This window comes from Streptomyces sp. NPDC046909, assembly GCF_040644695.1.
GTDB lineage: Bacteria > Actinomycetota > Actinomycetes > Streptomycetales > Streptomycetaceae > Streptomyces.
Window position 1 is genome coordinate 748,063 of record NZ_JBEYXC010000001.1, and the last position, 115,343, is coordinate 863,405.

The following is a 115,343-nucleotide window of genomic DNA, read 5'->3' on the forward strand; positions in this document are numbered from 1 at the left end:
GCGGGGGCGGGGTTATGCCGAGCAGGGGCATGTGGACGCGATCACCGTGACGCCGGGGCTCGTGCTGGCGTATGTGCAGGGGAGCCGGCCGCGGCCGTACCGGGTGCAGGTGCGGTTGCGGACGCTGGGCGATGACGACTGGGACCGTTTCCTGGACGCGGCCGCCGAGCGGACCGGGCACATCGCGGCGCTGCTCGACAAGGAGATGCCGCACTCCCTCGCCGAGGGCAAGGTCCGGCTGCTCCCCGGACCGGGCGAGCTCGAACCGCAGTGCAGCTGCCCCGACCGCGGCCACCCCTGCAAGCACGCCGCCGCCCTCTGCTACCAGACGGCGCGTCTGCTCGACGCCGACCCGTTCGTGCTGCTTCTGCTGCGCGGCCGCGGTGAACGCGAGCTGCTCGACGCGCTGTCCAGGCTGAGCGCCGCCCGCGCGGCACGCGCCGCCCAGGAGAAGGGACCCGCGCCGCTGCCGGGCGTACGCGCCTCGGAGGCGCTGCGGCCCCGCCGACTCCCGCCCCTGCCCGCACCGTTGGCGCCGCCACCGCACCCCGAGCAGCCCCCGGTCTATCCGGCGGCCCCGGGCGGCCCGGATCCCTTCGCGCTGGACCAGCTGGCCACCGACGCGGCGGGGCGCGCCCACGCGCTGCTCACCACCGGCCGTGATCCGGTCGCCGAGCTGACGCTGTGGCAGGACGCGGTACGGCTCGCCGCGGCCCGCCCCGGTTCCGGCCTCACCGCCGCGACCCGCTCGCTGTACGCCTCGCTCGCCTCGGCCGCCGACCGCACCCCGGCCGACCTGGCGCGCGCGGTGGCCGCCTGGCGGCAGGGCGGGTTCGAGGGCCTCGCCGTCCTGGAGGAACCCTGGGACCCGCCGGCCGGCCGCTTCGACCGGGCCCGCCCGCTCCTCCTCGCCGCCGACCTCCCGGCCTTCCGCCCCTGGCGCAACCACCTCACCCACCCCCGCGGCCATGTCCAACTCCGCCTGGGCCGCGACGGCTTGTGGTACGCCTACGAATCCGACCCCGGCGCCGACGACTGGTGGCCCCGTGGCACCCCCGACCTCGACCCGGTCGGCGCCCTGACCGGCCTGGGCGGCTCGCCGGAGGGCTGACACGGCTCACATGACGCGCACCCTCTTCAACTTCAACTTCGGCAGGATCCGCCGGACCGGCCCTAGTGCCAGTTGCTGACCTTCACGTCGTGCGGCGCGGGCTCGCCCTTCCCGGTTTCGAGCAGCTGCTTCAGGCTCATCAGGAAGGTCGCCCACTTGGTGCTGCAGTGGTACATGAACTCCACCGGCTCCTTCCAGCCCTCGTGCCGGAACAGCACGATCGTGAAGTCGTCCTCCTGCTTGAGCTCGAAGCGGACGTGTGTGCCGATCCACTCCTCGGGTCCGTCGACGACCTCCCAGAGGACGAGTTCGGCCGGCCGGGCCTCCAGGACCTTCATGTCGAAGCCGCCGGCGTCGAAGCGGAACCGGATCACTCCGCCGACCTTGTCGTCGCCCGCGGTGTCCTCGGTCCACCAGGCGGCCAGGCCGTCGATCGTCGTCAGGGCCGTGTACACGGCGTCCGGGGACGTGATGACGCCGACCCTGTGCAGGATGTCCACCATGTCGATGTCTCTTTCCGTGAGGGCGCCCGGATGAGGGCGCGGTTCACCGGCGCCGCCACGGACGTGGCGACGTGTGCGCGGGGCCGAGAGGTCAGTTCTCCTGACCGTTCTCCTTGCCGCGCTGGATCGCTTCGGCGATCCGCTTGATGCGATGCAGCCGGGCGTCCCAGGCACTGCCGACGGAGGCCAGTTGCGCGACCGCGCGGGCGAGTTGGGCCTCGTCCACCTCGTAGCGGCGCTCACGTCCGGACGGAGTGACATGGACCAGCCCGACCCGCTGGAGCACGCCGAGGTGTTTGGCGACCGCCTGCCGGGTGACCGGGAGCCGGTCGCTGAGCGTGGTCGCCGTACCGCCGCCGGTCAGCAGCAGGTCGAGCATCCGGCGCCGGGTCGGGTCGCCGACCGCCGACCAGAGCTCGTCGTCGACGGTGACGCTCATCGCGCCGACCCCAGCCGGGCGGCGTACGCGATGAGGCGGGGCAGGAAGTGGTCCCAGCCGCGGACGTGGTCGCGGTACTGCTCCTCCAGCACGGCCGCCTCCCAGCCCTTCTCCCGGAACCCCGTCTCGGTGAAGCGCAGCAGGGTGCCCGCGCCCTTCGGGATCAACTCGAAGGTCACCAGGAGCGAGTTGCCCGATGTCGCGGCCGCCCCCTCGTCGTACACCCAGCGGAAGGAGAAGCGCCGGGGCGGGTCGGCCTCGACGACCGTGAGCGGTACGGCCTTCGCGTCCGGGGTGTCCCGGCCGCCGAAGGTGATCACTCCTGTGGCGCCGGGCACCGGCTCCAGGTCCGCTTCGTCCGGCCACCACTCCCGAAGGTGTTCGGGCCGGCTGACGACCTCGTAGACCACATCGGGTGTGGCCTCGATGTGGATCTCCCGCTCGATGCTGCCGTACTCCATCCCGCACTCCATCCCGGACATTCAGCATTCGCAACCTTTGGTTGCGTATCACTGTAGAGGTGTCCGCGAGTATGTGCAACCGTTGGTTGCGAATGACGGGTCGCCCGATGGATTTTCACCTGATCCGGCCCACATCCTCACACCCCCTGTCAGAGATCCTTACGGCCCCGGGCATAAGGGCGACAGCGAGATGTGGGAGCGTGAGTCGGGTGAGTGAGAGTACGTCCAAAACCCTGCAATACCGCCTTGACGGACCCGAAGAGGCCCCCGTGCTGATCCTGGGTCCCTCGCTGGGCACCACCTGGCACATGTCGTAGAAACCGTCCACAAGCGTCCAGTTGATCCAGGGTGAGCGCGTAAGTCCAGGTCACAGCCCTGTGACCTGAGTGCGTCCGCGGGGTTGGTGACCCGCCAGTGATCAATTGTGATTGCTCGTGACAGATGAGGACCCCCGCCGGATTGCTCCGGCGGGGGTCCTGCGTAGGCGGGGACAGCGTCGGCACACTGATGGGCAGGCGAGCCACGGGCATGCGCGCGTGGTCTCGCCCTGCGGGCTCTGCCGCGTCAGAGAGTCCAGGGGCATTATGCCTACAACCGTTGCGCGTTGGAGCAGATCATCGACAACCTGGTCGAGAACGCGCTACCCGTCCGGCGCGATCATCGCTCTGGCTACGGCATTGCTGACCGCCCCCTGAGAGGGCGACGCTCATTGTGATGATGCACAGATAACATCCAGCTTTCAGGCGTGGGCGCACCCTTTCGGCGGGCGTCCGGCCTTCATGGTCTGCCGGTGAAGGAGAACGGAAGCCCCTGTGAGCAGTTCTCGTGCCGACGGGCGGGTGTTGCCCGCCCGCCCTGGTGATCCGAAGCGGGTCGGTCCCTACCGGATCATCGGCCGTCTCGGCTCGGGCGGTATGGGGACAGTTCACGCCGGTCTCGACGCCGCCGGCCTCCGCGTCGCGGTGAAGGTCGTTCATCCTGCGCAGGCCGAGGATCCCGAGTTTCGGGCCCGGTTCCGCCGCGAGATTCAGCTCTCCGCGCGTGTGCAGGGGCCGTTCCTCATACCGCTGCTCGCCGCCGATCCGGATGCCGATTCGCCGTGGCTGGCCACTGCATACGCCCCAGGACCCACCCTCGACCGGCATCTCGCGAGCTACGGACCGCTTGCCGAGAGCACCTTGTACGCCTTCGCGACAGGCACCGCCCAGGCTCTCGCGGCCATTCACGCTGCTGGCGTCGTCCATCGAGATGTCAAGCCGCAGAACGTCATACTCACCCCTGCCGGCCCCCGCGTTCTGGACTTCGGTATTGCCCACGCCGCCGACGGTACGTCCGTGACCCGCACGGGCATCGTGACCGGCACCCCCGGCTGGATCAGCCCCGAGTATTACCGCGCCGGTAGCGCCGGCCCCGAAGGCGACCTGTTCGCCTGGGGCGCGCTCGTCGCCTACGCCGCCACCGGACGCCTTCCCTTCGGCACAGGAGCCCCTGACGTGGTCGCCTACCGCGTCATGTCCGAGGAACCCGACCTCCATGGCCTTCCCGACGAACTCCGCACCATCGTGGAAAGCGCCGTCGCCAAGGAGCCGGGCAGCCGAACCACCGCAAGTAAGGCCGCCGAGGAATGCGCCGTTCTTCTCGCGGCTCAGGCCACACAAGTCATCCCCGCCGGTGAGGAACGGACGCTGGTCGGTGATCTCGTCGCGGCTGAGTGGGACGTGCCCACCGTGGACGACCCGGCCTGGCACCCTCCCGCCCGTTCAAGCAGACGCACGGTGGGCATCGCCGTGGCCGCTAGCGTCGTCATCGGCGGCCTGACGGGCGGAGCGCTCGCCCTTCAGCCCGGCACGACCGAGAAACCCTCGTCCAGTTCACCCCACCACGTCAGCACGTCCTCCACGACGATCACCGATATATCCTCTCCCACTTCACCGACGGCAAGTCCCAAGACGCCTGACACATCACCACCCGTGGACGCCGACGAGGCGACGATCACCACATGGCGTGCGGCCCGCCGCGCCAAGGGAGAGGCGGAGATCGAGACCGAAGCCGCACTCGGCCACGATGTCGGCCTGGGAGTCGGCGAGGAGTACAACTACAGCGGCCAGTACGACGTGAGCTACGCCCAGCCGAGGAAAGAGATCTACATCGCCATCAGCGGCCCGACCGTCGAATCACGCGTCGTCCAGGGAGCGGCCAAGGATGCCTGTCTCACCCTGCGCATGATGGCAGACATCTACAAGGACCTTCCGTACGACGAGTACGTCCTGGTGGACAACACCACCCCCACGGCACCCGCAATCGTGTGGGAAGACGACTTCCGCACCAACACTGGCTGCGTCACACAGACCATCGAACGCACCACCACCGACCAGGGGCAGGACCCGAACTGGCATCCCAGCGAAGCCGGCCTGAAGGCGGCGCAGATCCCGAGTGCCGACAAGGACGAGATCCGAGTAGCAACCGAGGCGGTCGATGAGCTTTTCGTCGAGTGGAACGGCAATTCCCGGCTGTTCCAAGACCCCCGCTACATCAGCGACGAGAACACCAGCATCGGCTTCGCCCCGCACGAAGGCGTGATGTACGTGTGGGCGACCAAGCCCGAGTGGGATCAGAGCACGCGGCAGGATTGGGGGCGGATCGCCGCAGATGTGGCCTGTCAGTCAATCCTCACCGAATCCCGCTCCCGGCCGGAATGGGGGTATGCCCAGTATGCGGTTGCGGTCCTCGACGGCGTCGGCGGTACGGACTTCCTTCGCTGGGGTTCCGTCGGCAGTTGTGCGAGCTGACCCTCCTCACATTTCGGCCCAGGCGCCGGCGTTGATGCAGCGGCTGAGTGTCAGGCACCTGCAGGAAGCCCCCTGCTGGCCGCAGTTTTTGGGATCCGGCAGGCTCCACAGCGTCAGGTGGGGGCCTCCCCGCGCACGTTGTCGGGGATGTTGAGGTTAGCGCTCGCTGGGCGTTACTGAAGCAGGATCATCTTGCGGAGGAGTTCGAATCCGGCTCGCCCGTACAACTGCCTCTTGATCTTTGCGATAGGTTCGCTGTGCCTCTCGGACACCCTGGCTGATTCCGCCCGCCATACGAGTTAGAGCCGATGGTTGGGGTTGGCGAGCCAATCCTGAACTTCACGGTGGCGGAATTGGTATGCCGCTCCGGCAATCCGCAGTAGACCGGCTTGCTCTGCCCAGCGGAGATTATGGCCGAGCCGCCACGGCAGTTTCTGCGGGCTACGGCGCGTGCACATGAGCAGTGCCAGGTAGCGAGTTCCCGCGCTTGCTTGCCCGAATCCGGTCGCGAGGCCGAACATCAGCGCGCCGATGGAGCCGAACCAGAGTCCGAAGGTGAAGCCGGTCGCGACCCCGAACGCAGCCCCGACCATGAGGTCGGCCCGCACCGATTCGCGCGGATTGGTGACCGTGCCGCTGGGTGTACGGAGACCGATCACGAGCCCGCTCGCGAGCCCACCCGCAGGCCCAAACATGAGCCCCGCCTTGAGTTGCCCGGTGACTTGGGCACTCAACCCGATAATCAGTCCGACCGTCAGTCCGGCAGCAGCGGTGCCTCGGCCTGCGGCGGTCCGTAGCAGCCTAGGGTCGAAACGTGACGGCCTGGGCCACGCGGTGCGAGCTCTCCGCAGTACGGCTAGGCCAAACACCCCGCCCAGAACTGCATACGCGCCCAGGACCTGTTGTACGGGTAACTCGGGGGTGACGATGAGGCCGACGCTGACAATGATGGCGGTCAGCGAGGCCATTGCGGCCAGGATCAGGAGGTGCGCGATACGCGCGCGGCGGGGACCGGCCAGGGGCCACAGTTCGTGAGGGACTAGGTCGATTCCGGTCAGGCTGCGCCCGGCGACGATGCGTGCAGTTCTCGCGTTCGTATTCAGATAGGAGGCGAGGACACCGAGCCAGGCGCGAACGTGCGCCGGACTGGTGCGGCCGGGTGGCGGATGGGTGGCGATGGTGCTCGTGAGCCAGAGCTGCATGAGATGGTTGTGTAGTCGTTGTTCGGTGCTTAGGCCGATGTTGAGCAGGGCGCTGGGGGTGTTGAGGTGAACCCCGGTTGAGGGATCGCGTTGTTCATAGGCGGTGACGGCGATGGTGAGCCACCAGGGGTTGGACAGGGCGCGTGCCAGGCTTCCGGACCGATTTCCCTCCAATTCGTTTAGTACCGGTTCCCAGCGTGCGGCGGCGTCGGCTCGTTGTCGGATAAATGTTTGGGCCTGGCTGGGGGCTACAGGAGTAATTTCGATATGTGCGGCATCGCGCACCCATACCGGCATGTCCTGTAGATCCTGGTAGCGGCCACTCCGGGAGGTAAGTACCAGAGGGGCGCGAGTGCGGCCGTGCTGGTAGGAATTGAGGATGCCGAGCGCATGCCGGGCCCGGGAACCGTACGTATGGGCACTTGTGTCGGCGGCGTCCATCTCGTCCAGGCCGTCCAGTACGGGAAGAATCATCCCAGCGTCCACCAACGCCCGTGCTGCTGTCGGCGGGAGTCGGTAAGTCTCGACCAACGTCCTAGACATCCAAGAGGTGAACAGCCTGACCGGATCCGTTCCGACACCACTCGGGTTCGTGTCCGAAGCGAGTTCGGCCCAGGAGGACAACGCCAGTCGAACCGGCACCGGTTCTCCCGGCCGGGGCTGTTCCAGCAGTGCGAGGATGAGTTCGATTGCCAGCAGCGTCTTTCCTGCGCCGGGAGCACCAGTTACAACGAGCCGGCCTGCGCTCAGGCTGCGGTAGTAGTTGGCGACATCCCCAAGTTGCCCATGGACGGCTCCTACGTCAGCCTCATGGCCAGGAGTGTGGTGGAGGTCAAACTGAACGTCGATCACTTCGGTGCTGCCGTCCAACATCCGCGACCGGGCCCGCGTTTCCGCCGCCAAGACTCGCTGGGACAGCAGCATCGCCGTCGCCGTGGTATCACCGTCCGCCTGTCGCAACGCGCGCCAACTGAGCCACATAGATATCACCGCGACTACCAGGCTAGTGATCCCCAAAAGAGCTCCGAGCGGGTCGATATCTCCCTTCGTCGTTCCGGGGAGCACCAGCACCGCCATCAGAGCCAATGCCACCATCGCAACTGCGGCCCAAATCCAGGCCGAACCACACTTAGCCTTCGCCCCCATGGCTATGAGCATCGCGCTCATGACCGACCTAGCGCCATCGAACACTGGAAAATTTGGGAACGGAACGGTCTGCTGATCGTTGGTGCATCCCCTCTGCTCCCAGTTGGCTATACCCGATAGCTTCAGGGCTCTCATGCAATTCTGGGGGGCGGTCGCGGAGCGTCCCCACAGTGTTCGATTGCGGGGGTCGCACTCCAGTCAGACCGCGTGCACCATGCCGTCGTGCAGCGGTTGCTGACGCTCCATCAAGTAGGTGCGGAGCTTCACACTCCGGCGGTGGCCCATGACCGTGCCGGTCATGCAGTCCGACGCATGGTTGTGGGAGACGCTGGTGTTCGACGGGATCGACGACGTGTCCGTCGAGGAGGTGACCGTCGCCTTCGCGGTGGTCGGCAGCGTGGCCAGAGGACGCAGGATCGGTGCGTCCTGCCCGGGCTGCGGTCACTACTCGGAGCGCATACACGGCTCCTATCAGCGCAGACTGTGGGATCTCCCGCTCGGGTTGGCGGGTTGCACGGCTTGAGCCTTGCGCGCGGCGGCGAAGACGGCTCTGCGGGCACTGAACGGGTCGTGGGTGGCGGGCAGCCATGGGTGGGCCGCCAGGGCGGCGGCCAGTTGCCTGCACTCTTCCTGGGCTGCGAGCCACCGCTCTCGTTCTACATGCGTGATGTCGAATCGTCCCGCCGCGATGTCCGCTCCTGCCGGGAGGGTGTCGGCGAGTGCCGCAAGGTGCTGTAGGGCGGAGTCCAACGCCAGCCTCGCCGCAACTACATCGCCCGGGATCTCCCAGCCGTCCACGTTCCACGTGGACCTGTACTCCGGTGGCGGCTCCTTCGACAGCCAGTCGGAGGCATCGATGGGATCGCCACTGTCGCGGGGACGCGCGAGTTCCGCACGTATCCCGGTGTCCTCGCCATAGTGGCAGTGCGGGTCGGGCGGGAGCGGCTCGGCGGGGAGGAGAGCGGCGGTCGAGTCAGCAGCCGACGCCGGCAGATAGGGATCCGATTCCGGACGGCCCTGGAGGAACTCCGTCTTGTCCGACGGCTTCACCCACATGTGCCAGCCGCGCCGCCGCCCGGTGCGCGCTCGCATGAACAGCGTCACGAGCTCGCCCGTGGCCGTCATGCGCACCATGTCGTCGTAGTGCGCCTGCGTCGAGTCCCACGTGGCGTGCCAACCGCCACAGCGCGTACCCGTTCTGGGGCATTCGCGCTGAGTGCTCCAGTCGCAGCGGACCATGCGCAACGCCTTCACGCCTCCTCGTACGCGCAAGGCGTCCCGACTGCCCACGTCCTGCCATCGCTGGATGTTCAGCCTGGCCCAAGGCGCCCGATCGATGGCGAGAGAGTTCTCGTTCGTCACGAGCCACAGCGGTGTCAGGCCGTCGCCCACTGCAGTGCGGGTCCTGCTGTCCACAGAACCACTCGCGATCGGCGAGATCTGGATCTCGTAGCCGATCTTCTTTCCGCTGGCCCCGGCGACCGCTACATCCGTGCGACGGCGACCATGCACGGCCCGGTCTTCGACGGAGACGTTGAAGCCCTCCCGGCTGGCCACTTCGGCGGTGTGGTTCTTGAGCGCCATGTGCAGCTCGCTCTCGCCCGCTGTCTCGGACACCTCCCCCCTGGGCACGTGCCGGGCGTGGTAGCGGCCGTTCTTCTCGACGATGGTCATGAACCCGGGGCAGACGGTGCCGTACTCGTGGGCCCCGAGGCAGTAGAGAAGGTCGGGCTTGTAGTTGCGGTGAATCTCCTGCAGGAGCCCCGGGCGATCGGGGTTACCCAGGTCTGATGCACTCAAGTCGATAGTGATCCCGTAACCGCGATGCAGCACGTTGTGGGTCATGTTTTGAGAGTAAGTCCTGCCACTGACAATGGGGTTGGTTGCTGTGGCGAGTGTGGTCGGTTGCGGTGCCTCTGCCGACGACCAACCCCGACCTCTGAACGCGCTGCTTGACTTCGTGCGCTGTTGTGGTCGGCTGGGATCACGTTCTGCGTGTTGCGTGAGGGGAATTGAGCATGTTCCGCGGCCCCTGAGCGGGGGTGAGATGGAGGCGGGAGGATGGGCGGGTGCTGTCCCGGGTCTTGGCGAGCTCAGGTGAGTAACCACTCCAATTGTGCGCCCGGATAACACTTCTTGCCACCCGAGAGTGACGAGTGTCTTGTGTCGCGACGCGCGAGGCATCCTCCCTGCTCGATCCATGTGCTGAACTCGTTCAGGGAACAGACGGAGTCCTCTGGAAGGTTCTCGCAGCCGTGGATATGACTCGGCGGTAGTTCGTGCGACAGCGCGGTGATTGCCCGCGAGGCAGAAAAGCGCCGGGATGGGCAGGCAAGGCCCGTCGGCACAGTGCGGCAACAGCGAAGAGCAGCCCGTGTCACACGCCTCATGTGACACACAGTGCTTCATCGAAACCCGCGGCCGGCACCCCGTTGCGCTTGGTGTCGGCCGTACTGGCCAATGACATCCTCAGTCACGCCGGTTTCGCCCCGTGTTTGCCGAGTGAGCCCGAGGTACAGAGTGTGGCGCGTACGAGCCGGTGGTGGCCCTTCGCGCGGAGCGCACCGGGCTGCGCTGAAGAAGACACAGGGCGCGCGGCGGTGGGGTCGCTTCCGTGGTCTGCAGATCGGCCGGCGTGATCTGCATGAGGGTGGGCGCCGGTTGGGGAGGATGGAAGCGAACGCTGCTGCCGTACCGCGGACTGGCTCCTGACATCTCGGACCGACGTGTCCTGACCATCCTGTGCCGACGCGGGGCGAGGCAGTGTGCTTGGACGCTGGACCGGGCGAGCGTGTCTGGAGCACTGGAATGCGGGGTGTCATCTGCACCGTGTCACTGGTGACCGCTCTCCGGGTCGGCGGCGCGGCTGCTGACTTGCGACGGGGGATGAACCATCGAGTCGTCAGACCCGCTTCGAGCCGTGGACTGCGCTGCAGAGCCGGATGAGGTGGTGCTGGGGGTCGACACGCATCGCGATGTGCATGTCGCGGCCGTGGTCTCGTTGGCGGGCCACGTCTTAGGTGTTGACCGCTTCCCAGCAACAGCGAGTGGCTACGGCCGACTTGCCGACTGGGCCGGTCGGTGGGGTGCAGTTCGACGTGCCGGAGTCGAGTGTTCTGGCAATTACGGTGCGGCGCTGTCGCGCCATCTGCTGGCTGAAGGCATCACCGTGGTTGAGGCTCCTGGCCCTGGGCCTGCGGCGCGGCGCCGGCGGAGCAAGTCCGACGAGGGGGACGCGGTAGCTGCAGCCCGGTCCGTGCTCAGCGGCCGTGCGCAGTCACCGGTGAAGGCAGGCGATGGTCCGGTCGAGATCGCGCGCATGTACCTGATGGCGAGAGACTCCGCTGTGAAAGCCAAACGGCAGGCGGTGAACCAGATCAAGTCCCTTCTGGTCACCACTGATCCGGCCCTCAGAGAGGAGCTGCGGAGTCTGTCGCGGCGTCGTCTCACCCTTTTCTGCCTGCAGTTGAGCGAAGGCGGCGAGGAGGTGGATTCGATCGTGCGGGCGACCAGGTTCACGTTGCGGGTGCTGGCGGAACGCATCGAGCAGCTTGATGGGCAGGCTCGAGTGCTGGATCTGCGCCTGGTGGAGTTGATCGGGACGTACTACCCGCGCCTGCTCGATGCTGTCGGCGTCGGTCCGCACAGTGCGGCGGTGTTGTTGACGGCCCTAGGGGACAACAGTGAGCGGATGCGAGGCGAGGCGTCGTTTGCGGCGCTGTGCGGGGCAAGCCCGGTCGAATACTCCTCGGGCAGCCGGCAGCACCGCCGGCTCAACCGCGGCGGCAACCGGCAGACCAACGCGGCCCTCCACCGCATTGTGCTGTCGCGGTTGCGCTGGGACTCGCGTACGCAGGCGTACTACGAGCGGCGGGTGGCCGAGGGCAAGACCCGGCGCGAGATCATCCGCTGTTTGAAGCGGTACGTCTCACGCGAGATCTATCGGCTGATCGCCACCAGCCGCGAGGAATTCGTGAACGGATCCAGCCGCCGGCCCGCCCCGTAACCTGCTGCACTCGATGGGAGAGCCGACAAGCGGAGCGCTTCCAAGCTGCCCCGAGGCTGGAGAGTCCGGCGAGCACGTTCGGGGAGAGGGCGGAGCCGTATCTTTGTGTTCATGTCGCCGCGTCAAAGAGAACTGGTCAGTCCCGGCACTCGGATGAAGTTCCGCTCGCTGGCGACGAATTTGACTGTTCGGACGATTGGCGAGGCGTGGCAGAGCCACAACTTCGCCCCATCCCCGACGACGAACTTCGGTACACGGACTCCAGCATCCGCCGCACGACCTTCGAGTCCTACGCCGCAGCCGTTGACTGGACCGACCGCGGCCACGTGACCCGGGCGCTGCGTGTGTTCGAGGACCTGATTCGGACCGGACGGCGGGAGGGGTGGAGTGGGCCCTGGCTGGACGATCTGATGGAGCGACTGCGGCGAGACGGCCTGCAGATCGATGACCGCGGCCGCATTACCGAAATTCCGGGCACCTGGACACCGGCAGTTCCTACCCAGAGCGCGTCGCGCACGGACAACCAAAGTGTGGCGCTCACCGAGGTGACGCGGCGTCGCATCGCCGAGGCCCTTGGCACGACCGATTGGACGGGAGGGCTGGGCGACCTCGCGTTCCTCGAGCGCCTGTATGACCTCGATGCCTTGCCGAGCCACGACTCCCGCTTCGCGACGGCACGAGAAGACATCGCCAAACACCGCTACGCCAACGACGACTGGGACAACGACTGGATCTTCAGCGACGACCGGTTTGGCCTGGGGCGCGGCCCGGACGAGACGTTGCTTCGATTTCTCAGTGAGACCCTTCACCCCGCTGTACGCACGGACGAGGAGGAGGTTGCACGTCTGGTGACCGTGCTCAATAAGGTGCTGGCTCCGGACGGCTACGTTCTGGAACCGGCGAGCGTGATCAGCGGATACCCGGTCTATCGAGCCGGGCGCTTGGCCGAGAGGACGGCATCCGGCGAGTCGGACGCAGACGTTGCCGCGCGCGAGGACCCGGATCCGGTACCCGGCTGCCGGCACAGTTCTTCGTCGAGCACCGCGACCTCCTCGGCAGCGGCCGATGACGCGGCGCGGGTGCGACGCCTGGCCCGCGGAGATCGGAAGGACTATTCCTGCGAACGGCTGCCGTTCGCCGACGGCGGTCAAGCGGACGTCTTTCGCGCGATACACAAACCGACAGGCGTCAGGGTGGTGCTCAAGAAGCTCCGCGACCGGAACCCGCCCGAACGCAAACGCGCCCGCATGAAACGCGAGATCACCCTGGGCCGCTGGCTCGACGGGCACCCGCATGCCATGCCGATCTTGGACGCGGACCCAGGCCACACCTGGTTCGTCATGCCCTGCGCCCCCTTCACGGCAGAGCAACGCAGAGACCAGCTCGCCGAACCGTCAGAGCTGAGGAGACTCGTCGACGCCCTGTGCTCGGTGTTGTCCGCCACCCACGAGGCTGGCTGGCTCCACCGGGACATCAAGCCCGCCAATGTGCTTATGCACGACGGCCGGTGGGTCCTCGCAGACTGGGGCATTGCCCGGCGTCCGCGTGGACAGACCACGGACCCGCAACGCACCCGCGTCGGCGTACGTTTCGGCTCGGACGGCTTTGCCGCTCCAGAACTATCCGTTGACGCACACGGCGCCACGGACGCCGCCGACGTGTACAGCATTGGTCAGCTGATTGGCTGGGCTGTGACCGGAACGATGCCCGCGATCAACGTGCCGCTCCTGCCTCCGGCAGGGCCGTGGAGGAGCATCGTGCGGCAGGCCACGCAGACCGATCCCGCTCGCCGGCCTCCCACTGTCCGGGCACTTCGCCAGCTGGTCATCCAGGAGACACAGGCCCCAACGCAGTCCGCCTTCGTGAAGGCGCAGGCCCTTCAGCGGGAGATGGCATCAGGCTCTGCCACCGCTGCACAAGAGTTGATCGCGTTGGCCGCGAGACATACCGATGACGCGTCGCTCTACTGCGATCTGCTGGTAAAGCTGCCCTTGCGGCCGCTCTTGCCGGCGCTGCTGGCTGATGCCCAGCGTGCTATCGACATCGTCCGCGCGATGGCCGCACTCCTGGGCGCGCACCGGTCTCCGGAGCTGGGGGAAGTCGATGCCACGATCATGTGGCTGATTCGCATTGCACAGCGGGCGGCAGACAGCGGCGCACTCGACCTTCTCGAGGAGTGCTGTGACGGGGCATTCGAATGGGACGGTCACTGGGATCAGTGGGGACCTCAGAAGGACATCGCGGCATGGCTACGCACCTTGCAGGGTGACAGTGCCAGCTCAGTGGCCTCGATGCTTCGCCAACACCCCGCCTGTGCACAACACTTCAGTCACGTCGCCGACGACGTCGATGTCGACCACCGGATCCGAGCCGCACTGACACACCGTGGCGACGCGCGTCCTGTGCCCGTGAAGGCTGACGCGATCCACCCATCCCCACCCGGACTGCGGTGACGCGGGGTTGGGCCGGGGCTCCCTCTGCGCCGCGGCTGGCGAACTGCACACGATGCGCCTCTCGCGGCAGCCTGTTGGGCTGACCGGCGAGTGCCGCGAGCAGTGACGCAATGGGCCCCGTCGGCGGGTCTGCTGCACGATCGGGTGACATCTTGACCTGTCACCCGAACCTGCATCACACCCAGGCTCACCAGCGCCAATCTGGTTCGACGCGGAGTTCATTGCGGTTGGTTGCCTCTTGCGCAAGTCGTTCCCCTTTGGTCAGCAGGGCGTGCGCTGCCTGCCGGAGTTCCTCGGGGAGCCAGGCCGTCAGGCTGGTGGCCCGTTCGTTGGCGATGGTGTCGCCGGCGGTGGGCTCGTGAGCGAGCAGGAGTCGGTATAGCGCAGTGGCTGGTTCGATGGGTGGCAGTCCGTGCCGTGCGCCGTTGATGGAGGCTCTGGCTGGGATGGCGATGCCTTCGGCGTCGAGGTCGCCGTAGTAGACGATGCGGTGGATGTCAGTGAGTTCGGTGATGTTTTCTACGGATGCTTCGAAGGCTCGTCCGGAGCCGAAGGCGATGTATCCGATGCGGCCAGGGGCGGGTTCGAGCAGGCTGCGCAGGGTGGCGTAGGTGTCGCTGTTTTCCACCACGAGCAGGGTGTCGCCGTCGCCGAGCCTGCGATGGGCCAGTGGGGGTGGCTCGCGGTAGGTGGCGAGCTGTTCGAGGGTCAGCCTGCCAGGGGCGAAGAGGGCTCCGGTGATCAGCGTGTCGAGGCGCTTTTCGTAGCGGAAGATTTCGTATGAGCGCTCGCGCAGGGGCACCGGGACACGTCGGGCTGGCTGGTGGTTGATGTCGCGGAACCAGCGGTTACAGGCGAGGAGATCCTTGGTCTGGGATGCAGTCAGTTGGGCGTCGTAGGCCCAGTTGAGCTCTGGCCGCCAGGACGTGGGCTGTCGTGTGGCGGAGGTCTTCGCCGTTGCTGTCGTGGGGATCCGGACCTGTTCCGGAAGAGGCGGTCGGCCGGCGTCCCACTTGGTGCGCGAGGTGGGTAGGCCGATGATGCCGTGGTCGGTGATTTCGTACAGCAGCGTGGCGAGGGTGTTGCGGGCGTTGTCGCCGCTGGCGGCGCCCGGCAGGGCGTCGCGGAATGCCTCCATGAGGGTGGCCCTGCTGACCGTGACGCGTTCGGCGCGGGCTTGGAGTGCGGCGCTGAGCTGTGCCGCTGCGGGGGAGAGCGGCACCTGGTCTGGATCCGTGGGTGAGCTCACTGCGCGTCGCCCTGCTTCCTGTACAGGCGTGCCGAGGTCAGCATGCCGACGGGTTCTGCAGCGTCCTGGTCGGGGGCGATGCGGGGCGTGGGAATGAGCGCGTTGCGTACCTGGTCTTCGAGCCGGATGAGGGAGAGGCCGCTGCGGGCTTCGGCGTCGTTGCGGAGCTGGATGCGCATGGGGAAGCGCGAGGTGACGTCCTCGTCGCTCAGTCCCGTGGTGTAGATGAGCTGGATGCCCAGGGCGGCGGCCATCTCCATCTGGATGTCGACGAGGTATCCGGCGTTGGCTCGGCCGATGGGGTTGTCGAGGAGCAGCAGGCCGCCGTTGCGGGTGCGGCTGCGCGGGCCGGGGGAGGTGCGCAGGGCGGCGAGCGCGCAGTACAGAAGGATGGCTCCGGTCAGTTCCTGGCCGCCGGAGAAGACGCGGCTCATCTCCTCGACGGGGACGCGGTCCAGGCGCTGGGAGGCATTGGGCTTCATGACCTCGGCGGTGAACCCGCGGGGCACGGCTGCGAGGAGGCAGCGCATGACGACGTCGATGCCTTTGAGGTTGCGGGTGCGCTGATTGCCGGCCAGAGCGTCGATGGACTCGCGCATCTGGGCCGTGAGCGCAGGCAGGTCTGGCTTCTTGTAGCGGATGGCGAGGAACTTCTGCCCGGACCAGGGCGCGTCGCCCTCGGGGAAGGCGGAGAAGCGGCTGGCCTGGTCAAGGCGCTGCAGGAGGTCGGTGACGTGACCGCTGAGGTGCGAGGCGAGGGTCTCGCGGGTCTTGGCCATGCCTTCGAGATCTGAGGTCAGCGCTGCGACGCGGGACGCCAGTGCGTTGGTCCAGGTGGCAGCCATTGCGGGGATGTGGCGGCTGTCCAGGGCGGAGATCTGTGTACGCAAGGGGATGTCGAGGCGTTCGAATCGGACGTCGGCGGGTACTTCCTTGAGCCGGCTGACGCCTCCTTCCAGCTTGCGCTCTGTCTGGCGTGCGGTGTCCCGGCAGGTCGTGTGGGCGGCGACCGCCTGGCGTGCGGCGGATGCGGCGGCCTCCGCAGTGCCGTTGTAGGGCGACTGGTCCGGCGGGACGGTCAGGCCGTGGACTGCGGTTTCCAGCATCGGCAGGACCCGCCCGAATGCCTCCAGGTCCTTGGTGGAACTGGTCTGGTGGCGGCGAGCGGTATTGAAGGCGTCATTCGCCAGACGCTCCTCGTTCTGCGCCGTGCCCAGTTCATCTGCGGCCCTGGCTTCCAGCTCGTGGGCCTGGGCGACGGTGGCCGGCGTCCAGAGGGCGGCTTCTTCGGCGCTGGGCAAGACGGCCGGTTCCAATCGCCTGGCACGCTCGTCAAGCCGGCTCGCCTGGTCCCGGAGGCCCTGGAGGGAGGTGGCGTAGGAGTCGATCTCGATGGTGAGGGCGCGCAGAATGGCGTCGCGTTGAACAGCGTCACCGGCCCGCCCATCGTGACTGTGAGACACGGCCAGTTCCCGGACTGATTCGGGGACTTTGTCCCATTCCGCCTGGCTGGCGAGCAGAGCCTTCCGTGCTGTCGCCGCTCGCACCTGCTGGTCTTCGCCGACCTCAACGCCCCTCAGTTCGTCCTGCGCTCGCAGGTACCGGTGCTGGAGAGAGGGGAGAGGCAACAGCGGTGCGCCGGAGTCATGGTGCGCCTGCTCTGCCTGAGACGTGCTGGTGATCTTTTCGCGTGAGCGGACATATCCGTCTGCAGCCTGCTCGGCAGATTCGATGGCACGCGCGAGGCGCAGGACTTCGTCGTCCGCCGTACCGATCTGGCTTGCCAGCCACTCGAGTTCGGTCTCACGGACGATCTTTTCGCCGGCAAGGACCTTGATCCGTGCCCGCGCCTGGCCGGCAGCGGATTCGCCTTTCGCCAGGCGAGCCAGTTCCTCGGCGATCTTCTGCGCGGCATTGAGCCGCTCGGTACGGAGAGCGCATTCGTCCTCGGCAGCCTGCAGCGCAGCCTCTCGCTCACCCGCTGCAGTGCGCGCCTCGGCCAACTCGTTCTCGGCCTCCTCAGCAGCTGTCTCCAGAAGGTCCAGCTCAGTGAGCAGCTCGGACACCGGCCGCAGACCGCAGGCGTCACGCCAGGTAGCCATCTGTCGGAGCAGCTCTCGGACAGCGGCAATGCGCTGTCCGAGCGAGTTCACCTCGCGGGTGGCGTCGGCGATGCGGGCATCGACCGCGGCGCGTTCGTGTGCGGCGGCTTCCTCGTCATGAAGGGCGGGAGAGGGTTCGACCACGAACCGTCCCGCATCGGGCGCTGCTTGGGCGCTGAGCATCCGCTCCCCGGTGCCCACAGTCACGGCGGCGGAGGGCAGCGGACGAAGGTCCTCCACCATGGCCCGGGCGCTGTCCAGACCGTCAAGGCCGCCCACGATGATCCCGCCGACCAGGTCGGGATGCGTGCTGATGACCTGCTGGCGCTCGCTGGTCGGCACATTGTCGTGCATCCACTGCCAGCCGGGCACGGCATGGATCCCTCGAGCCGACAGCTTTTCGCACAGGGCGCGTACCTCCGCGGAGGCGGGCAGCAGGCCCTCACTGGTGTCGAGGAGAGCGAGCAGGGTTTGATCGTTCTGCAGGTCGATGCGTTTGTGCGTCAGCGCGCTCTCGAGCCCGCCGATGCGACGCTCGGCGAGCTGCTGCAGGGCGTCGGCGTGGTCGTCCAGCCAGCGCAATGCGTCGCCGTCGCCCAGTTCGTCGAGACTGGTCTCCAGAAGCTCGCCACATAGCGGGTTGCTGCGAACGCCCTCAGCCTGAGCGCGCAGCCGACCAGTCTCCTCTGCTGCCGCCGTCGCTGTTCCGCGCGCGGACCAGGCCAGTTGCTGTTGCGTGGACAGCGCGGCGTGCGCGCGGTCGCGTTCGGTCTTCACGCTCTTGCGGGAATGGCCGGCCTCCTGGAGCAGCTCCTCGCTGTGACGTGCCTCGTCGTGGGCGCGAGCGGCAGCATCGGCGGCGCTTTCCTGCGGGGCGAGCAGGTCCCGCTCGCGGGCGGCACTCAGGAGTAGCGCGAAGGCTTCGGCCTGTTCCTGCAGCATGCGGGATTCGGCCCGCGCGTCGCCCGCCGCGGTGAGCAACTCGTTGCTGCGGGTACGCCATTGCCCGATCTGCTTCTGCGTCTCGCCTGTCACGCGGTGGTGCGCACGGATCGTCTCGCGGGCCTCCTTCTCGGCCCGGGTATAGCCGGCCCGCAGGGCCGCTGCCGCAGTGTCGAGGGCCTGCACGTACGGGGCGGCGGTGCGTTCGGCCTCAACGAGGGCCTGCTGGGCGCGGTTGTTGTCGTCCTGCGCCTGTGCGTGGCGCAATGCGATGGGCACGCTCGCCCATGCCGCGCTCTGCCGCTGTGCCTCCTGCTTTTCCTTCTCGGTGGCCTCCTGCTGAGCGGTGATCTCACCCATCTGGAGCGTGTGGGCACACAACTGCACGTGCCGGAGGCGCGCGTGGGCGAGCACACTGATGCCCTTTGCTCCTTCCAGCACCCCGTGCGTCCTCTTGAGGGCGGCGCTTCTGTCGCTTTCGGTGGCGGTGAGTGCGATGTGACGCGCCCGGACCGCGGAGGTGAGGTGTACGAGGTCCTTCTCGGCGTTCTGCGCCGCACTGACCTGCCCGGAGTACAAGCTGTGGAGGCTGGCGACGTCCTCGCACGCGTGGTGCATCTCCACCGCGAACTGCCGCTCCCTCTCCCACTGGGTGCGCTGGTCGTGCGCTGCGGCATAACCGTGGAAGGCGGTGCCCAGTTCGGTGTACTGGTCGTCGTCTGTGGCCTTGCGCAGGAGCCATTCGACGAAGGCGTTGGCGGTGTTGGTGGTGAAGGCTGCGGCGGCGTCGCTCTCCTTGGCGTTCATCCTGCGCTGCACGTCGAAGAGTTCGGGTTGCAGTCCGAGGCCCCGCTGGTGTTTCTCCCACCTCTCCTGACCGTCGACGAGATGCAGTTCAAGGGCTTCTACCCGCGCTTTCCAGTCACAGAGTTCGGTGTAGTAGTCGTCGTACGGAGTCCAGTGCCCCTCGCGGTGGAAGGGAAGCCGGTCGGCATCCAGGGCCGCGCAGGGGTGGAAGCTGTAGAAACAGCGCCGGAGTTTGCCGTCGCGCTCGGGCGCCAGGACCTGTGCCGTCACCAGGAGCCGTCCGGTGCGGGCGTCGGCCCATTCGAGCACGACATGCGAGGGCTGCGCGGTGGAGATGGTGAAGTTGCGCAGCGTCTCCAGATCCTGGTGGCGAAAGGGGATGGTGGTGCAGGTGATGCCGGTCAGTAAGACGCCTTTGCCGCCGCCGTTTTGCAGCATGACCAGGCTGGCGGGTGCCGGGCGATGGGTGACGTGTCCGGCGGCGGGAATCAGGGAGGCGGTCTCCACCGCGGCGCCGACACCGGAGAAGTCCAGTGGCACGTCCTCGTAACGGGCATCGCGGGGACCGAAGTTTCGCAGCAGGATGCGGTTGAGCTCATACATGGCAGGAGTCCTTGGGGGAGGGCGGTCAGCTGAACAGGCCGTTGGCCGGCGCGGCATCGTCCGGCGCCGGCGGGGCGTCTGGCGCCGGCGGGGCGTGGCCGGGTGCGCCGTCCGTGGGCAGGGTTGCGACGCCCAGGGCTGCGAGTTCCTGCAGCATGTCGCGGGCGGCCTGGTCGCGGATCTGCAGCCGGTACTTGACGTGGGTGTTGTAGGTGCCGGCGTCCTCGTCGCTGACCTTGCTTGCGAAGCCATGGTTTTCCAGATGTGTGAACGCCTTCTTCACCAGGGCTCGTGTGGACGCCTGCGGTGCTCGGGCTGTCTGCGTCTTGGTCGTGCCCGTGGCGTTGCGGCGCAGGTAGGCCCGCCACAGCCCCTCCAATCCCGGTCGGCCGGAGGGTGGATCGACGTCCTCGTCGGTGTGGGCAAGCCGGCGTTCGATGGTCGCGGCCCGGACGCGGACCTCGTCGTCGACCTCCCGGACCGAGATCCGCCCGACATGTTCGTCATCGTCGAGGTCCTCGGGGCGTGGAAAGACCAGGGCCGCAATCGTCAACTGGGCCAGCAGATACAGGGGGCGATCGGCGGTCTGCGGGACAAGTTCGGAGACGGACACCGCGAAGTCGGTCTCAGGCGTGGTGCCCAGGACCAGTCCGGTCAGCGGATGGACTTCCAGCACCGTCAGGTCGAAACCCTGGGCGACCTTCCGCACCAGCTGAGCGAAGTCCGGCTCGGTGTCGAAGCGTTGGACGAGGCGGGCATACTCACCGGAGCGAGCGGGCGCCTTGCGGCGGGCCATCGCGAAGGCGACCATCCGGGCAGCGTCGGCGGCATCCTCATGGTGGTTCATGCACTCTCCTGATCAAGCGGATGGGCATCGGGGCCCTGCGGTCGGCGCGGAGCGGGAAACGCGGGCAGGGGCGTGTTCATCTCCGCCGTCTTGACGGTGCCCGCGGTGCGGAGCAGGAGGAAGTCGCTGCCGCCGAAGCGTTCGTCCTGCAGGACCGTGCCGTCGTCGACGGCCACCACGGCAGCTTCGCCGTCGGCGAGCTGACGCACCGGGATGAGCCGGAACAACTGCTGGACGCGGAGCGTGAGCAGCTCGTCCGTTCCGGCGTCCGGTCCTGTTCCCGGGCCGGGCCGGCGTGTGGTCTCCAGCAGCGCCGAGAGCCGCACGCCCTGGTCCGTGACGGCCGCCAACAGGGTGTCCACCACATGGTGCTGCTCGTCGCCGAAAGCGGACGGAGTATCGATCTGAGACCAGTCGTACTCGTCCTGGACCGCCACCAGCTCCCCACCGGTCTCCTCGGCGACCTGAGCGAGCCCCTCCAGGTAGTCGGGCAGGTACATCACACGCGGGCGCACCGGCCCCATGACCGCGCGCGTGAAAGCCTCCAAGGGGCCCAGGCACGCGTCGAGGGAGAGCTCCAGTACGGGTTGGAGGAGCTGCTCGTGCAGGTGTACGCGGGTGTGGATCGCCGGAGCTACGAATACCTGGCGGTCTTGTTGCCGCCGAAATTCCGGACCGACTTCCATCAGCATCTTGATCAAAATCGCATGGCGTTTCCAGCACTCGTGGATGAGCTCTGCGAGGTCTTGCAGCTGCCTGCGCTTGCGGTCATCGGCGGTGGCTTCAAGCAGCTGGTTGACCCGCTCTTTTTGCATCGTCTCGGCCTCGGACCGGCTGCGTACGTGCTCCAAAGCCTCATCGACGGTGTCTTTGACCTCGGTGTCCCAGTCCACCGCCCGCACATTGCGCTTCATCGATTCGATGCGCCCGTGGATGTCCTTGGCGTACCGGATACTGTGGATCTGTGCGTTCTGGGCGGCCTGCCACGCCTCGCTGATCCTCGAGCGCTTGAGCAGGGCCTCCAGTTTGGCCTCGGCGGCGATCTGTTCCGAGGCGATGTCGACGTCGATCGCATGCACCAGCACGGTGATCGCCGCGTCAGTGGCGATGAGCGCGGCCTGCCCCACATGATCGGGGACTTCCTTGAGGATCTGGAAGGACGCGGTGCGTGTCTCGAATCCGTCGTCGGTCACATACCCGACGTCGTGGTGGAAGGCGCGGTCGCGTTCCTCGGTGTTGATCAACCGCTCGGTCACCCAGCGGGCGACCGCCCGGTACTCCTCCCCTGTCCGCTCCGGCAGCTGCAGAGCGGCGAACTCGGCCACGTGTTCCACGACAGCGTCCTGACGTACGGCCGAGGTCATGTCCGTGCGCAGGGTCACGAAGTCGATCGCGATCAAGGCTAGTTCGGCCAGGCGGTATCGTTCCCACCCACGTTCCTTCTTGGCCTTGCTGTTGTCCAGGGCCATGAGCGGAGAACCCACGGCCAGGGCCCGGATCCGTGAAGTGATGCTCTCGTAGATTGTCGATGGCTCGTCGAAGTTCACCAGTTCTGTCCCCCCAAGTTCATTTCTGGCGTGCTGACTTCAAGCTAAAACACGGCACTGACAATGACCGTGGAATTCGAACGCATGGCTCATTTCTGTGTGGCTATCGGCGGATGTATTGAGACCCCGGGGACCCGCGTGAGGTCAAGAGTGAAGCTGCCGACCCTCTCGGCGCCGTCTGTCGGGGAGAACGTGTGGCCGTTGCCGCAGTAGGCGTCTGGTCCGGAGCAGGTGAGCGCGTCCAGGGTGCCGCAGCGCCTCACGATGGCGAGTCCGGTAGGGGAGCTCTTGGTACTCCGTGATCGCCAGGAGCGCCTCGGACATCCTTGATCTCCGCTCGAGGCGATTGTTACTTACCCCTACAGAGGCCGGATCGTGGCGGCGGTGCGGTGTCGGATCGCTCGCGTCCCCGGCGACGAGCGCTCCGGGCGGAAGCGGTGTCGGCGTACCGGCTGATCAAACCCCCGGCCACGCGAGCGAAGCGAGCCTTGATGATGTAGGGAAATTCTGTCCGCGTAGCGATCAGGGGGGTGTGTCCTGTCTCGGTTGATGGTTGACAGTGTGGCTTCACCTGATGCTTGACACCGCTTGCCTCGGCTTGGCTGTGCGCGTCTGATCGGCGCGTGCAGGGAGGGCCGGGGCCGTGCTGGTGGAGTTGAGCGTGGTCGAGCAGCGGTATCACGCGGTCATGGAGGTGGCCTCGGGGGTCCCGGTCACCCAAGTCGCGGCCCGGTATGGGGTCTCCAGGCAGTCGGTGCACTCCTGGGTGCGTAAGTACGAGCAGTCGGGTCTGCCGGGATTGGCGGACCGGTCGCACCGGCCGGCCTCGTGTCCGCACCGGGTCGCCGGGGAGGTGGAGGCGGTGGTGTGTGAACTGCGGCGCGGGCATCCCGGATGGGGTCCGCGCAGGCTGGTTCACGAACTTGGGCGTCGGGGCGTTTCGCCAGTGCCGTCCCGGGCGACGGTCTACCGGGTCCTGGTGCGCAACTCTCTGATCGAGCCGGGGGTGCGGAAGCGGCGCCGGTCGGATTACCGCAGGTGGGAGCGGTCGGCGGCGATGGAACTGTGGCAGATGGACATCGTCGGCGGGATCCTGCTGGCAGACAGCAGCGAGTGCAAGATGGTCACCGGGATCGACGACCACTCCCGGTTCATGGTGATCGCGAAGGTGGTGCAGCGGGCCACAGCCCGGGCGGTGTGTCTGGCCTTCGGGGAAGCGCTGCTGCGGTTCGGAGTGCCCGAGGAGGCGCTGACGGACAACGGCAAGCAGTTCACCACCCGGTTCGGGTCCGGCAAGCCCGGGGAGACGATGTTCGACCGGATCTGCCGGGAGAACGGCATCACTCACCGGCTCACCAAGCCGCAGTCCCCGACCACCACGGGGAAGATTGAACGCTTTCACCAAACGCTGCGGCGTGAACTCCTCGACATCCGCGATCCGTTCGCCGCGCAGACGGCGGTGGATGCCTGGCTGGAGGACTACAACCGGATGCGCCCGCACCAGGCCCTGGACATGGCCGTCCCGGCCAGCCGGTTCGTGCCCCGGCCACGGACCGAGCAGGATGCGCTGCCGGTGGTCCTGCCCGCCCGCCTCGACATGGTCGTGTCTGCGGTGCCTGCCCCGCCTCCTCCGCCGCCCAAGCCGGGAAATGGATTTTCATCATCGAAAGTCAAACCAGCCTTTCGGAAATTGGGCGAGACTACTCTTGCGAACCTGATCTGGACTCGGCCTTCTCGGCAGCAAGGACAACCGCTGCTTGTAGCAGCTCGTAGGCATACCTCTCCGCTGCATTCTTCATCCGCACGGGCGAGGGAAGGGCCCACCAGATAGCGAGACAGACGACGGTGGCAAGAAGGGCGAGAGAATTCGCAAGCGTTAGCGCAGGCTGATGGTCAACGTTCGCAAGCCACAACATGTATGCCAAGACACCGAGCACCACCAGGAGTGCAGCGCTCCGTCCGGTCCAACGGATGCCATAGAGATTTCGATGAAAGCCGTAGCTTCGGTTCTCGGCGCGTACGAGAGGGAACTTTGCTTCATCTCGGGTGAGGCTGCGGATCTGCCCTATGGCAACCTCGATCGCCTCATCGGCCTTCCCGGGGTTCGCCCGCTCGCTACGGGCCGAGGAAAGCTCGATCCCCGTTACAGATGCCACGGCCTTCCGCCAAGTCTCCCGCTGTAGTGAGTTCTGGCCCTCTTGCCGTAGACGGAGCTTCTGGACGGTCGGGGAGCCGCCCCATGATGCCCAGAGTGATTCTTGAACCTTCCGCCCCTGGTGACGCACCAGTTCAGCCAGGACGATCGGACCGCCGGCCAGTGACAGCGCGGTGAGAACCGATACAACAACCGGAGCCTTGCTGAGACCAAGGGCTGCCAGCGCAAGGCTGACTGGAAGCAGCGCGAGCAGGCCAGGCGCAAGGCGCGCCCGGCGTTCGTAGTCGTCGAGCCACAGCACGGCTACGCGTCCCCGCCCTCCTCTACTTGCGGATGCAGTGGTAGCGCCGTGATTGGGACGTATCCGGCTCGGCTGGGAGCGTCATACGAGTGATGAATCGTCCGACCTTGTGTGGCGTAGACCGGGTAACCCCGCCGATGGAAGGCGTTCGTGGTTTTCTTTGCTGGGTGCTTGTTTTTCTCGTTCTTCTTCGGCGCGGACACGAACGCCTCCCCTAGGACGGTCGTCTCTCCCTTCGGACCGAGGAGGCGGTCGAGTAGTGATGGACTGACGTTGCGGCGGCTGCCATGGTGAGGAACCTGCACGAAGTCAAGGCTCCCGGGCTGGAAGCTCTCATCTTCGAGAATGTCGAGGGCTTGTCCGAGAGCGGGAATGCCAGCATCTCCGGTGAACAACAGCTTCCGGTCGTCCACTTCCAGGAGGCAGATGGCGCTGGTGTTGTTCTTAGCGGATGTCTCACCATCCTCGCCTAGCGTCTCGGTCCAGAGCGTCTCCGGCACCATCCTGGCGAGCAGGTGCCGGATGGTCGCTTCCCAGCTCTTCTTGGCCTCCTGTGCAGAGTCGGGCTCGACGATCTCAGCCAACAACTCCCGGTAGTAGTCCTCGGTGGGACCGAGAATGCGCAGGATGCCGTCGTCACTCGTCCAGTCAAGGAACGGTTCCTCGATGGGGACACCCTGCGCCTTGGCGACTTCTTCAAGGTCGGTTGCGCCCTGAAGTGAATCTCTCAACTCCGTACGCAGCGCCCGCGCGTTGAGGGAGAGGATCATCTTTGCTCGTGCCATGTCCGCGGAATGGCTCCAAGGCAGGTGCATGAGGAGCTTCTTGACGGTCATCTGCTCCAGGACGACCCGCAGCCCGTTGATGTGGTCCCTGTCTGGGTGGGTTGAAACCACAAGATCCACGATCCCGGTTCCGTAGTACTTGCGGATGTGCTCGACGAGCGCTTCGCCGTCGTCGAGGTAGCCGCCGTCGATCACGATCACGGTCTGCTCTTCGCGTGGACCGTGGAGGTTGCCGTAACGAAGAGCGATGGCATCGCCACCGCTCGACTCCTCCCCGACGGGGAGGAAATCTATCTCGTAGCCCATGATCTTCCTTCAGTCATGGCCCCGCTGGGCGGATCGCACAAGAGTCGGGCTGGAGGCGTTGCGTGCCTTTGCCTAACAGGCAACACACAGTAGCTGTTTACTTCAAGATCTAATTACGCTCCGTCAAACTACAAGCCCGCAAAAGGAGTAGACCACCATCCTGGCTGACCGAAAGTGATCGTTATCGATCTTTCGTGACTGCCAGTTGTACGCCCCTGATGTCACGCGAACGCCGTGTCACGCATGGGAAACTCCAGGCCCGGACGAACTCCGTTCACGCTAGGTGATGGCTTTGTTGCCACACGCATTGGAAGGGGGAGGTTCACGTCCACGGGATGGATGCTGCAAGTGGCGTATAGAAATCAGTCGAAAATTTCAAGGCGAGATTGAACGAGATCGACGCACAACACGTATCAGAGGGCCACTGCCAACATGAGTTGGCAGTGGCCCTCTGACTAGCCTCGAAGTTTCGTGACGGTCCGCCAGCGGAGTCGGTGGACCGTTTTCGTGCCGTGGGCGGAGGCTGTGCAGGCCCGAGGCCCGAGTGTCGCCTCGGGGTGCTGCCGGGTTCCACTGCTCCGGGTGTTGAGCTGCTGTCGTACGGACGGCGATCCGTTGGTCAGCCGGGGTTCGGCAGGAGTGAGAGCCGTTCGAGAGATGTGGTGATGTGGCTGGTCCAGGGCCAGTGCCGGGCCAGGCGGCGGATCCGCCGCCTGGCCGGTGGGCACGAGTTGTCCGGCCGTGGTGAGAAGACGGAGCCGCAGTCGGCGGGGCTCCCAGAGCCTGGCCTTGCCGGTCAATGCGAGCATCGGCATCCAGGCCAGCAGGCCCAGTGAGCTGAACCGGCAGGGGCATGCGGTGGCCCGCTGCACCGTCGAGCGCCTGATGCGCGAGCTCGGCATCCAGGGTGCGGTGCGCGGCAAACGCGTCATCACGACGATCTCCGGCGGCCAGGCCGAGCGTGCCCCGGACCTTGTCGGCCGCGACTTCGTCGCCCGCGCCCCGAACCGCTGTTGGGTAGCCGACTTCACGCACGTGAAGACCTTCGCCAGCGTCGTCTATGTCGCGTTCGTCGTGGACACCTTCTCGCGCCGGATCGTGGGCTGGTCGGCCGCCACGGTGAAGGGGACGGTGTTCGTGCGGGACGCCCTGGAGATGGCGATCTGGCAGCGCGACCGTGACCAAAGCCCCATCCAGCCAGGCGAGTTGATACATCATTCGGACGCTGGGTCAGTACACGAGCTTCCGCCTCGCCGAGCACCTGGACGCCGCCGGCATCGCGGCGAGCACCGGGTCCGTCGGTGACGCGTACGACAACGCCCTGATGGAGTCCACGATCGGCCTGTTCAAAACCGAGCTGACCACCCCTCAGCGGTTCTGGAAGATGCTCTCCCAGGTCGAGTTGGCCACCGCCGAGTGGATCGACTGGTACAACCACCGCCGACCACGGTGAGATAGGGCCCATCCCGCCCGTCGAATACGACCAACTACTACACCGAACTCAAGAAACCCCAGGTCATCACCACGATCTGAGACCTCTACCGAACCCGGGGCGGCTTACCCGCACCGAGACGGGTGGGAGAGAGCCCCACGCCGCCACTGCGTCCCAGTGGTTCGCGGGCCGCTGAGGCCGAAGGTCTTGTCGTGTGTGGCCTCAGGACATAGACGACACGTTGCGTAGTTGGCGGATGGCGTCGATCACTTGGCCGGGCTGGTGGACGGTTTCCGAGAGGGCGTATCGCGTGAGTTCGGGGATGGTTCGGCCGTCGGGAGCGTCGCTGGCGAATTCGTGGAGGTTGCGTCGCAGCGGTGCGGCATCGGGTTCGAGTACGAGGTAGTACTTTCCTGGCGAGCGGTCACCCAGTTCGTCAGGAGAGGTCATAAAGGCCAGAGCCGCTTTCTCCTCACGGCCCGATCAACGCGGGCTGAACCTCTGGCAGTCCAAGCAGGCGTGCTTGCAAGTGCTTCTCGGCGCCGAGACACCTGGTGGGTAGACCGCTTCGCCCACCCGGAGGCCGTGCGGGATATTGCCAACTCCCCCCAGCCGGAACTCTGTTCCGGGCACCCACCAGAGCCGAGACAGGTGGTTGAGGTGGGTGGACATTGCGACCAGCGGGTGGTGCGAGCGCGTCGCTTGGAAACACATGAGTACTTCTGTGCCGGTGGTGGGCCAGGGAACTGAGCTTCCCGACCGCGGGTCGCACCACATGAAGTGGCCAAAGCCAGCGATGGTAACGAATTTGGGCCATTCCTCCGGAGGGCGTCCGCGGCACCAGCCTTCGATCCAGCGGGTTACCGTTCTGACCCGCCGAGATGTGGAGCGGTATGCGAATACTCCTCCTGAGATCGGCACGTAGTTGATCTGCCCGCTGCTGGTGGGGAATCGAAGGTGGTGCACTTCTGCCTGCCGCCGCCGAGGTGCTGTTTGGATATCGGCGATTGACTGCATCGCAGTGGCCAGGACGTCACCGTCCACGACGCTCTTGACTTCGATGGAGGTATGGACGGCCGAGGGGTCGATGTACACGCGGCCGTCGTCTTTGAGGATGTGGTGGGGCTCTACCGTTGGGTCCGCCAGGACGACATCTTGTTGGCGGAACCAAGCGCCGGTGCTGGAGTCCTCGACTCCGGCACGCTTGTAGACCGTGGCCCGACGCCGGATGTACTGGCCGATCACAGTCCGAACCGCGTGCTCGCGCTCATTACCTTGATCCGTCGGGTGCCTCAGCGTCGAAGTCTCCTTGAACGTCTCGTCCAAGCACACGGCGTCCTGGATAAAGCCGTCAAGCAGATCCAGCTCTGTACTCATGTATCGCCTTCCCGGACAGGCTCCTCCTGCAGCCTACTGACGTGCACCGACAACATGGAGCTGCGCCCGATGAGATCCGCCGACGCGCGCAGCGCAGATCGGCTGCACCCCGGGATAGGTCTGATTTCCGTCTATCCCCGGTCCGAGCCCTGAGATGTCGGCTGGGGTGACGTCCATGGGGACAGGGTCAGCCAGCGTGCTTGAGGGTGGTGGACGGCCGGAAGGCCCCTGCCCTCATCTGTTCGCGCGTACCGTAAGGGAGTGTCTGCCTTCAGACCGTCTTTTGTGCGTTGGAGACCGTCGAATTGCAGGCAGCGTACGGTGCCCGAGGCGGGTTCCGTGTGGGCCAGCAGCCACGGGGCCAAGGACACCAGGGTGTCGCCGCGGGACGTGAGGATGGGCTGTCCGGTGATCACCGGTGTAGGCGTCGACACCGTGCTGGGGGTCGGTTTTCCGACCCCTTGAAGGGTGAGGACCTCCAGGGTGTATTGGGTGCCGTCGTAGGTCATGGAGGTGGGCACCGCGAGATCGGCGCACCAGGAGGATGCTGCGCGGTGCGCGAACCGGCGCAGCAGCTGGTCGAGTTGGTCGGCCTGTTCCAGCGTCGGGGTGTCCCGGCCGTGTGCGAGGGCGTTGCGTACAGAGATGAGGCTCTGGACGGGCTGGTGATCAGCTCGTTCCGGGGCGATCCAGGAATGTACTCGCCGGAAATCGCTGCCCGCATCGGGCCGACTCGACAGAGCGGTGCAGAGGTCGAACCAGGTGCCCATGCTCGGGGCTGCCAGCCGGTCCGGCGTGACCCCCCGTAGCGGTGCGGGCGGGGTGCTGCTGAGCCCCAGAACAGCGGCGAAGCGCAGGAGCGCCTCCAGCGCGTGCAGGCCGTCGTGGACCTTCTTGTCGGGATCGGTGGCGCGAGCGTACCTGGCAAAGCGATGGGCCAGGGGAGTCGGTAGGCGGTGGGTGGCGACCTCCAGGGATGCGCCCAGGCGATCGGTGAGAGTCGCCGCGCATCGGTCCAGCAGTTCTTCTCCGGCGGTGTCCTTGACAACCCAGTCGACTGCGTCGAGGCGGAGCGCCTCGATGACCTGCTGCTTGGAGCCTTCGCCGGACAGGACGAGGCTGGGAATGCGGCATTGCCGCTCTTTGAGCTGCCGCAGAAGCCACAGACCACCCCATTCCTCGGGCGGCATCTTCATGTCGATCAGCAGGAGGTCGAACGGGTGGGTGTCGATCTCCTGCAGAGCGGTGTGGCCGTCCGCGGCGAAGCGCAGGCGGGCGCCTTCCTTGTGGAGAGGCCGGCACAGCGTGCGGGCCACGTCCATCTGGTCGTCGGCAACCAGAATGCGCAGGTTGGCCAGTCGCTGGGTCATGCAGACTCCGGTGGCGTAGAGGAAGCGAGTGGCAGGGTGGTGAGCCACGCGGTGCCGGAGGGCGTGGCGATGAGGCTGAGTTGTCCGCCGACCTTGGCCAGGAGGGAGCGGACTCCCAGGAGGCCGAGGCCGTTGCCTCCGCGCTTCGTGCTGCGGATGCGCTTGCCCGAGTTCAGGGCGGCTGCGATGTCTGAGGGAAGTCCGGGGCCGTCGTCGGAGATTTCGACGGCGGCTTCGTAGTCATCGGCGGTCCAGTCCAGGGTGATGGCCCCGCCGTTGCGCAGCGCTTCGATCGCGTTGCCGACCAGGTTGTCGAGGATGGCGGTCAGGGCGCGTGCGCCCAGTGCGACGTGGACGGTGCTCTTGGCCGTGGGGATCGACAGGGAGATGTTGGCGGGGAGCCGGGTGAGGACCGCTCCGGCGTAGTGACGGAGGAAGGCTCCGAGCTCGACGCTCTCGGTGTCTGCAGAGGTGAGCATCGACGTTGCTGCGCGTAGGCGCAGCGCGAGGGTGTGTGCCTCGTCGAGGTGTCGGCTCGCGGCGAGTTGTTGCTGCAGTCGGGCCGTGCGGCTCTCGGCTGGTTGAGAGTTGGCGAGGCGGGCGGCGACAAGTTGGTTCTTCAGATCGTGCAGGAGGTCTGCCACGGCTGCGCGGTAGGGCTCCGGGCTCGGTTGGAGTGCAGCCAGGACGGCTTGGGCAATCGGACCCGGTCGGGCCGGGGCCTCCGCCATGGCGACGATCACGTCGATGCCCTGTTCGGCCGCCTCCACGGTGATCGCTTTGCCGGCTGTGGACCAGAGTGAGCACACCTCCTCCAGGACGCTCGGGGAGGGTGGCTGCGTCGACCGGAACCCCAGCCGCAGCGGCCGCTCGGCGAAGACTTCGACGGAGGCTTCTCCTCCGTCGGAGGCGAGGGTGGACAGCGCGGCGTCGAGGACGGCTCGTGTCCGCCCGGAGATCCGGACGGAGGGAAATGCTGGCAGGGGCTTCAGCTGGCCTCGGTGAAGGATCCGCCAGTCGTCGGCGAGATCGGGCAGCAGGATGTCGGGATCGTCGGAGCCGAGGCACCGGTAGACATCGCACAACTGCATCAGGTGACGGACATGTGCCGTGGTGATGTTTTCGGGGGTCTCGATCCGCTCTAGGGTGTCGATCGCTCGCGCCAGAACGGTGTTGAGGGGGTCGGGGATCGCGGGCTTCTCGACGGCCTTACGAAAAGCGTCCCGCAGATGGCTGCCGGGTTGCAGGGGAAGGCCAAGCCCTAGAAGCTCATCCACGCCAACGGCCCATTTGAGCAGCGCCCGAGGACCCGAGGCGAGATGCAACCCGAACAGGCGCGCGTCGATCCACCGTTGTATGGGAACCGGCGCGGCGTCGAGCACATAAGCCTGCTGGGCGAGAAGGAACCGGGCCAGGGATCGGTCCCCTTCCTTGGCGCCGTCAAAGGAACGTGCGGGTGATCCGTCAGCGAGTCGCTCGAGGACTCCCAACACCGTCAGTGAGGCGCTGTGCTTCGCAGGTACCTTGCCCGCGACGGCGGCGCCCTGCGCTGTGAGCGTGACGCCCAGCGCCTCGCTGTGCAGCACGGCGACCGTCGTGAACCGTTGCAGATGGGCCGGTCCGGTGACCGTGTGCTCGTAGGTCACCGGGAGCTTCATAACGCTGGCCGTGCGGCCCAGTCGCGTTGTGGGTTCGACCGGTCGCGGCGCGCTCGGTGCCACCAACTGCCATACCGCGGCCCACTCATCCGGCCAGCGGTCGGCCAGTGATCCTTGGAAGCCCCCTGCCTCGGAGACCGCGCCGATGACGGCTTGAAAGGCGTCAGCCCCGATCTCCAGGGGGATGCCGTGGGAACGCTGGCCCGCCCCGAGGAGCAGCCCCGATGCCAATCCGGCCTCGTGGAAGGCGGTGTTGAACACATCGTTGGGGAGCGTGATGAAAGCGAATTCGGCGGGAGGCGCGACGACAATTCGTCGTGCGATGGCGAGCAGATGCTCGTAGCCGAGTACCTGCGCCCCCAGGAAGGCCAGCACCTGGTAGTCCTGCTGACGGCATCGCTCCATTAAGTGGCCGTTCTCGTACGCCCAGGAGGCGTGGACGAGGGCCTGGGAGAGCAAGGGGCGCGATGTCTCAGGAAGAGAGAAGAGCGTCTCTAGGCGCCGCACGGTGTCTACATGGGCCCGCGATGCCGGGATCTCCCGAGCGGGCGGAGACGGTGGGACAGCGGTAGTTCTCGCTGTGAGGACCTCAGGCGCGTGGCGTCGCAGGAAGTCGACTGCTGCCTGCTTCGTGGCGGCCTTCTTGTTGCTGCCGCTTCCCTCGCCGGCCCGCCGACGCGTGTCGGTGACGACGGCCCGGAACACCGAGGCGTGATCGGGACCACCGCGTTCGTACTCCCAGGAAAGCGCCGCGTGGCCCACCACCTCGTACAGGGCGGATTTCGGGTCGTTGATGCTGGAGGCGATTTCGCGCTGCTGCGTGGCCAGGTGTCCCGCGAGCAGTCGTCGGGCTACTTCCTCCTCGCCTTCCAGACACAACACACCGAGGAGCTGTTGGCACAGAGCAGTGGTGACCTTCGGCGGAAGCGCGTTTCTGTCGAGCCCCACGCTCAGGGCCGCGGACTTTCTAAGCCACTCCTGGCGTGCGGTCCAGGCCGGGAAGGTGGCGACAATCCGGGCGACATCCTTGCTCATCGTCCCGGAGGTACGATTCGCGACCGTGCGGTACCGCTCCACCGCGGCCGTCTTCCACAGGAACGCGCCGCCCAGCCGGCCGAGAGCGTCTAAGGAGGTCTGTGTGACGCCCGGCAGCGTCCCCCGGCTCTCATAGAGGTAGGACCGGTGCACCAGTGCCGTGGCGATCGCGTTCCGTGCGCCGTCTCTCGGGGCGGGAAGCCCCAGCGCGTTCAGGTGCGCGAACGCCGGCGCGATCTCGCGGACCCGCGGCTCAACAGGATGTTCGAGCATGCCGAGGCGCGCCGTGCTCCGGTCATCCTCAACGGTCGTCATACGCGTACCCCACCCCCGTTGGATCGTCAGCTCACGACGAAACAGTATGGCCGGGGTACAGAGGGAGGAGACCGAACTTCGGGTGACGCAGGCGATGTTGGCCAGTCTGCACGGACCGAGTCAGCGCACTGCCTGCGCCGCTTGTGCTCCATCGACGGGGCTGCCGCGTCCTTCAGGTGCTGGAAACGGTGTACTCGGGCTCGCCGCTTTCGAGGACTCGGAGCAGGGACGCGGTGACGACCCGCGTGCTGCGGCCGATGCGGAGCACACGGCAGGGGAACTGGCCCTGGCGCACCAGGGCGTAGCCCTTGGCCCGGGAGAACCCGAACGCCTTGGATGCTTCCGCCACGCTCCCGGTCCCGCTCCAGGTGGCCCGGATGTGGGCGGGGCCGTACTGGGCATCCTGGATCGCGCTGTGCTGTGTGTGCATGGCTGCTGGTTCTGTCCTTCTCGCGACGAATTTCGGTGGCGGAAATATCCCCGGGTTGCGCGGGGTTCTCTTCTGGCATCGTGGTCGTGCAGGGGGAGTGGTGGGACTGAGGCTGTTCAACGTGACGAGCGGTGTAACTGAGGTCGTGCCGCGTCTGGCGCAGGTCGAGGCGGATGTACAGGGCCTGGTCGAGGCGCACATGGATGCGGTGCTTGGCGTCACGTTTCTGGCGAGCGAGTACGTGATCGACTGCATCGACGGCGGGCGCATCGATTCGCTGGGTCTTGACGAAAACGGTGCACCGGTCATCGTGGAGTACAAGCGCGGCACGGACGCCGGTGTCATCAACCAGGGCCTCTTTTACATGGCCTGGCTGATGAGCCACAAGGATGCCTTCAGGAGTCTGGTCCGCGACCGGCTCGGGGTGACGGCAGCGTCCCAGATCCTCTGGAGCGCACCGCGGCTGATCTGCGTGGCCGGCGACTTCACCCGCTACGACGCGCACGCCGTGCGCGAGCATCGGCGCTCGATCGACCTGGTCCGCTACCGGTACTTCGGCAGCGAGCACTTCGGCCTTGAGACCGTGGCCTCGGTCACCGGGCATTCGGCACAGGCCAAGCGGGTACGCCGCAGCGCGCCCGGGGTGCAGCCGGTTCGGCAACAGGGCGGTGCGATGGCCGAGCTGGCGGCAGAGGTCGACGAGGTCCTCGTCGGGCTCGGTGCCGGAGTCACCCGGGTGCAGCGCAAGCAGTACCGGGCCTATCAGCGGCTGCGGAACTTCGCATGCCTCATCCCGCCCCAGCAGACCAAGGTGCTGGTCTACCTGAAGGCGGATCCGACGGCAGTGGACCTGGTGTCCGGGTTTACCCGGGACGTGACCGGGCTCGGCCGCCATGGTACGGGAGGCCTGGAGGTTCAGCTGCGTACCGAGCGGGACCTGGAGCGCGCCCAGGATCTGTTCCGGCTGAGCTACGCCTCGGCGTGATGGGCCAGGAGCAGGTACCGCGTGCCGTGTGGCGATGACGTGATGGATCGTCGCAGTGCTGCCTTTCGACGGGCGGTCAGGAAGTGGCGGTGGAGCTACAAGTATTCGGCGGATCCCCGGTTTCGGTAACCGGGGATCCGCCGCTACACTCCCGCCGCCTCCACCGTCTGATATCAGTTGGGGAATTGGCGCCGCGACGGGGCGGTGGGCCGTGGGAGGGGGAGCTTGTGTCGCAGGGGTGGAAGGTTACGACGGTGGCCGCCGCAGTGGCGATCATTCTGTCAACGCCGTTGATCTGGCTGCTCGACGGACCTGATGCGGGTCAGCTGGTCGGAGCCTCGGTGCAGGCTGCCACCGGCGTAGGTGGCCTGGTGTGGGCTTTGTGTCAGCGCGCGGCTGAGCGGACGGGGCCGCAGGATACGTCTGCCCATACGGGATCCGCCGAGGCTACCGGCGGAGGCAGTGCACACACTGGGGTGCGGCGGCCTGGCGGAGTCGGAAACGGCACTGCCTCAGCGGAACGGACCGGTAACGCGACAGCACAAGGGTCGGGCAGCTCAGCTGGCACTGGCGTCGACTACAGCTGAACCACCACGGGGAGGGAGGTGGTGCCCTGATGAGGTGGCCCAAGAGGAGCCGCTCCTCCGAGGGCCGCACCAGCGCTCGCGGTAAGGGCACCGGGGGGAGCGTAGTCCGTGTTACTGAGACTGGTGATGCGAGAGCGCAGGGCGGAGGAGGAGCAACCAGTGGCTATCGTGCGCAGGCGCCAAGCAGCGAGAGCCGGCCAGTTGGACACTTGGCGGAGATTCAATTCACTGGCGACGCCACAGCTTCTGCCGGGGGCATAGCCAACTCTGGGTACTTGTCGATCGGGACGCTGAACACCACGGGCACAAGGAGCCCTGAGCCCGTGACCTGGCCGGTACGAGTTGGTGCGCTACCCCTAACCGCCTCTGCATTTCAGCCCAGACCTGGCCTACGCGACCAGATCAACTGTTCTCTTCAGAACCGGAATACCGTGGTGCTCTCCGGGGGCGGCGGGGTGGGTAAATCACAGATAGCGGCTGCCTACGCTCAGGAGGCGCTTGCTGAGGGAATCGACCTCGTCTTGTGGGCGGACGCCGGGGAACCGGAGCAGGTCGTGTCCGTGTATGCCCAAGCAGCCTTTCGGATCCAAGTTCCTGGTTTCCAGGGCAGTGATGCTGAGTCAGATGCCCGAGCCTTCCTGGACTGGCTCGCTACGACAACTCGTGGATGGCTCGTCGTACTTGACGATGTCGGCGCCCCGTCCGCGATGGCTCCATGGTGGCCGCCGCCCCCGTCTGCCAAGACCGGACGCGTACTTGCCACGACCCGCCGCCGAGATGCGACGTTGTCCGGCGGAGGCCGGCATGTCATCGATGTCGCCGCCTTCAACCGGTTCGAAGCCCTGGCCTACATGCAGGATCGGCTTCGTGCACCTGACGCGGCCCCCCTCCTCGACGACCAAGTGGTTCCGCTCATTGAGGAGCTGGGGCGACTTCCATTGGCGCTCTCTCATGCCGCCGCGTACGTCATCAATGAGGCTGTGTCGTGCACCGAGTATCTACGGCGTGTGACAGGCCAGGGGTCCCGGCTGGATCTGCTACTGCCGCATCACGCGGATGCCGAGGGGTACGGCCGCCCTGTAGCGGCAGCGCTCCTGCTGTCGCTCGACGCCGCGAACTTGACCGACCCCGTTGGTCTTGCCGTTCCGGCGCTCCGCCTGGCAGCCTTCCTTGACTCTGCTGGCCACCCCAGGGCGTTGTGGAGTACGGCAGCTGTCGCCCGGTATTTGAGCGAACACCACGTGGGCGTACCCGAACCTGTCCCGATGGTCACCGCAGAGGCTGTGCATGCGGCTCTGAGGCTGTTGCACCGGTACGGACTCCTCACCGACGAGTCCGATGGCGACTCGAGTCGTGTAAGCATGCACGCCCTCACTGCCAGAGCTACCCGGGAGTCCATTCCGGATCACGAGTTGGTGGGCACGGTGCGAGCTGCCGCCGACGCGCTGTGTGAGCTCTGGCCGGACGAAGGCGGCTACGACCCAGACTTGCATACTGCACTGCGTTCCAATGTTGAATCACTGCGCGCCGGTGTCGGATCCCCTCGGTGGTCGACCATCGTTCACCCGCTGCTATTCGTCTACGGTGACAGCCTCCTCCAAGCCGGCCTGTACTCCACGGCCCTCACCTACTGGTGTCAGCTGTCCTCCAACTATCGGAAGGTGCTGGGCACAAGAGATCTCACAACACTCGCGGTTCGCAACAAGGAGGCCACCGCCCACTGGCGCGCAGGGAACATCACGGAAGCGATCGCCATACAGGAAGAGGTTGTCAGGCATTACCGGCGGCGCAGGGGGGCCAAGCATCAGCGTACGGTGCGAGCGCTCGTGGACCTGGCCATCTACTATCGGCACGACGGGCGTCAACGCGAGGCGATCGCACTGCTGAACCGGGTAATTCGGAGAAATAGAGGTCTGAGGTCGAACGATTCTGACCTTCTCGCGATTGGCAACAACCTTGCTGCCGCTTACTGGGACGTAGGGCTCGTCGAGGAATCCGTCGGCTTGCTAGAAGTGGTTGCTTCGCAATCGGCGGATCTTCTCGGCGAGAAAGATCGCTTCACGCTGGTGTCGCGCAGCAATCTTGGAACGAACTATTCCCGCGCTTCGCGTTGCGACGAGGCGGTTGTGGTTTTGGAGCCGACAGTGGCCGACCTTGAGGCACTCCTCGGAGCTGAGCATCCGGACACTTGCACTGCGCGCAGCGGCCTGGCGACGGCTTACCTCCAAGTAGGCAGATTGGAGGAAGCGATCCGATGCCAGGAAGGGGTCGCGGACGGCTTCGAACGGTGCTTTGGCCAGCATCACATTCTCACGCTCCAGGCGCAAGAAATGCTTGTCACCTTCTATGGGGAAGCGGGCCGAATCAACGATGCGATCAAGCTGCAGAAGCAGGTCATCTCCGCATATTCCGAGTCGCGGAAGGAATCCCCGTCGGAGTATCTGAGGAGCCGTGGGGTACTGGCGGTGATCTATCGACAGGTGGGCCGTGCTGACGAGGCAATCGAGATTCACGAGGAAATCGTCGCCAGCGCCGAGGAAGTGTTCGGCCGAGGTCAACTAGCCCTCGCCGCACGCGGGAACCTGGCTACTGCCTACTGGCATGTCGGCAGGGTAGACGAGGCAATTGTTCTGGAGGAGCAAGTGGCGCAGGAATGCGAGCAGCTGCTAGGCGCTAGCGACCCCCAAACCATCAACGCCTATGGAAACTTGGCAGTCTCCTACATGCAGTCGGACCGTCTTGCTGAGGCCACAGAGATCATGGATCGATTCGGCCTGACACTCGACTAGCGCCATCCGATACCCGACACGGTGACGATCTGGGCTCATCGGAGTGCTCGTGCGCTGGCTGCGGTGGCTCGCGGGGGCGGACCGGCCCGAGAGACGGCCGGGCTGCGCGGTTGGCGAGGTGGCGGCGGCGTAGGGCTGATGCTGCGCTGCCAGCGGGTTCGCAGGGTGGTGAGGTCGGCCAGGGCGCGGCGGCTGCCGGTGATCAGCTGGTGCGGGGTGTTGGTCGGGTCCTCGGCGTACGAGGTGATGCGCGTGCCGACGTCGAATGCGCGGGCCAGCAGCGCGCGTTGAAGGACTCGCTCACCCCAGTACTCGGGTGAGCCGACGGGCGTGGAGACCAGGGCGATGAGGTCGCGGGGGTCGGGGCCGTCGGCGAGGAGTCCGCGGTGCTGGGCTTCCCAGAGCACGGTGATCGGGTCCACGGGCTCCCCGTTGTGGGCCAGGGTGGTCAGGAACTGCCACACCGTGGCGTGCAGGGGAAGCGTGAAGTCGTCGGGCTGCAACCAGCGCATGTCCTTCAGCTCTGCCGGGTGCGCGGTGGCCGTGGCGAGGAGGAGCCGTTCCTCGTCGAGGGCCTCCTCGCTGCTGCGCCCAGCAGGGGTGCCCGGTACGGGAGTGCGTGGAAGGGAGCCGGGGTGCGGGGCGAACTGTCCGGCGAGCGTGTCCAGGAACTGTCCCAGTGTGTCGGCCTGGGCCAGGGTGGTGACGGCCGGGTTGGGCAGCGTGGTGTCGGTGGCGGTCTGGGCGAGGCGTTCGGCGTGCATGAGCAGCGTGCGTCGGGCGTGGTCGGCCCGGATCATCCGCGCGTATGTCGGCGCGTGTTTCGGCCACGGGCAGACCTGGATGAGGGTGTGGAGATAGGAGGCGGTCAGGCCGGGGGCATGCGGACGGGCGCCATCGAGCACGATGTTCAGCCAGCCGGGATCGGAGCGGTGGGTCTCCGGATCGGGCAGGGGCGCCGTGCGCATGGCCTGGAAGAGGGCGCCGTGAGCGTGGTTGCCGAACTGGCTCGCGTCCAGGTCGCCGATGTCGGTGAGCCGGTGCGGGTTCAGAAGGAGTGCGCCGAGCAGGGCCTGCTCGGCGTAGTGCACCGGCCGGGCCGGCGGCAGGTCGTCCAGGTGGTCCTCGTGCGGGTCGGTGGGTTGGGGCATTAGGCGGCCAGGGCGAAGTCGTCGGGGCTCAGGGTCTTGCCGAGGTGCGGGGCCAGCAGGTGGGCGGCGAGGCGGGGCGGCACGGCGTTGCCGATCTGGGAGAATTGCTGCCCCTTGTTCCCGGCCCAGCGGTAGTCGGCGGGGAAGGTCTGCAGGAGGCTGGCCTCTTGGGCGGTGATCCGGATGGACTCCGGTGCTGGGCGCTCCTCGTCGGTGTCGCTGGGAGCGGGTTCGGCGACCCAGACGCATTCGTTCGCACGGTGGCCGAAGAACAGCGTCCCGGCCGGTTCGTCGGATCGCCGCACGGTCGCGTTCGCCTGGTTGTTGCTGCGCAGCGACCACGACCAGCGATGTGCTTCGCCGGTGAACGTGGGGGCGGGAGCGTTGGCCGCCCGGTTGTCCCTGGCGCCGTGCCGAGCGCTCCAGTCGGCGCCCTCGCGACGGGACGGCAGGACAAGGGCGCTCTGCGGCTTCCAGGTCCCGCGGTCGCGGGCGTCGGTGAGCGTCTTACGGGAGCCGGACGGGAAGGGCTCGGGGCCGCCTCCCGGCCCTCCGCCGGCGCACACGGTCGGCACGGGCCGGTCGGTGGCGCCCCAGCCGAGGGCCTCGGCCATGGACACCCACTTGGCGCGGCCCGGTCCGAACAGCGACTCGGGCTCGGCGACCTTGGCGTGCGTGGGCGGCGGCGGCTCGGCGGTGCGGGCGCGGGAGGCAAGCAGGATCGCCCGCCGCCTCGTCTGCGGCACTCCATAGTCCGCCGCGTTCAGGATCCCGGTCCATACCGAGTACCCCCAGCTGCGCAGGATCGCGGCGTACTGGCGCCACAGGGGCAGGATGTCGGGCACCTCTTCCATCGCGACCCACTCGGGCTGACCGTGCTGGTGGAGGGCGTGCAGGTAGCGCATGGGCTCGGCGGCCAGCAGCGAGCGTGCGTCGCGGCAGGAGGTCAGCAGCTGTTCGCGGGTGTCGCAGCCGATGGCGAGGTCGGCGACGGCCTGGTGGACGAGCGGCTGGTCGAGGAGGCCGAGACGCTTGCCGGCCATCGACCACGCCTGGCAGGGCGGGCTGGCGATGAGCCCGGTGGTCTTGCCGAGGAACGGCCAGACCGGGTACGTCGCCACGTCGGTCCGAATCGTCAACTGTCCTTGCGCTGCACGGGTCTTGCTGGCCCACTCGTCCCATTCCAGGCCGATGTCCCTCACGCCGAGCATGGTCAGCGCATGGCTCCAGCCGCCCGGCCCCGCGAACAGGTCGAGCACAATCACGTGGCCAGCCCGAAGGCGTCCTGCGAGGCGTCGATTTCGCCTCTGCAGGTCCAGGGAGAGCATCCGTCAGCAACGCCCTCTTCCAGTTGCTCGACGTTTTCGTCGCCGCCGAGTTCCTGCTGTAGCGCGGCCCATTCGGCGGCGGTGCCCGGCGTCTGCTGTGCGGGCGCCGGCTTGTGGTCCTGCGCGGTGGCCAGGGCCTCGGTGATGCCGTGGGCGAGGTAGTGGCAGCCGATGGCGCACAGATCGAGCTGGTGGACGGCATCGTCGAGGTGGCCGTTCGTCTGCGGGATGGCCTCGCCATGCCGGACGGTGCGCGCCGACTCGTCGTCGGTCGGGTAGTCGGCGAACTGCGCGCCCTCGTAGGGGTTGGCGAGCACGACGTGGGCCAGGTCGGTGCCGGCGAGCGACGACGAGGACACGACCGAGGCCAGCAGTTCCAGGCCGGCCCGGCTGCCGACGGTGTTCGTACACGTGCTGTTGTCGAGCGCGGTCAGGCGCCCCAGGGCGGTGGCCGTGAGGTCCTGTGCCTGGAGGAGCAGGGCGCTGATGTGGTGCAGCGCGTTCGTGCCGGGCGTGTAGGAGGTGTCGCGCACGCGCGCCTTGAGGGCTTCGAAGTCGTATGCCAACCGCCGCAGTTGGCGGGCCTGTTCGTTGAGGTCGGGTGGGGGCGTGGGGATGGGGTGGCTCCTGGGCTGGGTCAGTGGCTTCGGGCGGTGGCTTGCGCGGTGGCAGGCAGGGGGCGGGGCGTGGTTCCGGGCGCGGTGCTCGGCCCGATCGGAGGCGCGTCGATGACCGAGGCGAGGGCGGTGACGCCGGCCGAGGTGAGGCGCACGCGGTCCAGGGGCGGGCCGCCGACGTACGCGGCGGGCGCCGAGCCTGCGGTTCTCTCTGCCAGGCCCTTCGTCTCCAGGGCGCGCAGGGTGCTCATCAGTACCTTGGCCTCGCGAGAGCGGGTGAACTCGCGACCCAGGGAGCTGCTGGCCACGACGTGTCCGCAGGCGATCTCGGCCATGGCCAGGCAGAGCACGGCGGTCAGCCGGTCGTCGGGGGCTGGCGCGGTGGCCCAGCGGCGCCGCCGGGTCTCGCCGGCCAGCGTTACGGCGCAGCCGACAGCGGCTTCCGGGGCCAACGCGGTCAGCTCGCGAGCGGCCCCGGCGCTGAGGTCCGCCGAGGTGCTGGTGAGGAAAGCCAGCTGCCTCAGTCGCATGACCGTCTCGGCCAACTCGACGCTCTCATAGAGCCGTTCGTCCTGGATCGCCTTGATGGCGGACTGGGTGTCGGTGGCCAGACGCTGCGCGGAGCCGACGTGGGCATCCGGCGCGGGAGGATTGGCAGCGCCAAGGAAGAGGTCGAGCGCGTCGTTGTGCTGGGTGTACTGGTCGGCCAGGTGGAGCAGCCGTTCGACGGGCGTGGGCGGTGGCGCCACGTCGAAGAGCAGGGATTCGGCGGGCGGCTCGGTCATGAGCGCCGCCGCGCGGTCGGGCAGGGGTGAATGGGACTTGCCTTCCGTGGGGTTGGGTAAGGCCGCCGACCTCGGGGGCGCCTAGGCGGCAGGGCCGAAGTCGCTCTGCTGCGGGGCGGCCTTGGCGATAGCGCGGGCGGTGATGCCCTTCGATGCGCGGGCAGAGGCGGCGGAGAGCTCGTCGGCGCCGGGCTCGAGATACCAGGGGCGCAGTTCGAGCATGGCCGCGCGCATGCCGGTGGCGAACGCGAGCGCGGTGCCCTTGGGCAGCGCGCGGATGGCGTCGGCGGCCAGGATGCGTTCCTGTCGCATGGACACGGAGGTGGACTTGCCGGACTCCGAGGTCGAGGTGGAGGTCGTCTCGACGTCGTGGTCGCCGATCAGCCGGGACAGCTTGTCGGCGAAGTCCGGGTCATCGATACCCGAGCCGATGACCTTGATGGTCGAGGCGGACCACATGGCGTCCATGCCCGCGTCCCCCCACACTTTCTGGCCCTGCCGGTAGGACTGCAGGTGACAGATGAGAGGGTCAGGCGGGTGAGTGAGACACCGACGAACACCCTGCAATACCGCTTTGACGGGCCAGAAGACGCCCCAGTCCTGATCCTCGGTCCCTCACTGGGTACCACATGGCACATGTGGGACCGCCAGGTCCCCGAGCTCGCCAAGCAGTGGCGGATCTTCCGGTTCGACCTGCCGGGGCACGGCGGCGCGCCCGCGTACCCGGCGGGCTCGGTCACCGACCTCACCGCCCGGCTGCTCGCCACCCTCGACGGCCTCGGCATCCACCGGTTCGGCTACGCGGGCTGCGCGCTCGGCGGCGCGATGGGCCTGGAGCTGGCGCTGCGCCACCCCGAGCGGATCGCCTCGCTCGCGCTGATCGCCACCTCGCCGCGGTTCGGCACACCCGACGAGTTCCGGCAGCGGGGTGTGATCGTGCGGACGAACGGGCTCGACCCGATCGCCCGGACCTCCCCCGACCGCTGGTTCACCGGCGGGTTCGCCGCCGCGCAGCCCGCGATCACCGAGTGGGCCGTGCAGATGGTCCGCACCACCGACCCGGGCTGCTACATCGCCTCCTGCGAGGCGCTGGCCTCCTTCGACGTACGGGCCCACCTCGGCAGCGTCGGCGTCCCGACCCTCGTCCTCGTCGGCTCCGACGACCAGGTCACCGGCCCGGCGGAGGCCCGTACGCTCGTCGCCGGTATCCCGGACGCACGGCTCGCCGTGGTCCCCGGCGCCTCCCACCTCGTACCGGTGGAACAGCCCGTGGCCGTCACCGATCTGCTCGTCCGGCACTTCTCCACCGCCTGGCAGCCCGCCTTCGACTCCACCACCGGCCAGATGGCCATCCCGGCGGCCCCCGTCAAGCCGGTCCTGGCCGCACGGCCGCAGCAGTCCGCGTCCGCGCCGATCGCCGAGATCGCCCCCGCCGTACCGACGCCCGCCGTGGGCGGGGGACGGCCCGATCCGTACGACGCCGGGATCAAGGTGCGCCGGGAGGTGCTCGGGGACGCGCATGTCGACCGGGCGCTCGCGCAGGCCGACGAGTTCTCCGGGGACTTCCAGGAGTTCGTCACCCGCTACGCCTGGGGCGAGATCTGGGACCGCCCCGGCCTCGACCGCCGCTCCCGCAGCTGCGTCACCCTCACCGCCCTCGTCGCGGGCGGCCACCTGGAGGAGCTCGCCTTCCACGTCCGCGCGGCCCTGCGCAACGGCCTCACCCCGGTCGAGATCAAGGAAGTGCTGTTGCAGGCGGCCGTCTACTGCGGGGTACCGGCCGCCAACAGCGCCTTCAAGGTGGCCCAGCAGGTCATCCGCGAGGAGACGACGCCGCAGGAGTGAGCATCCGTCGACCAGGCGCGGCAGGATGGAAGCCATGAAGCTCACGCTCACCAAGAAGTCGCACGCCTGCGTCCGCCTCGAAAAGGACGGCCGAACCCTCGTCCTCGACCCCGGCGGGTTCAGCGAGGCGGACGCCGCCCTCGGCGCGGACGCGATCCTCGTCACGCACGAGCATCCCGACCACTTCAGCGAGGAGCGGCTGCGCGCGGCCCTGGAGGCCGACCCGGCCGCCGAGATCTGGACCCTGAGGTCCGTCGCCGAGAAGATCTCCGCCGCCTTCCCGGGCCGCGTGCACACCGTCGGCCACGGCGACACCTTCACCGCCGCCGGCTTCGACGTCCAGGTCCACGGCGAGCTGCACGCCGTGATCCACCCGGACATCCCGCGCATCACCAACGTCGGCTACCTGATCGACGGCGGCCGCGTCTTCCACCCCGGCGACGCCCTCACCGTCCCCGACCACGCGGTGGAGACGCTGATGCTCCCGGTCATGGCCCCCTGGAGCAAGATCTCCGAGGTCATCGACTACGTCCGTGAGGTCAAGCCGCAACGGGCGTACGACATCCACGACGCCCTGCTCACCGACCTCGCCCGGCCGATCTACGACAACCAGATCGGGGCGCTCGGCGGCTCGGAGCATCTGCGCCTCGCGCCGGGGGAGAGCGCGTCGGTGTGAGTGTCAGTGGGGCCCGGTAGGTTGTCAGGCATGCGCATCGCGACCTGGAACGTGAACTCGATCACCGCCCGCCTGCCGAGGCTCCTGGCCTGGCTGGAGAGCAGCGGCACCGACGTGCTCTGCCTCCAGGAGGCCAAGCTGGCCGAGGAGCAGTTCCCGTTCGACCAGCTGCGCGAGGCGGGCTACGAGGCGGCGGTGAACGCGACCGGGCGGTGGAACGGCGTGGCGGTGCTCTCCCGCGTCGGCCTGGAGGACGTCGTCAAGGGCCTGCCCGGCGACCCCGGCTACGACGGCGCCCCCGAGCCCCGCGCCATCTCCGCGACCTGCGGCCCGGTCCGGGTGTGGTCGGTGTACGTGCCGAACGGCCGCGAGGTCGACCACCCGCACTACGCCTACAAGCTCCAGTGGTTCGAGGCCCTCAAGGCGGCCGTCGCCGGTGACGCGGCGGGCAGCCGCCCCTTCGCCGTCCTCGGGGACTACAACGTGGCGCCGACCGACGACGACGTCTACGACGTCGCCGCCTTCGAGGGCCTCACCCACGTCACCCCGGCCGAGCGCGCCGCCCTCGCCGCCCTGCGCGAGGCGGGCCTGTCCGACGTCGTCCCGCGCCCCCTCAAGTACGACCACCCGTACACGTACTGGGACTACCGCCAGCTCTGCTTCCCCAAGAACCGCGGCATGCGCATCGACCTCGTGTACGGCAACGAGCCGTTCGCGAAGGCCGTCTCCGACGCGTACGTGGACCGCGAGGAGCGCAAGGGCAAGGGCGCCTCGGACCACGCGCCGGTGGTCGTCGACCTGGACGTCTAGCAATCACAGCGGTCTGGGACGAGCAGGCTCACAGCAGCCGCAGATCCACGGACTCCGCGAGCGCCGCGAGACCCGCGTCCCCCGGATGCAGATGGTCCCCGCTGTCGTAGGCGGGCAGCATCCGCGCCGGGTGGTCCGGGTCCCGCACCACGCCGTCGAAGTCGAGGACACCGTCGAACACATCGGCGTCCCGGATCCAGGCGTTGACCGCCTCCCGCTCGGCGTCGACGGCGGCCGTGCAGCGCGCCTCGCCCTCGCAGGGCAGGATCGTCGCCGCCAGCATCCGCAGCCCGCGGGCGTGTCCACGCTCGGCCAGCTCCCGCAGCCCCGCGATCACCTCGTCCGCCGTCGCACCCCACCGCACATCGTTGACACCCTGGAACACGACCGCCGTACGCGCCGACGTCTGCGCGAGCACATCCCGGTCGAACCGGTGCAGCGCGCTCACCCCGCCGGTGTCCGTGGAGACCCCGTCACCGGGATAACGGTCGGAGACCACACGGTTCGCGGAGATCCCCTGGTTGAGCACCCCATAGTGCGGGACCACATGCTGCGCCCGCAGCCGTGTGGCCAGCACATTGGGCCAGCGCCGGTTGGCGTCCACCGTCGACCGGTCCCCGTCGGTGATCGAGTCCCCGAGCAGCACCAAGGACCCCGGCCCACCGCCCACGTCCACCCCGGTCAGCAGCGGCCAGCTCGTCAGGACGGTGGTGTACGCCGTCGCCGAGCCGTCCGCCGTATGATCGCCCGCCTCACTGACGTACGACCGCTGCTGGGCGAGCCGGTGCACCGGTGCCGCCGCCACCGTCCCCGGCAGATGGAAGCTCAACAGCAGATCGGCGTCCGCGGGCACCTCGAAGGCGAGCGGGTCGCTGAACGCCTGCGCCCCGGCGGGCACTTCGACGCCCGCCGCACCCCGGAAGGCGACCGGCACCGGCGCCTTCCGCGACGCGGCGCCCGCCGCCCGCACCGCCACCGTCGCGCTCCCGATCCGTACGGGCGTCGCCGCGAAGGTGTTGTCGAACCGCAGCCGCACCCGCGGCCCGCCCACCGAGGTGTGCGCGACGAGCCGCAGCGTCCGGTCGCTCCACGGCCCCACGGACGGATGACCGGCGGTTGCCGTCGCCCAACTCCCGCTCCACCCGGGCGTGGTGGCCCGCACGGACAGCGCGAACACATGCAGGGAAGGGGAGTTGGGCAGCCGTACCGAAGACACTTGGCGTCCCCGCGCGAGCGGCACCGTCACGACGTACAGCCGTGCCTGCTCGGTGAGTTGACCGCCGGGTGTGTTGATGTGCGGCAGTGCCACCGCCTTCGTGGCGAGTGGGCCCGTGCGCCAGTCGGGGGCGGTGAGCAGGTACGAGGAGCTGCCGCCGTCGGTGTACGACACGCTGCCCGAGCCCGTGACGTCGGCCGCGCCCGTGCCCGCGACCAGGAGGGCGAGTGCGTCGCCGTGTCCGCTCACGCGCACCGACTGCCCGGCGGCCCGTACGTTGTCCGGCTCGCCCGGCGTGCGGCGGGGCCAGGTGAGTCGTGCGCCCTGCACGGTCAGGGTCCGGCCGGGCGTCCAGCCGGCGGCGGTGAGGTCCTGGGACGAGAGGGAGGCGCCCGAGCCGTCGAGGTCCGCCTCGGTGGGGCGGGTGTCGTCGCTGACCGCCGTGTTGTCGAAGAGCCGTTCCAGGGGCAGGGGTTCCGTCCGGTGCTCGGGCGGGGCCACCGCCCGGCCGGGGCCGGCCGGGACCAGGACCGCGAACAGGGTGGCGGCGACAGCGGGCAACCGCAGACCTCGGCGCACCTGATTCCCCCGTTCACGACCGGTCGGCACGAGACCCAAGACGCTCCGTGAAGGTAAGGAGGCACGGGTGGCGCGTCAACGCGCCATGCGCGAACTCGGCGTGAAGTCGCCCCGAATCGACCGCCAGCGCGCCTGTGGTGCTGGGGCACATACGAATGACACGCTGGGCATATGAAGATCCCTTTTCTGGGGAACCGGCGCAAGGAACCCGAGGCGCACGACGCCGAGGGCATCGCCGAACTCCTCTCCGAGTGCGAGCTGCTGCGCCACCAGGCGTACCGCAGCGGTGTCCAACTCGACGACACGGCCGCCTCGTTGGAGGCGCTCGACCAGCTGGTGCCCAGGTGGCGGGATGATCCGGAGGTCCTCGAGTGGCTCGGCAACGACGCCGGGCTGTATCTCGGGACGGTGATCGTGCGGACCGTGGACGGGGCCCGCTGGGGGATCCGCTCCGACGGGCAGCCGGTGATCCGGCTCGCCTCGGGGCGGGAGTTCGACGTCGTCGCCGAAGGCCATGAGTGGGCGGCGAGCGGGGTGCCCGAACTCTCCCAGCTGTACGCCGAGGTGGCCGAGGCCTAGGGAGGGGCGCGCATAAGAGGGGCGTAAATACGGCTAATGCCCGAAAAGTGCGTGTCGTGTATTAACTCCACTCTTGTCTGGATAGTTTGCGGCAATCGCGACACAGCTGAGAGTGGGTAGGGCTGGGCATGGCCGTCGATCCGTTGATCGAGCTGCGTGACGTCAACAAGTACTACGGGGAGCTGCATGTCCTTCAGGACATCAACCTCACTGTCGGCAAGGGGGAGGTGGTCGTGGTCATCGGCCCGTCAGGGTCGGGAAAGTCGACCCTGTGCAGGACGATCAACCGTCTGGAGACCATTCAGTCCGGTGAGATCCAGCTGGACGGACAGCCGCTGCCCGACGAGGGCAAGGCCCTCGCCAGGCTCCGCGCCGAGGTCGGCATGGTCTTCCAGTCCTTCAACCTCTTCGCCCACAAGACGGTCCTCCAGAACATCTCGCTGGCCCAGATCAAGGTCCGCAAACGCAAGAAGGACGAGGCCGACAAGCGGTCCCGTCAGCTTCTCGACCGGGTGGGCCTCGGCTCCCAGGCGGACAAGTACCCGGCGCAGCTCTCCGGCGGCCAGCAGCAGCGCGTGGCCATCGCCCGCGCCCTCGCCATGGAACCCAAGGCCCTGCTCTTCGACGAGCCGACCTCGGCCCTCGACCCGGAGATGATCAACGAGGTCCTGGAGGTCATGCGGCAGCTCGCCCGCGAGGGCATGACCATGGTCGTCGTCACCCATGAGATGGGCTTCGCCCGCTCGGCGGCCAACCGCGTCGTGTTCATGGCCGACGGCAGGATCATCGAGGACCGTAACCCCGAGGAGTTCTTCACCAACCCGGACAGCGAGCGCGCGAAGGACTTCCTCTCCAAGATCCTCACGCATTGACCGGGGACGCTGCCGCCCGGTCGGGGGTCCCCCACGGCCCCGAGACCGCAGGGGGTGGCAGCTCACAGAGCCATACCCGCCCGGCGCGCCGGCCGGAGATCACTGCTCGCGCAGCGGAATCGACACGTACGACGGGTCGTTCGCCGGCGAGGAGAAGGTCAGCTGCGCGCCGGACGGGTTGTGCTCGATGTAGAGCGGGTCGACCGTGTCGACGACCAGGGCGAGGCGATGCCCTGCCGGGACGTCGTAGGCCGTGGAGTACAGCTCCAGGTCGACGCCGAACGGCTTGCCGGGCGTCTGCCCGTGGAAGGTGTACGGCGCGTTGCTGACCAGCTTGCCGAGGCCGAGCGGCCCCACGTCGTAGAGGTAGGCGACGAGGGTGCCGCTCTCCTTGGTCGGGGTGAGGGTGGTGTGCAACTGGGCCGTGCCGCGCACCTGTTGGGCCGTCGGGTACTTCTCCGACTGCCACACGGCCGCCCAGCGGCGGGGGAGCAGGGGGATCGAGGCGACCGGCGGCAGCTGCGCCACCTGGTCGAGGATGCTGGACAGGAAGACGATTCCGCCGTCCGCGCCCGAGTCGACGTTGGTGTGGATCGTGGTCGTGCCGGAGAGGGCGAGCTTCTTCGTCGTCGCGCCGACGGACTTCCAGTCCGGATAACCCTCGTAGCCGCCCGTGGAACGGGACTTGAGCTGGACCGGCTGCTCGGTGTCGATCCCGTTGTCCGCGCCCTTGAGGTAGTGGTCGAACCAGCGCTCGGTGTCGGTCCACACGTCGTTGGGCAGCCCCAGCAGTCCGGTGAGCTCGGCGGTCGCGTGGTCGCCGGGGCGGAACTCCAGTCTCTTCGGGCCGGTGAGCTTCTCGTAGAAGTCGGCGTACTGGTTGGGCGGGAAGATCGTGTCACCCCAGGCGTTGGCCATCATGACCGCTGCGCCGTTCTTGTTCAGCTGGTCCACATATGTGGCGGCCGAACGTTTCTTCCCCCAGTTCATCATGTCCTGTTCCTTGGACAGGTTGGAGGCGTAGAAGTTGTCGAAGATCTCCCGGAGTTCGGCGCTCTGCCGCCCGGTGACGAGGCTCGCGCCGTCGAGGAGGGCCGAGGCCTGGACGTGCTGGGTGCGGCCCGAGTAGATCGAGTCGATCAGGTCGGCCCAGCCGCTGAGCGCCGCGACCGCCTTGACGCGCTTGTCCTGGGCGGCGGTGAGGAGGCTGATGCCGGCGCCGTACGAGACGCCCGCCATGCCGACCTTGCCCGCGTCGGAGGGGGTGTTGGCGAGCGCCCAGTCGATGACCTTGCGGGCGTCGGCTATGTCGGGCGGGCCCGCCACTTCTATCTCCCCGCCGGACTGCCAGAAGCCGCGGACGTTGTAACTGAGCACGATGTAACCGGAGTTCGCGAGTTTCTGGGCCTGTGCGAAGTACTCGACCTGGGGCAGGCCCCAGCTCGTGGGCAGCACGAGCAGCGGGTAGCGGCGGCTGCCGTCGGCGCCCGCCGGGGTGACGATGTTCGCCTTGAGGACGGTGCCGCCCTCGCCGGCGATGTCGACGAACCGCACGCCGGTCGCGGCCTGTGCGGCGGGGGCCGCGCCGAGGACGCCACCGGCGATCAGGGTCGCGGAGACGGCGCCCACGGCGGTCGTGCGCAGGGCCTTGCGATGGTGTCCCACGGGTCACTCCTCACTCGTGTCAGTGCAAAGTGACCAGACGGTAACCTCGACCTCTTACCGGAGGTAACCCGTCGGTAAGTTACGTGGGAGTAACGATTGTTGTCATGTGAATGAATTCAGGACGCGCGGTGGGAGTTCCGGGGAGCCGCAGGAGTGGGAAGCGGCGCCTGAGCGGCCCGGGTCACGTCCGCGACCAACTCGGCCACATCCGGGCCGTACGCCTGTGAGTTGACCACCTTGAGCAGGAGCACGAACGCGTTGCTGCCGTACTTGCGGGCCAGGCGCTCGTGGTTGCGGGCGAGATAGCGGGTCGCGGCCTGATTGGTGATCGCGGTCTGGCCGCAGAACAGGAACACGGGCCGGGTCAGGCCCGGTTGACCGGCCGTGAGCCGGGCCAGCAGGACGTGTTCGGACACGCCCTTCTCCATCCGGTAGCGCTCGCTGCCGATCTGGAACGCCAGCTTGTCCGGGCCCGGCTCCGGGTCGGTGTTCACCCGCACCCCGGGCAGCATGGCGTGCATGTGCGCCGCCATCCGCCGGTTCGACCCCGGACCGCCCACGCAGAACTCCGTACGCTCCCCGAAGCCCTGCCGCGCCACGTCCTGGGTGATCACCTCCGCGTGCGCACCGCAGTCCTTGATGAGCGCGGAGAGCTCCAGAAGGGCGAACACGTCGTAGCGGTGCACGGCGAGATCGGCGCTGCCGGCGTCGCGGTTGACGACGAGGAGGGACTCGGAGTTGTCCGGCAGCCCGAAGAACGCCTGCTTCTTGCGGAGCTTCCGCTTCCACAGATAGGTGCGGGCCAGCCAGCCGAGGGCGGCACTGATGCCGGCCGCGACCACGCCCAGGACGATGTTGCGCACGTCGTCATTCATGGGCGCGCATGCTAGCGGTCCGACATTGCTGGTACGTACCGGTGTTCGAAGTGTGGCGTTCTCATGACAGCTGCCCTGAATGGGGCTGTCGGGCCAGGGGTGTTGTGGTTACGCTGCGCGGACGGTCCCGGCCTGGAGGTACGCATGCGTCGCCCTGTCGCGCGGAAACTGTCGGTACTGGTGGTCTCGGCCGCCGTGGTGTCGGTGGGGGCGGCGGCTCCGCCACAAGCCGCCTCGACGCCCTCGGCGTCCTCGACACCGCAGAAGGTCCCGGTCGCCGTCGGGTACGGCGGTGCCGTCGCCAGCGTCGACGCGGACGCCTCCGCCGCCGGGATCGAGGTGCTGAGGAAGGGTGGCAACGCTGTCGACGCCGCCGTCGCCACGGCCGCCGCGCTCGGGGTCACCGAGCCCTACTCCTCCGGCATCGGCGGAGGCGGCTACTTCGTCTACTACGACGCCAAGTCCCGCAAGGTGCACACCATCGACGGGCGGGAGACGGCCCCGCTGACCGCCGACACGAACCTCTTCGTCGAGAACGGGCAGCCGCTCGCCTTCGCGGACGCCGTGAGCAGCGGCCTCGCCGTCGGCACCCCGGGCACGCCCGCCACCTGGTCCACCGCCCTCGACAAGTGGGGGACCAGAAGACTCGGTACGGTCCTGAAGCCGGCCGAGCGGATCGCCCGCGACGGCTTCACGGTCGACGACACCTTCCGCGCCCAGACCGCCCTCAACGAGACCCGCTTCCGCTACTTCCCGGACACGGCCGAGCTGTTCCTCCCGAACGGCGCCCTTCCCGTCGTGGGCTCCACCTTCAAGAACCCCGATCTCGCCCGTACGTATGAGGAGTTGGGCAAGAAGGGCGTCGACGCGATCTACCGGGGCGACCTCGGTGACGAGATCGTCGACACCGTCAACGACCCGCCCGTGGACCCGGCGTCCGGCTGGAACGCCCGCCCCGGCGACCTGTCCGAGAAGGACCTCGCGGCCTACCGCGCCAAACTCCAGGCGCCCACCAAGACCTCGTACCGCGGACTCGGCGTCTACTCCATCGCCCCCTCCTCCTCCGGCGGCACGACCGTCGGCGAGGCGCTCAACATCCTTGAGAACACGGACCTTTCGAAGGCGAGCGAGGTGCAGTACCTGCACCGGTACATCGAGGCGAGCCGCATCGCGTTCGCCGACCGCGGGCGCTGGGTCGGCGACCCGGCCTTCGAGGACGTACCGACCCAGGGGCTGCTGTCGCAGTCGTACGCCGATCAGCGCGCCGCGCTCATCAAGGACGACGCGGTGCTGACCAGCCCGGTGGCACCCGGCGACCCGCGCGACCCGGGCTCGACGGGGACGCCCGCGCCGACGACGTACGAGGGCGAGAACACCACGCATCTGACGGTGGCCGACAAGTGGGGGAACGTGGTCTCCTACACGCTCACCATCGAGCAGACCGGTGGTAGCGGGATCACGGTGCCGGGGCGTGGGTTCATCCTCAACAACGAGCTGACGGACTTCTCCTTCGTGCCCGCGAACCCCGCTGTGCACGACCCGAACCTGCCCGGTCCCGGCAAGCGGCCGCGGTCGTCGATCTCGCCCACGATCGTGCTCGATCAGCACAACAAGCCGGTGGTGGCGCTGGGTTCGCCTGGTGGGGCGACCATCGTCACCACCGTGTTGCAGACGCTGACCCGGTTCCTGGACCGGGGGACGCCGCTCGTGGACGCGATCGCGGCGCCGCGGGCCAGTCAGCGGAACCAGACCACGACGGAGCTCGAACCGGCGCTGTACAACAGTGATCTGAGGACACGGCTGGAGGCGATCGGGCACGGGTTCCGGCTCAACGCGGAGATCGGGGCCGCGACCGGAGTCCAGCGCCTGCCCGACGGCAAGTGGCTGGCCGCCGCCGAGACGGTACGACGAGGCGGTGGCTCGGCACAGGTGGTGTACCCGGCGCCGTAGTCACAACTCGGGGGCGGGCGTCTCCTCTTCCGCACCTTCCGTACGGAACGCGAGCCGCTCGCCCTCCACGTCCACGGTCACCCGGCCGCCCTCCGCCACCCTGCCGTCCAGCAGCAGCCTCGACAGCTGGTTGTCCACCTCCCGTTGGATCGTCCGGCGCAGCGGGCGGGCGCCGTACTCCGGTTGGTAGCCGCGGCGGGAGAGCCAGTCGACCGCCGCGTCGGTGAAGTCGACCGTGATGCCCTGGGCTTGGAGCATGCGGCGAGTGCGGTCCAGCAGCAGGTTGGTGATCTGGCGGAGTTGGTCTTCCGCCAGTTGGCGGAAGACCACGATCTCGTCGATGCGGTTCAGGAACTCCGGGCGGAAGTGTTCGCGGAGGGGGCGCAGGATCTGTTCGCGGCGGGCCTCCTCGTCGGCCTCCGCGTCGCCCGCGCCGAAGCCGATGCCGGCGCCGCGGCGGGTGATGGCCTCGGAGCCGAGGTTGCTGGTCATGACGACGACCGTGTTGGTGAAGTCGACCGTGCGGCCCTGGGAGTCGGTGAGGCGGCCGTCGTCGAGGACCTGGAGGAGGATGTTGAAGACGTCCGGGTGGGCCTTCTCGACCTCGTCGAGCAACAACAGCGAGTAGGGGTGCCTGCGGACCACCTCCGTCAGTTGGCCCGCCTCCTCGTGGCCCACATATCCGGGCGGGGCGCCCACCAGGCGGCTCACGGTGTGGCGTTCCTGGTACTCGCTCATGTCGAGGCGGACCATGCGCTCCTCGCTGCCGAACAGGGCCTCGGCGAGGGCGCGGGCCAGTTCGGTCTTGCCGACGCCGGTCGGGCCGAGGAAGAGGAAGCTGCCGATCGGGCGGTCGGGGCTGGCGAGGCCCGCGCGGGAGCGCAGTACGGCGTTCGCCACGACCCGGACGGCCTCCTCCTGGCCGACGACCCGCTGGTGCAGGTGGTCCTCCAGGCCCAGGAGCTTGTCCTTCTCCTCCTGGGTGAGGCTGGCCACCGGGATGCCCGTCTGGCGTGACACCACCTCGGCGATCGCCTCCGCCGTCACCTCCAGGTGCTGGCCCTCGTCGGCCGTGTCGTCGCCGGAGGACTCGGTGATGCGCTGCTTCAACTCTGTTATGCGGTCACGTAGTTGCATGGCCTGTTCGTACTGCTCGTCCGCCACCGCCTGGTCCTTGTCGCGGGCGAGCTGTTCGACTTCGCGCTCCAGGGCCCGTACGTCGGTGCCCTTGGTGCGGGCGCGCAGGCGTACCCGGGCGCCGGCCTGGTCGATGAGGTCGATCGCCTTGTCGGGGAGGCGGCGGTCGGTCAGGTAGCGGTCGGAAAGTTCTACGGCGGCCACGAGCGCCTCGTCGGCGTAGCGGACCTGGTGGTGGGCCTCGTAGCGGTCGCGCAGGCCGCGCAGGATCTCCAGGGTGTCCGCGACGGACGGTTCGGGGACCAGGATGGGCTGGAAGCGGCGGGCCAGTGCCGCGTCCTTCTCGATCCGGCGGAACTCCTCCAGCGTGGTCGCGCCGACGATGTGCAGCTCGCCGCGGGCCAGGGCGGGCTTGAGGATGTTGCCGGCGTCCATCGACGCGGCCTCGCCGCCTCCGCCCGCGCCGACGACGGTGTGGAGTTCGTCGATGAAGACGATCAACTCGTCGGAGTGGGCCCGGATTTCACCGATGATGTTGTTGAGGCGTTCCTCGAAGTCACCGCGGTAGCGGGTGCCCGCGACCACCCCCGTCAGGTCCAGGGCGACGACCCGCCGCCCGACGAGCACGTCCGGCACGTCGTTCTCGGAGATGCGCTGCGCCAGGCCCTCCACGACGGCGGTCTTGCCGACGCCCGCGTCGCCGATCAGCACCGGGTTGTTCTTGCCGCGCCGGGACAGCACCTCGATGGTCTGCTCGATCTCCTCCTCCCGGCCGATCACCGGGTCGATACGGCCCTGGCGGGCCAGGTCGGTCAGATCGCGGCTGTACTTGTCGAGGGTCGGGGTGCCGGTGGTCCGGGGGGTCTCGGTGCGGGGCTGTCCCGTGTCCGGTGCGGCCTCCGGCGGCAGGCCCGTCGGGGCGAAGTGGGCCGAGTTGAGGATGTGCCCGGCCGCCGAGTCCGGGTTGGCCGCGAGGGCGCTCAGGACGTGTTCGGGGCCGATGTAACCGGCGCCGCGCGCCCGGGCCAGGTCGTGGGCGTCCAGGAGGGCGCGCTTGGCGGCCGGGGTGAGGGAGAGCGAGGTCGGGGGCGGGGCCTCGCCGGGCGGGTGCTGTACCGGGCCCGAGCGTTCGTCGATCTCCTCGGCGAGCTCGTCCGGATCCGCGCCGGCCCGGCTCAGCAGCGAGCGGGTCGGCTCGGCGGACAGCGCGGCCCGCAGCAGATGCTGGGTGTCCAGGTCCCGGCTGCCGTGCTCGGCGGCGTACTGGGCGGCGCCCCGGACCAGCTCGCGGGCGGGCTGGCTGAGGAGCTGGCCGATGTTGATCTGCCGGGGGCCGGGGCGGGGGCCGCCGAAGAAACGGGCGAGGAACTCGCCGAAGGGGTCGTAGCCTTCCGGTCCGCTGAAGCCGCTGGTCATGGCCGTTCCCATCCGGCGTCCCCGCGGGGCCGGGACGCCCTCGCCGATCGACGTGCCGGAGTCGGGTAACCCGCGTAGCGGCCGGTTACACCTCTGGTCCGTCCTCGCCCTGGCGACCCACCGGTTCCGCGGGCCAGGTGTACTCGATCTCGTCCACCACGAGGTCGGGGGCCAGTCGCAGCGGGCGCTCGGCCGTGCGCAGGCCGCCTTGGCGCTCGTAGAACACGATCGCACGATCGTTGCCCCGCAGCACCTCCAGGACGACGTCCCGGCCCGGGTACGTGGCCCGCGCCCAGGCGAGGCCGCGGTGCAGGAGGAGACGGCCGAGGCCCGTACCCACGCGGTCCGGGTGGACGTGGAGGTTGTCGACGTGGACGCTGTGGTCGGCGGCGGGGCGCAGATAGACGAAGCTGTGCAGTTCGCCGTCCTGGTGGGCGGTCAGCAGCAGTTGGCCGGGGGAGAGGGCGGCGGTGCGGGTCCGCCACTGCTGCCGGTGTTCCTCCGCCACGGGACCGTGCAGGTACGAGGACGGCAGGAGGGTGGCGTACGCGCTGCGCCAGCTGGCCGTGTGCAGGGCGGCGATGGCGTCGGCGTCGGCGGGTGTGCCCTCTCGGATCAGCATGCCGCAGGGTACTGTGCTTTCCCGGGGGATAACCCCCGGACCCCCAGCAGAAAAGCAGGTAGGCCGAGCTGAGCGGCGCGGACATCGCGAGGCAAAGCTCAGTAACTCGACGGCCCCGGTGGGCCGTTCGGGCTGAGGGCGAGCGCGGCCCGAATCCCCCGCCGGTCCGCGGGCCCGTCAGTCCGTGCGGGCCGTGAGGATCCGCGGGCCCGCGTCCGTGATCGCCACCGTGTGCTCGGCGTGGGCCGCGCGGGAGCCGTCGTTGGTGCGCAGGGTCCAGCCGTCCACGTCGGCGTGGTAGCCGTCGGTGCCGCCTCCGATCAGCATCGGCTCGATCGCCAGGACCATGCCGTGCCGCAGTTTCATGCCGCGGCCGGGGCGGCCCTCGTTGGGGACCCCCGGGTCCTCGTGCATACGGCGGCCGATGCCGTGGCCGCCGAAGCCGTCCGGGATGCCGTAGCCGGCGGCCCGGCACACCGTGCCGATCGCGTGCGCGATGTCGCCGATGCGGTTGCCGACGACGGCGGCCTCGATACCCGCGGCGAGGGCCCGCTCCGCCGTCTCGATCAGGCGTACGTCGGCCGGGCGCGGGGTGCCGACCGTGAAGCTGAGCGCCGAGTCGCCGACCCAGCCGCCCAGTTCGGCGCCGAAGTCGATCGAGACGAGGTCGCCGTCGCGCAGCCGGTAGCGGGTCGGGATGCCGTGCACGATCGCGTCGTTCACGGAGGCACAGAGGACGGCCGGGAAGGCGGTCGGCGCGAAGGAGGGCCGGTAGCCGAGGAACGGCGAGGACGCACCCGCCTCCCGCAGCACGTCGTGCGCCACCTCGTCCAGTTCCAGCAGGGATACGCCCACGCCGGCGGCCTTGCGCGCGGCGGTGAGGGCCCGCCCCACGACCTGTCCGGCCTCGTACATGGCGTCGATCGATGTGTCCGTCTTCAGTTCCACCATGCCAATTACTATACCGGTATTAGAATGGGGGCATGGTACGCACCCCACTCACCCCCGAAGAGCGCGAACGCGGCGAGCGGCTCGGGCGGCTGCTGCGCGCATCGCGCGGCGACCGCAGCATGGCCGAGGTCGCGGCGGCCGCCGGGATCTCCGCCGAGACCCTCCGGAAGATCGAGACCGGCCGCGCGCCGACCCCGGCGTTCTTCACGGTGGCCGCGCTGGCCGAGGTGCTCGGACTGTCGATGGACGAGATCGCGGGGCGGTGCGCGCTGATCGTCGTGTGAAGCCGGGTCCGGGCCGCCGCCGCACGTCACGTTGCGGCAGGGGCGGCGCACTCTGCGTCCAGTCCGAAAACTCCGCGTAGCCTTTCCGTAACACGACTCGTGTTGTCTTACGGACCGGAGTGCTCCGGTCTGGCGGGAGTTGAGCGATGGCTGTGGATCAACTCCCGGGCCGGGTGCGGGAGTTCGCGAACTACCTGAACGGTCTGCTGGCGCGCCTGGATCAGGGCGGCGGCTGGTGCGCGGTGTTCTGGCAGCGCGACCCGGACGGCATGCAGGCCTGTCTCGAAGGGCGTGAAGTACCGCCCTGGGACGTGGTGGAGTCGCTGCTCCAGGATCTGGCCACCGAGTACGGCACCGAGGCGACCGCTCCCGAGGCCCGGCAGGCCCACGCGCTGCACACCGAGGCACTCGCCGCCCACGACTCCCGCCCCGGCGGCCGTGACGCCCTCGGCGACCGGCTCGACATCATGCTCCGCGAACAGCGCTACGCCGCCGAGCGCCAGGCCGAGTTGGGCCGTCTGCTCGCCTCCGCCACCACCCGCGAAGCCGCCGACGCCATCCGCCTCGACCTCGCCTGGGCCCACGACGACCACGAACGCGCGACCGCGCGCTGCGCCGAACTCCGCCAGCGGATCGAGCGGTTGGACCAGCGCTCGGCGGAGGGCCAGGCGCAGGCGATCCGCCGGGGCCGGGCGGGCGGAGTGTTCCGCATCGAGGCGGAGTACGGCGCGGGTGGCGCCTGGCAGGAGACCGGGCACGCACCGGGCCCCGAGTACGGCACGGGCGGTACGCGGCCGGAGAGCGGCCGCACGCCGGGCATGCCGCAACAGCGCGACGCGCGCGCAGCCGCCGAGCAGGCCGGCTGGGGTGCGGCCGGGAACCGGGGGGACGATCACGGCCGGGCGGGTGCCGGCGCCGGCTCGGAGCGGCCGGGGCACGGCCCCGGGGGCGACTCCCACGACGCTCGGCAGCGGGACACGCAGGATACGGCGGGAGACGCCTTCCAGGACTGGCGGCGCCGTGGTGCCTCGGCGGGCGAGCCTCAGGGCTCCGCGGCCGGCGGGGGCCCCGGATGGGCCGGAGCCTCGCACGACCACAACGCCGCCGATTTCGGGCCTGCCGTGGCGGTGGGTACCGGCGTGGATTCCGCCGGTTTCGGGCCCGCCGGGGCCGTGGGTGCCGATGCGGGCCCTGCCGAAACGACCCCCTCGGAATCAGCCGCCGCGTCCCAGCCCGCACCCCCCGCCGAGCCCGCCCCCAAGCAGCGCAAGCGTCGCCGGGGCAGTGCGCGGTTCGCCGGGATGGACGAGGAGGAGGCCGCCCCCGTCGTCGTACCGCCGACAGCGGTGCCCACGCTGCCGACGCCCGCCGCGGCCACGCGCCGCAGCCCGCGCGGGGCCCGGTTCGCCGGGGCCGCCGAGGAGGCCGTGGGGGCGGCCGATGCGCAGGCCGGGGCGTTGGACGCCGGGGCCGGGCGGGAGGTCGTAGAGACGGTCGAGACGTTGCTGCGGCTGCGGGCGGACGGGCGCAGCGGGGAGGCGCACGCGCTGCTCGTCGAGGCCGCGTACTGGCCCGCCGCCCGTTTTCCGCTGCTCGCCGCCGAGCTCCAGCGCGCCGGGCTCGGGCACGACTGGGCGACGCTGTTGTGGGAGGCCGCCTCGCTGCCCGCCGACCGGCTGGTCGCGGCGGCGGACGCGCTGGTGGGGGCGGGGAGGGGCACCGACGGGGAGCAGATCCTGCGGCAGGGCGTCGCCCGGCCCGCCGAGGAGATCGGCGGCGCCGTGCTCGGCCTGGTCGCCGAGGGGCGCCGCCGCGAGGTGGCCGCGCTGCTCGACGCGTACGTCCGGGTCCGCACCCCGGAAGAGGCCGCCCGCAGCGCCGCGCCGGGCCCGCAGACCCTCGTACCGCTGCTCCTGGAGGCCGCCCGGGGCGTCTCGGAGGAGCGGCACTGGGACCTGGTGCACGCGCTCCGGGTCGCCGGATTCACCGCCTGAGACGGCTCTGGAGAGGCCCCACACCGCCACTCCGGAAAGCCCCTCACCGGGCCCGTCGCTCACCCACGAGGGTGTGAAACGTGATCGACTCAGCGGGTTAACGACGATGGTCTTGGCAAGGCTTCCGGAGAGGCTTACTTTCGACCCTCTACGTCCTGCGTCTACGGGCGTAGAGGCTCTGAGGTCCCGTCGAAGGAGCAGCTCATGGCCAACGTCGTACGTGCCGCTCTGGTCCAGGCCACCTGGACCGGCGACACCGAGTCCATGGTGGCGAAACACGAGGAGCACGCCCGCGAGGCGGCCCGTCAGGGCGCGAAGATCATCGGGTTCCAGGAAGTCTTCAACGCCCCCTACTTCTGTCAGGTCCAGGAGCCGGAGCACTACCGCTGGGCCGAACCCGTGCCCGACGGACCGACCGTGGTTCGTATGCAGGAGCTCGCACGCGAGACCGGCATGGTGATCGTCGTGCCGGTCTTCGAGGTCGAGCAGTCCGGCTTCTACTACAACACCGCCGCCGTGATCGACGCCGACGGCACCTTCCTCGGCAAGTACCGCAAGCACCACATCCCGCAGGTCAAGGGCTTCTGGGAGAAGTACTACTTCAAGCCGGGGAACGCGGGCTGGCCGGTCTTCGACACCGCTGTGGGAAAGGTCGGCGTATACATCTGCTACGACCGTCACTTCCCGGAGGGCTGGCGGCAACTCGGCCTCAATGGCGCCCAGTTGGTCTACAACCCGTCGGCCACCCACCGAGGCCTCTCCTCCTACCTGTGGCGGCTCGAACAGCCCGCCGCAGCCGTCGCCAACGAGTACTTCGTCGCCGCGATCAACCGGGTCGGCGTCGAGGAGTACGGCGACAACGACTTCTACGGGACGTCGTACTTCGTCGACCCGCGCGGCCAGTTCGTCGGGGACACCGCCAGTGACAAGGTCGAGGAACTCCTCGTCCGGGACCTCGACTTCGATCTCATCGAAGAGGTACGGCAGCAGTGGGCCTTCTACCGGGACCGCAGGCCCGACGCGTACGAGGGGCTGGTGCAGCCGTGAGCAACAAGGATCTGCTGGGCCGTCACCGGTCCGTCCTGCCCGACTGGCTCGCCCTCTACTACGAGGACCCGCTGGAGCTCACCCACGGCGAGGGCCGGCACGTGTGGGACGCCGCGGGCAACAAGTACCTCGACTTCTTCGGCGGCATCCTGACGACGATGACCGCGCACGCGCTGCCCGAGGTCACCAAGGCGGTGAGCGAGCAGGCCGGGCGGATCATCCATTCGTCCACGCTCTACCTCAACCGGCCGATGGTCGAACTCGCCGAGCGGATCGCCCAGTTGTCCGGCATCCCGGACGCCCGGGTCTTCTTCACCAGCTCCGGGACGGAGGCCAACGACACGGCCCTGCTGCTGGCGACGACGTACCGGCGCAGCAACACGATCCTGGCGATGCGCAACAGCTACCACGGCCGCTCCTTCAGCGCGGTCGGCATCACCGGCAACCGGGGCTGGTCGCCGACCTCGCTGTCACCGCTCCAGACGCTGTACGTCCATGGCGGCGTGCGGTCGCGCGGCCCGTACGCCTCCCTGAGCGACGACGAGTTCATCGCGGCGTGCGTCGACGACCTCACCGACCTGCTGGGCCACACCCGCCCGCCCGCGGCGCTGATCGCGGAGCCCATCCAGGGCGTCGGCGGTTTCACCTCACCTCCCGACGGCCTGTACGCGGCCTTCCGCGAGGTGCTCGCCGAGCGCGGCATCCTGTGGATCGCCGACGAGGTGCAGACCGGCTGGGGCCGCACCGGCGACCACTTCTGGGGCTGGCAGGCACACGCCGCCTCCGGGCCGCCCGACCTGCTCACCTTCGCCAAGGGCATCGGCAACGGCATGTCCATCGGCGGGGTCGTGGCCCGCGCCGAGATCATGAACTGCCTGGACGCCAACAGCATCTCGACCTTCGGCGGCACCCAGGTGACCATGGCGGCGGGGCTCGCCAACCTGTCGTACCTGCTGGAACACGACCTCCAGGGCAACGCCCGGCGCGTCGGCGGACTGCTCATCGAGCGGCTGCGGGCCGTCGCCGCGCAGACTCCCGGCGTACGCGAGGTGCGCGGGCGCGGGCTGATGATCGGCGTCGAGCTGGTCAAGCCCGGCACCGACCAGGCCGACCCGGACGCCGCGTCCGCCGTGCTCGAAGCGGCCCGCGAGGGCGGCCTGCTGCTCGGCAAGGGCGGCGGCCACAACACCAGCGCCCTGCGCATCGCACCGCCGCTGTCCCTCACCGTCGCGGAGGCCGAGGAAGGCGCCGCGATCCTCGAGAACGCTCTGAGGAGCATCCACTAGCAGCACATCGAGCACATCGTGAGCAAGGGAACCGCCGCTATGACCACCACCTTGGACCATCTGGAACCGGCCCTGTCCGTCCGCCAGGTCCTCACCCTGGAACGGGTGCTCGCCGGGGAGCCCGAGGTGGTGGCCGGAGCGGCCCAGCTCGACCGCGCCGTGCGCTGGGTGCATGTCGCCGAGGCCGCCGACGTCGGCGTCATGCTCAGCGGCGGGGAGATGGTCCTCACCACCGGCGTACTGCTCGCCGGCGACGAGGGCGCCCAGGCCGAGTACATCCAGTCCCTGCACCGGGCGGAGGCCGCCGCCGTCGTCCTGGGCCTCGGGCGGGCGTTCCCCGCGCCGCCGGACGTGATGCGGCGGGCCGCCGAGCGGTGCGGGCTGCCCATGGTCGTCCTCCACCGGCCCTTCCCCTTCGCCGACCTGACGGAGGAGGTCCAGTCCCGGCTGGTGCGGCGGAAGTTCGCCGCCGTCAGCCTCTCCGAGGCCGTACGCACCACCCTCACCGGACTCATCACCGCGGGCGCCCCCCTGCAACGGCTCCTCGACGAGATCGCCCAGCACAGCGCCTGCCCCGTAGTCGTCACCAACCTCGCCCACCGCGTCCTCGCCACGGCGGGCGAGCGGCCGGCCGTCGACGACGTGCTGCGGGACTGGGAGCGCATCGCCCGGCAGGCGGGCGGCAGCGAGGGCGACGGCTGGATCCGGGCCGAACTGGGCGGACGCGGCGAGCGGTGGGGCGAGATCCTGCTGTGCGGCTACCGCGGGGACACCGCCGCCGGACGGCTGCTCGCCGACCGGGCCGCCGAGGCCCTCGTCCTGCACCGCATGCTCGCCGGGAACTCCGCCCACACCTGGGAGGAACAGTCCGCGCAGAGCCTGCTCACCGACCTGGCCAGCGGGGTCGTACCGGCGAGGCAGCTGCTGCCGCGGGCACGGGCCGCCGGACTGCCCGTCAACCGGCGGACCTTCGTGCCGCTGGTCGTACGGGACGGCGATCCCGCCGAACTCGACCGGGTGCTACGGCTGTTGGGGCTGCCCGGCATCGTCGCCGAACTCGCCGACGGGGCGACCGCCGTACTGCTGAGTCTGGCCCGGGACCAGGACGCCGCGGTCCTCACGGCGAACTTCGCGGCCCGGCTGAAGGAGACCGTCGTGGCGGCCGCCGACCCGCGTACCGCCTGGGACGACGTCCCCGCCGGGATGCGCGAGGCCCAGCACGTCGCGGACGCCGTCGCCTCCGGAGCGCTCGACCTCCCGGCCGTCGTACGCCTCAAGGACGTCCATCTGCGCGGTCTGATACGGCTGTTGCGCGACGACCCGCATGTGCAGTCCTTCGCCGAACGGGAACTGGACGGGCTGCTCTGCGACTCCGGCACGGGAACCGGCTCCGGCTCGGGTGACGGGCTGCTCGCCGTCCTGCGGACCTATCTCGCCACCGGCCGCAACAAGTCCCGCACCGCCCAGCTCCACCACGTCTCCCGGCCCGCGCTGTACCGCCGCCTTGAGGCGATACAGGGACGGCTCGGCGTCGACCTCGACGACTTCGAACAGGCCGCCTCGGTGCACATCGCGCTCCTCGCGCACGACGCGCAACAGGCCTGAAACATGCCACGACCTGGGAAAACGGCGGTGAAACATGGGTCCACGACAGGGTGACACCGTGGCACGCCGCACGCCCGCAGACGTGACACGGTGCAACTCAAAGCCCGCTTGTCGGCTTTCTAGCCTTCTCGCACACCGAGCGACCGGAGGTCCCGATGAGCAGAGTGATTCGTGCCGCCCTCTTCCAGACCGCGTGGACGGGCGACAAGGAATCGATGATCCAGGTCCACGAGCAGGCGGTCCGCGACGCGGCCGCGCAGGGTGCTCAAGTCCTGTGCTTCCAGGAGCTGTTCTACGGACCGTACTTCTGCCAGGTCCAGGACAAGGCGTTCTACGAGTACGCGGAAGCCGTGCCGGACGGGCCGATCGTCAAGCGATTCCAGGCGCTGGCCAAGGAGTTCGGAATCGTCCTGATCCTGCCGATGTACGAGGAGGAGCAGCCGGGCGTCCTCTACAACACCGCCGCCGTGATCGACGCGGACGGCTCGTACCTCGGCAAGTACCGCAAGCACCACATCCCCCAAGTACCGGGATTCTGGGAGAAGTTCTACTTCCGTCCCGGCAACCTCGGCTGGCCCGTCTTCGACACGGCCGTCGGGAAGATCGGCGTCTACATCTGCTACGACCGGCACTTCCCCGAGGGCTGGCGCGCCCTGGGTCTCGAAGGCGCCGAGATCGTCTTCAACCCGTCGGCCACCTCGCGCGGACTGTCCGCCTACCTGTGGCAGCTGGAGCAGCCGGCCGCGGCCGTCGCCAACGAGTACTTCGTCGGCGCGATCAACCGGGTCGGGGTCGAGGAGCTGGGCGACAACGACTTCTACGGGACGACGTACTTCGTCGACCCGGAGGCCCAGTTCGTCGGCGAGGTGGCCTCCGACAAGGAGACCGAACTCGTCGTCCGCGACCTGGACATGGCCAAGCTCCGCGAGGTCCGCGACCGCTGGCAGTTCTACCGCGACCGCCGCCCGGACGCGTACCCGCCGCTGACGGCACCGTAAGAGCGACCCGCACACCCTGCGCCCCGAAGGGGCGCGGGGCAGCGCCGATATGCGGCTGACGCCGCGTGGGCGCGACCAGCCACAAACGACCCGCAGCCAACCGACCAGCGATCCAGGAGAGGGAGCATGAGCAGCCGCAGCCGTACCGTCATCCGCGGTGGTCTCGTCATCACCGCGTCCGACGAGATCCACGCCGACGTGCTGATCGAGGACGGCCGCATCGCCGCCCTCGCCGCCTCGGGCACGTCCGCCGCCGAAGCGTTCACCGGCGAGCGGACCATCGACGCCACCGGGAAGTACGTCATCCCCGGTGGCGTCGACGCCCACACCCACATGGAGCTGCCGTTCGGCGGCACCTTCGCCTCCGACACCTTCGAGACCGGCACCCGGGCCGCCGCCTGGGGCGGTACGACGACCATCGTCGACTTCGCCGTGCAGAGCGTCGGCCACTCCCTGCGCGAGGGCCTCGACGCCTGGCACGCCAAGGCGGAGGGCAACTGCGCGATCGACTACGCCTTCCACATGATCGTCTCCGATGTGAACCAGGAGACGCTCAAGGAGATGGACCTGCTGGTCGAGGAAGGGGTGACCTCCTTCAAGCAGTTCATGGCCTACCCCGGCGTCTTCTACAGCGACGACGGCCAGATTCTGCGCGCCATGCAGCGCTCCGCCGAGAACGGCGGCCTGATCATGATGCACGCCGAGAACGGCATCGCGATCGACGTGCTCGTGGAGCAGGCCCTGGCCCGCGGCGAGACCGACCCGCGCTATCACGGAGAGGTCCGCAAGGCCCTCCTCGAAGCCGAGGCCACCCACCGCGCCATCAAGCTCGCGCAGGTCGCGGGCGCCCCGCTGTACGTCGTGCACGTCTCGGCCATGGAGGCAGTGGCCGAGCTGGCACGGGCGCGCGACGAGGGGCTCAACGTCTTCGGCGAGACCTGCCCGCAGTACCTGTTCCTGTCGACGGACAACCTCGCGGAGCCGGACTTCGAGGGCTCGAAGTACGTGTGCAGCACGCCGCTTCGCCCCAAGGAGCACCAGGCCAAGCTCTGGCAGGGCCTGAGGACCAACGACCTCCAGGTCGTCTCCACCGACCACTGCCCCTTCTGCTTCGTGGGCCAGAAGGAGCTCGGCCGCGGCGACTTCTCCAAGATCCCCAACGGCCTTCCCGGCGTCGAGAACCGTATGGACCTGCTCCACCAGGCCGTCGTCGACGGGCACATCACCCGCCGCCGCTGGATCGAGATCGCCTGCGCCACCCCGGCCCGGATGTTCGGCATGTACCCGAAGAAGGGCACGATCGCGCCGGGCGCCGACGCCGACGTCGTCATCTACGACCCGCACGCCGAGCAGATCGTCTCCGCCGAGACCCACCACATGAACGTCGACTACTCGGCGTACGAGGGCAAGCGCATCACCGGCCGGGTCGAGACGGTCCTCTCGCGCGGCGAACTCGTCATCACCGAGCGGGAGTACACCGGACGCGCCGGTCACGGCGTCTACACCCCCCGCTCCACCTGTCAGTACCTGAACTAGGAGTGGCGCACATGGACTTCGGACTCGTCCTGCAGACCGACCCGCCGGCCTCGAAGGTCGTCAGCCTGATGAAGCGGGCCGAGCGCAACGGCTTCACGTACGGCTGGACCTTCGACTCCGCCGTGCTCTGGCAGGAGCCGTTCGTGATCTACAGTCAGATCCTCGCGAACACCTCGAAGTTGACGGTCGGCCCGATGGTCACCAACCCGGGCACCCGCACCTGGGAGGTCACCGCATCCACGTTCGCCACCCTCAACGACATGTTCGGCAACCGCACGGTGTGCGGCATCGGCCGCGGTGACTCGGCGATGCGGGTCGCGGGGCGGACCCCCAACACCCTGGCCCGTATCAGCGAGGCCATGAAGGTCATCAGGGCGCTCGGCTCGGGGCAGTCGGCGGACCTCGGGGGCACGGTCATCAAGTTCCCCTGGATCAAGGAGGACGCCGAACTCCCCGTATGGATGGCCGCGTACGGTCCCAAGGCCCTGAAGATGACGGGCGAGGAGGCCGACGGGTTCATCCTCCAGCTCGCCGACCTGTACCTGACCGAGTACATGGTGAAGGCGGTCAAGGACGCGGCCGTCGCCGCCGGACGCGACCCGTCCGAGGTCAAGATCTGCGTCGCCGCCCCCGCATACGTCACCGAGGACGACTCGCCCGAGGCGCTCGCCCACGCGCGCGAGCAGTGCCGCTGGTTCGGCGGGATGGTCGGCAACCATGTGGCCGACCTGGTGTCCAAGTACGGCGAGCACTCCGCCGCCGTACCCGACGAGCTCACGGACTACATCAAGGCCCGTGAGGGGTACGACTATTCGCATCACGGGCGTGCCGACAACCCGGACACCGCGTTCGTGCCGGACGAGATCGTCGACCGGTTCTGCGTCATCGGACCCGTCGAGAAGCACATCGAGAAGCTCAACGCCCTGCGCGAGCTGGGCGTCGACCAGTTCGCCGTCTACGACATGCACGACGCGCAGGAAGCCACCATCGACGCGTACGGCTCGAAGATCATCCCCGCGGTCAACGCCTGACCGTCGTTCCCACGGTGGTCGACGCCTGACCGCCCCTCCGACCCCCCACACCTTGTCTCCTTCCTCCCCGCCGTCCCGGGGAGGGAGGGCCCAAGGCCCCCGCACGGCCTTTCCCGTCCCGCTCTGAACCGATTGGCCTGCCCATGACCGACACAGTCCCCACGGGGTCGCCGATATCCCAGGCCGCCGACGCCGGCGGCCGCATCGAACTCAGTCCCGAGGCCTTTCCCGTCGACAGCCCCTTCGCCAACGACGACCTGCGTCCCGTACCGGTCGCCGAGCGCAAGTGGACGACGTACAACTTCGCGGCGCTGTGGATCTCCATGGCCCACTGCATTCCCAGCTGGACCCTGGCCTCCGGCCTGGTCGCGCTCGGGATGGACTGGAAGCAGGCCGTCTTCACGATCGCCCTGGCCAACATCATCGTGCTGCTGCCGATGCTCGCCACGGGCCATGCCGGGCCCAAGTACGGCATCCCGTTCCCGGTGCTCGCCCGTGCCTCCTTCGGGCTGCGCGGCGCCAACATCCCGGCGCTGATCCGGGCCGCAGTGGCGTGCGGCTGGTTCGGTATCCAGACCTGGATCGGCGGCAGCGGCATCTTCGCGCTGGGCTCCAAGCTGACCGGCGGGCACTGGGAGAACGCGGGCAAGATCGCCGGCAACCCGTGGCCGCTGTGGCTGTGCTTCCTGCTCTTCTGGGCGCTCCAGATCGCGATCATCTACCGCGGCATGGACTTCCTGCGGCACTTCGAGAACTGGGCCGCGCCCTTCGTGATCGTCGGCGCGCTGGTGCTGTTGATCTGGATCGCGGTCAAGGCGGACGGCTTCGGCGCGCTGCTCGACCAGCCGTCCAAGCTCGGCTGGGGCCCCGACTTCTGGCCGGTCTTCTTCCCGTCGCTCATGGGCATGATCGGCTTCTGGGCCACCCTGTCGCTCAACATCCCCGACTTCACCCGCTTCGGCGCCAGCCAGAAGGCGCAGACCTGGGGCCAGGCCCTGGGCCTGCCGACCACGATGACCCTCTTCGCGGTCCTGGCCGTGCTGGTGACGTCCGGCTCCGAGGTCGTCTACGGCGAGGCGATCTGGGACCCGGTCACGCTGGCCGCCAAGACGGACAACGCCTTCGGTCTGCTCTTCGCGCTCATCATCGTGCTGGTCGCCACCATCTCCGTGAACATCGCGGCGAACGTGGTCTCACCGGCGTACGACCTCGCGAACCTGGCGCCGAAGCTCATCAACTTCCGTACGGGCGCGCTGATCACGGGTGTCGTCGGCATCCTGATCTTCCCGTGGAAGCTGATCTCGACGCCGGAGTTCTACATCTTCACCTGGCTCGGCGTGGTCGGCGGACTGCTCGGCACGGTCGCGGGCATCCTCATCGCCGACTACTGGATCGTGCGCAGGACGGTTCTGCACCTGGCGGACCTGTACACGCCCGGCGGGCGCTACTGGTACTCCAACGGCTGGAACTGGCGGGCGATCGTGGCCTTCGCGGTCGGCGGCCTGCTCGCGGTCGGCGGGTCGTACTCCGGTGTCGGCGCGGACGGGTCCAAGACGGGACCGTTCCCGACGGACGGATTCATCCCGTTCCTCAAGCCGCTGGCCGACTACGGCTGGGCCGTGGGCCTGAGCGCCTCGCTGGTGCTGTACGTCGTGCTGATGCTGCCGCTGGGCAAGGAGCAGGAGGGCATCGAGCAGGAAGGCATCAAGGCCAAGGTCTGAGGCCGGGTCGGCCGAGGGGGCGGTCGGCGTTCGCTGCGAGGGCGGTCGGTGCTACTGACCGCCCTCCAGCGCTGCCACCGCTTCCTTCGCCGCCTTGATGGCGCCCTTGTTGATCACGTCCGTGTCGGGCGCCTTCTTCGACTCGAAGTCGCTGCCGTTGTAGGTGACGACGATCAGCGCGTTGGACGCCCGCACGATCACCACGCCCTCACGGGTCTGCTGCTTGTCCTCCGTGGTGAGGTTCACGACGGAGTAGCCCGCGTCACCGACGCCCGGAACATCCCCTCCGCCGCTCTTCTCCGCGATCCGCTCCTTGTACGACTTCTGTGCCGCTTCGTCCGAGTCCGTGATCTCGAAGGACACATCGAGCCAGCGGTAGTCGTACCCCTTGAGCGCGTTCCAGGAGCAGGTCCGGCGGAGCTTGGTGTCCGTCGACGGGATCTCCTTGCCGGCCGTCTTGGCGCCCGGCACCAGCGACTTGAGCGTCTTCGCGGTGACACTGCCGCAGGGTGCGGGAGACGCGGCGTACGCCTTCGAGGCCGCCGCCGTCGCCGGGGCCGAGGCGGACGGGGTGCCGCCGCCCTTCGATGCGGCGTCGTCGTCGGAGCTCGGAGCGGGGCCCGAGGAGATCGACCAGCCCGCGACGGCGAGCACGACGACCGGCGACAGACGCGCGGTCAGAGCGAGCGGCAGAGGAAGGGAACGCACAGGCGCACTTTTTCCGTGGGGGACGGTGCGGAAGGGGTCCGCACTGCGGACGGGACGCCAGTGTCACACGACTCCCTGTGGGGCGGTAGTGCCAACTCGCTCCGTACATGTGCGGTGACTGCGGCTCGCTGTTGACGCGGCGTGTGTCCTGTTATGTCGCCGCGTCGGCGTCCGTTCGGTCGTCCGTTGCGTCGGCCCGTCAGATGCGTACGGGGTGGTGGGTGAACGCCGACTCGATCCGGTCGACGGCGAGGAACGCCCCGTATGCGACGAGATGCACGAGACAGTGATCGGTGTGCTCGGGGCGACGCCACGCGGCCACGTCCGCGTCCGTGATGCGGTACGGCGCGAGGGCGGCGAGCAGGGCGAGACGGGCGCCGGGGCGCTCGTTCCGGTCGGGGAAGGTGTCGGGGGCGAGCGGCGGATGCGACCCGTCCCAGTCCATCACCGCCGCCTCCACCAGGTCCTGGTCGTCGGCGTCGAGCAGTCCGGCGCCGTCCATGGCTGCCCTCAGCAGTGCCGCGTACGCGGGACCGACGGCCGTACCGCCCGCCCACGCGGGGGACTCACCGGGGTCCGGGAGGTCCAGCAGCGCCAGCGCCGCCCCGGGGCGGGCCCGGCGGCGCACGGTCCGGGCGAGCGTACGGCCCGCGAGACTGCGCACCGGACGGAAGCGCTGGGCGTTGCCGGGCAGCAGGTTCTCGGTGAGGAGGGCGGAGACGACGCGGTTGATGAAGTGGAAGGCGAGGGCGGTGCCGAGGTAGCCGGGGGCGTGGTCGTGGGGGAAGGGGTACGGGTCGGGGGCGGGGGTGTCTGCTGTCCGGGCCGGGGTGAAGGGCGCGGGGCCCAGGGCACCCGGCACGCGGGTTCGTTTGCCCCAGTCCAGTACGCGCGCGTGCTCCTCGTTCTCGGGCCGTTCGCCGCGTGCGAGGCGCTCGGCGAGGGCGTGGTCGCCGGTGGCGTGCAGGAGCACGGTGTGGGCGTCCACGCAGAACGGGCACTTGTTGGCGAGCGAGACCCCGAGCGCCGCCAGTTCCTTGCCGGTACGGCTGCCCGGGCCCGCGATGAGCGACTCGCGCATCAACGCCCAGGTGGGGGCGAGGAGTTCGGGCGCGGAGGAGAGGACCACGAACGTGACCGGCTCGTCGATGCCGAAGTCGTGCGCGAGCTGGGTGTAGACCTCGGCGACCCGTCCGGTGGCCGCCTTGGGCGGCAGGGGCTCGGTGTAGCGGAAAGGTGTGGGCATGGGCAGCAGCCTGCGCCCGCCGGCTGCCCCGGGTCGTCGTACGGCCGAAGGGAGTTGGCGCTGCTCCGGCGGTGCGGGCCCGGCGGCTCGACTACTGCGTGGGGAGTAGTCGGGGAGTTGTCCACAGGGCTGACGCCGGGGTCGGCGGGGACGTCTAGTGTGCGGACATGAGCGGGCACCTGGTCACACGCAGGGTTCTTGCCGACGCGGCGCTGACGGTCGTGATCGGTGCGCTGGCGATGACCACGGTCGCCTTCGACGGGGACAGGGCATGGCTGGACTACGTCCTGGTGGCGGTGAGTTCGGCCGCGCTGGGCTTCTACCGGGCGGCCCCGCTGGCGGTCCTGGCCGTGTCGACGCTCTTCGGCGCGGCCTACGTCCTGCTCGCGCAACCCGGACTCCCGGCGGCCCTCCCCGTCCTGGCCGCGGTGCACACGGCCGCGCGGGTGGGACATCGGGGCTGGGCGCTGCTGGCGAGCGGGCTCTACCTGACCGCGTATGTCGCGACGGGCCTGACGGCACGGGACGTCGTGGAGAACGCGGCGCTGCTCATGGGCTGGTTCCTGTTCGCGGCGGTCACGGGTCTCGCCGACCGCAACTGGCAGGCCTATCTGCGCCAGACGGAACAGCGCGCCCTGGAGGCGGAACGCACCCGCGAGGAGGCCGCGCTGCGCCGGGCGGGCGAGGAACGCCTGCGCATAGCGAGGGAGTTGCACGACTCCCTGACCCACAGCATCTCGATCGTCAAACTCCAGGCGGGCGTGGCCGTGCACCTGGCCCGCAAACGGGGCGAGGAGGTGCCGCCCGCCCTGCTGGCCATCCAGGAGGCGAGCGGCGAGGCCATGCGGGAACTCCGCTCCACCCTGGAGATCCTGCGCACCGACGAGGTCATGGGCACGCCCGCGCTGCTCGTGGAACGGGCCAGGGCCGCCGGCCTCGCCGTGGACCTGACGGTGACGGGCGAGGAACGGGAGCTGCCGGCGACGGTCGAGCGGGCGGTGTACCGGATCGTGCAGGAGGCGCTGACGAACGCGGCGCGGCATGCGGGGGCCGCGAAGGTGCGAGTGGGGATCGCTCATGAGGAGGGGCAGTTGACGGTACTGGTGGAGGACGACGGCAACGCCGACCCGTCCCGCCCTCCGACGCCGGGCATCGGTCTGACCGGCATGCGGGAACGCGTCACGGCACTCGGAGGGTCCCTGCACGCCGCTCCGCGCGCGGAGGGCGGGTTCGAGGTGCGGGCGGTACTGCCGTCGGGGGAGGCCGCGTGATCAGAGTCGCGCTCGTCGACGATCAGGCGCTGATGCGGGCCGGGTTCCGGGCCCTGCTGGAGGCCGAGGACGGCATCGAGGTGGTGGGGGAGGCGGCGGACGGGGAGCAGGGCCTTGCGCTGATCCGCGCCCAGATCCCCGACATCGCCCTGGTCGACGTACAGATGCCGGTGATGACGGGCATCGAGACGACCCGCCACATCGCCGCCGACCCCGCCCTGTCCGCCGTCCGCGTGGTCATCCTCACCAACTACGGCCTCGACGAGTACGTCTTCGAGGCCCTGCGCGCGGGCGCGAGCGGCTTCCTCCTCAAGGACACGGACCCGGCGGACCTGCTCCAGGCGATCGAGGTCGTGGCGGGCGGCGAGGCACTGCTGTCGCCCTCGGTGACCCGCACGCTGATCGGCGAGTTCGTGTCTCGTCCTCCGGACCGGGCCACGGCTCCCGGCCTGGAATGCCTGACTCGGCGGGAGAGGGAGGTGACCGCACTGGCCGCGCGCGGGCTCACCAACGAGGAGATCGCCGCGCACATGGTGATCAGTCCGTTCACGGCGAAGACGCATGTGAGCCGGGCGATGACGAAGCTGGGGGCGCGGGACCGGGCCCAACTGGTCGTGTTCGCCTATGAGTCGGGACTGGTGACCGCCCGCGGCTGATATCCCGTTGCGGGCAGCGGGCACCGATCAGCAACCTGGGGCCATGACGGAGACGACACAGCCACGCCGGCCCGCCGTTCGCGAGGAGATCCTCGCCTACTACGCGCGCGGCAAAGAGGACCGCCGGCTTCGGGACGGAGGGGCTCCCGCCGGGCGCCTGGAGTACTGGCGCACACAGGACGTGCTGCGACGACTGCTGCCGCCGGCGCCCGCGCGGGTGCTGGACGTCGGCGGGGGCAGCGGCGTGCACGCGGAGTGGCTGGTGCGGGACGGGTACGAGGTGGAACTCGTCGACCCCGTACCGCTGCACGTGGAGCAGGCCGCGCGGATCCCCGGCCTCACCGCCCGTTTCGGGGACGCCCGCGAGCTGCCCGCCCCCGATGCCGCCTACGACGTGGTCCTGCTGCTGGGACCGCTGTACCACCTGCCCGAACGCACCGACCGGACAAGGGCGTTGGCGGAGGCGTACCGGGCGGTCCGGCCGGGCGGCCTGGTGGTCGCGGCCACCATCAACCGGTTCGCGGGACTGCACGACGTACTGCGCGAGGAGCGCTACTTCGACCCCGCCCAACGCGCCCGTACGGACGCCGTCGGCGAGCACGGCCGGCACGGCACCGACGGCGGCCTCTTCACCACCGCCTACTTCGCCCACCCCGACGAGGCGCCCGCGGAGTTCACCGAGGCCGGACTCACCGTCGACGGCCAGTACGGCCTGGAGGGTGCCGCCTGGCTCATGGGAGGCGTCGAGGAGTGGCTGGACGACCCGGAACGCCGCGAGGTCGTCCTGGCGGCGAGCCGGCGCATCGAGTCGGAACCGACGCTGCTCGGGATCAGCGGGCATCTCCTCACGGCGGGCACCCGGCCCGCATAGCTCCGTACGATCATGGGACCGCCGCCCCCGAGTGAGGAGTCCGCCCGTGTTCACCACCCGCCCCACCCTCCACGGCACCTTCGGCATGGTCTCCTCCACCCACTGGCTCGCCTCGCAGTCGGCGATGGCCGTGCTGGAGGACGGGGGGAACGCGTATGACGCGGCGGTGGCCGGGGCGTTCGTGCTGCACGTCGTCGAGCCGCATCTCAACGGGCCCGCGGGGGAGGTGCCGATTCTGGTCGCGCCCGTCGGTGGGGAGGTGCGGGTGCTGTGCGGGCAGGGCGTCGCGCCGGCGGGGGCGACCGTCGCACATTACCGGGGGCTCGGGCTGGATCTCGTGCCCGGCACCGGGCCGCTCGCCGCCGCCGTGCCCGGTGCCTTCGACGCGTGGATGGTGTTGTTGCGCGACCACGGGACCAAGTCCCTTGCCGAGGTGCTCAAGTACGCCATCGGGTACGCCGAGGACGGGCACGCGCCCGTGGAGAACGTCGGGGCGACCGTCGAGGCCGTACGGGAGTTGTTCGAGACCGAGTGGACCTCGTCGGCGGAGGTGTATCTGCCGGGCGGGAAGGCCCCCCGGCCCGGTGAGCTGTTCCGGAATCCCGCGCTCGCCGCCACCTGGAAGCGGCTGCTCGGTGAGGTCGACCGGGCCGGGGACCGGGTCGCGCAGATCGAGGCCGCGCGGGACGTGTGGCGGGGCGGGTTCATCGGTGAGGCGCTGGTACAGCAGGCGCAGACGGCCACTATGGACACCAGTGGTGAACCGCACGCCGGGACGCTCACCGCAGACGATCTCGCCGGGTGGTCCGCGACGTACGAGGCGCCGGCGACGTACGACTGGAACGGCTGGACCCTGTGCAAGGCCGGGCCCTGGAGCCAGGGGCCGGTGCTGTTGCAGCAGTTGGCCTTGTTGCCGGCCGAGCTGCCCGCCTACGGGTCCGCCGCGTACGTGCACCTGCTCATCGAGGGCTGCAAGCTCGCCATGGCCGACCGGGAGGCGTGGTACGGGGATGCCGGTGCGGTACCGCTCGGGGAGTTGTTGTCGGAGGGGTACAACGCCGAGCGGCGGCGGCTCGTGGGGGAGAAGGCCTCGTACGAGTTGCGGCCCGGGAGCCCCGGCGGGCGTACGCCCCGGCTGTCCGAGCACGCGGATGTGGTGATCTCCGACGAGCCCGGGTCCAGCCCCATGGGCGCGGGAGAGCCGACCGTGGCGCATCCCTCCGTCGGTGCCGACGGGACCACCCGCGGCGACACCTGCCACCTCGACGTCGTCGACCGCTGGGGCAACATGGTCGCCGCCACGCCCAGCGGCGGCTGGCTCCAGTCCAACCCCGTCGTGCCCGAACTGGGCTTCCCGCTCGGTACCCGGCTCCAGATGACCTGGCTGGAGGAGGGGCTGCCGAACTCCCTGACGCCCGGGCGCCGCCCCCGGACCACGCTCACCCCCTCGATCGCCCTGCGCGACGGCGTGCCCGTCATGGCCTTCGGCACGCCCGGCGGGGACCAGCAGGACCAGTGGCAGCTGCACTTCCTCCTGGCGGTCGCGCTGCGCTCGCGGGTGCGCGGCGGACTCGACCTCCAGGGGGCGATCGACGCGCCGAACTGGCACAACGACAGCTTCCCCGGCTCCTTCTACCCGCGCGGGACGCGGCCGGGAAGCGTGACGGTGGAGGCTCGCATGGACGCCGGGGTCGTCGAGGAGCTGCGGCGGCGCGGACATGACGTGACCGTCGGGGACGCCTGGTCGGAGGGGCGGCTGTGCGCCGTCGCGCGGGACCCCGAGACGGGGATCCTGTCGGCGGCGGCGAATCCGCGGGGGATGCAGGGGTACGCGGTGGGCCGGTGACTACTCCGATCTGACTTTCTGGCTCCTCTGCCTCCGCTGACCCCTCTGACTCCAGCGCTCGCTGTTCACGCCGATTCCACCTGGCATCCACCCACCCGGTGGGGATTGTCAGTGGCGCGTGCTCTCATGGAGTCATGATCGAAGACATGGAAACCATCGACGAGTTTCTCGCCCGCCACTCGGCCGACGTGGAGGAGGCGGTCCGCAAGGCCGCCGCGGCCGAGATCATGCCCCGCTTCCGCCGGCTCGCCGCGCACGAGGTCGACGAGAAGGCCGGACCGCACGACCTGGTGACCGACGCCGACCGGCTGGCCGAGCAGTACCTCACCGAGGCGCTCGGCGCCCTCCTGCCCGGCTCCGTCGTGGTCGGCGAGGAGGCGGTGCACGCCAACCCGGCCTCGTACGAGGCGATACGCGGCGACGCCCCGGTCTGGATCGTCGACCCGGTCGACGGGACACGGCAGTTCGTGCGCGGGGAGGACGGTTTCAGCACCCTGGTCGCGCTCGCGCAGGGCGGCGTGCTGCTCGCCTCGTGGATCCACGCCCCCGCCCGCGACCAACTCGCCACCGCCATAAAGGGCCAGGGCGCTTTCCTCGACGGGGAGCGGCTGTTCGCCGGGCCGCCCACGCCCGGACGGGACCTCGAAGTGGCCACCTCCCACCCGGACTACACGACGGACGACCAGAAGCGCGCCCTGCTGGGCCTGTGGACGGACGGCGTGGCTCCCCGCGCCTGCGGCTCGGCCGGTCTGGAGTATCTCGCCATCGCCCGCGGCGAGTTGGACGGCACAGCGTTCTCCTGGGAGGCGGCCTGGGACCACGCGGCGGGCCTGCTCCTCGTCGAGGAGGCGGGCGGCACCCATCTCACCGTCACCGGCGAGCCGTTCCGCATCACCGGCGGCAACGCCCTGCCGTTCACCACGGCGAGGGACGCGGCGACGGCCCGTCGGATCGCGGGGCTGCTGGCGGGGAACAACTGAGTCACGCCTCTTCAGACGCGGTACCCACGGTCACCACCCGGACACCACCCGTCGATCCAGTCCCCCGCGACCGGGGACTGTCGGTACCCCGTCATATCCTGATCCAGTGGCCATCGGCTGACGAAGGGGTCCGAAGGTGCCGTCGATGCTCGATGCGTGCGTGGTGGGTGCGGGGCCGAACGGACTGACCGCTGCCGTGGAGCTGGCCCGCCGCGGCTTCTCCGTGGCTCTCTTCGAGGCGCGGGACACCATCGGCGGCGGCGCCCGCACCGAGGAGCTCACGCTGCCCGGCTTCCGGCACGACCCGTGCTCCGCCGCGCACCCCCTCGGCATCAACTCACCCGCGTTCCGCGCGCTTCCGCTGGAGCGGTACGGCCTGGAGTGGCTGCACGCGGACCTGCCGATGGCGCACCCGTTCACCGACGGCACCGCCGCCGTGCTGTCCCGCTCGGTCGCCGAGACGGCCGCCTCGTTCGGAGCGCGCGACGCGGGGACGTACCGCAGGCTGGTCGAGCCGTTCCTGCCCAAATGGGATGCCCTGGTACGGGACTTCATGGCGCTGCCGCTGACCGCGCTGCCCCGCGACCCGGTCACCCTCGCCCGCTTCGGCCTGGTCGGCCTGCCCCCGTCGACCTTGCTGCTGCGCCGCTTCCGTGACGAGCGGGCCAAGGCCCTGTTCGCCGGACTGGTCGCCCATGTCATGGCCCCCCTCAACGGGTTCGCGACCGGCGCCATCGGTCTGGTCTTCGCCCTCGCCGCGCACGCGCGGGGCTGGCCCGTCGCCCGCGGCGGCTCCCAGTCCATCTCCGACGCGCTCGCGGCCTACCTCAAGGACCTCGGCGTCGGCATCCACACCGACTACGAGGTCAAGCGCCTCGACGACCTGCCGCCCGCCCGCTCGTACATCTTCGACACCTCACCCACCGCCCTGGCCCGTATCGCCGGCTTCGGCCGCTACTACGACGGCTACCGCTACGGCCCCGGCGTCTTCAAGGTGGACTACGCACTCGACGGCCCGGTGCCGTGGACCGCGCCGGAGGCCCGGGTCGCCGGCACCGTGCAGATCGGGGCGAGTGCCCGGGAGATCGACACCGCCCTGCGCGCCGCGTCCCGCGAGGGCCGGGCCCCCGACAAGCCGTTCATGATCACCGTGCAGCCCAGTGTCATGGATCCTTCCCGGGCCCCGGAGGGCAAGCAGGTCTTCTGGGCGTACGGTCATGTCCCCAGCGGCTGGACCGGCGACCTCACCGACGCCATCGAACGCCAACTGGAGCGTTTCGCCCCCGGGTTCCGTGACCTGGTCCTCGCCCGCGCGACCGCCGGCCCCCCCGAACTGGCCGCCCGCAACGCCAACTACGTCGGCGGCGACATCGGCTCCGGCGCCGTCGCAGGACTCCAGATCCTGCTCCGCCCCAAGCTCTCCCTGTTCCCTTACGGCACCCCGCACCCGGCCGTCTTCATCTGTTCGTCGGCCACCCCGCCGGGTCCCGGCGTGCACGGCATGTCCGGGCACAACGCGGCGAAGGCGGTCTGGCGCAGGCTCCGGCAGACAGCGGGCTGAGGCACGGGGGAGGCAGGCAGACGCGAGGGAACAGGTACGAGGGAGGCAGACATGACCACCATCACGCTCGTGCAGGGCGACATCACCCGAGAGACCGCCGACGCCATCGTCAACGCGGCGAACTCCTCCCTGCTAGGCGGAGGAGGCGTCGACGGCGCCATCCACCGCCGCGGCGGCCCGGCGATCCTGGAGGAGTGCCGCAAGCTCCGCGCCTCGCACCACGGCAAGGGCCTCCCGACAGGGAGAGCGGTCGCCACGACGGCGGGCAACCTCGACGCCCGCTGGGTCATCCACACCGTCGGCCCCGTCTACAGCCGGTCCGAGGACCGCTCCGGCCTCCTCGCCTCCTGCTACCGCGAGTCCCTGCGGGTGGCCGACGAACTCGGCGCCCGCACGGTCGCGTTCCCGGCCGTCTCCACCGGCGTCTACCGCTGGCCGATGGAGGACGCGGCCCGTATCGCCGTCGAGACGGTACGGGCGACGGAGACAGAGGTCGAAGAGGTCAGGTTCGTGCTCTTCGACGAACGGGCGTACGGGGCGTTCGCCGCCCAGGTGGGCTGACGCTCACAGGTCTGGGCCGCCCGGAACCCCGGACGGCCCAGCCGACGAGCCCCCCGCTACGCGAAGAGCCCCGCTACGCGAAGAGCCCCGCTACGCGAAGAGCCCCGCTACGCGAAGAGCCCCGCTACGCGAAGAGCCCCGCTACGCGAAGACCCCGCTACGCGACAGGCGGCGCCGGAAGCGCCGGCAGATTGCCCAGCAGCCCGGTCACCAGGCCGAGCACCGGCGACAGCAACCCGGTCACCGCGCCCAGCACCCCGCCGAGGTCCAGCGAGGTCAGCGCGCTGATCAGGCCCTGGACCGCGGAGGTCAGCGAGGCCAGCAGGTCCCCGACGGGGTCGGCCGCGGGAGCCACGGACCGGTCGCCGGACGTGTCCAGTTTCCGCAGGCGCTCCTGGACGTCGGCGTTCCAGGCCTGGAGTTCCTTCGCGTACGCGGCGGCCGCCTCGGCGTCGAGCCGGGTGCCGTCCGCCTCGCCGAGGTCCGCCACCGTGTCGAGGAGGGGTGCCAGAGCGCTGTCGTGGTCGAGGAGCGTGTCCGTCTCGGCGCCGGACCGCACCGCGGCCTCGGCGATGCTCAGGCCCGGCACTTCTCGGCCCGCGTCACCGACGGCGGCGGCGGTACCGGCCGGGCCGAGGATCAGCGCGGCGCAGACCAGGGGCGGCACGAGGAGGCCGCGGGAGACAAGGGCGCGCATTGAGTTCCTTTCGAAAGCGCTAGCAGCTGCTGGAAGCTCGCCGCTCTTGCGCCCACGGTGGGAACCGCCCCGGCACCCCGCAACCGATCGCACCGCCCGCTCCCGCCGGGCCGTCCCGCGGCGGAGACGCTGACCAGGGTCTTTGCCGTGGAACCCGGCTCCTTACGGGTGTCAGCCCCGCGTTCCGCCGTCAGGGGGTGCGGCAGCCGTACACCGGCACCGCGTCCCTTCCGGCCGGGGCGGCGGCCGGGCCCGTGTCCGCGTGCACCTCGGCCGCGCCCGCCGGATCATGGAACCCCCAGCCCTGGCGAACGGGAGGTTCCAGTGGGGCCGGACTCCCCCCTCCCGCGGACCCTGCTCTCCGAGGACGTCGAGACGCTGCTCGCGGGCGCGACGGCGGAACTGGGGCGTGAGTACCGGGTGCTGCGGGAGATCGTGGAGGGCGGGGCGGCCGCCGTGGCCGTCCTCGACACCGGGCTGCGCTATGTGTACGTCAACCCGCACATGGCCCGGATCGTCGGCGTACCGGCCGAGCGGCAGCTGGGCCGGACCCTCGCCGAGGTCATCCCGGGGGTGGAGCGGCCCGAGGCGGTGCCGCGGGCCGTGCTGCGGGACGGCAGGCCGCGCGACGTCCTCATCGCCGGGGACATGGGCGCGGGGGACGGCCGTAAGCAGCGGGAATGGCACAGCACCTACCACCGGCTGAAGAACGACCGCGGGGAGGTCGTCGGACTCGTGGCGATCGGCGTGGAGGTCACCGAGCCGCGCCGCTACCTCAACGAGCTGGAGCGGGCCCACGGCCGCATGGCCATGCTGCACGCGGCGACCCTGCGGATCGGCACCACGCTGGACCTCGGGACGACCTGCCAGGAACTCACCGACTTCGTCGTACAGGACCTCGCGGACGGCGCGTCCGTCGAACTGGTCGTCGAGAACGACCCGATGTACCCGCGCCCTTCCCTGTCCGCCGGGATGATGCGGATGCGGCGGGCCGCCGCGAGCGCCCGGCCGGAGCTGGCGGCGCGGCTCGGCGGGCTCGCGGGCCCGGACGACGTGAACGACCACGGGCCGATGTCCCCCATGCGCCGCTGCCTGGAACGCGGGCGCCCCTTCGTGACCGGCATGCCGACCAGGGCCAGGCCCGCAACGAGGGGGCCGTACGCGGACCGGCTGGACCGCTACCGTGCCGCCGGGATCCACTCCACGCTGGTCGTGCCCCTGCGCACCGACTCCCGCAGCGTGGGCGTCCTCGCCATGGTCAGGTCCGGTTCCTCACCCGGCTTCACCGCCGAGGACGCGGTCGTCGCCCAGGAACTCGCCGGCCGCGCCTCCCACGCCATGGAACGCGCCCAGCGCTACGCCCGCGAGCACACCATGGCCCTGGAGCTCCAGCGGGCCCTGCTCAGCGAGCCGACCCTCCCGCACCCCGACCTGGAGACCGCCTCCCGCTACCTCCCCGCCGACGACAGCGCGGTCGTCGGCGGGGACTGGTACGACTCCCTGGCCCTCCCGCACGGCCGCAACCTCCTGGTCATCGGCGATGTCATGGGCCACGGTGTGGAGGCCGCCGTCGCCATGAGCCACTACCGCTCCATGCTCCGCGCCCTCGCCGCCTTCGGCATGCCCCTGCACGAGATCCTCGCCGCCGCGGACCGCATGGTCGCCGACTCCGGCTTCGACCGCGTCGCCACCTGCCTCCTCGCCCTCGGCGACCCCGCCACCGACACCATCAGCTACGCCAACGCCGGCCACCTGCCACCCCTGCGGATCCTCCCCGACGGCCGCGTGGAACTGGTCCCGCTGTCCGCCGGCCCACCCCTGGGCACGGGGCTGGGCACCTACGAGACGGTCGTCCGCCCGGGCCTCCCCGGCGGGGTGCTCCTCCTCTACACCGACGGCCTCGTGGAACGCCGGGGCGAGGACATCGACATATCCCTGCAACGTCTGACACAACTGCGCCTGCCACCCGGGGGCGGCCTGGACGAGATCCTCGACGGCATCCTGGCCCACGCGGCGACGGGGACGGCCCGCGACGACATCGCACTGCTGGCGGCTCGGACGCGGGGGGTGTGACGGGGGCGGGTCTGAGCGAGGGAAGCGCGATGGGTCGGCGTCGCGCCTGGCCTGGCGAGGGCCGTGATGGGTCCGTGCCGCGCCTTGCTCGGAGAGCGAAGCTTCCCGGATCCGCGCCCGGCCTGGCCGGGCGAGGGGGCGTGATGGGTCGGCGTCGTACCTTGCTCGGAGAGGGAAGCCTGCCGGATCCGCGCCGCGTCCGCCCCGGCGAGGCGAGGGCGACGGAGCCGCCGCTCACCCCACCCCGGCAAGGAACCCGACGGAACCGCCCCTCACCCCGCCCCCGCAGTCCTCCGGCGCCGTACCCCCACCGCCACGGCCACCGCCGGCCCACCCGCCAGCAGCACCGCAAGCGCCCCGTACCCGTACGTCAAAGTCGCCGCCGCGGCCACCCCCGCGACCAGCAACGGTCCTCCCGCGTCGCCCAGTTCACGACCGAGCTCGGCGGCGCCCATGGTCTGGCCCAGCCGCTCCCGCGGGGTCGCCGAGGCGAGGGCGGCGAAGCCGAGGGGGGTGATCAGGCCGGTGCCCGCGCCGATGAGGGCGGCGGCCAGGAGCACGCCGGTGAGGCCGGGCAGCATCGCGCACGCGAGGCCCGCCGCCGCGAGGAGCAGCCCCACGACGAGCCCGCCGCGCGCGGTGATCCGCCCCGCGTCCAACGCCCGCCCCGCACGCGGCTGTACGACCGCCGCGCACGCCGCCAGCACCGACACCGCCGCCCCCGTGGCCACCGTCCCGAGCCCGGCCACCGACCCCGACACGGGCAGGAACCCGACGCCCACCGACAGCGCGGCGGTCGCCCCGGCGAGCGCGGCCGTCGGTACGAGGAACGAAGGGTCGGCCAGGCGCCGCGCCAGATCGAGTACCGTCTGCCGGGCCCGGGGCAGCGGGGGTACGACGGGTACCGCGACCAGCGTCCACACCGCCACGGACGCGCCCAGCACCGCCAGCACCGTGAACAGCAGCCGCAGCCCGCCCGCCCACACCAGCACCCCGCCGAGCAGCGGACCGAGCGTGTACCCGATGGACTTGTGGAAGCCGTAACTCCCGAACGCCCGCCCGTGCTTGGCCGCCGGATTGAGCCGGGCCACCAGCGCGGACGCGGCCGGGGAGAACGCGGAGGCGGCCGCCCCCTGTCCGAGCCGCGCGGCCCACAGCCAGCCAGGACTGTCGGCGAGCGCGTACACCGCGGAGGCGAGCGCGAACGCCACCAGCCCGCCCAGCAGCACCGGGCGCGCCCCGATCCGGTCGGCGATCGTGCCGAACACCGGCTTGAGCAGCACCTCGGCACCGTCGTACAGCGCGAGCAGCCCGCCCAGCACGAGCAGCGAGGTGACCGCGTCCTCCGTGTCCGCGCCGAGGTTCGCGGCGATGCCGTGTGCCCCGAACGCGGTGGTGAACCCGGCCGCGTACAACGGCCACATCCGGCGCGCGGGCGCCTCGCCCGACGGAGTCTCCGATGCCCTCACCGACATCCGCGTGGTCCTCTTTCTTCTCCCAGAGACATGGAAAGACATGGATGGACGTGCCAGCCCGCCGTGCAGCGTACGGCGTGGTGATCCGGGGCGGTGCAGGAAGGGTGAGGTCCATGTCGGATTCCCGCCAGCCCGCGCCCCGCCGCTGCACCATGCTGGACGCATGCAGAAGGGGATGCACACCGACACCGAGCGCTGCGTGCGCGCCGTCCAGTCCAAGGACGCCCGTTTCGACGGATGGTTCTTCACGGCGGTCCTGACGACCGGCATCTACTGCCGGCCCAGCTGCCCGGCCGTGCCGCCCAAGCCGCGGAACATGACCTTCTACCCGAGCGCCGCCGCCTGCCAGCAGGCCGGTTTCCGGGCCTGCAAGCGCTGCCGCCCGGACACCAGCCCCGGCTCACCGGAGTGGAACCAGCGCGCGGACCTGGTCGCCCGCGCGATGCGCCTGATCGCCGACGGCGTCGTCGACCGCGAGGGCGTGCCCGGCCTGGCCGCCCGGCTCGGCTACAGCACCCGGCAGATCGAACGCCAGCTGCTCGCCGAGCTCGGCGCGGGCCCGCTCGCCCTCGCCCGCGCCCAACGCGCCCAGACCGCACGTCTGTTGATCGAGACGACCCCGCTCCCCATGGCGGAGATCGCCTTCGCCGCCGGTTTCTCCTCGATCCGCACCTTCAACGACACCGTGCGCGAGGTCTTCGCCCTCTCCCCGAGCGAACTGCGCGCCCGCACCCCCCGCAAGGCCGCCGGACAGACCCCGGGCGCCCTCACCCTGCGCCTGCCGTTCCGCGCCCCCCTCAACCCCGAGAACCTCTTCGGCCACCTCGCGGCGACCGCGGTGCCGGGCGTGGAGGAGTGGCGGGACGGCTCCTACCGGCGCACCCTCCGGCTCCCGTACGGCCACGGCATCGTGACCCTCACGCCGAACCCCGACCACATCGCCTGCCGCCTCAGCCTCAGCGACCTGCGCGATCTGACCGTCGCCATCAGCCGCTGCCGGCGCATGCTCGACCTGGACGCCGACCCGGTCGCGATCGACGAGCAGCTGCGCACGGACCCGGTGCTGGCCCCCCTCGTCGACAAGGCCCCCGGCCGACGTGTGCCGCGGACGGTGGACGAGGCCGAGTTCGCCGTACGGGCTGTCCTCGGCCAGCAGGTCTCCACGGCGGCGGCCCGCACCCACGCGGCCCGACTCGTCACGGCGTACGGCGACCCGGTGGACGACCCCGAGGGCGGCCTCACCCACCTCTTCCCGACCCCCGAGGCGCTCGCCGCCCTCGACCCCGAGTCGCTCGCGATGCCCCGCACCCGCCGGGCCACCTTCACCACCCTGGTCACCCAACTCGCCGACGGCTCACTGAACTTGGGAGTCGAGGGCGACTGGACGGAAACCCGCGCCCGCCTCCTCGCCCTCCCCGGCTTCGGCCCCTGGACCGTCGACGTCATCGCCATGCGCGCCCTCGGCGACCCCGACGCCTTCCTCCCCACCGACCTCGGCATCCGCAAGGCCGCCCAGGAGTTGGGCCTCCCGTCGACCCCGGCCGCGCTCACCGCCCGCGCGGCGGCCTGGCGGCCCTGGCGGGCGTACGCGGTCCAGTACCTGTGGGCGACCGACAGCCACCCGATCAACTTCCTGCCTGTGTAAGGGAAACCATGAAGCAGCACACCGTGTTGGACAGTCCCTACGGCCCCCTCACGCTCGTCGCCGAGGACGGCACCCTCTGCGGCCTCTACATGACCGGCCAACGCCACCGCCCGCCGGAGGAGACCTTCGGCGCTCGGGACGACAGGCCCTTCGGCGCGGCGACCGACCAGCTGCACGCCTATTTCAAAGGCGAGTTGAAGGAGTTCACCCTCGAACTCCGCCTGAACGGAACGCCGTTCCAGCGCACCGTCTGGCAGCAACTCCTCGCCATCCCCTACGGCGAGACCCGCACCTACGGCCAACTCGCCGACGCCCTCGGCAACCCCGGCGCCTCCCGCGCCGTCGGCCTCGCCAACGGCAAGAACCCGATCGGCATCATCGTCCCCTGCCACCGCGTGGTCGGAGCGAACGGCAGCCTCACCGGCTACGGCGGCGGCCTGCGACGCAAGCAGCGCCTGCTGGACTTCGAGGGCGATGCGGCGCTCTTCTAGCTGCCGCTCTTCCAGCCGCCCAGCCCCCGCAGCAGTGCGGGCAGCGCCGTCCCGATCGGCTCCCGTACCACCTCGTCGGCGCGTTCGTCGTACGGCGTCGGTTCGGCGTTGACGATGATCAGCCGGGCCCCGTGGTCGGCGGCGACGCCCGCGAGGCCCGCCGCCGGCTGGACCTGGAGGCTGGTGCCGACGGCGATGAAGACCTGGCAGGCCTTGGTGATCGCGACGGCCTCGCCCAGGACCACGGGGTCGAGCCGCTCGCCGAACATCACGGTGGCCGACTTGAGGATCGCCCCGCACTCAAGACACCGCGGGTCGTCCTCCCCGGCCTCGACCCGGGCGACGGCGTCCTCCATCGGGCCCCGCGCATGACAGCCGGTGCACACGACACTCCGTGCGCTGCCGTGCAGTTCGAGCACCTTCCGGGCCGGCATCCCGGCCACCTGATGCAGCCCGTCCACGTTCTGCGTGATGACCCGCACCGGCACCCCGGCCCGCTCCAGTTCCGTGACGGCGAAATGCGCGGCATTCGGCTCGGCCTTGAGCGTCCGGTTCTTCCGCCGCATCTGCCAGGAACGCCGCCGGATCTCCGGATCACGCATGTAGTACTCGTACGTGACGAGCTTCTCGGCCTCGGGATCCCGCCGCCACAGTCCATTCGGACCGCGGTAGTCCGGAATACCGGAGTCGGTGGAAATGCCGGCCCCGCTGAGAATCGCGACGAGAGGCTTGTTCATGGAGCCGAGGGTAGGGCGCGGGCCGGGTCACAGCTAATGCTTATCTCCTTGACCGGCTGCCGGGCCGATCGCACTCTGGTCGAGCGGTGGGACTCGGTCCCGCCACGGCCTGGCGGAGGGGGAAGCCAGCATGCCGTCGGAAAAAAGAACGTCTCGTACGCGCTCGAGTTCGCGCGTCGGCGCCGTAACGACGCGATGAAGGCCGGATTCGCCGTCGGTGCCGGGGTTCTTCTGGCGTCGGTGCTCGTGCTGGGCTGGGCGCAGAACCGGCCGTCGAGCACGGCGCTGGACCTGGTCTCGATGCTCGCTCAGTCCGTCATGGTCGGCGCGGTCTGGATCGGCTACGCCGTCTATGTGAAACGGGCGACACGGCCGGGACTGGTGGTGTGGCTGCGTCGGTTCCGGCCGGACCAAGGCGATCGGATCCGCTTCCACCGGGCTCTCGGCACCGCCTGCTTCGGCTTCGCCAGCGCCGTGACACTTCAGGATCCCTCCTTCAACACCTCGCTGGTCTCGGCGGGATATCGCGTGTGGTTCCTGGCACCGGTCCTCTGTGTGCTCTGGGTGGTCGGCCTTTTCGCGCTGGCGCTGTTGATGTATGCCGCCGGGACGATGAACGAAGGCCTCTTCGTCTTCGGAATCCTCTTCTGGACCGCATTGTTCGTCTGGGGCGCGACGGAGCTGCTTCGCCGGCGAGGCGTCCTCAGCCGCCAGCTGAGCCCGGAGCAGACCGCCGTCCACCTGGACGCCGTCCGGCGCGGCGAGCGGCGTGTCGGGGAGGGCGTCGAGGTGATCAAGGTGATGGAGAGCGCCGGCAGTGAGCGATGGAAAGGCGCGGTCGCCCAGGCGCTGGACCGGGCCGACCTGGCCGTCGTGGATGTCTCGGACGTCACCCCGCAGATCGAGTGGGAGCTTCGGGAAGTCTTCCGACGGCTCTGGCCGAAACGGATCCTCCTGGTCGCGCAGGACGACAAGGCACGGGCCGACGTGCTGTCCGCCCAGCTGAGGGCGATGGGGGTCAGGGACGCCACCGTGCCCTGGGTCCAGGAGTCCCTGCTGCCCTATCCGGCCGCTCAGGCCGCGTGGCCGAAGACCAACGCGCAGTACGCGGATCTGGTCCGCCGCCTCCGACGGGCGGTCGCCGAGCGGGTCGGACAGTGACCGAGGCCTTTCACGCCGGGCCTTTCACGCCGTACCGCTCACGCACCGCCCCTCACACCGCGCCGCTCACTCCTCGTCGTCCTTCTCCCGCACCGGCCCGAACGGCTCGATCTTCGTGCCAGTCACCGACCGGGGGCGTGTTACCGCAGGTGGGCGTCGTCTCGACGGCCGGGTCCGCGGACACCCCCACGATGTCCGGGGTCCAGTTCGACGCCGGGGAGCGAGCCGGCTACCTCGGAGGCCGGCGGTGTGCTGACGGACGGATCCACGACGGCCTGCCCTGAACGATTACCCGCATGTTTCCCCCTGCAATTGAATTCGGGAGCCACAGAAGAACGTGCCACCGGTATCTGCGGATAAGGCGAGAACGGGCACGCTTTTGGCGCCCGTGCAGGGGGTCCATACCGATCTTTCAGGAATTGGAAAAGGCTCAGAAAACCCTTCGGCCATTCTCCAGCTCGGCCGTCCCCGTGCCCTCCGCGAGCACGTCGAGCGCGGCCCGCACCCGAGGTCCCAGCGTGCCCAGCAGATAGTCGTCGAGCTCCGCGCGCGGCACGAGCCGCCAGGACAGCAGCTCCTCCTCCTGGAGCCGGATCCCCTTGAGCTCGTCCTCGCCGAGCACGCCACCGTCGTACAGATACGCCACCAGCGGTGGCCAGCCCTCGCGGTACACCCAGTCCACCGCGAGCAGCCGGCCGAGTTCCCGGTCGAGTCCGATCTCCTCGAGCGTCTCGCGCCGCGCGCCCTGGCGCGGGGTCTCGCCGTCGTCGGACTCGATGGTGCCGCCCGGAAGCGCCCAGCCCTCCCGGTAGTTGGGCTCGACGAGCAGCACCCGGCCCTCGGTGTCCCGGAAGAGCGCGGCGGCACCGGACAGGACGCGGGGCAGGCCCGCGATGTACGTGGCGAAGTCATCAGTACTCATCCAGGAAGGGTAATCCGGCGCCCGACGCCTTCCCCGGGACCCGCGACCGTCACTCCGTCTCCACCAACCGCAGTGTCCGCTCGGCGAGTTCACTGATCCGCACCCCGTCGAACCCGAACACGGCACTGCGCACGGTGTCCTCCAGCGGCTCCTTCCACTGTGCCGGGATCGCCTCCGCGCCGGTCAGCACCCCGGCCACCGAGCCCGCGGTCGCCCCGTTGGAGTCGGTGTCCAGACCGCCCCGCACGGTCAGCGTCACGGTCCGCGTGAAGTCGCCGTCGCCGTACAGCAGCCCGGCGGTGAGCACCGCAGCGTTCGGGATGGTGTGGATCCAGCCCATCCCGGAGGTCTCCTCGGCCACCGTGCCGAGCGTGTCCTCCCAGGTCATCCGGGTGTCGTGCAGGGACATCACCCGCCGCACGGTCCGCGCGAGGCGGCTGCTCTCCGGTACGACGGTCAGCGCCTCGTCGAGTGCCTGCCGCACCGTCGACGCGGTGAACGCCGCCGACACCAGCGCGGCCGCCCACATCGCCCCGTACACTCCGTTGCCGGTGTGCGACAGCACCGCGTCCCGCCGGGCCAGGGAGGCGGCGCGGCGCGGGGCGCCGGGGCAGGTCCAGCCGTAGATGTCGGCGCGGATCAGGGCGCCGATCCACTCCTGGTAGGGGTTGTCGTACGTCGCCGTCAGCGGCGGTTTCAGCCCGTTGGCGAGGTTGCGGTACGCGGCCCGCTCCGCGGTGAACGTCTGGAGATACGGCAGCCTGAGCAGCCACAGGTCCCCGACCTGCTCGGTGCTGAAGCCGAAGCCGTGGGTCTCCAGGAGGTCCAGGCCGAGGATCGCGTAGTCCACGTCGTCGTCGCGGCAGCTGCCGTGGATGCGGCCGCGCACGCACTGGCGCCACTCGGGGCGCAGCTCGAAGCCGTCGCTCTCGCTGGGCGGCTCGGGCAGATAGTCGGTGAGCGGCAGGGCGGCGGCCTGCCGCAGATAGCGGTCGATCCGGTCCCGCGTCCACAGGTCGCCCTGCTCGACCGGCTTGCCGAGCATGTTGCCAGCGATCCGGCCCAGCCAGCCCCCGAGGACGCGGTCGTCGAGCTCTGGTGCGGTGCCCACAGGGGTCATAGGACCGGTTTACCCGAATTCAGCGGTCCGCACAGTGGGGCCGCAGCACCTTCGTAGCTCCTTCTCAACGTCCGGGCGGGGCATGACGGCGAGGGGTGCCTGCGGTTATGGTCGCAGCGGCGCGACTGGCCTGACATGCGTGAGGCCCGGAGAGCAAGGGGAATGCAAGGTGGCTTTCGCTGCAGGCAACGGTGCCCAGAAGGTGCTCATCGCCGCGGACAAGTTCAAAGGGTCGCTGACGGCCGTGCAGGTCGCCGAGCGGGTCACGGCCGGGCTCCGCCGGGTCGTGCCGGACCTCGACGTCGAGGCGCTGCCCGTGGCCGACGGCGGAGACGGCACCGTCGACGCGGCGGTCGCGGCCGGTTTCGAGCGGCACGAGATCCTGGCCGCCGGACCCCTCGGCCAGGAGGTGACGGCCGCGTTCGCGCTGCGCGGCGACACGGCCGTCGTGGAGATGGCCGAGGCCAGCGGCCTCCAGCGGCTCCCCAAGGGCGTCTTCGCCCCCCTCACGGCCTCCACGTACGGCTCCGGCGAGCTGCTGCGGGCCGCGCTCGACGCGGGCGCCCGCACGATCGTCTTCGGCGTCGGCGGCAGCGCCACGACCGACGGCGGCGCCGGCATGCTCACCGCGCTCGGCGCCCGGTTCCTCGACAAGGACGGCGAGCCGGTCTCCCCGGGCGGCGGCGGCCTCGCCGACCTCGCCACGGCCGATCTGTCGGGCCTGGACCCGCGCCTCGCCGAGATCGAGTTCGTCCTCGCCAGCGACGTCGACAACCCCCTGACCGGCCCCAAGGGCGCGCCCGCGGTCTACGGCCCGCAGAAGGGCGCCTCCCCGGACGACGTGGAGGCCCTGGACGAGGCCCTCGCGCACTACGCGCGCGTGCTGGCGGAAGCGGTCGGCCCGAAGGCCGCCGAGCACGCCGCCTCCCCTGGCGCGGGCGCCGCGGGCGGCATCGGCTACGGCGCCCTTCTGGTCGGCGCCCGGTTCCGCGCCGGCATCGAGGTCATGCTCGACGTCCTCGGCTTCGCCCCCGCCCTGGCGAAGGCCACCCTGGTCATCACCGGCGAGGGCTCCCTCGACGAACAGACCCTCCACGGCAAGGCCCCCGCGGGCGTCGCCGCCGCGGCCCGCGCCGCCGACAAGGAGGTCGTCGCGGTCTGCGGCCGCCTGGCCCTGCCCCCGGAGGCGCTCGGCAGGGCGGGCATCCGCCGCGCCTACCCCCTCACCGAGGTCGAGCCGGACGTGGCGAAGTGCATCGCGGACGCCGGTCCGATCCTGGAGCGGGTGGCGGAGCAGATCGGCCGGGACTTCCTGAGCTGATCACCTGCGGGCGTGCGAGAGCCGGTACGCGTCCAGTGCGAGGGTCATCTCGATCAGGTCCCGGGGCCGGGCCAGCGACCGCGACGTCAGCTGCTCCAGTCGTCGAAGACGATTGAAGACCGTATTGCGATGGCAGTACAGCCGTCCCGCGGCCCGCCCCGCGGAGCCCTCGCAGGCCAGCCACGCGTCGAGGGTCTCCAGGAGCACGGCCCGGTCGGCGGGCTCCAGCTCCAGCAGCTCGCCGAACACGTCCGACACCAGCCGGTCCGCCAGCTCCGGCTGGCTGACGACCAGCGCCGTCGGCATCCGCTGATCGAGCCGTACGACCCCGCTCGCGTCCGGCGCACACGTCCGCAGCGCCAGCTCCGCGAGCCGCCGGGCCCGCCCCAGCTCGGCGAGCCCCGGCACCACGGGGCTGATCCCGCCCTGCCCCGAGCACCGCCCGTCGAGCGCCCGGGCCACCCCGTCCAGCCCCTGCCCGGGGGTGAGGGCGACGACTCCCACCTCGCAGTCCGCCCGCATCCGCCAGATGAACCGGAACCCGGCCCCGCGCAACGGCCGCCCGCCCCCGTCCCGCCGCTCGGCCCGCAGCACCACCACGGCGTACGGCCCGTGCTCCGGCAGATCAAGCCCCGCCGCCGCCCGCGCCGCGAGCCCGGGAGTGGCCTGCCCCTCAAGGAGCGCGTCGAGCAGCGCCTGCAACTGTTCGTCCGTCCGCCGCCGCAGCTCGGTCTCCGTCGCCCGGTACGCCTCCGACGCCGCCTGGGCCTGCGCGTCCACCGCCGACCACACCATCGTCGTCGACCGCATCAGCGCCGCCAGCCGCTCCGGCTCCCGCCCCGCGGCGCCCTCCACCAGCGCGTCCCACACCAGATAGCCGGCGTTGCGATAGGCGTGCACCAGCAGGTCCAGCGGCAGCCCCTGCTGGGCCCGGCGCCGGCCCGCGTCCTCGGCGTACTCCAGATCGCGGCGCGGTGAGTCCCGGGGCGCGGAGATCGTCTGGATGCCGATCCGCATCGCCTCCTCGGCCTCCCGCCACTGGGCGTCGTACGGCAGGACCTGCCCGTAGACGGGGGAGTACTCGGTGAGTTGCCGTAGGTGCTCGTCGACGAGCTCGGGCACCCGTTCCAGCAGAGCCGTGCAGGACTCCGCGAGCAGCTTCCAGTCATGACCGGTGCGCGGCCGTCGCCCTCCCATGGCCGGAGGATGCCACCGGGACCCGGCCGCGCACAGGCCCCTGACACGCGGTGTTGTGCGCGCGCACAACGCGCCGTCCGGCTCGCTGGGCACCCGCAGCGATTCCGCCGCGGGCCGTGGACGGACGCTCCCGCCGGTGCTGGGGTGAGCGCCACACCGAGTGAGGACAGGGGGGAAGTCCATGGGCGGATCCGGACTCGTGGTGCGGGAGCTGTCGGTCGGATACGGTCCCGTGCGCGCCCTGCGCCGGGTGTCCCTGGAGGTGCCGGAGGCAGCCGTGGTGACGGTCCTCGGTGCCAACGGCGCGGGCAAGTCCACCCTGCTGCGCGCGATCAGCCGCACCCTCTCCTTCCACGGCGGCGCGGTCACCGAGGGGAGCGTCCGGCTGGGCGACCGACGGCTCGACCCGCTCCCGCCCGACCGTGTGGTGGCCGCGGGCGTCACCCAAGTCCCCGAAGGCCGCCGGGTGTTCGCCCGGATGACGGTCGCCGACAACCTCCGCGCGGGCGCCCTCGGCGGCACCCGGACGGAACGCCCGAAAGCCCTCGCCCGCGTCCACGAACTCTTCCCCGTCCTCGCCGAACGCGCCCAGCAGCGCGCGGGCCTCCTCTCCGGCGGCGAACAGCAGATGCTCGCCGTCGCCAGGGCGTTGATGGCCACCCCGAAGGTCCTCCTCCTCGACGAACCCTCCCTCGGTCTCGCCCCGCTCATGGCCGAACGGATCGCCGACACCGTCCGTGAGATCAACGAACAGGGCACCTCGGTCCTCCTCGTCGAACAGAACGCGGCCCTCGCCCTACGGCTCGCCACACGCGCGTACGTCCTCGAAGTCGGCGAAGTGACCCTGTCGGGCCCCGCCGCCGAACTGGCCGCCTCCGACGAGGTCCGCCGCCGCTATCTGGGCGTGGTCGACGAGGACGCGGCGGCGGACGCGGCACGGTCCCGAGGCGCCCGCACCCTCACCCGGTGGAAGGGGTGAGCGGCGTGGACGCCCTCGAAGTACGCGGCCTCACCGTCCGGTTCGCCGGTCTCACCGCCCTCGACGACGTGAGCTTCACCGTCCGCCCCGGCACGGTCCACGCCCTCATCGGGCCCAACGGAGCCGGCAAGTCCACCTGCTTCAACGTCCTGTCCGGTGTCTACCGGGCCACCTCCGGCAGCGTCCGCTTCGGCGATCACGAGCTCACCGGCATGCCTGCGCACCGCATCGCCGCCCTCGGCGTCGCCCGCATCTTCCAGAACCTCGCCCTGCCGCCCCGCGCCACGGTCGAGGACAGCCTCCTCCTGGGCAGACACCGGCTGACCCGAACCGGCTTCCTGGCGGCGGGACTTCGCCTCCCGTCCGCGGCCCGGGAGGAACGGCGGCACCGTGAACGCGTCCGCGAGATCGCCGAGTTCGTCGGCATCACCGACTGCCTGCCCCGCCCCGCGGGCTCCCTCCCGTACGGGCAGCAGAAGCTCGCCGAACTCGCCCGCGCGCTCTGCATGGAACCGCGCCTGCTCCTCCTCGACGAGCCCGTCGCCGGGATGACCGCCGACGAACGGCGCCGAACAGCCGCCGTGATCACCGGAGTTCGCGACGGACTCGGGATCTCGATCGTGCTGGTCGAACACGACATGGGGGTGGTGATGCGGCTCGCGGACGCCGTGACCGTACTGGACTTCGGGCGCCGGATCGCCGACGGCGCCCCCGCCGACGTACAGAACGACCCGGCCGTCGTACGGGCGTACCTGGGGGCCGCGTCATGAGCACCTTCGCCGAAATCCTCCTCAACGGTGTGTCGTTGGGCTCGGTGTACGCGCTGATCGCGCTCGGCTTCGTGGTGATCTTCCGGGCCACCGAGGTCGTCAACTTCGCCCACGCCTCCCTGCTGCTGGCGGGCGGCTATGTCACCGCCTCCCTCCACGACGACCTCGGGTTCTGGCCCGCGCTGCTCGTCGGCATCGCGGGCGCGGCGCTCGTCGGGGCCGCCGTGGAGTTCCTGGTGATGCGGCGCTACCGGGGCTCCGACCACAGCGTCCTCGCGATCGTCACCATCGGGGTCGACATCCTGCTCACCACCGAACTGACCCGCCGTATCGGCACGGACGTCCTGGCACTCGGGGACCCCTGGGGCGACGCGGTGCTGAAGATCGGGCCGATCTCCCTCGCCCACACCCGGATCGCCGCGTTCGTGGCGGCGGCGCTCCTCATCACCGTGTTCCTGCTGGCCTTCCGGTACACGTCGTGGGGCGTGGCGATGCGCGCGGCGGCGGAGAACGCGGAGACGGCGGCGCTGATGGGCGTCCGGCTGGGGCGCGTGTCGTTGGGCGCGTGGGCCGTGGCCGGAGGCCTCGCCGCCGTGGCCGCGCTGTTCCTCACCGTCTTCCCGACGCCGGGGCTCGAACGGGCCACCTCCCTGGCCGCGTTGAAGGCCTTCCCGGCCGCCATCCTCGGCGGCCTCGACTCCACGACGGGCGCGCTGGTGGGCGGGCTGCTGGTCGGCGTCACGGAGTCGCTGGCCACCGGATACCAGGGCGATCTGACCTTCCTGGGACGGGGATTGGGCGACCTCGCCCCGTACCTCGTCATGGTCGCGATCCTGCTCGTCCGGCCCGCCGGGCTCTTCGGCACGAAGGAGCTCGCCCGTGTCTGAGGCCCTGGTGAGACCGCTCAGGCTCCTGAGCGCGCGGACGTACCTCTGGACCGCCGCGGCCGTCCTCCTCCTCGCCCTCCCCTTCTACCTCGACCGCTTCTGGCTCCAGGCCGGCCTCTTCGCCATGGCCGCCGCCATCGGCGCGATCGGCATCAACCTCCTCACCGGCGCCACCGGCCAACTCTCCATGGGCCACGCCTTCTTCCTCGCCGTCGGCGCCTACGGCTACTGCGTCCTCGCGGCCGACGGCGACGACGGACTGACCGGCCTGGGCCTGCCGACCTGGCTCGCGGCCGTGCTGGCGGTGCTGGTCGCGGGCGTTGCGGGCGGCCTGTTCAGCCCCATCTCCGGCCGCCTCAGCGGCGCCTACCTCGGCATCGCCACCCTCGCCCTCGTCTTCATCGGCCAGCACGTGATGTTCAACGCCCACGACCTGACCGGCGGCGCCAACGGCCGCGACGTACCGCCCCTGAACCTCTTCGGCCTCACCTTCGACGACCGCGAACTCCTCGTCGCCGCGGTGCCGTTCGGTTCGGCGGAGAAACTCTGGTACGCCGGTCTCGGCACGCTTCTCGCGGGTGCGCTGTTCGCCAGGGGCGTCCTGCGCGGGCGCCCCGGCCGGGCCATGAACGCCATCCGCGACCACCGCATCGCCGCGGGCGTGATGGGCGTACCGGTGGCCCGCCACCGCGCCGCCGTCTTCGTGCTGTCGTCGATGTACGCGGGGCTGGCGGGCGTGCTCCTCGCTCTGGTCTTCCAGCGGACCGTGCCCGACTACTTCGGCATCACGCTCTCCCTCGAATACCTCGCCATGATCGTCATCGGTGGCCTCGGCTCGGTCTCCGGCGCGGTCGCCGGGGCCGTCTTCGTCTCCCTGCTCCCGCAGCTGCTGACCCGCTACAGCGATGCGCTGCCCCTGGTCTCCGCCCCCGGTACGGGCGGGATCGCACCGGGCGAGGCCGCCCGGTACCTCTACGGCGCCGCCGTCGTGCTGGTGGTGCTGTTCCTGCCCGGCGGCCTGGTCAGGGTGGCCGCCCGGCGTCGCGTCACCACTGATTCCGGGGAGGAACGATGAACAGGACGTACGCGGCCAGGGCCGCCGCGGGCGCGCTCGCGGCACTGCTCGTGCTGGCGGGATGCAGCTCCAAGGCCAAGGACGACGACAGTGACAAGCAGTCCGCGGGCGGGATCAAGACCGGTGACGGGATCTCCGGCAAGACGATCACGCTCGGCGCCCTCACCGACATGACCGGCGTCTACGCGACCCTCGGCAAGAGTGTCACCCAGGCCCAGCAGCTGTATGTGAAGCAGCTGAACGCCGCCGGGGGCGTCTGCGGCTACAAGGTCGAGCTGACGGTCCGCGACCACGGCTACGACCCGCAGAAGGCCGTCTCCGGGTACACCGAACTGGAGCCGAAGGTGCTGGGCTTCGCGCAGTTCATCGGCTCCCCGTTCGTGGCCGCGGTCAAGCAGCGCGTCGACGGCCAGGACAAGGGCCTGGTGCTGCCGCAGGCATGGTCGGCTTCGCTCCTCGGCAGCCCGTACATCCGGGTCATCGGTTCCACCTACGACATCGAGACGATCAACGCCGTCGACTTCCTGATCCAGGAGAAGGGGATCAAGAAGGGCGACAAGATCGGCCATGTCTACTTCGAGGGCGACTACGGCGAGAGCGCCCTGGTCGGCTCGAAGCACATCGCGCAGGACAAGGGGCTGACGGTCGTCGAGCAGAAGATCAAGCCCACCGACAACGACATGACGGCCCAGGTCGCCGCCCTCAAGCAGGCCGGCGTCAAGGCGATCGTGATCAGCGCGGGCCCGCGCCAGGCGGCCTCCCTCGTCGGCGTCGCGGCGGCCGGCGGCTTCGACGTGCCGATCATCGGCAACAACTCCGCGTTCGCGCCCCAGCTCCTCGCCACTCAGGCGGGCCCGGCCCTGATGAAGAACTACTACGTCGCCTCGCCCTCGCTCCCGATCGGCGCGGACACCCCGGAGGCGAAGAAGCTCGTCGCCGACTACCGGGCGGCCTATCCGAAGGACGCCCTCGACAACGGCATCGTCGCCGGCTGGACCGCCGCGTCCGCCTTCGGCGAGGCCCTCAAGAAGGCCTGCGCGAGCAAGGACCTCACCCGGGAGGGCGTCGACAAGGCCCTGCTGACGATCGACGCCTTCGACCTCGGCTTCGGCCCCGTCCAGAACTTCACCGACCCCAAGTCCCCGTCCTCCCGGCAGAGCGTCATCCTCCAGCCCGACAAGAGCGCCACGGGCGGCATGAAGGTCGTACGGGAGGCGGCGGCGTCGGAGGCGGCGAAGACGTACAACCCCTGAGGAAACGCAGAAGGCCCGAACCGGAATCGGTTCGGGCCTTCTTTCAAGCCGTTACGGCAACTGCGCCGCCCGTGCCTCGCGACGGTTGTCGCGGAAGTTGTTCACCCGGCGGGCCGTGGCGAACAGCGGGATGACCGCGCCCGTCACCAGCTGGAGCGCGCAGCCGGTCTGGAGGAGCAGCTGGCCGCTGGGGGCGTCGAAGGCCCACGCGGCGAGGAGGCCCATGGACACGACGATCCAGGTCAGCATCGCCACCGCGAGGCGGCCCCGCGGCTTCGGGTACTCGACCCGGCTCACCATCAGCCAGGCGGTGCCCAGGATCGCCAGGAGCGTCGCCACGAAGGGCAGCTCCAGGAGGACGATCGAGACCACCGTCAGCGCGCCGAACGGCGAGGGCATGCCCTGGAACATGCCGTTCGGGACGGTCACACAGGAGAATCTGGCCAGCCGCAGCACGACGGCCAGGAGCACCACGATTGCCCCGACCGCGGCCACTCTCTGGTGTGCGTCGTCCGCGACCATGCCGTACACGAGGACGAAGTACGCCGGCGCCAGACCGAAGCTGATCAGGTCCGAGAGGTTGTCCAGCTCCGCGCCCATGGGGGAGGAGCGCAGCTTGCGGGCCACCAGGCCGTCGAAGAGGTCGAAGACCGCCGCGCACAGCATCAGGATCACCGCGGTGGCCGCGCTGTGGCGGGCCATGCCGGACTCCTGGCTGCCCGTGAGGTGCGGGATCAGGATGCCGGTGGTGGTGAAGTACACCGCCATGAACCCGCACGTGGCGTTGCCGAGGGTGAGGGTGTCCGCTATTGAGAGGCGGAGAGAAAGAGGCATCTCCTCCTCGTCGTCCGCCTCATCGGCCTCGGGCACCCAGCCCGCCTGTGTCTCAGGATCAATCACGGTCAATGCGAGTCACCCCAGCCACGGTCTTCTGACCGACCTCGACCGCGACATCCACGCCCTCGGGCAGGTAGATGTCGACGCGCGAACCGAAGCGGATCAGACCGATGCGGTCCCCCTGCTCGACCTTCGTGCCCTGCGGGATGTAGGGAACGATGCGGCGGGCCACCGCGCCGGCGATCTGGATCATCTCGATGTCACCGAGTTCGGTGTCGAAGTGCCAGACTACGCGCTCGTTGTTCTCGCTCTCCTTGTTGAACGCCGGAACGAACCCGCCGGGGATGTGCTCGACCGACGTCACCGTGCCGGAGAGAGGCGCGCGGTTGACGTGGACGTTGAGCGGGCTCATGAAGATCGCGACGCGGGTGCGGCCGTCCTTCCACGGCATGATGCTCTGCACCACACCGTCGGCGGGCGAGATGACCCGGCCCGTGGCGATCTCGCGCTCGGGGTCGCGGAAGAACCACAGCATGCCCGCCGCGAGCGCGGTGGCGGGCACGGCCACGGCCTTGGCGGCGCCGGACTTGCGCGCGCGGACCAGGCTGAGGGCTGCGGTGGCGACGGTCGGGAGAAGCCACGGCGATGCTCCGCGCGCGAGGCGTACGCCGCCGACCTGGCTGTCGCGTGGTGCAGAGGTTTGGCTGTGGGGCATGGATGACCTTCGTAGCGGATGGCGCCGCGCTGTAACGGGGGACGGCGGCTTTCCCGGGATCGTACCGGTCGTGGGCCACAACTGGGCAAGCCAGGAAGCCGAGTCGGCGGCTGAAGAGTGTTGACGGGGTGTGATCTTCTTCTCCAAGAAAACACCCCGTATCCGGACATCTAGCCCTGGAATCGATACTCTTCGAGCAGCCTGCGACCGATGATCATTTTCTGGATCTCGGCGGTACCTTCACCGATCAGCAGCATCGGAGCCTCACGGTAGAGGCGCTCGATCTCGTACTCCTTGGAGAAGCCGTAGCCGCCGTGGATCCGGAAGGCGTCTTCCACGACCTCCTTGCAGTACTCGGAGGCGAGGTACTTCGCCATCCCAGCCTCAAGGTCGTTTCGCTCCCCGGAGTCCTTTTTGCGTGCCGCGTTGACCATCATCGCATGGGCGGCCTCGACCTTGGTAGCCATCTCGGCCAGCTTGAACTGGATCGCCTGGTGCTGGGCGATCGGCTTGCCGAAAGTGTGACGCTGCTGGGCGTACTGGACACCGAGTTCGAAAGCACGCTGAGCGACACCGCAACCACGCGCCGCCACGTTGACGCGGCCGACCTCCACGCCGTCCATCATTTGGTAAAAACCTCGGCCCGTGACGCCACCGAGCACGCGATCGGCCGGAATGCGCAGGCCATCCATGATCAGTTCGGTGGTGTCGACGCCCTTGTACCCCATCTTGTCGATCTTCCCGGGGATGGTGAGGCCGGGGCGGACCTCGCCGAAACCGGGCTCCTTCTCGACGAGGAAGGTCGTCATCGACTTGTGGGGCTTGGCGGCTGCCTCTTCGGGAGTGAGTCCTTCGTCACTTCGGACGAGAACGGCGACCAGACTTGACGTTCCGCCGTTCGTCAGCCACATCTTCTGGCCGTTGAGGACGTACTCGTCGCCGTCCTTCACCGCCTTCGACGTGATCGCCGACACATCGGAACCCAGGCCCGGCTCCGACATCGAGAACGCGCCGCGGATGTCGCCGGCCGCCATGCGCGGAAGGAAGTGCTCCTTCTGCTCCTGCGTGCCGTGCTGCTTGAGCATGTAGGCCACGATGAAGTGGGTGTTGATGATGCCGGACACCGACATCCAGCCGCGGGCGATCTCCTCGACGCAGAGCGCGTACGTCAGGAGCGACTCGCCCAGACCGCCGTACTCCTCCGGGATCATCAGCCCGAAGAGGCCCAACTCCTTGAGGCCGTCGACGATCTGCTGCGGGTACTCGTCGCGGTGCTCCAGCTCGGTGGCGACCGGGATGATCTCCTTGTCCACGAAGTCGCGGACGGTGGAGAGGATTTCCTGCTGGATGTCGGTCAGACCGGCGGTCTGGGCGAGACGGGCCATGGCTTACTTCTCCTGCTGCTTCAGCTCCGGGCGGCCGGGCTGCTCGCCGCCGCGCTCCTTGATGTACGTCTCGGTCGGGACCATCACCTTGCGGCGGAACACGCAGACCAGCGTGCCGTCCTGCTTGTAGCCCTTGGTCTCGACGTAGACGATGCCGCGGTCGTTCTTCGACTTGGACGGCCACTTGTCGAGCACGGTCGTCTCGCCGTAGATCGTGTCGCCGTGGAAGGTCGGCGCCACGTGCCGCAGCGACTCGATCTCCAGGTTGGCGATCGCCTTGCCGGAGACGTCCGGGACGGACATGCCGAGCAGCAGCGAGTAGATGTAGTTGCCCACCACGACGTTCTTGCCGAAGTCGGTCGTCTTCTCGGCGTAGTTGACGTCCATGTGGAGCGGGTGGTGGTTCATGGTGAGGAGGCAGAAGAGGTGGTCGTCGTACTCCGTGACCGTCTTCCCGGGCCAGTGCTTGTAGACCGCCCCGACCTCGAACTCCTCGTAGGTGCGTCCGAATTGCATCGCGCTCAGGCCTCCGGGATCTCGAACTTCGACGTGCGCTGCATGCCGGCCGCACGGCCCTTGCCGGAGATGACCAGCGCCATCTTGCGGGAGGCCTCGTCGATCATCTCGTCGCCGAGCATCGCGGAGCCCTTCTTGCCGCCCGCCTCGGACGTGTAGTAGTCGTACGCGTCCAGGATCAGCTCGGCGTGGTCGTAGTCCTCCTGCGAGGGCGAGAAGATCTCGTTGGACGCCTCGACCTGGCCCGGGTGCAGCACCCACTTGCCGTCGAAGCCGAGGGCGGCGGCGCGCTGGGCGACCTCGCGGTAGCCGTCGATGTTGCGGATCTGGAGGTAGGGGCCGTCGATCGCCTGGAGGTCGTTGGCGCGGGCGGCCATCAGGATCTTCATCAGGATGTAGTGGTAGGCGTCCGCCGGGTAGCCGGGCGGCTGCTCACCGACGACCAGCGACTTCATGTTGATCGACGCCATGAAGTCGGCCGGGCCGAAGATGATCGTCTCGACGCGCTGGGAGGCCGTCGCGATCTCGTTGACGTTGTTCAGGCCCTGCGCGTTCTCGATCTGCGCCTCGATGCCGATCTTGCCGACCTCGAAGCCCATCGTCTTCTCGATCTGCGTCAGCAGCAGGTCGAGGGCGACGATCTGCTGGGCGGTCTGCACCTTCGGCAGCATGATGCAGTCGAGGTTCTGGCCCGCGCCCTCGACGACGGTCACGACATCGCGGTACGTCCACTCGGTCGTCCAGTCGTTGACGCGCACGACCCGCGTCTTGCCCGTCCAGTCGCCCTCGTTGAGGAACTTGACGATGGTGTGCCGCGCCTCGGGCTTGGCGAGCGGCGCGCACGCGTCCTCCAGGTCGAGGAAGACCTGGTCCGCCGGGAGGCCCTGCGCCTTCTCCAGGAAGCGGGGGTTGCTTCCCGGCACCGCGAGACACGAGCGGCGGGGACGCAGACGGTTGACGGTCATGCGGGGACCTCCAGGGGGTCGAGCTTGTTCGCTTTGCGGATCTCGTCGACGATACGGCCGATGATTCCGGTGATGTCGAAGTCCTTCGGGGTGAAGACCGCGGCCACGCCCGCGGCCCTGAGCTGGTCGGCGTCGCCGTTCGGGATGATTCCACCAGCGATCACCGGGATGTCGGTCGCGCCCGCCTCGCGCAGCCGCTCCAGCACGTCCGGGACGAGCTGGGCGTGGGAGCCGGAGAGGATGGACAGACCGACCGCGTGCACGTCCTCGGCGAGGGCCGCGTCCACGATCTGCTCAGGAGTGAGCCGGATGCCCTGGTAGACCACCTCGAACCCGGCGTCCCGGGCCCGCACGGCGATCTGCTCGGCACCGTTGGAGTGCCCGTCCAGGCCCGGCTTGCCGACCAGGAAGCGCAGCTTGCCGACGCCGAGGTCCTTGGCCGTCAGGTCGACCCTGCGGCGGACGTCGGCCATGGGCGAGCCCTCCTCGGCGGGGACGGCCACCGGCGCGGAGGACACGCCCGTCGGCGCCCGGAACTCGCCGAACACCTCGCGCAGCGCCCCGGCCCACTCGCCGGTCGTGACCCCGGCGCGGGCGCACTCCAGGGTGGCCTCCATGAGGTTGCCGGTGCCCTTCGCGGCCTCCTTCAGCTTCTCCAGCGCCTTGCAGGGGCGCGGGTGGTTGAAGGGCGGCTGGTAGCGGGTGTCGCGCCAGTTCCGGAGGCCGGCGATGACACGGGCCTCGACGGCCGGGTCCACGGTCTGGATCGCGGTGTCGAGATCCGCCGTCAGCGGGTTCGGCTCGGTCGTCTCGAAGATGTTGACGCCGATGATCTTCTCCTGGCCGGACTCGATCCGGGCCCGGCGCTCGGCGTGCGAGGAGACCAGCTGGGACTTGAGGTAGCCGGACTCGACGGCGGCCATCGCGCCGCCCATCTCCTGGATCCGGTCGATCTCCGCGAGCGACTCCTCGACGAGCTTCGCGACCTTCGCCTCGATGACGTGCGAGCCCTCGAAGATGTCCTCGTACTCCAGCAGATCGCTCTCGTGGGCGAGCACCTGCTGGATGCGCAGCGACCACTGCTGGTCCCAGGGCCGGGGCAGGCCCAGGGCCTCGTTCCAGGCGGGCAGCTGCACGGCACGCGCGCGTGCGTCCTTCGACAGCGTCACGGCCAGCATCTCCAGCACGATCCGCTGGACGTTGTTCTCCGGCTGCGCCTCGGTCAGTCCGAGGGAGTTGACCTGGACGCCGTACCGGAAGCGGCGCTGCTTGGCGTTCTCGATGCCGTAGCGCTCGCGGGTGACCTTGTCCCAGATGCGGCCGAAGGCGCGCATCTTGCACATCTCCTCGATGAAGCGGACGCCCGCGTTCACGAAGAAGGAGATGCGGGCGACGACGTCACCGAACTTCTCGGCGGGCACCTGACCGGAGTCCCGGACGGCGTCCAGGACCGCGATCGCCGTCGACATCGCGTACGCGATCTCCTGGACCGGCGTGGCCCCGGCCTCCTGGAGGTGGTAGCTGCAGATGTTGATCGGGTTCCACTTGGGGATGTGGGAGACCGTGTACGCGATCATGTCGGTCGTCAGCCGGAGGGACGGCCCCGGCGGGAAGACGTGCGTCCCGCGCGAGAGGTACTCCTTGACGATGTCGTTCTGGGTCGTGCCCTGGAGCTTGGTGATGTCGGCGCCCTGCTCCTCGGCGACGACCTGGTAGAGCGCCAGCAGCCACATGGCGGTGGCGTTGATCGTCATCGAGGTGTTCATCTGCTCCAGGGGGATGTCCTGGAACAGCCGGCGCATGTCACCGAGGTGCGCGATCGGCACGCCGACCCGGCCGACCTCGCCGCGGGCGAGGATGTGGTCGGAGTCGTAGCCGGTCTGGGTCGGCAGGTCGAAGGCGACCGACAGACCCGTCTGCCCCTTGGCGAGGTTGCGCCGGTACAGCTCGTTGGACGCCTCGGCCGTGGAGTGACCGGCGTACGTGCGCATGAGCCACGGCCGGTCCTTCTCCCTTGCCCCGTCGGCGTTCTGACGCTCAGTCATCTATGACCCCGGGTGTCTCAGATGTTGCGGAAGCGGTTGATGGCGTCGATGTGCTTGGCGCGCATCTCCTCGTCGCGCACGCCCAGGCCCTCCTCGGGGGCCAGGCACAGCACGCCGACCTTGCCCTGGTGGAGGTTGCGGTGCACGTCGTAGGCGGCCTGCCCGGTCTCCTCCAGGGAGTACACCTTGGACAGGGTCGGGTGGATCTTGCCCTTCGCGATGAGCCGGTTGGCCTCCCAGGCCTCGCGGTAGTTGGCGAAGTGCGAGCCGATGATCCGCTTCAGGGACATCCACAGGTAGCGGTTGTCGTACTCGTGGTTGTAGCCCGAGGTCGAGGCGCAGGTGACGATCGTGCCGCCCTTGCGCGTGACGTAGACCGAGGCGCCGAAGGTCTCGCGGCCCGGGTGCTCGAAGACGATGTCGACGTCCTCGCCGCCGGTGAGCTCACGGATGCGCTTGCCGAAGCGCTTCCACTCGCGCGGGTCCTGCTCGTGCTCGTTCTTCCAGAACTTGTAGCCCTCGGCGTTGCGGTCGATGACCGCCTCGGCGCCCATCGCACGGCAGATGGCCGCCTTCTCCGGGCTGGAGACGACACAGATCGGGTTGGCGCCACCGGCCAGCGCGAACTGCGTGGCGTACGAGCCGAGTCCGCCGCTCGCGCCCCAGATCAGGACGTTGTCGCCCTGCTTCATGCCGGCGCCGTTGCGGGACACCAGCTGGCGGTAGGCGGTGGAGTTGACCAGACCGGGGGAGGCGGCCTCCTCCCAGCTCAGGTGGTCGGGCTTGGGCATCAGCTGGTTGGACTTGACGAGCGCGACCTCGGCGAGGCCGCCGAAGTTGGTCTCGAAGCCCCAGATGCGCTGCTCGGGGTCGAGCATCGTGTCGTTGTGGCCGTCGGAGGACTCCAGCTCGACGGAGAGACAGTGCGCGACGACCTCGTCGCCCGGCTTCCAGGAGTTCACGCCCGGGCCGGTGCGCAGGACGACGCCCGCGAGGTCGGAGCCGATGATGTGGTACGGCAGGTCGTGGCGCTTGGCCAGCTCGCTCGTGCGGCCGTAGCGCTCCAGGAACCCGAAGGTGGACAGCGGCTCGAAGATCGACGTCCACACCGAGTTGTAGTTGACGCTGGACGCCATGACGGCGACCAGGGCCTCGCCCGGGCCGAGCTCCGGCAGGGGGACCTCGTCCAGGTGGATCGACTTGCGCGGGTCCTTGTCGCGGGTCTCCAGACCCGCGAACATCTCCGTCTCGTCCTTGTGCACGGTGATCGCGCGGTACGACTCGGGGAGCGGCAGAGCGGCGAAGTCGGCCGGAGTCGAGTCCGGCGACTGGATCGCGTCCAGGATGTCCTTCACGGTCACGGTGTTGCCTCCGGCGATACGCACCCTGAGGGAGGGGTGCTGAGGGTTACGTCGGTGCTGCTGAGGGTTTTTCGAACAGTGCCGTCGGTTCGGCGAGGTGGTGCTTCGGCAGCGCTTTGTGGCGCGGGAGGTTGCCTGTGACGCAGGCGTCCGGGCGGGCAAGTCGGTGGCTTGCCGGGACAGCCCGGACACCATCAACGTATGACACCGCGTGTCACCTGGCAAGGCACTGAGTGCCATGACTTGCGCTCAGGCGAAATCTTTACGTAACAAATGAGCGATGATCGATCGAACGGGGTCTGAATTGCGCCTGAAATCGGGCGCAGAGATGCGAAAACGGCCACCCCGAGGGGGTGGCCGTGATCACAGGCTCCAGCGGGCTCCAGGAGGAGTTCAGCGCTCCTTGAGGGCCTCTTCGATGGTCCGCATGACCTGGTCGAGGGGGGCGTCGGTGCGGGCGACCGTCACCAGTACCTCGCCGTGTGTGGAGACCGTCGCGGCGGCGGGCTTGGGGGTGGTGGCGGTGCGGCCGGCGCCGATGCCCGTCCCGAAGGTCTTGCGCACGATCGAGAAGGCGTGGTCCAGCTGCGCCTCCACGTCGCCCTGGCCGCCGGCCCGCAGCCAGCGCCTCAGTACGTGGTTGTGGGCCGTGACCACCGCGGACGCGGCGACCTCCGCGAGCAGCGGGTCGTCGTTGGCGTCGTCGTCGTGCGCGTGCTCGTCGAAGTGGCCGAGGAGGTAGCGGGTGAAGAGGCGCTCGTAGCGGGCGACCGAGGCGATCTCCGCCTCGCGCAGGGTGGGCACCTCGCGCGTGAGCTTGTAGCGGGCGACCGAGATCTCCGGCCGGGCCGCGTACATCCGCATGACCTCCTTGATGCCGTTGCACACCGTGTCGAGCGGATGCTCGTGCGGGGGCGCGGCGTTGAGGACGGCCTCGGCGCGGATCAGGGTGTCGTCGTGGTCGGGGAAGATCGCCTCTTCCTTGGAGCGGAAGTGGCGGAAGAACGTGCGGCGGGCGACCCCGGCCGCCGCCGCGATCTCGTCGACGGTGGTCGCCTCGTACCCCTTGGTCGAGAACAGCTCCATGGCCGCGGCCGCCAGTTCTCGGCGCATCTTGAGCCGCTGCGCGGCCGCGCGACTGCCTGCGGCACTCTCCGGCGCGTCGGGCGTGGCTGGTGTACGTGAGGACTTGGCGGGCTGGGACATGACCCGAACGTACTGCATGTGCCCAGGTTGGCGCTCATGTGCCGGGTACCCCCCGCCCTGGGCGGGCAGGGGGTCGCCGGGCCGGCCGGGCGGGAGCGGCCCGCCCGGCCCGAGCAGTCCGCCCCAGTCCTCGGTCTGTCTCGACCAGTCGCCGGACGCTTCAGCGGCGGGCATATTCGCGGAAGCCGCGGCCGGTCTTGCGGCCGAGGCAGCCGGCGGCCACCAGGTGCTCCAGGAGCGGGGCCGGGGCGAGGCCCGGGTCGCGGAACTCGCGGTGCAGGACCTTCTCGATCGCGAGCGAGACGTCCAGGCCGACGACGTCCAGGAGCTCGAAGGGGCCCATCGGGTAGCCGCCGCCCAGCTTCATCGCGGCGTCGATGTCGTCCAGCGTCGCGTAGTGCTCCTGGACCATCTTGATCGCGTTGTTGAGGTAGGGGAAAAGCAGCGCGTTCACGATGAAGCCTGCGCGGTCGCCGCAGTCCACCGCGTGCTTCTTGATCTTCACACAGACCTCGCGGACCGTCGCGTGGACGTCCTCGGCGGTGAGCACCGTCCGCACGACCTCGACCAGCTTCATGGCCGGCGCCGGGTTGAAGAAGTGCATGCCGATCACGTCCTGGGGACGCGAGGTGGCCCGGGCGCAGGCGACGACCGGCAGCGAGGAGGTGGTCGTGGCCAGGACCGCGCCCGGCTTGCAGACCTTGTCCAGCGCCGCGAACAGCTGCTGCTTGACCTCCAGGTCCTCGGCGACGGCCTCGACGGCCAGGTCGACATCGGCGAAGGCGTCGTAGGAGCCCGCCGCGGTGATCCGGTCCAGGGTCTGCGCGGCGGCCTCGGCGGTCAGCCGGCCCTTGTCGACGGAGCGCGCGAGGGACTTGCCGATCCGGGCCTTGGCGGCCTCGGCCTTCTCCTCGCTGCGGGCGGCGAGGACGACCTCGTACCCGGCCTTGGCGAAGACCTCGGCGATACCGGAGGCCATGGTCCCGGAGCCCGCGACACCGACGGAACGGATCGGACGGCCGGGGGTCTCCGAGCCGCCGGCGGCGGGCGTCAGGGCGTCGGCGACGACCGTGGCACTGCCCGGCGCCTCGTACGAGTAGAAGCCGCGCCCCGACTTACGGCCCGTCAGACCCGCCTCGCTGAGCTGCTTGAGGATCGGGGCGGGGGCGTGCAGCCGGTCGTGGGACTCGGCGTACATGGCCTCCAGGACCGTGCGCGCGGTGTCGATGCCGATCAGGTCCAGCAGGGCGAGCGGGCCCATCGGCAGACCGCAGCCGAGCCGCATCGCGGCGTCGATGTCCTCGCGAGAGGCGTACTTCGCCTCGTACATCGCGGCGGCCTGGTTGAGGTAGCCGAACAGCAGTCCGTCGGCGACGAATCCGGGCCGGTCGCCGACCGCCACGGGCTCCTTGCCGAGGGCGAGGGCCAGGTCGGTGACCGCGCTGACGGCGGTCGGCGCGGTGAGCACCGAGGAGACGACCTCGACCAGCTTCATCGCCGGGGCCGGGTTGAAGAAGTGCAGGCCCAGCACGCGCTCCGGGCGGGCCGAGTCCGCCGCGAGCCGGGTGACGGACAGGGCGTTGGTGCCGGTCGCCAGGATCGTCTCCGGGCGCACGATGCCGTCGAGTTCACGGAAGATCTGGTGCTTGATCTCGTACGACTCCGGCGCCACCTCGATGACGAGATCGGCGTCGGCGGCGCTGCGCAGGTCGGTGGAGGTGCGGACCCGGGCGAGGGTGTCGGCGCGCTCCTGCTCGGTGAGCCGGCCGCGCTGCACGGCGCGGGCGGTGGAGGTCTCCAGGGCGGCGACGGCCTGGGCGGTCGCGGCCTCGCTGATGTCGATGCCGACGACCTCGCGGCCGGCCTTGGCGAGGACCTCGGCGATGCCGGTGCCCATCGTGCCGAGGCCGACGACGGCAATGGTCTGCAACGGGGACAGAGGGGTGTCGGACAGGGGAGAGGCCATCGCGGGACTCCAGGAATGAGGGTGACGACTGGGAGCGCGACCCGGTACGCCGAAGGGCGCACCGGGTGCGTGAGGAATGCGAATGCGGGTGTTGCCGGGCTACTGGCGCACACGCCCGGTGGTGCGGGCCGTCGTCACGGGCGTGCACACGCCCGGAGAACGGTGAAGCCGACCGGCCCTGTCCCGGAGCCATGTCGTACTGCGGTACCTGAGATACCGAACCGACTGCGCTTACGACGGCTGCGTCACCAGGCCGGCGCAAGGAGTACCGCGAGTGGGTAACTCGCTCGTCTGAGCTTAACTGCCGGGTAACGAGCGCGCTAGTCCTCGTGTTTGTGATGTACGTCCCGGGCCGCTCGCGACCCGCCTAGGCTGCGTGTCATGGACGAAGAGTTGCGATCGCTCACGGAGCGTTTACGGCAGGAGTCGGGGGCGTCGGCGGCGTACGAGCGGCTGGCGGGGACGAAGGACCTCGACGAACTGGCGGGCGTGCTGGTCGAGCCCGGGCAGCCGCTGTGGGCCAGGGAGCTCGCCGCGTTCCGGCTCGGACTCGCCGGCGATCGGCGTGCCTTCGAGTCCCTCGTCCTGCTCCTGAACCACCGTGACCCGCAGCGCTGTGTCTCCGCCGCGTACGCCCTGGCCCGCCTCGGCGACCCGCGGACCGCCCGCGCGGCCGCCGCCCTCGCCACCAACGAACTGCGGGTCGCCTACGCCCTGCACCCGGTCCGGCTGCTGACCGAGCTGCGCGCGCCCGAGTCGGTGCCGGCCCTCATCACCACCCTGGAGCGGCGGCTCAGGCCGCACGATCCGTACCGACGCGTGGCGCTGGCCTGCGTGGAGGGGCTGGGCACGCTCGGCGACGCCCGCGCCAGACCCGTACTGAACGAGGCGCTCGCGCATCCGACGCTGGCGGAGGCGGCGGTGCACGCCCTCGCGCGGATCCCTAGCCCCCGCTGAGCCGCTTGGCGTACCGCACCTCGGGCACCGGGACCCCGTCCACCTCGAAGGGCTCCTCGGTGCCGTCGGGGTGGAAGCCCGCCCGCTCGTAGAAGGCGCGGGCGCGGGTGTTGCCCTTGAGGACCCACAGGTACACGCGCGGGTGACCGGCGGCCGAGCAGCGCCGTACGGACTCCTGGAGCAGGGCGTGACCGATGCCGCCGCCGAACCGCTCGGCGTCGACGTAGATCGCGTACAACTCGGCGTCCGCCGTGCGCTGTTCGCCGTCCCGGTACGGGCCGTGCGCGGCCCAGCCCAGCACCTCGCCGTTCTGTTCCGCGACGAGGTTGATCACGCTGCCGTCGGACTGCCGGAAGCGCTCGCGGCGGCGCTCGGCGTCCTCGGTGACGCTGAGCCCGTCCAGGTAGGGCTGGGGCATGAGGCCCCGGTAGGCGGTCTGCCAGCCGCGGACGCGGATCTCGGCCACGCGGTCGCAGTCGGCGAGGGCCATCGGTCTGACCCGGATCGCAGGGAGACCGCTCATGGGGAGACCGCTCATGGGGAGACCACGGCGAACGCCTCGATCTCCATCAGGAAGCCGGGCCGCACCAGCGCCGCCACCTGGACCGCCGACGCGGCCGGCAGCCGGTCGTCGGGTATGTGCTCGGCGCGGGCCGCGCGGATCGCCGGCAGGTCCGCCATGTCCGTGACGAAGTAGGTGAGTTTGACGACGTCGTCGAAAGTCGCGCCCGCGGCGGCCAGGCAGTGCCGGAGGTTCTCGAAGACCTGGCGGGCCTGTGCGGCGGGGTCGCCCTCGCCGACCAGCTTGCCGTTCTCGTCCAGGGCGAGCTGGCCGGAGATCGCGACGAACGTGCCGGTGCCCATGACGACGTGGGAGTACTGGGCGGCGGGGGCGAGCCCGTCGGGGGCGGGAATCCTGGTCAGCTCACTCATGCGTCCATGGTGGACCATGGCACTGACAACGCCCCCGACAGGTCGTCAGGGGCGTTGATCAGGCCGTGATGAGCGTGCCCAGCGGGCTCAGCCGCGGAAGCCGAGCATGCCGTGCAGCGTCGAGCCCCGCGAGGAGGCCGACGCCGAACTCAGCGGCTTCGGGTCGGGCAGCGCGTTACACACCGCGTCGACCTCCCCGCCGCTGCGCGGCACCGAACCGTCGGTCAGATACGCCGCCAGGTACTTGTCCAGGCAGGCGTTCCCGCTCAGCGTGATGCCGTGGTTCCCGCCGCCCTGCTCGACCACCAGGCTGGAGCCGTGCAGCAGACGGTGCACCGTCGCGCCGCCCTCGTACGGGGTCGCCGCGTCGTTCGTCGCCTGGAACAGCAGCACCGGCGGCAGATCGCCGTTGGCGACGTCCACCGGGTCCAGCGAGTCCGTCGGCCAGAACGCGCACGGCGCGTTGTACCAGGCGTTGCTCCAGGTCATGAACGGAGCCTTCTTGTAGACCGCCCAGTTGTCGTTCCGCCACTGGTTCCAGTCGCGCGGCCAGTCGGCGTCACGGCACTGCACCGAGGTGTAGATGCTGTAGCCGTTGTCACCGGAGGCGTCGACCGCGGCGAAGTTCTCGTACGCCTCGACCAGCGGATCGGCGTTCTTGTCGTTCACGTAGGCCGCGAACGCCTCCGCCAGATAGGGCCAGTAGCCGTTGTAGTAGCCGCCCGGGATGAAGGTGTCCTCCAGCTCGGAGGCGCCCACCTTCCCGCCGGCCGGTGTCTTGGCCACCGCCGCCCGCATCGCGTACCACTTGGCCTCGATCTTCGCCGGATCGGTGCCGAGCTTGTACGTCGCGTCGTACTTGGCGACCCAGGCCATGAACGCGAGATGACGGTCGTTGAAGGCGTAGTCCTGGCCGATGTTGTCGTCGTACCAGACGCCCGTCGGGTCGACGATCGAGTCCAGGACCAGCCGCCGCACCCGCTCCGGGAAGAGCTTCGCGTAGACCGCGCCCAGATAGGTGCCGTAGGAGTAACCGAAGTAATTGATCTTCTTGGCGCCCAGCGCCGCACGGATCGAGTCCATGTCGCGCACGGCCTGGACGGTGTTGATGTACGGCAGCAGATCCGCGTACTTCTTGCCGCAGGCGTCCGCGAAGGACTTGGCCCGCACCAGGTTGGCCTTCTCGATGGCCGGGGTGCTCGGCACGGAGTCCGGGCGGACCGGGTCGAAGTAGCCCGGCTTGCAGTCCAGAGCGGGCTTGCTCTTACCGACACCGCGCGGGTCGAAGCCGATGACGTCGTACTGCGCCGCGACCGCCTTGGGCAGCGAACCGGCGACGAATCCGGCCAAGGTCAGTCCGCTGCCGCCCGGGCCGCCGGGGTTGACCAGCAGCGGGCCCTGCGACTTCGCCGCGGTGTGCGGGACGCGGGACAACGCGAGGGTGATCTGCCGTCCCTGCGGGTTGTCGTGGTCGAGCGGGACCTTGAGGGACGCGCACTGGAGCGTCGGGTAGTTCGTGGTGCCGCAGCTCTTCCAGGTGAGCTTCGCGGCCGCTGCGGTGTCCGCGGTGCGCGGGGTGCTCGCGTCGGCGGGCAGGGCCGTGAAGCTCCCGGCCATGACGATTGCGGCACCGCACAGCACGGCTGCGCGTTTTCTCATGAAGTCCTCCCAGGACGGAGGTTGGCGGACCGCGAGTGTCACGGTCCACGCCGCATCGTTCCGGAAAGTGCGCCTGGAAGAACCCGTTCCCTTCAGAATTCACCGCTTCGGCACCGAAATGGCCGAGATCGCGACCGGGATACGGGTCAGCCCGCCGTTCTGGCGTCCCCGTTCTGGCGTCCCGTCAGATCAGCGTGAGCTGAATCGGCTGCCCTGCCTCCGCCTCCGCCTCCGCCACCGGCTCGGGATCGGGCTCGGGGATCCGGCGGGGCATGCCCCCGTCGGCGGGGCCGATGCCGTACTCCCTGGCCAGTTCGTGGACCTGGCGGGTGATGCGGCGCTGGTACCACTTCGGGGCGTAGGAGCCGTCCGCGTACAGGCGCTCGTAGCGGCGTACCAGGTGGGGATGGTGCTGTCCCAACCATGCCATGAACCACTCGCGCGCCCCCGGGCGCAGATGCAGGACCAGTGGGGTCACCGAGGTCGCGCCGGCCGCCGCTATCGCCCTTACCGTGGCGCGGAGTTGGGCCGGGTGGTCGCTCAGGAACGGGATCACGGGGGCCATCAGGACGCCGCAGCCCATGCCGTGCTCGGCGAGTGTCCGTACGACCTCCAGACGGCGCTCCGGGGCGGGCGTGCCCGGCTCCACCGTGCGCCACAGGTCGACGTCGGTGAAGCCGACCGAGACCGAGATGCCGACGTCCGTGACCGCGTGGGCCTGCTTGAGGAGGTCGAGGTCGCGCAGGATCAGCGTGCCCTTGGTCAGGATCGAGAAGGGGTTGGCGTGGTCGCGCAGGGCGCCGATGATGCCCGGCATCAGGCGGTAGCGGCCCTCCGCGCGCTGGTAGCAGTCGACGTTGGTGCCCATGGCGATGTGCTCGCCGTGCCAGCGGTGGGAGCCGAGCTGGCGGCGGAGCAGTTCCGGGGCGTTCGTCTTGACGACGATCTGCGAGTCGAAACCGAGGCCGGTGTCGAGGTCCAGATAGCTGTGCGTCTTGCGGGCGAAGCAGTACACGCACGCGTGGCTGCAACCGCGGTAGGGGTTCACCGTCCACTGGAAGGACATGCGGGAGACCGCGGGCACCCGGTTGATGATCGACTTCGCCCGGATCTCGTGAAAGGTGATGCCGCGGAACTCCGGGGTGTCGAAGGTGCGGGTGGTCACCGCGTCCGCGCCGAACAGCGCGGCGTCGGCGGCCCTGCTGTGGCCTGAGTCCGCTGTGAGGTTCTCCCAGCGCATGACGCCTCCTCGGTAGCACTGCCCACAGAATAGAACACATGTTCCCTTGATCGTGCGCGTGTGTTCGTGATGGGTGCGTGAAGGGATTGCGGGGCCCCGATTTGGGCGGCCGGGCACCGGGGTGGTTGGCTTGCTCCAGCCCCCGAGAAATCAGGTCCTGGAGGAAAAATGGCGCAGGTCGAGGCCACTACGGAGCGGGTCGTCGCGGCGGACGCGGAGACGGTGTTCGACGCTCTCGCCGACTACAGCGGCACGCGCGCGAAGCTGCTGCCCGAGCAGTACAGCGAGTACGAGGTGCGCGAGGGCGGCGACGGCGAGGGCACCCTCGTCCACTGGAAGCTCCAGGCCACCAGCAAGCGGGTGCGCGACTGCCTCCTGGAGGTCAGTGAGCCCACCGACGGGCAGCTCGTCGAGAAGGACCGCAACTCGTCCATGGTCACCACCTGGACGGTCACCCCGGCCGGCGAGGGCAAGTCCCGCGTCGTCGTCAGCACCGTCTGGAACGGCGCCGGCGGCATCGGCGGCTTCTTCGAGAAGACCTTCGCCCCCAAGGGCCTCGGCCGGATCTACGACGCGGTCCTCGACAAGCTGGCCACCGAGGTCGAGAAGTAAGTCCCCGGTGTCCGAGGGGCGTTGAGCCCCTCACCGGATCGAGTGGATCTCCCCGGACCGCACCGGTCTGCCGTAACTCGTCGCGCTTGCTCGTAGTTGTCGCCTAAAGCGGGAATTGTGCGGGCGCGACGAGGGGAGCGGCAGATGCGCGGGACCACTCTGGTGGAAGGCGAGCTGCGGGACGAACCGCGGAGTGAGCAGCCGCCACCCATTTCCAGCCCCGCTCCCGGGACCGCCCAGGCCGCCGAACTCGGCCCCCGCCGCGTGCGGTTGATCTTCCTCGCGCTCATGCTCGCGCTGCTCCTCGCCGCGCTGGAGCAGATGATCGTCGCCACCGCGCTGCCGAAGATCGTCGGTGAACTGCACGGCCTGGACAAGATGTCCTGGGCGATCACCGCCTATCTGCTCACCTCCACGATCGGCCTGCCGATCTACGGCAAGCTCGGCGATCTCCTCGGCCGCAAGGGCGTCTTCCAGTTCGCGATCGTCGTCTTCGTCGTCGGCTCCGCGCTCGCCGGGCGCGCGGAGACCATGGACCAGCTGATCGCCTTCCGCGCGGTGCAGGGTGTCGGCGCGGGCGGCCTCATGATCGGTGTGCAGGCGATCATCGCCGACATCGTGCCCGCGCGGGAACGCGGCCGCTTCATGGGCCTCATCGGCGCCGCGTTCGGCCTCGCCTCCGTCGCCGGACCGCTCCTCGGCGGCTACTTCACCGACCACCTCTCCTGGCGCTGGTGCTTCTACATCAACGTCCCCTTCGGCCTCGTCACCCTCGCCGTCGTCACCGCCGTACTGAAACTGCCCAAGCCGACCACGAGGCCCCGGCTCGACATCCTCGGCGCGCTGCTGCTCGCCGCCGCCTCCACCTGCCTGGTGCTGCTGACCAGTTGGGGCGGCACCGAGTACGCCTGGGACTCCCGCGTCATCCTGGGACTCGGCGCGGGCGCGCTCGCCTCCACGGCGCTCTTCCTCGTCGCCGAGCACTTCGCGGCCGAACCCCTCATCCCGCTGCGGCTGTTCAGGGACTCCGTCTTCAACACCACCGCTCTGGTGGGCCTGGTGGTCGGTGTCGCGCTCTTCGGCGCCGCCAGCTATCTGCCCACCTTCCTCCAGATGGTGGACGGGGCGAGCGCCACCGAGTCCGGACTGCTGATGCTGCCCATGATGGGCGGCATCGTCGGCGCCTCCGTCCTCTGCGGACAGCTCATCAGCCACACCGGCCGCTACAAGGTCTACCCGGTCCTCGGCGGCGCCCTGTCGGTCTTCGGCATGTGGCTGCTGTCCCGGCTCGAAGTGGACACGCCCCGGCTGCACTACAGCCTCTGGATGGCCGTCCTGGGCGCCGGCATCGGCATGGTGATGCCGGTCCTCATCCTCGCCGTGCAGAACTCCGTACGCCCCGCCGACCTCGGCACGGCCACCAGCGCCAACAACTACTTCCGGCAGATCGGCGGATCCGTCGGCGCCGCGATCTTCGGCACCCTCTTCGCCGACCGGCTCACCGACGCCCTCGCCCAGCGCCTGCCCGCCGCGACGGGGCTGCCCGACGCCGAGTCCATCACTCCCCAGCTCGTCCACGCGCTGCCGCCCGAACTGCGCGACGCGTACATCCGCGCGTACGCCGACGCCATGCCGCGGATCTTCCTCTACCTCGTGCCGGTCCTCGTCCTCGGCCTGCTCATCGCCATCTTCCTCAAGGAGAAACCACTGGTGTCCCACAACGCCGCCGAAACCGAGCCCGCGCCCGTGAACGCCACCGTCCCGCACGCCCGTTCGCCCTACCTCGCCGGAATCCCCGTGTGCGGCACGGTCCAGCACCCCGACGGGACCGTCGTACCGCGCGCGGCGCTCACGCTGATCGACGTCGCCGGACAGCAGGTCGGGCGCGGGGCGAGCGGCGAGGACGGGCGGTACGCGCTGTCGACACCCGGCCCGGGGTCGTACGTCCTGATCGCGGCGGCCGGCGGCCATCAGCCGCAGGCGGTCTCCGTGACCGTCGGGGAGCGGCCCGTCGAACTCGACGTCGTGCTCGGCGGCGCGGGACGCCTCGCCGGGAGCGTGGTGACCGCCGACGGCTCGCCCGTGCGGGAGGCCACCGTCACCCTCACCAACGTCCACGGCGAGGTCGTCGCCAGCACCCGCAGCGGACGCGAGGGCGGCTATGTCATCACCGAGCTCGTCGCGGGGGAGTACACCCTCGCCGCGAGCGCCCCCGCGTTCCGCCCGGCCGCGCTGCCCGTCACCGTGCAGGCCGCCCGGGAGACCCGGCAGGACGTCGAACTCGCGGGCGGCGCCGTGCTGCGCGGCACCGTGCGCGCCGGTGGCGAGCGAAGCGAGATGGGGGTCCCCCCGCCCGGAGGGTGGGGGAGGCCCGTCGAGGACGCGCGCGTGACGCTGCTCGACGCGGCGGGCAATGTCGTGGACACCCTCACCACCGGCGCCGACGGCACCTTCCGGTTCGTCGACCTGTCCTCCGGCGAGTACACAGTGATCGCCGCCGGCTATCCGCCCGTCGCCACCGTCCTCCAGGTGGCCGGCGGAGGCCGTACGGAACGGGATCTCCAACTGGGACACGAGGACTGAAAACCCGTCAGTAACCCCGACACGCCCCTAACCGGCAGCTTCTGCCCGGCACGGGGGCGCGGGGGCGCACGCGACGGTGATTCGGCGGGGTGAATTCCCGTATTGCCGCACATCACGACTCTCCACGGCCGTACGGTGGATGAGGCGGCACAGATCTTGCGGAGCCGTGGGGAGAGAGGGCCTGGGCCATGGACCGTGGCACCGAGAGGGACGTACCTCCCAGCCGCGGAGCTGGGAACGGCGCGGTGGAGCACGCCGCGGCCGGCCGTATCCCGCTGGCCGTGGTCGTGGTGGACCGCGCCGGTCTGGTGTCCCACTGGAGCAGGGGTGCGCGCCGGCTGTTCGACGTGACCAAGGAGGACGCGATCGGCCGCGCGGCGGTCGATCTGCTGCCCGTCTCCGGCGCCCTGCCCGAGGAGGAGGACTACACCGCGCGCGGTGTGGTCGCCGCCTACGACGGCCTCGGACCCGACCTGGAGTCGTCCCTCGACGGCAGGCTCTCCTACCCGGCCGCGGGCCGCGCCCGCCTCACCGTCCGCGAACCCGAGCGGC

At 69.6% G+C, this 115,343-nt stretch carries 91 protein-coding genes and 4 pseudogenes (2 of these 95 only partly in view); 47 read left to right on the top strand and 48 right to left on the bottom strand.

Features of this window, described 5'->3' with window-relative positions; all coding sequences use genetic code 11:
- On the top strand, positions 1–1,111 hold the 3' end of the coding sequence (locus tag ABZ928_RS03075; protein WP_361514709.1) for an SWIM zinc finger family protein. The gene continues 1,352 nt to the left of window position 1, outside the view; only the last 1,111 of its 2,463 coding nucleotides appear in the window; its start codon lies off the left edge, out of view; the stop codon is at positions 1,109–1,111.
- A 62-nt stretch (positions 1,112–1,173) separates the two neighbouring features.
- Here ABZ928_RS03075 and ABZ928_RS03080 read toward each other — a convergent pair whose 3' ends face one another.
- The 3 genes from ABZ928_RS03080 to ABZ928_RS03090 all read right to left on the bottom strand — a co-directional run bounded on the left by ABZ928_RS03080 (position 1,174) and on the right by ABZ928_RS03090 (position 2,514).
- On the bottom strand, positions 1,174–1,614 hold the full coding sequence (locus ABZ928_RS03080) for an SRPBCC domain-containing protein (RefSeq protein WP_361514710.1): 441 nt from the start codon (positions 1,612–1,614) through the stop codon (positions 1,174–1,176).
- Positions 1,615–1,705: 91 nt separating this feature from the next.
- Entirely contained in the window at positions 1,706–2,053 is a 348-nt protein-coding gene (locus ABZ928_RS03085; protein WP_361514711.1) for a metalloregulator ArsR/SmtB family transcription factor, read from the bottom strand.
- Positions 2,050–2,514, bottom strand: coding sequence for an SRPBCC family protein (locus ABZ928_RS03090; RefSeq protein ID WP_361514712.1), 465 nt, complete (start codon positions 2,512–2,514; stop codon positions 2,050–2,052). The genes ABZ928_RS03085 and ABZ928_RS03090 overlap by 4 nt, the downstream gene beginning before the upstream one ends.
- A gap of 209 nt (positions 2,515–2,723) precedes the next feature.
- Here ABZ928_RS03090 and ABZ928_RS03095 point away from each other — a divergent pair.
- Both ABZ928_RS03095 and ABZ928_RS03100 read left to right on the top strand, forming a co-directional pair.
- Positions 2,724–2,825: pseudogene (locus ABZ928_RS03095) on the top strand (3-oxoadipate enol-lactone hydrolase); the annotation flags it as partial.
- A gap of 501 nt (positions 2,826–3,326) precedes the next feature.
- Positions 3,327–5,303, top strand: a complete 1,977-nt coding sequence (locus tag ABZ928_RS03100) for a protein kinase (RefSeq protein WP_361514713.1) — start codon at positions 3,327–3,329, stop codon at positions 5,301–5,303.
- A 299-nt stretch (positions 5,304–5,602) separates the two neighbouring features.
- On the opposite strand, the gene ABZ928_RS03105 is transcribed toward ABZ928_RS03100, so the two are convergent.
- Positions 5,603–7,672: an NACHT domain-containing protein gene (locus ABZ928_RS03105; protein WP_361514714.1), complete on the bottom strand. Its 2,070-nt coding sequence runs from the start codon at positions 7,670–7,672 to the stop codon at positions 5,603–5,605.
- Between the two features lie 277 nt (positions 7,673–7,949).
- On the opposite strand from ABZ928_RS03105, the gene ABZ928_RS03110 reads away from it, so the two are divergent.
- Positions 7,950–8,174 carry a hypothetical protein gene (locus ABZ928_RS03110; RefSeq protein ID WP_361514715.1) on the top strand — a complete coding sequence of 75 codons (225 nt, stop codon included), beginning with the start codon at positions 7,950–7,952 and terminating at the stop codon, positions 8,172–8,174.
- Here the strand turns inward: ABZ928_RS03110 and ABZ928_RS03115 are convergent.
- Positions 8,123–9,496 carry a hypothetical protein gene (locus tag ABZ928_RS03115; protein ID WP_361514716.1) on the bottom strand — a complete coding sequence of 458 codons (1,374 nt, stop codon included), beginning with the start codon at positions 9,494–9,496 and terminating at the stop codon, positions 8,123–8,125. The genes ABZ928_RS03110 and ABZ928_RS03115 overlap by 52 nt on opposite strands.
- Before the next feature lie 1,075 nt (positions 9,497–10,571).
- On the opposite strand from ABZ928_RS03115, the gene ABZ928_RS03120 reads away from it, so the two are divergent.
- Together ABZ928_RS03120 and ABZ928_RS03125 are read left to right on the top strand one after the other, a co-directional pair.
- Complete coding sequence (locus ABZ928_RS03120) at positions 10,572–11,657, top strand: IS110 family transposase (protein WP_361514717.1); 1,086 nt, start codon at positions 10,572–10,574, stop codon at positions 11,655–11,657.
- A 206-nt stretch (positions 11,658–11,863) separates the two neighbouring features.
- Complete coding sequence (locus ABZ928_RS03125) at positions 11,864–14,110, top strand: protein kinase (protein WP_361514718.1); 2,247 nt, start codon at positions 11,864–11,866, stop codon at positions 14,108–14,110.
- Between the two features lie 187 nt (positions 14,111–14,297).
- On the opposite strand, the gene ABZ928_RS03130 is transcribed toward ABZ928_RS03125, so the two are convergent.
- The 4 genes from ABZ928_RS03130 to ABZ928_RS03145 are packed head-to-tail and all read right to left on the bottom strand — an operon-like array spanning position 14,298 to position 22,207.
- Positions 14,298–15,359 carry a Wadjet anti-phage system protein JetD domain-containing protein gene (locus ABZ928_RS03130; protein WP_361514719.1) on the bottom strand — a complete coding sequence of 354 codons (1,062 nt, stop codon included), beginning with the start codon at positions 15,357–15,359 and terminating at the stop codon, positions 14,298–14,300.
- Complete coding sequence (locus ABZ928_RS03135; protein ID WP_361514720.1) at positions 15,356–19,813, bottom strand: hypothetical protein; 4,458 nt, start codon at positions 19,811–19,813, stop codon at positions 15,356–15,358. Before ABZ928_RS03135 ends, ABZ928_RS03130 begins: the two co-directional genes overlap by 4 nt.
- A gap of 25 nt (positions 19,814–19,838) precedes the next feature.
- Positions 19,839–20,624 (bottom strand): hypothetical protein, encoded by a 786-nt coding sequence (locus ABZ928_RS03140; RefSeq protein ID WP_361514721.1) that lies wholly within the window; start codon positions 20,622–20,624, stop codon positions 19,839–19,841.
- Between the two features lie 32 nt (positions 20,625–20,656).
- The gene (locus ABZ928_RS03145; protein ID WP_361514722.1) at positions 20,657–22,207 is read right to left on the bottom strand and encodes a hypothetical protein; all 1,551 of its coding nucleotides are present in this window, start codon (positions 22,205–22,207) and stop codon (positions 20,657–20,659) included.
- 655 nt (positions 22,208–22,862) lie between these two features.
- Between ABZ928_RS03145 and ABZ928_RS03150 the strand changes: the two are divergent.
- Positions 22,863–23,804 (top strand): annotated as a pseudogene (locus ABZ928_RS03150) (IS481 family transposase); the annotation flags it as partial.
- Positions 23,805–24,665: 861 nt separating this feature from the next.
- On the opposite strand, the gene ABZ928_RS03155 reads toward ABZ928_RS03150, so the two are convergent.
- Positions 24,666–25,754 (bottom strand): hypothetical protein, encoded by a 1,089-nt coding sequence (locus tag ABZ928_RS03155; RefSeq protein ID WP_361514723.1) that lies wholly within the window; start codon positions 25,752–25,754, stop codon positions 24,666–24,668.
- A gap of 619 nt (positions 25,755–26,373) precedes the next feature.
- A pseudogene (locus tag ABZ928_RS03160) lies at positions 26,374–26,590 on the bottom strand (transposase); the annotation flags it as partial.
- Between the two features lie 22 nt (positions 26,591–26,612).
- Here ABZ928_RS03160 and ABZ928_RS03165 point away from each other — a divergent pair.
- Positions 26,613–27,059 carry a DDE-type integrase/transposase/recombinase gene (locus ABZ928_RS03165; RefSeq protein ID WP_361514724.1) on the top strand — a complete coding sequence of 149 codons (447 nt, stop codon included), beginning with the start codon at positions 26,613–26,615 and terminating at the stop codon, positions 27,057–27,059.
- A 19-nt stretch (positions 27,060–27,078) separates the two neighbouring features.
- A complete protein-coding gene (locus ABZ928_RS03170) occupies positions 27,079–27,207 on the top strand; it encodes an integrase core domain-containing protein (protein ID WP_361514725.1) in 129 nt (42 codons plus the stop codon).
- A 201-nt stretch (positions 27,208–27,408) separates the two neighbouring features.
- Here the strand turns inward: ABZ928_RS03170 and ABZ928_RS03175 are convergent, their stop codons facing one another.
- The 5 genes from ABZ928_RS03175 to ABZ928_RS03195 form a co-directional block, all read right to left on the bottom strand.
- Positions 27,409–27,636, bottom strand: coding sequence for a hypothetical protein (locus tag ABZ928_RS03175; protein ID WP_361514726.1), 228 nt, complete (start codon positions 27,634–27,636; stop codon positions 27,409–27,411).
- A 33-nt stretch (positions 27,637–27,669) separates the two neighbouring features.
- Positions 27,670–28,563: a DUF6602 domain-containing protein gene (locus ABZ928_RS03180; protein WP_361514727.1), complete on the bottom strand. Its 894-nt coding sequence runs from the start codon at positions 28,561–28,563 to the stop codon at positions 27,670–27,672.
- Positions 28,564–28,694: 131 nt separating this feature from the next.
- Positions 28,695–29,933, bottom strand: coding sequence for a response regulator (locus tag ABZ928_RS03185; protein ID WP_361514728.1), 1,239 nt, complete (start codon positions 29,931–29,933; stop codon positions 28,695–28,697).
- Positions 29,930–32,941 (bottom strand): ATP-binding protein, encoded by a 3,012-nt coding sequence (locus ABZ928_RS03190; RefSeq protein WP_361514729.1) that lies wholly within the window; start codon positions 32,939–32,941, stop codon positions 29,930–29,932. The genes ABZ928_RS03185 and ABZ928_RS03190 overlap by 4 nt, the downstream gene beginning before the upstream one ends.
- Before the next feature lie 172 nt (positions 32,942–33,113).
- Positions 33,114–33,371, bottom strand: a complete 258-nt coding sequence (locus ABZ928_RS03195; protein WP_361514730.1) for a helix-turn-helix domain-containing protein — start codon at positions 33,369–33,371, stop codon at positions 33,114–33,116.
- A 97-nt stretch (positions 33,372–33,468) separates the two neighbouring features.
- On the opposite strand from ABZ928_RS03195, the gene ABZ928_RS03200 reads away from it, so the two are divergent.
- Together ABZ928_RS03200 and ABZ928_RS03205 are read left to right on the top strand one after the other, a co-directional pair.
- Positions 33,469–34,356, top strand: coding sequence for a DUF5655 domain-containing protein (locus ABZ928_RS03200; protein ID WP_361514922.1), 888 nt, complete (start codon positions 33,469–33,471; stop codon positions 34,354–34,356).
- Positions 34,357–35,266: 910 nt separating this feature from the next.
- Complete coding sequence (locus tag ABZ928_RS03205; RefSeq protein WP_361514731.1) at positions 35,267–37,732, top strand: tetratricopeptide repeat protein; 2,466 nt, start codon at positions 35,267–35,269, stop codon at positions 37,730–37,732.
- Positions 37,733–37,767: 35 nt separating this feature from the next.
- On the opposite strand, the gene ABZ928_RS03210 is transcribed toward ABZ928_RS03205, so the two are convergent.
- The 5 genes and pseudogenes from ABZ928_RS03210 to ABZ928_RS03230 form a co-directional block, all read right to left on the bottom strand.
- On the bottom strand, positions 37,768–38,883 hold the full coding sequence (locus ABZ928_RS03210; RefSeq protein WP_361514732.1) for a DnaB-like helicase N-terminal domain-containing protein: 1,116 nt from the start codon (positions 38,881–38,883) through the stop codon (positions 37,768–37,770).
- Positions 38,883–40,148 (bottom strand): DNA cytosine methyltransferase, encoded by a 1,266-nt coding sequence (locus ABZ928_RS03215; RefSeq protein WP_361514733.1) that lies wholly within the window; start codon positions 40,146–40,148, stop codon positions 38,883–38,885. Before ABZ928_RS03215 ends, ABZ928_RS03210 begins: the two co-directional genes overlap by 1 nt.
- Entirely contained in the window at positions 40,145–40,777 is a 633-nt protein-coding gene (locus ABZ928_RS03220; RefSeq protein ID WP_361514734.1) for a hypothetical protein, read from the bottom strand. Before ABZ928_RS03220 ends, ABZ928_RS03215 begins: the two co-directional genes overlap by 4 nt.
- 71 nt (positions 40,778–40,848) lie before the next feature.
- Positions 40,849–41,613, bottom strand: coding sequence for a hypothetical protein (locus ABZ928_RS03225; protein WP_361514735.1), 765 nt, complete (start codon positions 41,611–41,613; stop codon positions 40,849–40,851).
- An 81-nt stretch (positions 41,614–41,694) separates the two neighbouring features.
- A pseudogene (locus ABZ928_RS03230) lies at positions 41,695–42,126 on the bottom strand (TraM recognition domain-containing protein); the annotation flags it as partial.
- A 24-nt stretch (positions 42,127–42,150) separates the two neighbouring features.
- On the opposite strand from ABZ928_RS03230, the gene pcaC reads away from it, so the two are divergent.
- Genes pcaC through ABZ928_RS03245 form a run of 3 tightly spaced genes read left to right on the top strand, consistent with a single transcriptional unit; the run spans position 42,151 to position 44,944 of the window.
- Positions 42,151–43,458, top strand: a complete 1,308-nt coding sequence (gene pcaC / locus ABZ928_RS03235) for a 4-carboxymuconolactone decarboxylase (protein WP_361514736.1) — start codon at positions 42,151–42,153, stop codon at positions 43,456–43,458.
- 34 nt (positions 43,459–43,492) lie between these two features.
- Positions 43,493–44,134 (top strand): MBL fold metallo-hydrolase, encoded by a 642-nt coding sequence (locus tag ABZ928_RS03240; RefSeq protein ID WP_361514737.1) that lies wholly within the window; start codon positions 43,493–43,495, stop codon positions 44,132–44,134.
- Positions 44,135–44,164: 30 nt separating this feature from the next.
- Positions 44,165–44,944: an exodeoxyribonuclease III gene (locus tag ABZ928_RS03245; RefSeq protein WP_361514738.1), complete on the top strand. Its 780-nt coding sequence runs from the start codon at positions 44,165–44,167 to the stop codon at positions 44,942–44,944.
- A gap of 28 nt (positions 44,945–44,972) precedes the next feature.
- Here ABZ928_RS03245 and ABZ928_RS03250 read toward each other — a convergent pair whose 3' ends face one another.
- Positions 44,973–46,661, bottom strand: coding sequence for an SGNH/GDSL hydrolase family protein (locus ABZ928_RS03250; RefSeq protein WP_361514923.1), 1,689 nt, complete (start codon positions 46,659–46,661; stop codon positions 44,973–44,975).
- A 249-nt stretch (positions 46,662–46,910) separates the two neighbouring features.
- Here ABZ928_RS03250 and ABZ928_RS03255 point away from each other — a divergent pair, with 249 nt between their 5' ends.
- A complete protein-coding gene (locus ABZ928_RS03255; protein WP_361514739.1) occupies positions 46,911–47,318 on the top strand; it encodes a DUF6278 family protein in 408 nt (135 codons plus the stop codon).
- Positions 47,319–47,446: 128 nt separating this feature from the next.
- Entirely contained in the window at positions 47,447–48,190 is a 744-nt protein-coding gene (locus ABZ928_RS03260; RefSeq protein ID WP_361514740.1) for an amino acid ABC transporter ATP-binding protein, read from the top strand.
- A 99-nt stretch (positions 48,191–48,289) separates the two neighbouring features.
- Here the strand turns inward: ABZ928_RS03260 and ABZ928_RS03265 are convergent, their stop codons facing one another.
- Together ABZ928_RS03265 and ABZ928_RS03270 are read right to left on the bottom strand one after the other, a co-directional pair.
- On the bottom strand, positions 48,290–49,855 hold the full coding sequence (locus ABZ928_RS03265) for an alpha/beta fold hydrolase (protein WP_361514741.1): 1,566 nt from the start codon (positions 49,853–49,855) through the stop codon (positions 48,290–48,292).
- 116 nt (positions 49,856–49,971) lie between these two features.
- Positions 49,972–50,730, bottom strand: a complete 759-nt coding sequence (locus ABZ928_RS03270; RefSeq protein ID WP_361514742.1) for a hypothetical protein — start codon at positions 50,728–50,730, stop codon at positions 49,972–49,974.
- Between the two features lie 144 nt (positions 50,731–50,874).
- On the opposite strand from ABZ928_RS03270, the gene ggt reads away from it, so the two are divergent.
- Entirely contained in the window at positions 50,875–52,680 is a 1,806-nt protein-coding gene (gene ggt, locus ABZ928_RS03275) for a gamma-glutamyltransferase (protein ID WP_361514743.1), read from the top strand.
- Here the strand turns inward: ggt and ABZ928_RS03280 are convergent, their stop codons facing one another.
- From ABZ928_RS03280 to map, 3 genes are all read right to left on the bottom strand, one after another.
- A complete protein-coding gene (locus ABZ928_RS03280; RefSeq protein WP_361514744.1) occupies positions 52,681–55,233 on the bottom strand; it encodes an ATP-dependent Clp protease ATP-binding subunit in 2,553 nt (850 codons plus the stop codon).
- A gap of 85 nt (positions 55,234–55,318) precedes the next feature.
- The gene (locus ABZ928_RS03285) at positions 55,319–55,855 is read right to left on the bottom strand and encodes a GNAT family N-acetyltransferase (protein ID WP_361514745.1); all 537 of its coding nucleotides are present in this window, start codon (positions 55,853–55,855) and stop codon (positions 55,319–55,321) included.
- A 177-nt stretch (positions 55,856–56,032) separates the two neighbouring features.
- Positions 56,033–56,806 (bottom strand): type I methionyl aminopeptidase, encoded by a 774-nt coding sequence (gene map / locus ABZ928_RS03290; protein WP_361514746.1) that lies wholly within the window; start codon positions 56,804–56,806, stop codon positions 56,033–56,035.
- Positions 56,807–56,838: 32 nt separating this feature from the next.
- Here map and ABZ928_RS03295 point away from each other — a divergent pair, with 32 nt between their 5' ends.
- The 9 genes from ABZ928_RS03295 to ABZ928_RS03335 all read left to right on the top strand — a co-directional run bounded on the left by ABZ928_RS03295 (position 56,839) and on the right by ABZ928_RS03335 (position 68,308).
- Positions 56,839–57,090 carry a helix-turn-helix transcriptional regulator gene (locus ABZ928_RS03295; protein ID WP_361514747.1) on the top strand — a complete coding sequence of 84 codons (252 nt, stop codon included), beginning with the start codon at positions 56,839–56,841 and terminating at the stop codon, positions 57,088–57,090.
- A gap of 146 nt (positions 57,091–57,236) precedes the next feature.
- The gene (locus ABZ928_RS03300) at positions 57,237–59,084 is read left to right on the top strand and encodes a hypothetical protein (protein WP_361514748.1); all 1,848 of its coding nucleotides are present in this window, start codon (positions 57,237–57,239) and stop codon (positions 59,082–59,084) included.
- A gap of 204 nt (positions 59,085–59,288) precedes the next feature.
- Positions 59,289–60,131, top strand: coding sequence for a nitrilase-related carbon-nitrogen hydrolase (locus ABZ928_RS03305; protein WP_361514749.1), 843 nt, complete (start codon positions 59,289–59,291; stop codon positions 60,129–60,131).
- Positions 60,128–61,417: an aspartate aminotransferase family protein gene (locus tag ABZ928_RS03310; protein ID WP_361514750.1), complete on the top strand. Its 1,290-nt coding sequence runs from the start codon at positions 60,128–60,130 to the stop codon at positions 61,415–61,417. Before ABZ928_RS03305 ends, ABZ928_RS03310 begins: the two co-directional genes overlap by 4 nt.
- Positions 61,418–61,456: 39 nt before the next feature.
- Positions 61,457–63,022 carry a PucR family transcriptional regulator gene (locus tag ABZ928_RS03315; protein ID WP_361514751.1) on the top strand — a complete coding sequence of 522 codons (1,566 nt, stop codon included), beginning with the start codon at positions 61,457–61,459 and terminating at the stop codon, positions 63,020–63,022.
- Positions 63,023–63,177: 155 nt separating this feature from the next.
- On the top strand, positions 63,178–64,020 hold the full coding sequence (locus ABZ928_RS03320; protein WP_361514752.1) for a nitrilase-related carbon-nitrogen hydrolase: 843 nt from the start codon (positions 63,178–63,180) through the stop codon (positions 64,018–64,020).
- 126 nt (positions 64,021–64,146) lie between these two features.
- Positions 64,147–65,556, top strand: a complete 1,410-nt coding sequence (hydA, locus tag ABZ928_RS03325; protein WP_361514753.1) for a dihydropyrimidinase — start codon at positions 64,147–64,149, stop codon at positions 65,554–65,556.
- An 11-nt stretch (positions 65,557–65,567) separates the two neighbouring features.
- Positions 65,568–66,587: a TIGR03842 family LLM class F420-dependent oxidoreductase gene (locus tag ABZ928_RS03330; RefSeq protein ID WP_361514754.1), complete on the top strand. Its 1,020-nt coding sequence runs from the start codon at positions 65,568–65,570 to the stop codon at positions 66,585–66,587.
- Positions 66,588–66,730: 143 nt separating this feature from the next.
- On the top strand, positions 66,731–68,308 hold the full coding sequence (locus tag ABZ928_RS03335; protein WP_361514755.1) for an NCS1 family nucleobase:cation symporter-1: 1,578 nt from the start codon (positions 66,731–66,733) through the stop codon (positions 68,306–68,308).
- Between the two features lie 51 nt (positions 68,309–68,359).
- Here ABZ928_RS03335 and ABZ928_RS03340 read toward each other — a convergent pair whose 3' ends face one another.
- Both ABZ928_RS03340 and ABZ928_RS03345 read right to left on the bottom strand, forming a co-directional pair.
- Positions 68,360–69,016, bottom strand: a complete 657-nt coding sequence (locus ABZ928_RS03340) for a hypothetical protein (protein WP_361514756.1) — start codon at positions 69,014–69,016, stop codon at positions 68,360–68,362.
- A 199-nt stretch (positions 69,017–69,215) separates the two neighbouring features.
- Positions 69,216–70,262, bottom strand: coding sequence for a carboxymuconolactone decarboxylase family protein (locus ABZ928_RS03345; protein WP_361514757.1), 1,047 nt, complete (start codon positions 70,260–70,262; stop codon positions 69,216–69,218).
- Between the two features lie 167 nt (positions 70,263–70,429).
- On the opposite strand from ABZ928_RS03345, the gene ABZ928_RS03350 reads away from it, so the two are divergent.
- The 7 genes from ABZ928_RS03350 to ABZ928_RS03380 all read left to right on the top strand — a co-directional run bounded on the left by ABZ928_RS03350 (position 70,430) and on the right by ABZ928_RS03380 (position 78,008).
- The gene (locus ABZ928_RS03350) at positions 70,430–71,533 is read left to right on the top strand and encodes a sensor histidine kinase (RefSeq protein WP_361514758.1); all 1,104 of its coding nucleotides are present in this window, start codon (positions 70,430–70,432) and stop codon (positions 71,531–71,533) included.
- Entirely contained in the window at positions 71,530–72,189 is a 660-nt protein-coding gene (locus tag ABZ928_RS03355) for a response regulator transcription factor (RefSeq protein ID WP_361514759.1), read from the top strand. The genes ABZ928_RS03350 and ABZ928_RS03355 overlap by 4 nt, the downstream gene beginning before the upstream one ends.
- A gap of 43 nt (positions 72,190–72,232) precedes the next feature.
- A complete protein-coding gene (locus ABZ928_RS03360) occupies positions 72,233–73,060 on the top strand; it encodes a class I SAM-dependent methyltransferase (protein WP_361514760.1) in 828 nt (275 codons plus the stop codon).
- A 46-nt stretch (positions 73,061–73,106) separates the two neighbouring features.
- On the top strand, positions 73,107–74,906 hold the full coding sequence (locus tag ABZ928_RS03365; RefSeq protein WP_361514761.1) for a gamma-glutamyltransferase: 1,800 nt from the start codon (positions 73,107–73,109) through the stop codon (positions 74,904–74,906).
- A 134-nt stretch (positions 74,907–75,040) separates the two neighbouring features.
- Positions 75,041–75,886 carry an inositol monophosphatase family protein gene (locus tag ABZ928_RS03370; protein ID WP_361514762.1) on the top strand — a complete coding sequence of 282 codons (846 nt, stop codon included), beginning with the start codon at positions 75,041–75,043 and terminating at the stop codon, positions 75,884–75,886.
- Between the two features lie 145 nt (positions 75,887–76,031).
- On the top strand, positions 76,032–77,447 hold the full coding sequence (locus ABZ928_RS03375; RefSeq protein ID WP_361514763.1) for an NAD(P)/FAD-dependent oxidoreductase: 1,416 nt from the start codon (positions 76,032–76,034) through the stop codon (positions 77,445–77,447).
- Positions 77,448–77,498: 51 nt separating this feature from the next.
- Positions 77,499–78,008 carry an O-acetyl-ADP-ribose deacetylase gene (locus ABZ928_RS03380; RefSeq protein ID WP_361514764.1) on the top strand — a complete coding sequence of 170 codons (510 nt, stop codon included), beginning with the start codon at positions 77,499–77,501 and terminating at the stop codon, positions 78,006–78,008.
- A 157-nt stretch (positions 78,009–78,165) separates the two neighbouring features.
- On the opposite strand, the gene ABZ928_RS03385 is transcribed toward ABZ928_RS03380, so the two are convergent.
- Positions 78,166–78,705, bottom strand: coding sequence for a hypothetical protein (locus ABZ928_RS03385; RefSeq protein WP_361514765.1), 540 nt, complete (start codon positions 78,703–78,705; stop codon positions 78,166–78,168).
- A gap of 324 nt (positions 78,706–79,029) precedes the next feature.
- On the opposite strand from ABZ928_RS03385, the gene ABZ928_RS03390 reads away from it, so the two are divergent.
- The gene (locus ABZ928_RS03390) at positions 79,030–80,778 is read left to right on the top strand and encodes a SpoIIE family protein phosphatase (protein ID WP_361514766.1); all 1,749 of its coding nucleotides are present in this window, start codon (positions 79,030–79,032) and stop codon (positions 80,776–80,778) included.
- Between the two features lie 272 nt (positions 80,779–81,050).
- On the opposite strand, the gene ABZ928_RS03395 is transcribed toward ABZ928_RS03390, so the two are convergent.
- Positions 81,051–82,202 carry an MFS transporter gene (locus ABZ928_RS03395; protein ID WP_361514924.1) on the bottom strand — a complete coding sequence of 384 codons (1,152 nt, stop codon included), beginning with the start codon at positions 82,200–82,202 and terminating at the stop codon, positions 81,051–81,053.
- 214 nt (positions 82,203–82,416) lie between these two features.
- Here ABZ928_RS03395 and ABZ928_RS03400 point away from each other — a divergent pair, with 214 nt between their 5' ends.
- Both ABZ928_RS03400 and ABZ928_RS03405 read left to right on the top strand, forming a co-directional pair.
- Complete coding sequence (locus tag ABZ928_RS03400) at positions 82,417–83,898, top strand: AlkA N-terminal domain-containing protein (RefSeq protein WP_361514767.1); 1,482 nt, start codon at positions 82,417–82,419, stop codon at positions 83,896–83,898.
- Positions 83,899–83,906: 8 nt separating this feature from the next.
- Positions 83,907–84,389 carry a methylated-DNA--[protein]-cysteine S-methyltransferase gene (locus ABZ928_RS03405; protein WP_361514768.1) on the top strand — a complete coding sequence of 161 codons (483 nt, stop codon included), beginning with the start codon at positions 83,907–83,909 and terminating at the stop codon, positions 84,387–84,389.
- Here the strand turns inward: ABZ928_RS03405 and ABZ928_RS03410 are convergent.
- Positions 84,386–85,126, bottom strand: coding sequence for a Sir2 family NAD-dependent protein deacetylase (locus tag ABZ928_RS03410; protein ID WP_361514769.1), 741 nt, complete (start codon positions 85,124–85,126; stop codon positions 84,386–84,388). The genes ABZ928_RS03405 and ABZ928_RS03410 overlap by 4 nt on opposite strands.
- Before the next feature lie 195 nt (positions 85,127–85,321).
- Here ABZ928_RS03410 and ABZ928_RS03415 point away from each other — a divergent pair, with 195 nt between their 5' ends.
- A complete protein-coding gene (locus tag ABZ928_RS03415; protein ID WP_361514770.1) occupies positions 85,322–86,287 on the top strand; it encodes a hypothetical protein in 966 nt (321 codons plus the stop codon).
- Between the two features lie 430 nt (positions 86,288–86,717).
- On the opposite strand, the gene ABZ928_RS03420 is transcribed toward ABZ928_RS03415, so the two are convergent.
- Both ABZ928_RS03420 and ABZ928_RS03425 read right to left on the bottom strand, forming a co-directional pair.
- Positions 86,718–87,209 carry an NUDIX hydrolase gene (locus ABZ928_RS03420; RefSeq protein WP_361514771.1) on the bottom strand — a complete coding sequence of 164 codons (492 nt, stop codon included), beginning with the start codon at positions 87,207–87,209 and terminating at the stop codon, positions 86,718–86,720.
- A gap of 49 nt (positions 87,210–87,258) precedes the next feature.
- The gene (locus ABZ928_RS03425) at positions 87,259–88,329 is read right to left on the bottom strand and encodes an ADP-ribosylglycohydrolase family protein (RefSeq protein WP_361514772.1); all 1,071 of its coding nucleotides are present in this window, start codon (positions 88,327–88,329) and stop codon (positions 87,259–87,261) included.
- A 202-nt stretch (positions 88,330–88,531) separates the two neighbouring features.
- On the opposite strand from ABZ928_RS03425, the gene ABZ928_RS03430 reads away from it, so the two are divergent.
- Positions 88,532–89,650 (top strand): glycerate kinase, encoded by a 1,119-nt coding sequence (locus ABZ928_RS03430; RefSeq protein WP_361514925.1) that lies wholly within the window; start codon positions 88,532–88,534, stop codon positions 89,648–89,650.
- Here ABZ928_RS03430 and ABZ928_RS03435 read toward each other — a convergent pair whose 3' ends face one another.
- On the bottom strand, positions 89,651–90,847 hold the full coding sequence (locus ABZ928_RS03435) for a helix-turn-helix domain-containing protein (RefSeq protein ID WP_361514773.1): 1,197 nt from the start codon (positions 90,845–90,847) through the stop codon (positions 89,651–89,653). It abuts the gene before it with no gap.
- A 181-nt stretch (positions 90,848–91,028) separates the two neighbouring features.
- Here ABZ928_RS03435 and ABZ928_RS03440 point away from each other — a divergent pair, with 181 nt between their 5' ends.
- Genes ABZ928_RS03440 through ABZ928_RS03460 form a run of 5 tightly spaced genes read left to right on the top strand, consistent with a single transcriptional unit; the run spans position 91,029 to position 95,811 of the window.
- Positions 91,029–91,826, top strand: coding sequence for an ABC transporter ATP-binding protein (locus tag ABZ928_RS03440; protein ID WP_361514774.1), 798 nt, complete (start codon positions 91,029–91,031; stop codon positions 91,824–91,826).
- A 5-nt stretch (positions 91,827–91,831) separates the two neighbouring features.
- Positions 91,832–92,596 (top strand): ABC transporter ATP-binding protein, encoded by a 765-nt coding sequence (locus tag ABZ928_RS03445; protein ID WP_361514926.1) that lies wholly within the window; start codon positions 91,832–91,834, stop codon positions 92,594–92,596.
- Positions 92,593–93,483: a branched-chain amino acid ABC transporter permease gene (locus tag ABZ928_RS03450; RefSeq protein WP_361514775.1), complete on the top strand. Its 891-nt coding sequence runs from the start codon at positions 92,593–92,595 to the stop codon at positions 93,481–93,483. The genes ABZ928_RS03445 and ABZ928_RS03450 overlap by 4 nt, the downstream gene beginning before the upstream one ends.
- Entirely contained in the window at positions 93,476–94,558 is a 1,083-nt protein-coding gene (locus tag ABZ928_RS03455; RefSeq protein ID WP_361514776.1) for a branched-chain amino acid ABC transporter permease, read from the top strand. The genes ABZ928_RS03450 and ABZ928_RS03455 overlap by 8 nt, the downstream gene beginning before the upstream one ends.
- A complete protein-coding gene (locus ABZ928_RS03460) occupies positions 94,555–95,811 on the top strand; it encodes an ABC transporter substrate-binding protein (RefSeq protein ID WP_361514777.1) in 1,257 nt (418 codons plus the stop codon). Before ABZ928_RS03455 ends, ABZ928_RS03460 begins: the two co-directional genes overlap by 4 nt.
- Before the next feature lie 51 nt (positions 95,812–95,862).
- On the opposite strand, the gene pssA is transcribed toward ABZ928_RS03460, so the two are convergent.
- The 9 genes from pssA to ABZ928_RS03505 all read right to left on the bottom strand — a co-directional run bounded on the left by pssA (position 95,863) and on the right by ABZ928_RS03505 (position 106,807).
- Positions 95,863–96,681, bottom strand: a complete 819-nt coding sequence (pssA, locus tag ABZ928_RS03465; RefSeq protein ID WP_361514778.1) for a CDP-diacylglycerol--serine O-phosphatidyltransferase — start codon at positions 96,679–96,681, stop codon at positions 95,863–95,865.
- A gap of 22 nt (positions 96,682–96,703) precedes the next feature.
- Positions 96,704–97,363: a phosphatidylserine decarboxylase gene (locus ABZ928_RS03470; RefSeq protein WP_353692342.1), complete on the bottom strand. Its 660-nt coding sequence runs from the start codon at positions 97,361–97,363 to the stop codon at positions 96,704–96,706.
- Between the two features lie 170 nt (positions 97,364–97,533).
- Positions 97,534–98,748, bottom strand: a complete 1,215-nt coding sequence (locus tag ABZ928_RS03475; protein WP_361514779.1) for an acyl-CoA dehydrogenase family protein — start codon at positions 98,746–98,748, stop codon at positions 97,534–97,536.
- Between the two features lie 3 nt (positions 98,749–98,751).
- Complete coding sequence (locus ABZ928_RS03480) at positions 98,752–99,264, bottom strand: MaoC family dehydratase (RefSeq protein WP_361514780.1); 513 nt, start codon at positions 99,262–99,264, stop codon at positions 98,752–98,754.
- A 5-nt stretch (positions 99,265–99,269) separates the two neighbouring features.
- Positions 99,270–100,229 carry a CoA ester lyase gene (locus ABZ928_RS03485; protein WP_361514781.1) on the bottom strand — a complete coding sequence of 320 codons (960 nt, stop codon included), beginning with the start codon at positions 100,227–100,229 and terminating at the stop codon, positions 99,270–99,272.
- Positions 100,226–102,274, bottom strand: coding sequence for a protein meaA (locus ABZ928_RS03490; RefSeq protein WP_361514782.1), 2,049 nt, complete (start codon positions 102,272–102,274; stop codon positions 100,226–100,228). The genes ABZ928_RS03485 and ABZ928_RS03490 overlap by 4 nt, the downstream gene beginning before the upstream one ends.
- Before the next feature lie 17 nt (positions 102,275–102,291).
- Complete coding sequence (ccrA, locus tag ABZ928_RS03495; protein ID WP_361514927.1) at positions 102,292–103,629, bottom strand: crotonyl-CoA carboxylase/reductase; 1,338 nt, start codon at positions 103,627–103,629, stop codon at positions 102,292–102,294.
- A gap of 399 nt (positions 103,630–104,028) precedes the next feature.
- Entirely contained in the window at positions 104,029–104,841 is an 813-nt protein-coding gene (locus ABZ928_RS03500; protein ID WP_361514783.1) for a TetR family transcriptional regulator, read from the bottom strand.
- A gap of 160 nt (positions 104,842–105,001) precedes the next feature.
- The gene (locus ABZ928_RS03505) at positions 105,002–106,807 is read right to left on the bottom strand and encodes a 3-hydroxybutyryl-CoA dehydrogenase (protein ID WP_361514784.1); all 1,806 of its coding nucleotides are present in this window, start codon (positions 106,805–106,807) and stop codon (positions 105,002–105,004) included.
- A gap of 381 nt (positions 106,808–107,188) precedes the next feature.
- Here ABZ928_RS03505 and ABZ928_RS03510 point away from each other — a divergent pair, with 381 nt between their 5' ends.
- Positions 107,189–107,764, top strand: a complete 576-nt coding sequence (locus ABZ928_RS03510) for an adenylosuccinate lyase (protein ID WP_361514785.1) — start codon at positions 107,189–107,191, stop codon at positions 107,762–107,764.
- Here ABZ928_RS03510 and ABZ928_RS03515 read toward each other — a convergent pair.
- The 4 genes from ABZ928_RS03515 to ABZ928_RS03530 all read right to left on the bottom strand — a co-directional run bounded on the left by ABZ928_RS03515 (position 107,751) and on the right by ABZ928_RS03530 (position 111,596).
- Positions 107,751–108,287, bottom strand: a complete 537-nt coding sequence (locus ABZ928_RS03515) for a GNAT family N-acetyltransferase (protein WP_361514786.1) — start codon at positions 108,285–108,287, stop codon at positions 107,751–107,753. The genes ABZ928_RS03510 and ABZ928_RS03515 overlap by 14 nt on opposite strands.
- Before the next feature lie 11 nt (positions 108,288–108,298).
- Positions 108,299–108,697, bottom strand: a complete 399-nt coding sequence (locus ABZ928_RS03520) for a RidA family protein (protein ID WP_361514787.1) — start codon at positions 108,695–108,697, stop codon at positions 108,299–108,301.
- A gap of 87 nt (positions 108,698–108,784) precedes the next feature.
- A complete protein-coding gene (locus tag ABZ928_RS03525) occupies positions 108,785–110,356 on the bottom strand; it encodes an alpha/beta hydrolase (RefSeq protein WP_361514788.1) in 1,572 nt (523 codons plus the stop codon).
- Between the two features lie 184 nt (positions 110,357–110,540).
- Positions 110,541–111,596 carry an Rv2578c family radical SAM protein gene (locus tag ABZ928_RS03530; protein ID WP_361514789.1) on the bottom strand — a complete coding sequence of 352 codons (1,056 nt, stop codon included), beginning with the start codon at positions 111,594–111,596 and terminating at the stop codon, positions 110,541–110,543.
- A 168-nt stretch (positions 111,597–111,764) separates the two neighbouring features.
- Here ABZ928_RS03530 and ABZ928_RS03535 point away from each other — a divergent pair, with 168 nt between their 5' ends.
- From ABZ928_RS03535 to ABZ928_RS03545, 3 genes are all read left to right on the top strand, one after another.
- Positions 111,765–112,208, top strand: a complete 444-nt coding sequence (locus tag ABZ928_RS03535; RefSeq protein WP_361514790.1) for an SRPBCC family protein — start codon at positions 111,765–111,767, stop codon at positions 112,206–112,208.
- 144 nt (positions 112,209–112,352) lie between these two features.
- Positions 112,353–114,791: an MFS transporter gene (locus ABZ928_RS03540; RefSeq protein WP_361514791.1), complete on the top strand. Its 2,439-nt coding sequence runs from the start codon at positions 112,353–112,355 to the stop codon at positions 114,789–114,791.
- 188 nt (positions 114,792–114,979) lie between these two features.
- Positions 114,980–115,343, top strand: partial view of a SpoIIE family protein phosphatase gene (locus ABZ928_RS03545; RefSeq protein WP_361514792.1) — the beginning only. The gene runs 2,096 nt beyond the window's last position; only the first 364 of its 2,460 coding nucleotides appear in the window; its start codon is at positions 114,980–114,982; the stop codon falls past the right edge of the window.

Excerpts from the sequence above, each read along its gene's own strand:
- ABZ928_RS03080 (WP_361514710.1), bottom strand. The coding sequence starts at position 1,614 with ATGGTGGACATCCTGCACAGGGTCGGCGTCATCACGTCCCCGGACGCC.
- ABZ928_RS03085 (WP_361514711.1), bottom strand. The coding sequence starts at position 2,053 with ATGAGCGTCACCGTCGACGACGAGCTCTGGTCGGCGGTCGGCGACCCG.
- ABZ928_RS03090 (WP_361514712.1), bottom strand. The coding sequence starts at position 2,514 with ATGGAGTACGGCAGCATCGAGCGGGAGATCCACATCGAGGCCACACCC.
- ABZ928_RS03105 (WP_361514714.1), bottom strand. The coding sequence starts at position 7,672 with ATGAGCGCGATGCTCATAGCCATGGGGGCGAAGGCTAAGTGTGGTTCG.
- ABZ928_RS03110 (WP_361514715.1), top strand. The coding sequence starts at position 7,950 with ATGCAGTCCGACGCATGGTTGTGGGAGACGCTGGTGTTCGACGGGATC.
- ABZ928_RS03115 (WP_361514716.1), bottom strand. The coding sequence starts at position 9,496 with ATGACCCACAACGTGCTGCATCGCGGTTACGGGATCACTATCGACTTG.
- ABZ928_RS03135 (WP_361514720.1), bottom strand. The coding sequence starts at position 19,813 with ATGTATGAGCTCAACCGCATCCTGCTGCGAAACTTCGGTCCCCGCGAT.
- ABZ928_RS03140 (WP_361514721.1), bottom strand. The coding sequence starts at position 20,624 with ATGGTCGCCTTCGCGATGGCCCGCCGCAAGGCGCCCGCTCGCTCCGGT.
- ABZ928_RS03155 (WP_361514723.1), bottom strand. The coding sequence starts at position 25,754 with ATGGGCTACGAGATAGATTTCCTCCCCGTCGGGGAGGAGTCGAGCGGT.
- ABZ928_RS03170 (WP_361514725.1), top strand. The coding sequence starts at position 27,079 with ATGGAGTCCACGATCGGCCTGTTCAAAACCGAGCTGACCACCCCTCAG.
- ABZ928_RS03175 (WP_361514726.1), bottom strand. The coding sequence starts at position 27,636 with ATGACCTCTCCTGACGAACTGGGTGACCGCTCGCCAGGAAAGTACTAC.
- ABZ928_RS03180 (WP_361514727.1), bottom strand. The coding sequence starts at position 28,563 with ATGAGTACAGAGCTGGATCTGCTTGACGGCTTTATCCAGGACGCCGTG.
- ABZ928_RS03185 (WP_361514728.1), bottom strand. The coding sequence starts at position 29,933 with ATGACCCAGCGACTGGCCAACCTGCGCATTCTGGTTGCCGACGACCAG.
- ABZ928_RS03190 (WP_361514729.1), bottom strand. The coding sequence starts at position 32,941 with ATGACGACCGTTGAGGATGACCGGAGCACGGCGCGCCTCGGCATGCTC.
- ABZ928_RS03195 (WP_361514730.1), bottom strand. The coding sequence starts at position 33,371 with ATGCACACACAGCACAGCGCGATCCAGGATGCCCAGTACGGCCCCGCC.
- ABZ928_RS03210 (WP_361514732.1), bottom strand. The coding sequence starts at position 38,883 with ATGCCCCAACCCACCGACCCGCACGAGGACCACCTGGACGACCTGCCG.
- ABZ928_RS03225 (WP_361514735.1), bottom strand. The coding sequence starts at position 41,613 with ATGACCGAGCCGCCCGCCGAATCCCTGCTCTTCGACGTGGCGCCACCG.
- ABZ928_RS03240 (WP_361514737.1), top strand. The coding sequence starts at position 43,493 with ATGAAGCTCACGCTCACCAAGAAGTCGCACGCCTGCGTCCGCCTCGAA.
- ABZ928_RS03245 (WP_361514738.1), top strand. The coding sequence starts at position 44,165 with ATGCGCATCGCGACCTGGAACGTGAACTCGATCACCGCCCGCCTGCCG.
- ABZ928_RS03255 (WP_361514739.1), top strand. The coding sequence starts at position 46,911 with ATGAAGATCCCTTTTCTGGGGAACCGGCGCAAGGAACCCGAGGCGCAC.
- ABZ928_RS03260 (WP_361514740.1), top strand. The coding sequence starts at position 47,447 with ATGGCCGTCGATCCGTTGATCGAGCTGCGTGACGTCAACAAGTACTAC.
- ABZ928_RS03270 (WP_361514742.1), bottom strand. The coding sequence starts at position 50,730 with ATGAATGACGACGTGCGCAACATCGTCCTGGGCGTGGTCGCGGCCGGC.
- ggt (WP_361514743.1), top strand. The coding sequence starts at position 50,875 with ATGCGTCGCCCTGTCGCGCGGAAACTGTCGGTACTGGTGGTCTCGGCC.
- ABZ928_RS03280 (WP_361514744.1), bottom strand. The coding sequence starts at position 55,233 with ATGACCAGCGGCTTCAGCGGACCGGAAGGCTACGACCCCTTCGGCGAG.
- ABZ928_RS03285 (WP_361514745.1), bottom strand. The coding sequence starts at position 55,855 with ATGCTGATCCGAGAGGGCACACCCGCCGACGCCGACGCCATCGCCGCC.
- map (WP_361514746.1), bottom strand. The coding sequence starts at position 56,806 with ATGGTGGAACTGAAGACGGACACATCGATCGACGCCATGTACGAGGCC.
- ABZ928_RS03295 (WP_361514747.1), top strand. The coding sequence starts at position 56,839 with ATGGTACGCACCCCACTCACCCCCGAAGAGCGCGAACGCGGCGAGCGG.
- ABZ928_RS03300 (WP_361514748.1), top strand. The coding sequence starts at position 57,237 with ATGGCTGTGGATCAACTCCCGGGCCGGGTGCGGGAGTTCGCGAACTAC.
- ABZ928_RS03305 (WP_361514749.1), top strand. The coding sequence starts at position 59,289 with ATGGCCAACGTCGTACGTGCCGCTCTGGTCCAGGCCACCTGGACCGGC.
- ABZ928_RS03315 (WP_361514751.1), top strand. The coding sequence starts at position 61,457 with ATGACCACCACCTTGGACCATCTGGAACCGGCCCTGTCCGTCCGCCAG.
- ABZ928_RS03320 (WP_361514752.1), top strand. The coding sequence starts at position 63,178 with ATGAGCAGAGTGATTCGTGCCGCCCTCTTCCAGACCGCGTGGACGGGC.
- hydA (WP_361514753.1), top strand. The coding sequence starts at position 64,147 with ATGAGCAGCCGCAGCCGTACCGTCATCCGCGGTGGTCTCGTCATCACC.
- ABZ928_RS03330 (WP_361514754.1), top strand. The coding sequence starts at position 65,568 with ATGGACTTCGGACTCGTCCTGCAGACCGACCCGCCGGCCTCGAAGGTC.
- ABZ928_RS03335 (WP_361514755.1), top strand. The coding sequence starts at position 66,731 with ATGACCGACACAGTCCCCACGGGGTCGCCGATATCCCAGGCCGCCGAC.
- ABZ928_RS03345 (WP_361514757.1), bottom strand. The coding sequence starts at position 70,262 with ATGCCCACACCTTTCCGCTACACCGAGCCCCTGCCGCCCAAGGCGGCC.
- ABZ928_RS03350 (WP_361514758.1), top strand. The coding sequence starts at position 70,430 with ATGAGCGGGCACCTGGTCACACGCAGGGTTCTTGCCGACGCGGCGCTG.
- ABZ928_RS03360 (WP_361514760.1), top strand. The coding sequence starts at position 72,233 with ATGACGGAGACGACACAGCCACGCCGGCCCGCCGTTCGCGAGGAGATC.
- ABZ928_RS03370 (WP_361514762.1), top strand. The coding sequence starts at position 75,041 with ATGATCGAAGACATGGAAACCATCGACGAGTTTCTCGCCCGCCACTCG.
- ABZ928_RS03375 (WP_361514763.1), top strand. The coding sequence starts at position 76,032 with ATGCTCGATGCGTGCGTGGTGGGTGCGGGGCCGAACGGACTGACCGCT.
- ABZ928_RS03380 (WP_361514764.1), top strand. The coding sequence starts at position 77,499 with ATGACCACCATCACGCTCGTGCAGGGCGACATCACCCGAGAGACCGCC.
- ABZ928_RS03385 (WP_361514765.1), bottom strand. The coding sequence starts at position 78,705 with ATGCGCGCCCTTGTCTCCCGCGGCCTCCTCGTGCCGCCCCTGGTCTGC.
- ABZ928_RS03395 (WP_361514924.1), bottom strand. The coding sequence starts at position 82,202 with ATGTGGCCGTTGTACGCGGCCGGGTTCACCACCGCGTTCGGGGCACAC.
- ABZ928_RS03400 (WP_361514767.1), top strand. The coding sequence starts at position 82,417 with ATGCAGAAGGGGATGCACACCGACACCGAGCGCTGCGTGCGCGCCGTC.
- ABZ928_RS03405 (WP_361514768.1), top strand. The coding sequence starts at position 83,907 with ATGAAGCAGCACACCGTGTTGGACAGTCCCTACGGCCCCCTCACGCTC.
- ABZ928_RS03410 (WP_361514769.1), bottom strand. The coding sequence starts at position 85,126 with ATGAACAAGCCTCTCGTCGCGATTCTCAGCGGGGCCGGCATTTCCACC.
- ABZ928_RS03415 (WP_361514770.1), top strand. The coding sequence starts at position 85,322 with ATGAAGGCCGGATTCGCCGTCGGTGCCGGGGTTCTTCTGGCGTCGGTG.
- ABZ928_RS03420 (WP_361514771.1), bottom strand. The coding sequence starts at position 87,209 with ATGAGTACTGATGACTTCGCCACGTACATCGCGGGCCTGCCCCGCGTC.
- ABZ928_RS03425 (WP_361514772.1), bottom strand. The coding sequence starts at position 88,329 with ATGACCCCTGTGGGCACCGCACCAGAGCTCGACGACCGCGTCCTCGGG.
- ABZ928_RS03435 (WP_361514773.1), bottom strand. The coding sequence starts at position 90,847 with ATGGGAGGGCGACGGCCGCGCACCGGTCATGACTGGAAGCTGCTCGCG.
- ABZ928_RS03440 (WP_361514774.1), top strand. The coding sequence starts at position 91,029 with ATGGGCGGATCCGGACTCGTGGTGCGGGAGCTGTCGGTCGGATACGGT.
- ABZ928_RS03450 (WP_361514775.1), top strand. The coding sequence starts at position 92,593 with ATGAGCACCTTCGCCGAAATCCTCCTCAACGGTGTGTCGTTGGGCTCG.
- ABZ928_RS03460 (WP_361514777.1), top strand. The coding sequence starts at position 94,555 with ATGAACAGGACGTACGCGGCCAGGGCCGCCGCGGGCGCGCTCGCGGCA.
- ABZ928_RS03470 (WP_353692342.1), bottom strand. The coding sequence starts at position 97,363 with ATGCCCCACAGCCAAACCTCTGCACCACGCGACAGCCAGGTCGGCGGC.
- ABZ928_RS03475 (WP_361514779.1), bottom strand. The coding sequence starts at position 98,748 with ATGGCCCGTCTCGCCCAGACCGCCGGTCTGACCGACATCCAGCAGGAA.
- ABZ928_RS03480 (WP_361514780.1), bottom strand. The coding sequence starts at position 99,264 with ATGCAATTCGGACGCACCTACGAGGAGTTCGAGGTCGGGGCGGTCTAC.
- ABZ928_RS03485 (WP_361514781.1), bottom strand. The coding sequence starts at position 100,229 with ATGACCGTCAACCGTCTGCGTCCCCGCCGCTCGTGTCTCGCGGTGCCG.
- ABZ928_RS03490 (WP_361514782.1), bottom strand. The coding sequence starts at position 102,274 with ATGACTGAGCGTCAGAACGCCGACGGGGCAAGGGAGAAGGACCGGCCG.
- ABZ928_RS03500 (WP_361514783.1), bottom strand. The coding sequence starts at position 104,841 with ATGTCCCAGCCCGCCAAGTCCTCACGTACACCAGCCACGCCCGACGCG.
- ABZ928_RS03505 (WP_361514784.1), bottom strand. The coding sequence starts at position 106,807 with ATGGCCTCTCCCCTGTCCGACACCCCTCTGTCCCCGTTGCAGACCATT.
- ABZ928_RS03510 (WP_361514785.1), top strand. The coding sequence starts at position 107,189 with ATGGACGAAGAGTTGCGATCGCTCACGGAGCGTTTACGGCAGGAGTCG.
- ABZ928_RS03515 (WP_361514786.1), bottom strand. The coding sequence starts at position 108,287 with ATGAGCGGTCTCCCTGCGATCCGGGTCAGACCGATGGCCCTCGCCGAC.
- ABZ928_RS03520 (WP_361514787.1), bottom strand. The coding sequence starts at position 108,697 with ATGAGTGAGCTGACCAGGATTCCCGCCCCCGACGGGCTCGCCCCCGCC.
- ABZ928_RS03525 (WP_361514788.1), bottom strand. The coding sequence starts at position 110,356 with ATGAGAAAACGCGCAGCCGTGCTGTGCGGTGCCGCAATCGTCATGGCC.
- ABZ928_RS03530 (WP_361514789.1), bottom strand. The coding sequence starts at position 111,596 with ATGCGCTGGGAGAACCTCACAGCGGACTCAGGCCACAGCAGGGCCGCC.
- ABZ928_RS03535 (WP_361514790.1), top strand. The coding sequence starts at position 111,765 with ATGGCGCAGGTCGAGGCCACTACGGAGCGGGTCGTCGCGGCGGACGCG.
- ABZ928_RS03540 (WP_361514791.1), top strand. The coding sequence starts at position 112,353 with ATGCGCGGGACCACTCTGGTGGAAGGCGAGCTGCGGGACGAACCGCGG.